General features: G+C 60.8%; 96 protein-coding genes, 2 tRNA genes, 1 other RNA gene, 3 pseudogenes and 1 riboswitch (1 of these 103 running past the window's edge). Of the genes and pseudogenes, 43 read left to right on the top strand and 59 right to left on the bottom strand.

The features are described from left to right. The 6 genes and pseudogenes from MOD31_RS02015 to MOD31_RS22120 form a co-directional block, all read left to right on the top strand. Positions 1 to 894 carry the 3' end of a multifunctional oxoglutarate decarboxylase/oxoglutarate dehydrogenase thiamine pyrophosphate-binding subunit/dihydrolipoyllysine-residue succinyltransferase subunit gene (locus tag MOD31_RS02015; RefSeq protein WP_142938600.1) on the top strand. It extends 2,901 nt beyond the left edge of the window, so 894 of the gene's 3,795 nt are visible here — the last part of the coding sequence; its start codon lies beyond the left edge, outside the window; the stop codon is at positions 892 to 894. A 138-nt stretch (positions 895 to 1,032) separates the two neighbouring features. Further along, on the top strand, positions 1,033 to 1,632 hold the full coding sequence (locus MOD31_RS02010; protein WP_141282482.1) for a GDSL-type esterase/lipase family protein: 600 nt from the start codon (positions 1,033 to 1,035) through the stop codon (positions 1,630 to 1,632). Between the two features lie 210 nt (positions 1,633 to 1,842). Further along, positions 1,843 to 2,381: pseudogene (locus tag MOD31_RS22125) on the top strand (serine hydrolase domain-containing protein). Between the two features lie 102 nt (positions 2,382 to 2,483). Further along, a complete protein-coding gene (locus tag MOD31_RS01995) occupies positions 2,484 to 3,332 on the top strand; it encodes a DUF4097 family beta strand repeat-containing protein (protein WP_250819722.1) in 849 nt (282 codons plus the stop codon). After that, positions 3,332 to 3,946: a PadR family transcriptional regulator gene (locus tag MOD31_RS01990; RefSeq protein WP_250819721.1), complete on the top strand. Its 615-nt coding sequence runs from the start codon at positions 3,332 to 3,334 to the stop codon at positions 3,944 to 3,946. The genes MOD31_RS01995 and MOD31_RS01990 overlap by 1 nt, the downstream gene beginning before the upstream one ends. Before the next feature lie 113 nt (positions 3,947 to 4,059). Then, positions 4,060 to 4,134: a 50S ribosomal protein bL37 gene (locus MOD31_RS22120; RefSeq protein ID WP_369299106.1), complete on the top strand. Its 75-nt coding sequence runs from the start codon at positions 4,060 to 4,062 to the stop codon at positions 4,132 to 4,134. A gap of 119 nt (positions 4,135 to 4,253) precedes the next feature. On the opposite strand, the gene rsrA is transcribed toward MOD31_RS22120, so the two are convergent. Both rsrA and MOD31_RS01980 read right to left on the bottom strand, forming a co-directional pair. Then, a complete protein-coding gene (gene rsrA / locus MOD31_RS01985) occupies positions 4,254 to 4,514 on the bottom strand; it encodes a mycothiol system anti-sigma-R factor (RefSeq protein WP_142938598.1) in 261 nt (86 codons plus the stop codon). Continuing rightward, positions 4,511 to 5,308 (bottom strand): sigma-70 family RNA polymerase sigma factor, encoded by a 798-nt coding sequence (locus MOD31_RS01980; protein ID WP_142938597.1) that lies wholly within the window; start codon positions 5,306 to 5,308, stop codon positions 4,511 to 4,513. The genes rsrA and MOD31_RS01980 overlap by 4 nt, the downstream gene beginning before the upstream one ends. Positions 5,309 to 5,488: 180 nt before the next feature. Here MOD31_RS01980 and MOD31_RS01975 point away from each other — a divergent pair, with 180 nt between their 5' ends. The 7 genes from MOD31_RS01975 to MOD31_RS01945 all read left to right on the top strand — a co-directional run bounded on the left by MOD31_RS01975 (position 5,489) and on the right by MOD31_RS01945 (position 12,774). Then, positions 5,489 to 6,004 carry a DoxX family membrane protein gene (locus MOD31_RS01975; RefSeq protein ID WP_142938596.1) on the top strand — a complete coding sequence of 172 codons (516 nt, stop codon included), beginning with the start codon at positions 5,489 to 5,491 and terminating at the stop codon, positions 6,002 to 6,004. 6 nt (positions 6,005 to 6,010) lie between these two features. Continuing rightward, on the top strand, positions 6,011 to 7,393 hold the full coding sequence (gene aroA, locus MOD31_RS01970) for a 3-phosphoshikimate 1-carboxyvinyltransferase (protein WP_250819720.1): 1,383 nt from the start codon (positions 6,011 to 6,013) through the stop codon (positions 7,391 to 7,393). A gap of 2 nt (positions 7,394 to 7,395) precedes the next feature. Beyond that, complete coding sequence (locus tag MOD31_RS01965; protein WP_142938594.1) at positions 7,396 to 8,511, top strand: ribosome small subunit-dependent GTPase A; 1,116 nt, start codon at positions 7,396 to 7,398, stop codon at positions 8,509 to 8,511. Positions 8,512 to 8,566: 55 nt separating this feature from the next. Beyond that, positions 8,567 to 9,379: a histidinol-phosphatase gene (gene hisN / locus MOD31_RS01960; protein ID WP_142938593.1), complete on the top strand. Its 813-nt coding sequence runs from the start codon at positions 8,567 to 8,569 to the stop codon at positions 9,377 to 9,379. 170 nt (positions 9,380 to 9,549) lie between these two features. Continuing rightward, positions 9,550 to 9,663: riboswitch (SAM riboswitch) on the top strand. 33 nt (positions 9,664 to 9,696) lie between these two features. Then, the gene (locus tag MOD31_RS01955) at positions 9,697 to 11,106 is read left to right on the top strand and encodes an aminotransferase class V-fold PLP-dependent enzyme (protein ID WP_250819719.1); all 1,410 of its coding nucleotides are present in this window, start codon (positions 9,697 to 9,699) and stop codon (positions 11,104 to 11,106) included. 120 nt (positions 11,107 to 11,226) lie between these two features. Then, positions 11,227 to 12,051 (top strand): class I SAM-dependent methyltransferase, encoded by an 825-nt coding sequence (locus MOD31_RS01950; protein ID WP_238703395.1) that lies wholly within the window; start codon positions 11,227 to 11,229, stop codon positions 12,049 to 12,051. A gap of 9 nt (positions 12,052 to 12,060) precedes the next feature. Next, a complete protein-coding gene (locus MOD31_RS01945; RefSeq protein ID WP_142938590.1) occupies positions 12,061 to 12,774 on the top strand; it encodes a metal-dependent transcriptional regulator in 714 nt (237 codons plus the stop codon). 50 nt (positions 12,775 to 12,824) lie between these two features. On the opposite strand, the gene MOD31_RS01940 is transcribed toward MOD31_RS01945, so the two are convergent. Further along, positions 12,825 to 14,279 carry an MFS transporter gene (locus tag MOD31_RS01940; protein ID WP_250819718.1) on the bottom strand — a complete coding sequence of 485 codons (1,455 nt, stop codon included), beginning with the start codon at positions 14,277 to 14,279 and terminating at the stop codon, positions 12,825 to 12,827. Between the two features lie 76 nt (positions 14,280 to 14,355). Here MOD31_RS01940 and MOD31_RS01935 point away from each other — a divergent pair, with 76 nt between their 5' ends. After that, on the top strand, positions 14,356 to 14,685 hold the full coding sequence (locus MOD31_RS01935; protein ID WP_142938663.1) for a hypothetical protein: 330 nt from the start codon (positions 14,356 to 14,358) through the stop codon (positions 14,683 to 14,685). A gap of 23 nt (positions 14,686 to 14,708) precedes the next feature. Here the strand turns inward: MOD31_RS01935 and MOD31_RS01930 are convergent, their stop codons facing one another. The 14 genes from MOD31_RS01930 to MOD31_RS01865 all read right to left on the bottom strand — a co-directional run bounded on the left by MOD31_RS01930 (position 14,709) and on the right by MOD31_RS01865 (position 26,220). Further along, positions 14,709 to 15,695 (bottom strand): S1C family serine protease, encoded by a 987-nt coding sequence (locus MOD31_RS01930; protein ID WP_250819717.1) that lies wholly within the window; start codon positions 15,693 to 15,695, stop codon positions 14,709 to 14,711. 173 nt (positions 15,696 to 15,868) lie between these two features. Beyond that, positions 15,869 to 16,237: a transfer-messenger RNA gene (gene ssrA, locus MOD31_RS01925) on the bottom strand. A 98-nt stretch (positions 16,238 to 16,335) separates the two neighbouring features. Beyond that, positions 16,336 to 16,806, bottom strand: coding sequence for an SsrA-binding protein SmpB (gene smpB / locus MOD31_RS01920; RefSeq protein WP_017198498.1), 471 nt, complete (start codon positions 16,804 to 16,806; stop codon positions 16,336 to 16,338). A 76-nt stretch (positions 16,807 to 16,882) separates the two neighbouring features. Next, positions 16,883 to 18,298, bottom strand: a complete 1,416-nt coding sequence (locus MOD31_RS01915; protein ID WP_166840155.1) for a M23 family metallopeptidase — start codon at positions 18,296 to 18,298, stop codon at positions 16,883 to 16,885. Between the two features lie 55 nt (positions 18,299 to 18,353). Next, entirely contained in the window at positions 18,354 to 19,268 is a 915-nt protein-coding gene (gene ftsX, locus MOD31_RS01910; protein ID WP_250819716.1) for a permease-like cell division protein FtsX, read from the bottom strand. Next, a complete protein-coding gene (gene ftsE, locus MOD31_RS01905; RefSeq protein ID WP_017198501.1) occupies positions 19,265 to 20,029 on the bottom strand; it encodes a cell division ATP-binding protein FtsE in 765 nt (254 codons plus the stop codon). Before ftsE ends, ftsX begins: the two co-directional genes overlap by 4 nt. 197 nt (positions 20,030 to 20,226) lie before the next feature. Beyond that, the gene (gene prfB / locus MOD31_RS01900) at positions 20,227 to 21,345 is read right to left on the bottom strand and encodes a peptide chain release factor 2 (RefSeq protein WP_142938586.1); all 1,119 of its coding nucleotides are present in this window, start codon (positions 21,343 to 21,345) and stop codon (positions 20,227 to 20,229) included. A gap of 92 nt (positions 21,346 to 21,437) precedes the next feature. Continuing rightward, positions 21,438 to 21,893 (bottom strand): pilus assembly protein TadG-related protein, encoded by a 456-nt coding sequence (locus MOD31_RS01895; protein ID WP_142938585.1) that lies wholly within the window; start codon positions 21,891 to 21,893, stop codon positions 21,438 to 21,440. Continuing rightward, the gene (locus MOD31_RS01890; RefSeq protein WP_308196338.1) at positions 21,890 to 22,279 is read right to left on the bottom strand and encodes a hypothetical protein; all 390 of its coding nucleotides are present in this window, start codon (positions 22,277 to 22,279) and stop codon (positions 21,890 to 21,892) included. Before MOD31_RS01890 ends, MOD31_RS01895 begins: the two co-directional genes overlap by 4 nt. 157 nt (positions 22,280 to 22,436) lie before the next feature. Then, positions 22,437 to 22,862, bottom strand: a complete 426-nt coding sequence (locus MOD31_RS01885) for a TadE family protein (protein ID WP_142938583.1) — start codon at positions 22,860 to 22,862, stop codon at positions 22,437 to 22,439. A gap of 8 nt (positions 22,863 to 22,870) precedes the next feature. After that, a complete protein-coding gene (locus MOD31_RS01880; protein WP_166840153.1) occupies positions 22,871 to 23,110 on the bottom strand; it encodes a hypothetical protein in 240 nt (79 codons plus the stop codon). A 94-nt stretch (positions 23,111 to 23,204) separates the two neighbouring features. Beyond that, positions 23,205 to 24,146, bottom strand: coding sequence for a type II secretion system F family protein (locus tag MOD31_RS01875; protein WP_250819715.1), 942 nt, complete (start codon positions 24,144 to 24,146; stop codon positions 23,205 to 23,207). Then, a complete protein-coding gene (locus tag MOD31_RS01870) occupies positions 24,143 to 24,997 on the bottom strand; it encodes a type II secretion system F family protein (protein WP_250819714.1) in 855 nt (284 codons plus the stop codon). The genes MOD31_RS01875 and MOD31_RS01870 overlap by 4 nt, the downstream gene beginning before the upstream one ends. Then, positions 24,997 to 26,220, bottom strand: a complete 1,224-nt coding sequence (locus MOD31_RS01865) for a CpaF family protein (RefSeq protein ID WP_142938579.1) — start codon at positions 26,218 to 26,220, stop codon at positions 24,997 to 24,999. Before MOD31_RS01865 ends, MOD31_RS01870 begins: the two co-directional genes overlap by 1 nt. 282 nt (positions 26,221 to 26,502) lie before the next feature. On the opposite strand from MOD31_RS01865, the gene MOD31_RS01860 reads away from it, so the two are divergent. The 8 genes from MOD31_RS01860 (at position 26,503) to MOD31_RS01825 (ending at position 39,809) form a co-directional block, all read left to right on the top strand. Then, positions 26,503 to 29,244: a GH25 family lysozyme gene (locus MOD31_RS01860; protein WP_250819713.1), complete on the top strand. Its 2,742-nt coding sequence runs from the start codon at positions 26,503 to 26,505 to the stop codon at positions 29,242 to 29,244. A 286-nt stretch (positions 29,245 to 29,530) separates the two neighbouring features. Then, a complete protein-coding gene (locus tag MOD31_RS01855) occupies positions 29,531 to 30,877 on the top strand; it encodes a hypothetical protein (RefSeq protein ID WP_142938577.1) in 1,347 nt (448 codons plus the stop codon). Positions 30,878 to 31,019: 142 nt separating this feature from the next. Then, entirely contained in the window at positions 31,020 to 31,811 is a 792-nt protein-coding gene (locus tag MOD31_RS01850; protein WP_223940533.1) for a hypothetical protein, read from the top strand. Between the two features lie 84 nt (positions 31,812 to 31,895). Beyond that, positions 31,896 to 32,423 carry a hypothetical protein gene (locus MOD31_RS01845; protein ID WP_142938662.1) on the top strand — a complete coding sequence of 176 codons (528 nt, stop codon included), beginning with the start codon at positions 31,896 to 31,898 and terminating at the stop codon, positions 32,421 to 32,423. Beyond that, entirely contained in the window at positions 32,423 to 35,506 is a 3,084-nt protein-coding gene (locus MOD31_RS01840) for a chitobiase/beta-hexosaminidase C-terminal domain-containing protein (protein ID WP_166840147.1), read from the top strand. The genes MOD31_RS01845 and MOD31_RS01840 overlap by 1 nt, the downstream gene beginning before the upstream one ends. 213 nt (positions 35,507 to 35,719) lie before the next feature. Next, on the top strand, positions 35,720 to 36,475 hold the full coding sequence (locus tag MOD31_RS01835) for a glycosyltransferase (RefSeq protein ID WP_223940534.1): 756 nt from the start codon (positions 35,720 to 35,722) through the stop codon (positions 36,473 to 36,475). Beyond that, positions 36,472 to 37,500: a lysylphosphatidylglycerol synthase domain-containing protein gene (locus MOD31_RS01830; protein ID WP_142938574.1), complete on the top strand. Its 1,029-nt coding sequence runs from the start codon at positions 36,472 to 36,474 to the stop codon at positions 37,498 to 37,500. Before MOD31_RS01835 ends, MOD31_RS01830 begins: the two co-directional genes overlap by 4 nt. 35 nt (positions 37,501 to 37,535) lie before the next feature. Further along, positions 37,536 to 39,809: a hypothetical protein gene (locus tag MOD31_RS01825; protein ID WP_250819712.1), complete on the top strand. Its 2,274-nt coding sequence runs from the start codon at positions 37,536 to 37,538 to the stop codon at positions 39,807 to 39,809. Between the two features lie 237 nt (positions 39,810 to 40,046). Here the strand turns inward: MOD31_RS01825 and MOD31_RS01820 are convergent, their stop codons facing one another. The 7 genes from MOD31_RS01820 to MOD31_RS01790 form a co-directional block, all read right to left on the bottom strand. Continuing rightward, positions 40,047 to 40,778 carry an ABC transporter ATP-binding protein gene (locus MOD31_RS01820; RefSeq protein WP_142938572.1) on the bottom strand — a complete coding sequence of 244 codons (732 nt, stop codon included), beginning with the start codon at positions 40,776 to 40,778 and terminating at the stop codon, positions 40,047 to 40,049. After that, the gene (locus MOD31_RS01815) at positions 40,779 to 41,636 is read right to left on the bottom strand and encodes an ABC transporter permease (RefSeq protein ID WP_165450180.1); all 858 of its coding nucleotides are present in this window, start codon (positions 41,634 to 41,636) and stop codon (positions 40,779 to 40,781) included. A 2-nt stretch (positions 41,637 to 41,638) separates the two neighbouring features. Further along, positions 41,639 to 43,645, bottom strand: a complete 2,007-nt coding sequence (locus tag MOD31_RS01810) for a glycosyltransferase (protein ID WP_142938570.1) — start codon at positions 43,643 to 43,645, stop codon at positions 41,639 to 41,641. Further along, positions 43,642 to 44,826: a UDP-galactopyranose mutase gene (gene glf / locus MOD31_RS01805; protein ID WP_142938569.1), complete on the bottom strand. Its 1,185-nt coding sequence runs from the start codon at positions 44,824 to 44,826 to the stop codon at positions 43,642 to 43,644. Before glf ends, MOD31_RS01810 begins: the two co-directional genes overlap by 4 nt. A gap of 185 nt (positions 44,827 to 45,011) precedes the next feature. After that, positions 45,012 to 45,998: a Gfo/Idh/MocA family protein gene (locus MOD31_RS01800; protein WP_142938568.1), complete on the bottom strand. Its 987-nt coding sequence runs from the start codon at positions 45,996 to 45,998 to the stop codon at positions 45,012 to 45,014. Continuing rightward, positions 45,998 to 47,089, bottom strand: coding sequence for a DegT/DnrJ/EryC1/StrS aminotransferase family protein (locus MOD31_RS01795; RefSeq protein ID WP_142938567.1), 1,092 nt, complete (start codon positions 47,087 to 47,089; stop codon positions 45,998 to 46,000). The genes MOD31_RS01800 and MOD31_RS01795 overlap by 1 nt, the downstream gene beginning before the upstream one ends. Next, positions 47,086 to 47,703 (bottom strand): acyltransferase, encoded by a 618-nt coding sequence (locus MOD31_RS01790; RefSeq protein WP_014922230.1) that lies wholly within the window; start codon positions 47,701 to 47,703, stop codon positions 47,086 to 47,088. The genes MOD31_RS01795 and MOD31_RS01790 overlap by 4 nt, the downstream gene beginning before the upstream one ends. A 182-nt stretch (positions 47,704 to 47,885) precedes the next feature. Between MOD31_RS01790 and MOD31_RS22030 the strand changes: the two are divergent. Further along, a pseudogene (locus MOD31_RS22030) lies at positions 47,886 to 48,407 on the top strand (FHA domain-containing protein); the annotation flags it as partial. A 921-nt stretch (positions 48,408 to 49,328) separates the two neighbouring features. Further along, positions 49,329 to 52,022, top strand: coding sequence for an FtsK/SpoIIIE domain-containing protein (locus tag MOD31_RS01780; protein WP_250819793.1), 2,694 nt, complete (start codon positions 49,329 to 49,331; stop codon positions 52,020 to 52,022). 38 nt (positions 52,023 to 52,060) lie between these two features. On the opposite strand, the gene MOD31_RS01775 is transcribed toward MOD31_RS01780, so the two are convergent. After that, positions 52,061 to 52,447 carry a hypothetical protein gene (locus MOD31_RS01775; protein ID WP_208096048.1) on the bottom strand — a complete coding sequence of 129 codons (387 nt, stop codon included), beginning with the start codon at positions 52,445 to 52,447 and terminating at the stop codon, positions 52,061 to 52,063. Between the two features lie 352 nt (positions 52,448 to 52,799). Here MOD31_RS01775 and MOD31_RS01770 point away from each other — a divergent pair, with 352 nt between their 5' ends. Then, entirely contained in the window at positions 52,800 to 53,048 is a 249-nt protein-coding gene (locus MOD31_RS01770) for a WhiB family transcriptional regulator (protein WP_003804966.1), read from the top strand. A 110-nt stretch (positions 53,049 to 53,158) separates the two neighbouring features. Here the strand turns inward: MOD31_RS01770 and MOD31_RS01765 are convergent, their stop codons facing one another. The 4 genes and pseudogenes from MOD31_RS01765 to MOD31_RS01750 all read right to left on the bottom strand — a co-directional run bounded on the left by MOD31_RS01765 (position 53,159) and on the right by MOD31_RS01750 (position 61,524). After that, entirely contained in the window at positions 53,159 to 54,628 is a 1,470-nt protein-coding gene (locus tag MOD31_RS01765; protein ID WP_142938564.1) for a sensor histidine kinase, read from the bottom strand. 31 nt (positions 54,629 to 54,659) lie between these two features. Beyond that, on the bottom strand, positions 54,660 to 59,516 hold the full coding sequence (locus MOD31_RS01760; protein ID WP_142938563.1) for an NAD-glutamate dehydrogenase: 4,857 nt from the start codon (positions 59,514 to 59,516) through the stop codon (positions 54,660 to 54,662). 57 nt (positions 59,517 to 59,573) lie between these two features. Further along, positions 59,574 to 60,887, bottom strand: coding sequence for a chromosome partitioning protein (locus MOD31_RS01755; protein WP_250819711.1), 1,314 nt, complete (start codon positions 60,885 to 60,887; stop codon positions 59,574 to 59,576). Further along, a pseudogene (locus MOD31_RS01750) lies at positions 60,884 to 61,524 on the bottom strand (SAF domain-containing protein). The gene MOD31_RS01755 and the pseudogene MOD31_RS01750 overlap by 4 nt, the downstream one beginning before the upstream one ends. A 155-nt stretch (positions 61,525 to 61,679) precedes the next feature. On the opposite strand from MOD31_RS01750, the gene MOD31_RS01745 reads away from it, so the two are divergent. Then, a complete protein-coding gene (locus MOD31_RS01745; RefSeq protein WP_142938660.1) occupies positions 61,680 to 61,901 on the top strand; it encodes a helix-turn-helix domain-containing protein in 222 nt (73 codons plus the stop codon). Here the strand turns inward: MOD31_RS01745 and MOD31_RS01740 are convergent. Next, the gene (locus tag MOD31_RS01740) at positions 61,898 to 62,485 is read right to left on the bottom strand and encodes a hypothetical protein (protein WP_223940539.1); all 588 of its coding nucleotides are present in this window, start codon (positions 62,483 to 62,485) and stop codon (positions 61,898 to 61,900) included. The genes MOD31_RS01745 and MOD31_RS01740 overlap by 4 nt on opposite strands. Before the next feature lie 149 nt (positions 62,486 to 62,634). On the opposite strand from MOD31_RS01740, the gene MOD31_RS01735 reads away from it, so the two are divergent. After that, positions 62,635 to 63,408 carry a hypothetical protein gene (locus tag MOD31_RS01735; protein ID WP_250819710.1) on the top strand — a complete coding sequence of 258 codons (774 nt, stop codon included), beginning with the start codon at positions 62,635 to 62,637 and terminating at the stop codon, positions 63,406 to 63,408. Between the two features lie 158 nt (positions 63,409 to 63,566). After that, positions 63,567 to 63,989: an Rv3235 family protein gene (locus MOD31_RS01730; protein WP_223940541.1), complete on the top strand. Its 423-nt coding sequence runs from the start codon at positions 63,567 to 63,569 to the stop codon at positions 63,987 to 63,989. Between the two features lie 97 nt (positions 63,990 to 64,086). Here the strand turns inward: MOD31_RS01730 and secA are convergent, their stop codons facing one another. The 4 genes from secA to MOD31_RS01710 all read right to left on the bottom strand — a co-directional run bounded on the left by secA (position 64,087) and on the right by MOD31_RS01710 (position 69,309). Continuing rightward, a complete protein-coding gene (gene secA, locus MOD31_RS01725; protein ID WP_142938557.1) occupies positions 64,087 to 66,828 on the bottom strand; it encodes a preprotein translocase subunit SecA in 2,742 nt (913 codons plus the stop codon). A 42-nt stretch (positions 66,829 to 66,870) separates the two neighbouring features. Beyond that, positions 66,871 to 68,160, bottom strand: coding sequence for a winged helix-turn-helix domain-containing protein (locus tag MOD31_RS01720; RefSeq protein ID WP_166840129.1), 1,290 nt, complete (start codon positions 68,158 to 68,160; stop codon positions 66,871 to 66,873). A gap of 29 nt (positions 68,161 to 68,189) precedes the next feature. After that, on the bottom strand, positions 68,190 to 68,918 hold the full coding sequence (gene hpf / locus MOD31_RS01715) for a ribosome hibernation-promoting factor, HPF/YfiA family (RefSeq protein WP_142938555.1): 729 nt from the start codon (positions 68,916 to 68,918) through the stop codon (positions 68,190 to 68,192). 142 nt (positions 68,919 to 69,060) lie between these two features. After that, positions 69,061 to 69,309, bottom strand: a complete 249-nt coding sequence (locus MOD31_RS01710) for a phosphoribosyltransferase (protein WP_250819792.1) — start codon at positions 69,307 to 69,309, stop codon at positions 69,061 to 69,063. Positions 69,310 to 69,495: 186 nt separating this feature from the next. Here MOD31_RS01710 and MOD31_RS01705 point away from each other — a divergent pair, with 186 nt between their 5' ends. After that, a complete protein-coding gene (locus MOD31_RS01705; protein ID WP_250819800.1) occupies positions 69,496 to 69,699 on the top strand; it encodes a hypothetical protein in 204 nt (67 codons plus the stop codon). Between the two features lie 453 nt (positions 69,700 to 70,152). On the opposite strand, the gene MOD31_RS01700 is transcribed toward MOD31_RS01705, so the two are convergent. From MOD31_RS01700 to mtrA, 3 genes are read right to left on the bottom strand one after another with little or no spacing between them, the layout of a single operon-like run. Continuing rightward, positions 70,153 to 71,871 (bottom strand): LpqB family beta-propeller domain-containing protein, encoded by a 1,719-nt coding sequence (locus MOD31_RS01700; protein WP_166840125.1) that lies wholly within the window; start codon positions 71,869 to 71,871, stop codon positions 70,153 to 70,155. Then, positions 71,868 to 73,856 carry an MtrAB system histidine kinase MtrB gene (gene mtrB, locus MOD31_RS01695; RefSeq protein WP_142938552.1) on the bottom strand — a complete coding sequence of 663 codons (1,989 nt, stop codon included), beginning with the start codon at positions 73,854 to 73,856 and terminating at the stop codon, positions 71,868 to 71,870. The genes MOD31_RS01700 and mtrB overlap by 4 nt, the downstream gene beginning before the upstream one ends. Further along, on the bottom strand, positions 73,828 to 74,502 hold the full coding sequence (gene mtrA / locus MOD31_RS01690) for an MtrAB system response regulator MtrA (RefSeq protein WP_090818324.1): 675 nt from the start codon (positions 74,500 to 74,502) through the stop codon (positions 73,828 to 73,830). Before mtrA ends, mtrB begins: the two co-directional genes overlap by 29 nt. Before the next feature lie 223 nt (positions 74,503 to 74,725). On the opposite strand from mtrA, the gene MOD31_RS01685 reads away from it, so the two are divergent. Genes MOD31_RS01685 through MOD31_RS01660 form a run of 6 tightly spaced genes read left to right on the top strand, consistent with a single transcriptional unit; the run spans position 74,726 to position 81,114 of the window. Beyond that, positions 74,726 to 76,075, top strand: coding sequence for a hypothetical protein (locus tag MOD31_RS01685; protein WP_250819709.1), 1,350 nt, complete (start codon positions 74,726 to 74,728; stop codon positions 76,073 to 76,075). A gap of 38 nt (positions 76,076 to 76,113) precedes the next feature. Next, positions 76,114 to 76,761 (top strand): DUF4129 domain-containing protein, encoded by a 648-nt coding sequence (locus MOD31_RS01680; RefSeq protein WP_250819708.1) that lies wholly within the window; start codon positions 76,114 to 76,116, stop codon positions 76,759 to 76,761. Then, positions 76,758 to 77,951 carry a DUF4350 domain-containing protein gene (locus MOD31_RS01675; RefSeq protein ID WP_250819707.1) on the top strand — a complete coding sequence of 398 codons (1,194 nt, stop codon included), beginning with the start codon at positions 76,758 to 76,760 and terminating at the stop codon, positions 77,949 to 77,951. The genes MOD31_RS01680 and MOD31_RS01675 overlap by 4 nt, the downstream gene beginning before the upstream one ends. Beyond that, entirely contained in the window at positions 77,948 to 79,021 is a 1,074-nt protein-coding gene (locus tag MOD31_RS01670; RefSeq protein WP_223940548.1) for a MoxR family ATPase, read from the top strand. Before MOD31_RS01675 ends, MOD31_RS01670 begins: the two co-directional genes overlap by 4 nt. A gap of 32 nt (positions 79,022 to 79,053) precedes the next feature. Continuing rightward, a complete protein-coding gene (locus tag MOD31_RS01665) occupies positions 79,054 to 80,346 on the top strand; it encodes a DUF58 domain-containing protein (RefSeq protein WP_142938548.1) in 1,293 nt (430 codons plus the stop codon). 54 nt (positions 80,347 to 80,400) lie between these two features. Next, on the top strand, positions 80,401 to 81,114 hold the full coding sequence (locus MOD31_RS01660; RefSeq protein WP_250819706.1) for a DUF4166 domain-containing protein: 714 nt from the start codon (positions 80,401 to 80,403) through the stop codon (positions 81,112 to 81,114). A gap of 11 nt (positions 81,115 to 81,125) precedes the next feature. Here the strand turns inward: MOD31_RS01660 and MOD31_RS01655 are convergent, their stop codons facing one another. The 7 genes from MOD31_RS01655 to mnmA all read right to left on the bottom strand — a co-directional run bounded on the left by MOD31_RS01655 (position 81,126) and on the right by mnmA (position 89,534). After that, positions 81,126 to 82,160, bottom strand: a complete 1,035-nt coding sequence (locus tag MOD31_RS01655; protein WP_250819705.1) for a hypothetical protein — start codon at positions 82,158 to 82,160, stop codon at positions 81,126 to 81,128. A 3-nt stretch (positions 82,161 to 82,163) separates the two neighbouring features. Continuing rightward, entirely contained in the window at positions 82,164 to 82,553 is a 390-nt protein-coding gene (locus MOD31_RS01650; protein WP_142938545.1) for a chorismate mutase, read from the bottom strand. Positions 82,554 to 82,675: 122 nt separating this feature from the next. Beyond that, positions 82,676 to 84,382 (bottom strand): ABC transporter ATP-binding protein, encoded by a 1,707-nt coding sequence (locus MOD31_RS01645; protein WP_250819704.1) that lies wholly within the window; start codon positions 84,380 to 84,382, stop codon positions 82,676 to 82,678. After that, complete coding sequence (locus MOD31_RS01640) at positions 84,379 to 85,392, bottom strand: ABC transporter permease (protein ID WP_142938543.1); 1,014 nt, start codon at positions 85,390 to 85,392, stop codon at positions 84,379 to 84,381. The genes MOD31_RS01645 and MOD31_RS01640 overlap by 4 nt, the downstream gene beginning before the upstream one ends. A gap of 2 nt (positions 85,393 to 85,394) precedes the next feature. Then, a complete protein-coding gene (locus MOD31_RS01635; protein WP_142938542.1) occupies positions 85,395 to 86,486 on the bottom strand; it encodes an ABC transporter permease in 1,092 nt (363 codons plus the stop codon). Between the two features lie 129 nt (positions 86,487 to 86,615). Further along, a complete protein-coding gene (locus tag MOD31_RS01630) occupies positions 86,616 to 88,244 on the bottom strand; it encodes an ABC transporter substrate-binding protein (protein ID WP_166840115.1) in 1,629 nt (542 codons plus the stop codon). Positions 88,245 to 88,412: 168 nt separating this feature from the next. After that, on the bottom strand, positions 88,413 to 89,534 hold the full coding sequence (gene mnmA / locus MOD31_RS01625) for a tRNA 2-thiouridine(34) synthase MnmA (protein WP_243753114.1): 1,122 nt from the start codon (positions 89,532 to 89,534) through the stop codon (positions 88,413 to 88,415). Positions 89,535 to 89,712: 178 nt separating this feature from the next. On the opposite strand from mnmA, the gene MOD31_RS01620 reads away from it, so the two are divergent. Continuing rightward, a complete protein-coding gene (locus tag MOD31_RS01620) occupies positions 89,713 to 90,954 on the top strand; it encodes an NAD(P)/FAD-dependent oxidoreductase (protein ID WP_250819703.1) in 1,242 nt (413 codons plus the stop codon). A gap of 3 nt (positions 90,955 to 90,957) precedes the next feature. Here MOD31_RS01620 and MOD31_RS01615 read toward each other — a convergent pair whose 3' ends face one another. The 4 genes from MOD31_RS01615 to MOD31_RS01600 form a co-directional block, all read right to left on the bottom strand. Further along, the gene (locus tag MOD31_RS01615) at positions 90,958 to 92,190 is read right to left on the bottom strand and encodes a cysteine desulfurase family protein (RefSeq protein ID WP_250819702.1); all 1,233 of its coding nucleotides are present in this window, start codon (positions 92,188 to 92,190) and stop codon (positions 90,958 to 90,960) included. Positions 92,191 to 92,216: 26 nt separating this feature from the next. Continuing rightward, positions 92,217 to 92,900, bottom strand: coding sequence for a metalloregulator ArsR/SmtB family transcription factor (locus MOD31_RS01610; RefSeq protein ID WP_223940550.1), 684 nt, complete (start codon positions 92,898 to 92,900; stop codon positions 92,217 to 92,219). A gap of 63 nt (positions 92,901 to 92,963) precedes the next feature. Beyond that, positions 92,964 to 93,635: a hypothetical protein gene (locus tag MOD31_RS01605; protein WP_250819701.1), complete on the bottom strand. Its 672-nt coding sequence runs from the start codon at positions 93,633 to 93,635 to the stop codon at positions 92,964 to 92,966. Positions 93,636 to 93,782: 147 nt separating this feature from the next. Next, positions 93,783 to 94,709: a YegS/Rv2252/BmrU family lipid kinase gene (locus MOD31_RS01600; protein WP_250819700.1), complete on the bottom strand. Its 927-nt coding sequence runs from the start codon at positions 94,707 to 94,709 to the stop codon at positions 93,783 to 93,785. Positions 94,710 to 94,832: 123 nt separating this feature from the next. Between MOD31_RS01600 and MOD31_RS01595 the strand changes: the two genes are divergently transcribed. The 4 genes from MOD31_RS01595 (at position 94,833) to MOD31_RS01580 (ending at position 97,969) form a co-directional block, all read left to right on the top strand. Further along, positions 94,833 to 95,777, top strand: a complete 945-nt coding sequence (locus MOD31_RS01595) for a J domain-containing protein (RefSeq protein WP_142938536.1) — start codon at positions 94,833 to 94,835, stop codon at positions 95,775 to 95,777. Between the two features lie 59 nt (positions 95,778 to 95,836). Further along, entirely contained in the window at positions 95,837 to 96,304 is a 468-nt protein-coding gene (locus MOD31_RS01590; RefSeq protein ID WP_223940554.1) for a tRNA (cytidine(34)-2'-O)-methyltransferase, read from the top strand. A 188-nt stretch (positions 96,305 to 96,492) separates the two neighbouring features. Then, the gene (gene sigK / locus MOD31_RS01585; protein WP_165450183.1) at positions 96,493 to 97,098 is read left to right on the top strand and encodes an ECF RNA polymerase sigma factor SigK; all 606 of its coding nucleotides are present in this window, start codon (positions 96,493 to 96,495) and stop codon (positions 97,096 to 97,098) included. Between the two features lies 1 nt (position 97,099). Continuing rightward, complete coding sequence (locus MOD31_RS01580) at positions 97,100 to 97,969, top strand: anti-sigma factor domain-containing protein (protein WP_250819698.1); 870 nt, start codon at positions 97,100 to 97,102, stop codon at positions 97,967 to 97,969. Here MOD31_RS01580 and MOD31_RS01575 read toward each other — a convergent pair. From MOD31_RS01575 to MOD31_RS01550, 6 genes are all read right to left on the bottom strand, one after another. Further along, positions 97,944 to 99,347 carry a gluconate:H+ symporter gene (locus tag MOD31_RS01575; RefSeq protein WP_250819697.1) on the bottom strand — a complete coding sequence of 468 codons (1,404 nt, stop codon included), beginning with the start codon at positions 99,345 to 99,347 and terminating at the stop codon, positions 97,944 to 97,946. The two genes, MOD31_RS01580 and MOD31_RS01575, sit on opposite strands and share 26 nt — an antisense overlap. Next, positions 99,344 to 99,889, bottom strand: coding sequence for a gluconokinase (locus MOD31_RS01570; RefSeq protein WP_142938531.1), 546 nt, complete (start codon positions 99,887 to 99,889; stop codon positions 99,344 to 99,346). Before MOD31_RS01570 ends, MOD31_RS01575 begins: the two co-directional genes overlap by 4 nt. A gap of 74 nt (positions 99,890 to 99,963) precedes the next feature. Further along, the gene (locus tag MOD31_RS01565) at positions 99,964 to 100,743 is read right to left on the bottom strand and encodes a PIG-L deacetylase family protein (protein ID WP_223940557.1); all 780 of its coding nucleotides are present in this window, start codon (positions 100,741 to 100,743) and stop codon (positions 99,964 to 99,966) included. A 5-nt stretch (positions 100,744 to 100,748) separates the two neighbouring features. After that, complete coding sequence (locus MOD31_RS01560; RefSeq protein ID WP_142938529.1) at positions 100,749 to 101,702, bottom strand: electron transfer flavoprotein subunit alpha/FixB family protein; 954 nt, start codon at positions 101,700 to 101,702, stop codon at positions 100,749 to 100,751. Between the two features lie 14 nt (positions 101,703 to 101,716). Further along, entirely contained in the window at positions 101,717 to 102,520 is an 804-nt protein-coding gene (locus MOD31_RS01555) for an electron transfer flavoprotein subunit beta/FixA family protein (protein WP_142938528.1), read from the bottom strand. Positions 102,521 to 102,797: 277 nt separating this feature from the next. After that, the gene (locus MOD31_RS01550; RefSeq protein ID WP_250819696.1) at positions 102,798 to 104,420 is read right to left on the bottom strand and encodes a S1C family serine protease; all 1,623 of its coding nucleotides are present in this window, start codon (positions 104,418 to 104,420) and stop codon (positions 102,798 to 102,800) included. A gap of 321 nt (positions 104,421 to 104,741) precedes the next feature. On the opposite strand from MOD31_RS01550, the gene MOD31_RS01545 reads away from it, so the two are divergent. Both MOD31_RS01545 and MOD31_RS01540 read left to right on the top strand, forming a co-directional pair. Then, the gene (locus MOD31_RS01545) at positions 104,742 to 106,793 is read left to right on the top strand and encodes a TPM domain-containing protein (RefSeq protein ID WP_250819695.1); all 2,052 of its coding nucleotides are present in this window, start codon (positions 104,742 to 104,744) and stop codon (positions 106,791 to 106,793) included. A 99-nt stretch (positions 106,794 to 106,892) separates the two neighbouring features. Further along, a complete protein-coding gene (locus MOD31_RS01540) occupies positions 106,893 to 107,681 on the top strand; it encodes a PspA/IM30 family protein (protein ID WP_142938525.1) in 789 nt (262 codons plus the stop codon). A 101-nt stretch (positions 107,682 to 107,782) separates the two neighbouring features. Here MOD31_RS01540 and MOD31_RS01535 read toward each other — a convergent pair whose 3' ends face one another. The 5 genes from MOD31_RS01535 to MOD31_RS01515 form a co-directional block, all read right to left on the bottom strand. Further along, complete coding sequence (locus tag MOD31_RS01535) at positions 107,783 to 108,598, bottom strand: GntR family transcriptional regulator (protein WP_250819694.1); 816 nt, start codon at positions 108,596 to 108,598, stop codon at positions 107,783 to 107,785. A gap of 107 nt (positions 108,599 to 108,705) precedes the next feature. Further along, a tRNA-Met gene (locus tag MOD31_RS01530) sits at positions 108,706 to 108,779 on the bottom strand. Positions 108,780 to 109,132: 353 nt separating this feature from the next. Further along, positions 109,133 to 109,206 (bottom strand) — tRNA-Met (locus MOD31_RS01525). Positions 109,207 to 109,339: 133 nt separating this feature from the next. Next, positions 109,340 to 112,336, bottom strand: a complete 2,997-nt coding sequence (locus tag MOD31_RS01520; RefSeq protein ID WP_142938524.1) for a UPF0182 family protein — start codon at positions 112,334 to 112,336, stop codon at positions 109,340 to 109,342. 125 nt (positions 112,337 to 112,461) lie between these two features. Beyond that, positions 112,462 to 113,598: a PDZ domain-containing protein gene (locus MOD31_RS01515; protein WP_142938523.1), complete on the bottom strand. Its 1,137-nt coding sequence runs from the start codon at positions 113,596 to 113,598 to the stop codon at positions 112,462 to 112,464. A gap of 210 nt (positions 113,599 to 113,808) precedes the next feature. Between MOD31_RS01515 and MOD31_RS01510 the strand changes: the two genes are divergently transcribed. Then, positions 113,809 to 115,266, top strand: a complete 1,458-nt coding sequence (locus MOD31_RS01510) for a zinc-dependent metalloprotease (protein ID WP_142938522.1) — start codon at positions 113,809 to 113,811, stop codon at positions 115,264 to 115,266. Positions 115,267 to 115,343 lie beyond the last annotated feature (77 nt).

The raw sequence follows: 115,343 nt of genomic DNA, 5'->3' as shown, positions 1-115,343 counted from the left end.
CGCGCCAACGGCAACGAGTGGCTGCCTTTGGGCAACCTCTCCGACGACCAGGCCAAGCTGTGGATCTACGACTCCCTGTTGTCCGAATACGCTGCCATGGGCTTCGAATACGGCTACTCTGTGGAGCGTCCGGATGCTCTGGTCCTCTGGGAAGCCCAGTTCGGTGACTTCGTCAATGGCGCCCAGACCATCATTGACGAGTTCATTTCCTCGGCGGAACAGAAGTGGGGCCAGCGCTCCTCGCTGGTGCTCATGCTCCCGCACGGTTACGAAGGCCAGGGACCGGACCACTCGTCGGCACGCATTGAGCGCTTCCTGCAGATGTGCGCCGAGGACAACATGATCGTGGCCAACCCCACCACTGCTGCCTCACACTTCCACCTGTTGCGCCGCCAGGCCTACAGCCGCCCACGGAAGCCGTTGATCATCTTCACCCCCAAGCAGCTGCTTCGCCTCAAGGGCGCGGCTTCGGCTGTTGAGGACTTCACCACCGGAGGCTTCAAGCCGGTTATCGGTGATCCGGACGTGCAGCCGGCCAACGTGGACCGCGTCATTCTGGTCTCCGGGCGTTTGTACTACGACCTCCTGTCCAACCGTCAAAAGTCCGGCGATACCTCGACGGCGATCATCCGCGTGGAGCAGCTATACCCGCTGCCGAAGGCAGAGATTGATGCCGAGCTCGCCAAGTACCCGAACGCTGACATCGTGTGGGCACAAGACGAGCCCGCCAACCAGGGTCCCTGGCCGTTCATGGGCCTTAACCTGGCACCGGAGCTTGACCGCAAGCTCCGCCTCGTGTCGCGTCCGGCTTCGGCATCCACCGCTGCCGGATCCATGAAGCGCCACGCCGCTGAACAGGACACCCTGATTAAGCAGGCGTTCGAACGCAAGTAAGCGAAACTGCCCGGCCTGAGGAGCGATGTGCGCGCCTTAGGCCGGGCAGTTCTGTTTAATGGGACAGGACCCGGTTCCCAAACCGGCCGATGATCGGCCAAACCGTGCAAGGACCGTAACGAGTGTGAAGAGGTAGCCGTGGAAGACAGGAAGCTGCGCATCGCAGCTGTAGGAGATGAACTGCTCGCGGGCCTGGGGGATCCCCGCGCCTTGGGCTGGCTCGGTAGAGTCCTGGCCCGCACACCCCAGGATTCCGTCGTGGTGGAAAGTTTCCCGCTCCCCTGCCCCATGGAAGGCACCGAGGGCCTCGCCGCACGCTGGCAGGATGAAGCCGGAAGGCGCTTCAGTGATCAGCATGAGAATCGACTGGTGATCGGCCTTTCGGGTCGCGACCTTGAGTTTGGACTGTCCACGGCACGCAGCCGGCTGAACCTTGCGAACATCCTTGACGGGGCTTCGCACAGCAGCGTGGAGGTCTTTGTGGTGGGCCCGCCGCCTACCTTGGACCCCGCACGCAACAAACGTCTGGCCGAGCTGAACACGGCGTTTGCCGACGTCACCACCAGGCGGAACCACCATTACGTTGACACGTTCTCTCCCTTGCTCAATCATGAGCAGTGGAGGACGGACCTCGCAGCCAATGGGGGAACACCGGGCCAGGCCGGCTACGGATTGATTGCGTGGCTTGTCCTGCACCGCGGCTGGTTCCAGTGGCTTAATATCGCCCAACCGGAGTAGCCATGACGCGGATCGTGTAGGTTTCTGTCAGAGCACCATTCACCGCGGCCGTTGTTGCCGCAGTGGTCGCTACAGTTTCCTGCAGTTCCGGTCCGCCCTCACGGCTTCGTACGGCACTGGTGTCCGCGACGCCCAGCGCGAAGTATCCATCGGGACCATATCCGGGTGGGCTCCGTCACCAAGACCTGGACCACAACTGCCATTTTGCAGATGGTCCAGGAGGGCAGGCTTTCCTTGGATGATCCGGTGTCCCGGCACCGCCCCGACGTTCCCAACGGCGACAACATCACCATCGACCAACTGCTGACCATGCGGAGCGGGCTGTACAACTACACGGAAACCCTTGACCTCAATTCGGCCATGGACACAGACCCGCAAAGGGCCTGGCAACCGGACGAACTACTTGCCCTGGCGTACAGGCACCCACCGTACTTTGCGCCCGGCCAGGGTTTTCATTACTCCAATACCAGTACGGTCTGCTAGGCCTCATCGCCGAAAAAGTCGACGGGAAACCCTTGGGGCAACTGTTCAGGGACCGCATCTTCGAGCCGCTGGGCATGACAGGAACAGTCTTCCCGGACATTTCGTCCAACAGCATTCCCGCACCCCACCCCCAGGGCTACTTCTTCGGGGACAACGTCCTGACCATGACTAATCCCGCGCTGCCGGAGGCCATGCAGCAGGAAGCCATCGCCGGCACGCTCGCGCCCAACGACGTCACGCTCATCGGAAAGATGTACCGGTCCTAGGCCCACCCTGCCGTTGATTAGCACACGCAGAACCATTGCCTCCACAGCAGATGCGATATATCGTGTTTACATAAACGCGATATATCGCAACGTGGAGGAATGATGTCTGACGAACTATGGACCGTGACGGACCCCCAAACCATTGACGTGGAGAATGTGCGCTCACTCAAACTCGGCATTGTCAAAGGCCGCTTTGACGTCGTGACGCACCAGGAACCTTTTGTCCGCATCGAAGTCAGTGAGATCACGGGCGACCCGCTGACGGTCACTCTTGTTGACGGAAGGTTGGAAGTACGCCATCAACTGCAGGGACCGCAGGGCTGGTTCCGCAACTTAATGAGCACCGTCAATAACACCAGCAGCAACTCGGTGATCGTCGGCATTGCGCTGCCATCCGGCGTCGACGTTGAGGCGGGTACCGTGAGCGGTGACGGAATGGTCTCGGGCATCAGTGGACGCACCCGGCTCAATACGGTGTCCGGTTCTGTCCTGGCGGACGGCACCAGCGGCGAACTGCACGTCAATACAGTCAGTGGCGAGGTCATCGCCAGAAACCACGACGGCGTCCTGACCGCCAAGAGCGTCTCAGGCGAAGTCACCGCTTCGGGCAAGTTCAAGAACGTCCGTGCGAGCACCGTGAGCGGCGACCTCAGCTTTGACCTGCAGGACTACACCAACGACCTCGGGGCCAACTCCGTTTCCGGAGACCTGACCATCCGGCTGCCCCACGACGTCGGCCTGGACATCGTGGCGAAGTCGGCCAGCGGAACCGTGGTGATCGACGACCAAATGTACGCCCAAGCAGGCAGCACTGTTCACACTATTGTCGGTCCCGACGACAGGCTGATGCTGGTGCGGACCAACACCGTTTCCGGCAAGACCTACATCATGCACGGATCGGCTCCCACACCGGAAAGCGGCCACCCCATCCCCGGGGAAGCAGGCCTCTGATGCCTCCGGTTTTCGCTCACGGCGCCCTGCGGCTGTACCTGCTCGCCTTGCTGGAGGCCGGTCCCAAGCACGGCTACGAGCTCATCAAGGCGTTGGGCGAACGGTTTGGGGGCACCTACTCCCCTAGCGCCGGTACTATTTACCCGCGCTTGGGCAAGCTGGAGGAGGAAGGCCTGGTTGCCACGGAGACCGAAGGCCGCCGCACCAAGTACCTCATTACGGACGCCGGCCGCGCTGAGCTCGATACTCGCCGGGATGAGCTGGCCAATGTCGAAGACACCATCTCCGCGTCCGTCAGGCGACTTGCCGACAACCTGCGGGAGGACATCCGCACCAATATGCGCGGCCTGCGGGCAGATCTTGCGGCCACTGCTGAAGCTGCACGAACCAGCGCTTCTTCGGCCCATTTGCGGAGCAGGACGATGGGGCATACTCCCGAAAGTCAACGCATGCTCAAGGAAGCGGAATTATTGGTTCAGTCCTTCAGGGATGACATCCGCGTCGAGTTACGCCAATACGGCGCCTCGCAGTCCCTGACTCCCCTGACGCTCGAAACTGTGCGCACCGTATTGGACCAGGCCCGCATATCGATCAGGAACACGCTGCATCATTGACGACGCCGGCGGCCACCAAGCAGCTCAAAACCTGCCGGTTCGCGGCGCAGCACCCGGATGTGCGAAACTGGAGGGCAGCTTTATTGAGTATCAATCCTTGAAGGAGGCCAGCTATGAGCAAGCGTGCACGTAAGCGTCGTGACCGTAAGCGCGGCGGCGCGAACCACGGCAAGCGTCCCAACACCTAAGCCACCGGCTTAGCGTCACAGGCTTAAAAGCGAAGGCCCCGGAAACCATGCGGTTTCCGGGGCCTTCGACGTTAAGGTCAATCCTGTAAAGAATCAGGCTCTTCAGCATCCGGCCGGGATCAGGCGTCCACTGGCTTGATGGCGTGGATGCGGTCCAGTATGGAGTTTTTCAGGTTCTCCGGGGCGGATTCAGTGCATGACCGCTTAACCATGGTGCGGATGAGGCACTCAAGGTCATACTGCTCGGCGCACTCCTCGCAGGTATCCAAGTGCTGCTTGATCTCAGTGAGATCCTCGCGGGTCAATGCGCCGTCGAGGTACTCGTAGATCCGTTGCATTCGCGTATCGTCGCAATCGCCCAATCCCTGGCAGTCGCTCATTTCTCTTTCTCCTGATTGTTGCTTCCGGCCGCGGCCTGATCTTCGGTTTGGGCCCTGAAGCCCCGTTCGGCGGCATAGTCCGCCAACATATCCCGCAGCATCTTCCTGCCGCGGTGCAACCGTGACATGACCGTGCCGATCGGGGTATTCATAATCTCTGAAATTTGTTTGTATGCGTAGCCCTCAACGTCCGCGAAGTAGACCGCAAGGCGGAATTCCTCAGGAATCGACTGCAAAGCGTTCTTCACGTCGGAGTCAGGGAGGTGATCCAGTGCTTCGGTCTCTGCCGACCGTAAGCCTGCCGAAGTGTGCGACTCCGCCTTGGCCAACTGCCAATCCTCGATCGTGTCCGAGTTGGACTGCAGCGGCTCACGCTGGCGCTTCCGATAAAGGTTGATGTAAGTGTTGGTGAGGATCCGGTACAGCCAGGCTTTGAGATTAGTTCCCGGCTTGTACTGATGGAACGCCGAAAACGCCTTGGTGTAGGCCTCTTGGACCAGATCTTCGGCATCGGAGGGGTTGCGCGCCATACGCATGGCTGCCGAATACAACTGGTCCACGTACTGCATGGCGTCACGCTCAAAGCGTGCCCGCCGCTGTTCCGGGGTTTCCGAAGCAGGATCGACGTCGTTTGCCGCCGTCGCGTCATCATCCGCGCCGGCTGCCTGGTACTTGGCCGCTGCGGCCGGTTCAGTGGTGCTCATCGTTGCCAAGTCTACTGTCAGCTGCCGCGATTCCGGCTGCATTCCATATCCAGGCTCCGGCAGCACCACCCGGTCCTTAACCAAAGTCAAAAAACCCACTCCGTTCAACAGGCGGCACACACCATGCCGCAGTCCGGTCTCCGCCGCACCTGTGGTTCACAACGGTGGCTGCCGGGTAAATATTCCGCAAAAGTGCAAGACTAGATCAGACTGCACCCCTTGAACACAACATTCACCGAACTAATGTGGCAAGCCATCAGGAGGCAAGACATGTCTGTTATCCGTTTTCTCGCACGTCCCATGCTCGCGTCCAGCTTCGTCGTCGCAGGGCTGGACAAGCTCAGGAACGCGGACGACACTGCGAAGCAACTCTCTCCCGTCCTTCGTCGCGCCTCCGAATCGCTGCCCTTCAAAGCTGACGAAAAGACACTCGCGCGCGTCCTCGGCGGTGCACAGTTGGGCGCCGGCGCTTTGCTCGGGCTCGGGAAGCTATCACGCTTTGCCGCCACGGTTCTCGCTATCACTTCGGCGCTGAACTCCTATGTCGAGTGGCGTTCGGCCGACATCAGCACCAAGGAAGGCCGGAGCGCCCGCAAGGCGCAGTTGCTGAAGAACATTTCCCTCACGGGCGGCGTGCTTCTTGCCGCAGTTGATACCGACGGCCGTCCGAGCATTGCCTGGCGGGCAGAACACTTGGCGGCCGATGCCAAAAAAGTGACAGGCAAGCAAATCAAGCGCGCAGACAAAGCAGTTCGCAAGGCCGTAGACAACGCAGTTGGAGCATAAGGAAGCATGACCGGCACCACCTCCGCTAACACCGAATCAGCAAAAGCCCCCACCACGCTGCCCTTGTGGCCGGCGCCTCACGCCAAGGGGCCAGTGGACGCAACGGTGACGGTCCCAGGTTCAAAGTCGCTAACAAATCGGTTCCTGGTGTTGGCGGCTTTGGCGGATGGTCCCTCACGGTTGAGGGCTCCCCTTCACTCGCGCGACTCCGCACTGATGATCCAAGCTCTCCAGCATCTGGGTGCCACCGTCAAGGAGGTACCCGGCGACGGCCACTTCGGTCCGGACCTGGAAATTACTCCGTTGGATCCGGCTGCACCCGGAGCTGAGACGGCAATCGACTGCGGGCTCGCAGGAACCGTTATGCGGTTCGTTCCCCCATTGGCTGCGCTGCGTCACGGCGTCACAGTCTTCGACGGCGACCCCCACGCCCGCAAGCGGCCCATGGGGACCATCATCGAAGCCCTGATCGCCCTCGGAGTCCCGGTGGCAGCAGATGGCGGCAGGACGCCGTCGTCCCTTCCCTTCGCTGTGGACGGTACCGGCGAAGTTCGGGGCGGCCACCTGGTGATTGATGCCAGCGCTTCATCGCAGTTCGTTTCCGCGTTGTTGCTGGTGGGTGCCCGGTTCGTTGAGGGCCTGCATCTGGAACACGTGGGCAAACCCGTTCCCAGCTTGGACCACATCATCATGACGGTGGAGGTCCTCCGCAGCGTGGGTGTCACGGTGGACGATTCCGTACCCAACCACTGGCGTGTCTCGCCCGGCCCCATCCGGGCCTTTGACCAACGGATTGAACAGGACCTCTCCAACGCCGGACCCTTCCTCGCCGCGGCGCTGGCCACACGTGGCACCGTCCGCATTCCCAATTGGCCTGCCGGCACCACGCAGGTAGGCGATCAATGGCGGAGCATCCTGGCTGCCATGGGTGCAGAAGTAACGTTTGACGACGGAACGCTGACAGTGACCGGCGCGGCCGAGATCAAAGGTGCCGACTTCGACGAAACCAGCGAACTGGCGCCGACGGTCGCCGCATTGTGCGCCCTGGCCAACGGGCCCTCACGGTTGACCGGCATCGCCCACCTCCGGGGACACGAAACCGACCGGCTTGCCGCGCTGGTTGCCGAGATCAATGGCCTCGGAGGCGATGCTGAGGAAACCGCCGATGGCTTGGTGATCCGCCCGGCTGCCCTTCATGGAGGCGTCGTCCACAGCTACGCCGACCACCGCATGGCTACTGCCGGCGCGATCCTTGGTCTGGCCGTCGAAGGCGTACAAGTCGAAGACATCGCCACGACGTCAAAAACCATGCCGGAATTCCCACAGATGTGGGCGGCCATGTTGCAGCAAACAGATGACAGCGACGATCTTGATGAGGCCAGTAACTGACCATGGGCCGTGACGCACGTTCCTGGGACGAATCCGACGTCCGGATCCGTCCCAGCAAAAAGGGATCCAGGCCCCGCACCAAGGACCGCCCCAGCCACGATGACGCCGTGATAGGCAGGATCATCACTGTGGACCGCGGGCGCTACCGGGCAATTGTTGGCGAAGATTCCGCCAACGAGCGGATCGTGATTGCAGCCCGCGCCCGTGAGCTGCGGCGAAATCCCGTTGTCCCAGGGGACTTCGTCGCGCTGGTAGGTGACGTCTCCGGGTCCCCCGACACTTTGGCGCGGCTTGTCCGGGTGGAAGAGCGGAAGACGCTTCTTCGCCGCAGCGCTGACGATACCGACCCCATAGAACGGGTAGTTGTAGCCAACGCCGATCAGCTTGTTGTGGTTGTTGCGGCGGCCAACCCGGAACCACGCACCGGGTTTATTGATCGTGCCCTGGTTGCGGCATACGACGCCGGCATCGAGCCGTTGCTGCTGATCACCAAGGCGGACGTCAAGGATCCGGCGGAGCTCCTTGCCAATTACCTGAGCTTGGACTTTCCCGTGATTATCAGCCGTACGGCTGACTCCGAGGCCGGCGGCATTGATGCCCGCTCGGATGATGGACTCTCAGCCCGGCTGGACAAGGACGCCGTATCCCAGCTCCGCTCACATCTAGGTGGCAAAGTCACCGTCATGCTGGGCCACTCGGGTGTCGGCAAATCCACCATGGTTAACGCACTGACGGGGGCGGAGCGCGCCACGGGCGGAGTCAATGCGGTGACGGGCCGTGGCCGGCACACCTCATCCTCGGCCTTGGCGCTGAAGCTGGACGACGCCCCGTCCGGCAGCTGGATTATCGATACGCCCGGCATCCGTTCCTTCGGCCTGGCGCATGTGGACCCGGACCGGATCCTCCATTCGTTCCCGGACCTTGAGCCCGGCACGGAAACCTGCGACCGCGGCTGCAAGCACAGTGCAACCGCCACCAATTGCGGGCTGGATGCATGGGTGAACGATGGCCACGCAGGACCATCAGGAGTAGCACGGTTGGCCTCCCTGCGCCGCCTGTTGGGTGCAGACCCAAGACTCGAGGCGAAAGAGACCAAGGAACTGGGCACCGTCAACTGATCGTTACCGGCTTCACGTCCCCAATGAGGCGAACGATTCAGGATAGTTTGGTGGCATGACCCATCCCGTTTCCACGTACAACGATGACCTGCGCCTGGCCCACGTCCTCGCTGATTCAGTCGATGCCCAGACCATGGATCGCTTCAAGGCACTGGACCTCAAGATCGAAACCAAGCCCGACCTCACGCCGGTCACTGACGCTGACAAGGCCGCTGAGGAAGCTATCCGCGGCCAGCTGTCCCGCTCGCGCCCACGTGATGCGGTCCTGGGCGAGGAGTTCGGCAGCAGCGGCCACGGCTCGCGCCGTTGGATCATCGACCCCATCGACGGAACCAAGAACTTCGTCCGGGGTGTTCCGGTGTGGGCAACGTTGATTGCCCTCGTGGACGACGGCGAACCTGTGGTGGGCGTTGTGAGCGCCCCGGCATTGGGGAAACGCTGGTGGGCCGCCAAGGACATGGGCGCCTACATGGGCCGGTCCCTCGCCTCGGCCACGCGCCTCAAAGTTTCCAACGTCTCCAGTTTGGCGGACGCCTCCATGTCCTACTCCAGCCTCTCGGGCTGGAAGGAACGCGGCAATCTTGACGAATTCCTGGACCTCACCGAAGATGTTTGGCGCACGCGCGCCTATGGTGACTTCTGGTCGTACTGTCTCGTGGCCGAGGGCGCAGTGGACATCGCCTGCGAGCCCGAGCTGAACCTTTATGACATGGCAGCACTCGTGCCCATCGTCACTGAGGCCGGTGGACGTTTCACCTCCCTGGAAGGCGAAGACGGTCCCTTCGGCGGCAATGCACTGGCCACCAACTCGATCCTTCACTCCGAGGTCCTCAAGCGGCTCAACCCCGGCTTGGACGATCTTCTCTAGTCCTCCTGCAAACCAGCAGGAACGGAATATTCGACGGCGGCAGCCCCCTTTTGGGGGTCTCCGCCGTTTTTTATTCGACAAAACGCGCATTATGGCTCCGACGTAACAAAGGGCTTAACAATCGGCAGCGGCTTTGGAAGGGCCCCCGGACGTGCTTTAGCCTTTTTACAGGTCACGAGTGCCAGCGCTAAACCCCGGTTTGCTGGCCGGCAACCCTCCATTCGCGGTGGGGTGCCCCGGGTGACGACCCGGCCGGTCCGGAACGGATGCGGCAAGCGCGGATTCCCTGTGGGGGGGTCCCTCTTGAGTGAGGTCCTATGAGCACTGTCACGTTCGACTCAAACATCATTCCGTCCTTCGCCGCAGAAACCACAGCAGAGACAGCCGCCGCTGCACGGCCGCTGGCAGCTGTTACCGGCGCCGAGTTGCAAGCGCCCCTGATTCAGGGCGGACACGTTCGCTACGCAAACCTCGACTACGGGGCATCGGCTCCGGCGTTGACCATCGTCTCGGCGTACCTCAACGAAGTCCTTCCCTACTATGCGAGTGTCCACCGCGGCGCGGGCTACGCCTCCCAGATCAGCACCTCGGTGTACGAAAATTCACGGAACATCGTCCGCGGATTCGTTGGCGGGCGGGCAGATGATTCTGTCATCTTCACCCGGAACACCACGGACTCCTTGAACCTGCTGGCCGGCTGCCTTCCGCTGATTGACGGCAAGCCCGCAGGTGAGGTCCTCTACCTGGATATCGAACACCACGCCAACCTGCTTCCGTGGCAGGGTGTCCCGCACCGCAGCGTCGTAGCGGCACCAACCTTGGCCGAGACCCTGGACAAACTCCGCGGGGAGCTGGCCCAAGGCGGTGTCAGCCTGCTTGCGGTGACCGGAGCCTCCAACGTCACCGGTGAGATCCTACCCATCGCAGAGCTTGCTTCCCTGGCCCACCAGTACGGTGCACGGATTGTGGTGGATGCCGCCCAACTCGCACCGCACCGTCGGATCAACATCACCGAGGCAGACGTGGACTACGTGGTCTTCTCCGGACACAAGCTCTACGCCCCCTTCGGCGCCGGCGTTGTGGTGGGCCGTCCCGACTGGCTCGACGCCGGCACTCCGCACCTGGCCGGTGGCGGCGCGGTCCGTGAAGCCCGATTGGACTCCGTTAGCTGGGCGGCAGGCCCTGCGCGGCACGAGGGCGGCTCGCCCAATGTTCTGGGTGCCGCAACCCTCGCCCGTGCCACCCAGGTGCTGGCCGGGTTGGACCAGGACGAGTGGCACGCCCATGAAACCGCCATCCGCTCCTACTTGGTGGAAGGCCTGGAAGCCATCGACGGCGTGACCGTGCACAAGATCTTTACAGACTCCTTGGACACCATCGGTGTGGTCAATTTCTCCGTCGAAGGATTCGACGCCGGATTGGTGGCCGCCTACCTGGCAGCAGAGCACGGAGTGGGCCTGCGGGATGGCCGCTTCTGCGCCCACCCGCTCCTCAAGCGCCTGGGGCTCCCCTCAGGCTCTCTGCGTGCCAGCTTCGGCGTCGGCTCCCGGTTGGAGGACGCTTCCAGGCTGCTCGCAGGCATCCAAGGGCTCAAGCGCGACGGATTGGGTTGGGACTACGTGGTGGACGAGGGCCGATGGGTTCCCGCCAATGACCACCGCACCTACCCCGAATGGGCGCCCAACACTCCGGGCACTGCGGGAGCAGCTCCCTGCACAGTCGACTAGAAAACACACAGTCGACTAGAAACACTGTGGACCAGGCACACTGTGGACCAGGCGTAACGGCCGCTGCGGTAAATTCGTAGGGTACCTACTGGCCATCCTGTGAAGGAGTTCTGCGTGTCCCTGCGTTCCCCGGGCGCCGCAAACAGTGCGGCCGGCATTCCCGGACCCGCTGGACCGCGAGGTCCCAAGCTCCACGCTGCCCGTCGGCGCGAACTCGGCCAGAGCTTCCAGGACGGCGGAGAACACTATGACCGTGTGCGTCCTGGCTACCCACGGGACTCCCTGGATTGGCTCGTTCCTCCCGGGGCAAGGTCGGCGGCCGACCTCGGCGCAGGCACAGGAAAATTCACGGCACTCCTTATCCAGCGCGGACTGGCGGTCACCGCCGTCGATCCTTCCACGGACATGCTGGAGCAACTGCGAAAAAGCTACCCCCTCGTCAACGCGCTGGAGGGAACGGCAGAGGCAACTGGACTGACGGACTCAGCATTCGACGTCGTCAGCGTTGCCCAAGCCTGGCACTGGTGTGAGCCCATGGCAGCGAGCACCGAGATCTCCCGGATCCTGCGTCCCCACGGAGTCCTGGGGCTGATCTGGAATCAGTTGGACACGTCCATTCCCTGGGTACACCGCCTTTCCCGCATCATGCATGCAGGCGATGTCCACAAGCCCGGCTTCCGGCCAGTCATTGGCCCGGAGTTTGGCGGTTTGGAAAGCCACCTGACCCAGTGGGAGGATGCCCTGACTCCTGAGGACATCATGGAACTCACCAAATCCCGCAGCTACTATCTCCGAGCCAACGACGCCACCCGGGCTAAGGTCATGCACAACCTGGAGTGGTACCTCCATGACCACCTCGGTCATGCCCCAGGTGAAACCATCGGGTTGCCCTACATGACGCAAACCTGGCGGGCGTTCAAGATTCAGGGTCCGGCGCCACGGTAGGCTTGGGGTGTGAAGACCAGTACGCCCTCCTCCTCGATTGAGGACTACGTCAAGGTCATCTACTCCTACACGGAGTGGCAGGACAAGCCGATTACGTCATCCCAGCTCGCCCTGCGCCTCGGGGTGGCAAATTCCTCAGTGTCGGAGATGGTGCGCAAACTCAAGGACCAGGGTTTGGTTGATCACCAGCCCTATAGCGCCATCAGACTGACCCCTGAAGGCATGCGGCTCGCCCTCTCCATGGTGCGCCGGCACCGGCTCATTGAGACGTACCTTGTTGAGGAACTCGGATACAGCTGGGACGAAGTCCACGACGAAGCCGAGATGTTGGAACATGCGGTGTCCGATACCTTCATCGAACGCATGTCCGCCAAGCTTGGCCATCCTGTCCGGGACCCGCACGGGGACCCGATACCTTCGGCCGATGGATCGGTTGAGCTGCCGCACGCCTACCGAATGATCGAGTTGGATCAGGGCCACTCGGGTCGCATCACACGAATCAGCGACGAAAATCCGGACCTCCTGCGCTACCTTGCCTCGGAGGAGATCTCCCTGGACGCACCGGTGGAAGTGGTGGGGCGTAAACCCTTTGGCGGAGCTTTGGTAGTGCGCATCGGCAGCGGCTCCCGTGGCCGGGAATTCGATCTCGCGGATGAAATCACGTCAGCTCTGTGGGTCCAGAGCTCCGAGACGCACGAAGGCTGCGTTCTTCCCGCCCGCTGAGTCCGTTCGCGCCTGATCCCGTTCGCGTCTGAGCCCGTGCGCGCCCGAGGTCAGTTGACCTGCCCGCCCGGCCCGCCGTCGTCGGACGCTGTACCAGGTTCGCTGACAGCGGCAGTTGCGGCGTCTTGCGCAGGGTTGCGGATTCCGACGGCGGAAACCACCGCCCCGAACAGGAACAGGCCCGCCGTCACCAGCAAAGCGTTATACAGGCCTTCCCGGGTAAAGGCCGGACCCACAATGACCCCGGCGAAAGCGATGGAGATCAGACCCGCAATACGCGCCACGGCGTTGTTCACCGCCGAACCAATCCCAGCCTCCTCAGACGGGACGGCGCCAAGGATTGCAGCCGTCAGCGGCGCCACCAAGGTAGCCAGCCCGAGACCAAAGACCACCTGGCCCGGCAGCACCTGCGTCCAGTAGTTGAGGGGGTCCTGAATAGTCAACGACATCAGGAAACCCCCACCACACAGAATCGGTCCGATCGTCATGAACCATCGTGGGCCGTACTTACCGGCAAGCCCACCAAAGTAGGACGCACCCAGCATCAGGATGACCGTCCCTGGTAGCAGCGCCAAGCCCGCCATAGTGGCTCCCATGCCACCCACCTGCTGCAGGTAAATGCCCAACACAAAGAAACCCAGGGAGATCGCGGCGTAAATGGCCAAGGTAGCGAGGTTACCCCAGGCAAAGTTGCCGATAGTGAAGAGCCTCAGCGGCAACATGGGCTGAGCAGTCCGGGCCTCGTGGAGGAGAAACAGAACCATTGCCGCAATTCCCACCATAAGCGGAATCCACACTTGCGGGCTCCCCCACCCCATCCTCCCCTGTTCGATGAACGCATACACCGGCCCACCCAAGCCGACCATGGCCAGGAATGCTCCCAAGTAGTCGATGCTCTTGCTCTTGTCCCTTGCGGCGTCGGAGGCGCGCAAACCCGCAAGCAAAGGCCAGATGGCAACGGCCGGGATGACATTGATGAAGAAGATGACCCGCCAAGACAAAAGGTCCACGGCCATTCCGCCGATCAGCGGACCCACAATGGCCGCGGCACTGGTCCACCCGGACCACTGCCCAATGGCCTTCGACTGCGCCGGGCCGGAGAACGACGAGATGATCATGGCAAGCGAACTCGGAACCAGGAGCGCGCCGGCGATCCCCTGCAACGCACGGGACACCACCAGCACTTCACCGGTCCATGCCAGACCACACATCACAGAGGTGACCGCGAAACCAGCGAGGCCCCATTCGAGAATCCTTGCCCTGCCGAAATGGTCGGACAGTGAGCCGGCAACCAGGATCAACGCCCCCAGGGTGAGCAGGTAAGCGTCCACCACCCATTGCTGGATGACCAGCCCACCACCCAGTTCACGCCCGATGGCCGGGAGTGCGAGATTCACCACAAATCCATCAAGGATGGCGATGAACGAAGCCACAATTGCCACCACAAGTACGCGCTTTTGGAGCGGAGTTCTCGGCAGGAGGGCCGCTGCGTCAGTCATGTGCACAGCCTACGCCGGGGAAGTCCCGTATCGTTGAATGGTGATTAGCAGACGTGATGCCGCCTTGGCCCTTGATATTTCGATGGAAATGGCCCAACGCCACGGTATTCCGTCCCGCCTCTCGGAGGCCGACCTCAGGGACATGCAGGACAACCCCCCAGCGTGGTTGGTACAGTCCCGAGCCAACCGAACCGGCAAGCGACCCGTGTGGGTCCATCTGACCTGCGCTGTGTGCGGCTACACCGAGGCCGTTCGCCCCAAGAAATGGTGGCCCGATTTCTCCTTCGTCTTCTGTGGCACCCACCGGAACAGCGAACTGCCCGAACTCTTCCTCGGTGACGTACGCAGCGAATATGAAGGCGTCGGAAGCCGATTCGTCGGTGTAGTGGACGTCCGCAAGGACCAAGGCTAAACAGGGAGCCTAGCCGGGAACTCCTAGGCCGGCTGACTCATTTCGGATGGCACGGCAGTGAGCTGGAGGGCCTTGCCATCGCGGAGCACCGTCAACGGGAAAGTTTCGCCGATAGCCTCGGCAAACAGCAATTTCTGCAGGCTTTCAGCGCTGGAAACCGCTCGGTCCTGCGCGCGCAACACCACATCCCCTGCTTGGAGTCCGGACAACTCCGCGGGCGAGCCCGGAATGACCTCCACCACCCGCAGACCCTCCTTCTGGCCGGTCCTAACCACCGCACTCGCATCGAGGGGTATCGGCGTGCTGACCAGGCCCAGGTATGCGCGGCGAACGCGGCCGTCCCTCAGCAGCGACGCGATGATCCGTTGCGTCGTGGTGTTGATTGGTACTGCCAGCCCGAGCCCGAGGCCGGCAACGGCGGTGTTGATGCCCACGATTCGCCCCCTTGTGTCGGCCAGTGCACCTCCGGAGTTTCCCGGATTCAGGGCGGCGCCAGTTTGGATGACATCCTCGATCACACGCCTATGCTCGCCTGCCCTCACGGGAATGGACCGCCCCAAGCCGCTCACTACGCCAGCGGTCACCGAACCGGCCAGGCCCAGCGGATTGCCCACGGCAATCACCAATTGGCCTACCTGCAACGTGTCGGCATTGCCCAGCAATGCCGGCGGCGGGGTGGACTTCAGGCCACGGACCACTGCGAGGTCCGAGAGTGGATCTGCTCCCACAAGCTCCACGTCAGTGTGCTTGCCATCAGCGAACACAGCCCGGCCGGACTGGATGCCCGCCACCACGTGGGCGTTGGTCAGCATGTATCCGTCGGCGGTAAAAACCACAGCTGAACCACTTCCCCCACGGACCCGGCCGCGGCGGTCAGTACTTGTCATCTCGATCGCGGCAACGTGGGGTGTCACAGATTCAGCAACGCTTATGACGATCCGGGAGTACGCGTCCAAGGCTTCATGGTCGTCCGCGGCTTGCTCTTCAAATGCTGCATTTGTGCTCATCATGTGCCTCCTGCCAACGCCCTGCCACGCTTAACCGCGATCCTTCGGCGAAGCGCCCAACCAGTACAACGGCCAAGCAGGTGCCGGTAGTCCTGAACGCGCTACGCCGTAGGTGAACGCACCCTGCAGACGGCAAAAAGAAAGCCCCCGGATCACGAGGATCCGAGGGCTTTCAGGGGTGGAGATGGGGGGAATTGAACCCCCGTCCGATGTCGTTTTGTCAGGGCTTCTCCGGGCGCAGTTCGCGTCGGATTTTCTCGGCCCCAGCCATCCTGCGAACAGGTAGCTGATCCGGGCCCAGTCATCTAAGAGTCCCGTTTACCTCAATGACGAAGGCAAACAGCAGTGGCTATCTAAATGACGCCAGGAACCGGGGCGATAGCAACCCCGGGCTGACGGACTGTCTTACTGCTTAGGCAGCGAGAGCGAAGTCAGTGCGCTTAGATTCGGCACTTATTGGTTTGCAGACAGCGTTTACGAGATAATTCTGCATCCTCGGCCCGCTTCACCTGTCGCGACTAACATCGTCGAAACCGATCATCCCCGTATTTTGTTACCAATCCCGCCAAGAGTCTTTGAACTCTCGTCGGACTACTTATCATAACGCATTCATGCAGTGGATCATTCCCCGGACACATGCCACTTAGCGGCGGTTGCGCTCGCGCAACTCACGCAGTGATTCACGCTTGTCCTGCTGCTCGCGAAGGGTCTGACGCTTGTCATAGTCCTTCTTACCGCGGGCAATCGCGATCTCCACCTTGGCCCGGCCGTCCAGGAAGTAGAGCTGGAGAGGCACAACAGTGAATCCGGACTCACGAATCTTCTGCGAAATCTTGTCCAGTTCATCGCGGTGCAGCAAAAGCTTACGACGCCGGCGGGCGGCATGGTTGGTCCAGCTCCCCTGGTGATACTCCGGGATATGGATACCCTCCATCCACAATTCGTCATTGTAGAAGGTGCAAAAGCCATCAACCATGGAGGCATGGCCCTCACGGAGGGACTTCACCTCTGTTCCCATGAGGGCAATACCTGCCTCATAGGTATCCAGGACATGGTAGTTGTGCCGGGCCTTTCGATTGGTGGCCACTACCTTACGGCCACTTTCCTTGGGCACGGTAGAACTCCTTGTTAGATGCGGATTTCAACTAGTGTACGCCAGCGCTGCGGTGCCACCGCGCGCCAGGCGGACGTTAGAGGAGAGTCATGGGATCCACTGCGGCACCGTTGAGCCAGGTTTCGAAGTGCGCGTGGCAACCCGTCGAGTTACCCGTGCTGCCCGAATAGGCAATGAGTTGCCCCGCCGAAACCTGCTGACCATTCGCCACCACAATGCTGCTGTTGTGGTAGTAGATGGTGGTCAAAGAGTTGCCTTGCACCACACCATGGGAGATCTTCACGCGCCATCCGCCGCCATCGGCAGAGTTCCAACCAGAATTGAAGACCTCGCCCGCAGCGGCTGCGTAGACGGGCGTGCCGCATGCCGCTCCGAAGTCGATCCCTGTGTGCATGTAACCGCCGGTGCCATAGAAATCAATAGTGCCCGGTGGTGTCGCCCGCCAGCCAAATCCGGAGGTGATGGGAACAGCACTGGCGAAGGGGTGACGGAGACCAAACGCCGACGGCGACCCGGCAGGCGGAGGAGAATACGGCGGCTCTGGAGGTGCAGGCCGTCCTTGGGCGGCTGCCGCAGCAGCAGCGGCAGCCGCAGCTGCTTCCGCGATCCGCCGTTGTTCGGCTTCCCATGCTTCCCTCAGCTTCCGGTCGCGCTCCACGATTTCGGCGGCGATCGTATTCTGTTCTGCCTTTACCCGGGCCAGGTTGGCTTCAATGCCGGGTTTCGCGGCTTGAAGTTGCCCATTGAGGCGGGTGGTGTCCTCAATCAGCTTGTCGACTTCAGCTTTTTTGCTCGCAGCTTCATCCCTTGCCGACTTTTCGCGCTCCAGCGCGGCGTCTGCCTTGCTCTTCAGGTCCTGGATTTCTTCCTCAACAGCAACAAGCCTCGCCTGCGAGTTCACATTGGTGGCGTTCTGCTGGGTGAGTTTGGTCATCGCCGCGTTTTGGCTACGCATGGCCTGATCAGCCAAGTCCATGGACTCTGTCAGGCTGCCGGATTCACTGGATCCGAACAGCAGTGCAATATTGGTGGGGACGCCACCGGATTTGTACGCCTGTGAGGCGATCTGACCGATCAGCTTCTTGGTGTCGGTGATTTTCTGCTTGTCACTCTCCAGCTGCTCAGTAATCTTGGCCTTGTTCTGCTGGGCAAGTTCAACCCTGGCGGCAAGAGCTTCGACTTCCTTGACCGCACTGGCCACCCTGCCCTGCGCCTCCAGCAGCGCCTGCTGTGCTCCGGGAAGGCGGCCCTGGTAGATCACCAGATCACCGGCAGCCTTTGCAATGTTCGCATCAACAAACTCCAATGATGCTTGAACCCGCGCAGATTCTGCTTCCAAGGCAGCTTGCTGGTCTTCCAGGCTGTCAGCTGTTGCGGTTGGCGCGCCCGATAGCAGACTGACTGCCAAGCCCACAGCGAGGACGGCCCCCAAAAACCGAGCATGGCCTGACGCAAAGCGCCGGCGCAGGGGGTTCGGGTCCAACGTGGTCATCAGAAGTCCTTTTCGCTTGTCAGCATGGCAGTTATTTCATTCCGGGTATCCACGGTTACACCTTCAGGTAACGCCGAAGGGTCAACAGCGAAGATATACCCGCCAAACCGGCGCCAAGTGCAATCAGGACCGGTGCGATCACCAGGACCTGGGTGGAGGAGATGAACGGAGTATTCAGGAACTGACGCGACAAATCACCATTGAGCCAGAAATGTGCCATCAGCCAGAGAGTGACGGAGGCCAGCAGTGCCCCCACCACGGCCGCTATGACACCCTCAAGGATGAACGGCAATTGGATCACCATCTTTGATGCTCCCACGAGCCGCATGATTCCCGTCTCCCGCCGTCGGCTGAAGGCCGAGAGCCGGATGGTGGTGGTGATCAGCAGGACCGCGCAGAAGATCATCACCGCCGCCACGCCGATGGCTGCAACTGATGCCCCGTTCATCCAGGAAAAGATGCGTTCCAGCACCTGCCGTTGGTCGCTGACCGTCTCAACACCGGGCTGCGAAGAAAACGTCTCGCTGATGATTTGGTACTTTTCAGGTTTCTTCATGTTGATGCGGAAGGAGGCCGGCAACTGGTCTTCAGAGACGGAGTCCACAATGGGCGAATTGGAGAACTGCTCCTTGAAATGCTTGTACGCCTCAGCTTGGGACTCAAACTGGAAATCGTTGATATACGGCTTTATTGCCGGGGATTCTAGCATCGCCTGCAGGTTAGCCTGCTGCTCCTTGGTGGCCGAACCCGAAGCGCAACCGACCGCCGTCGAGCCATCGTTGCAGAGGAACACCGCAACCTGGACTTTGTCGTACCAAAAGCCCTTCATCTGGTTGATCTGCATCTGCAGCATTCCTGCCGCACCGACGAACGTCAGGGACACAAAAGTCACCAGGACCACGGAAATGACCATGGAGAGATTCCGGCGCAGGCCACTGCCGATTTCCCCCAGGATAAACAAAAGCCTCACAGCTGTGCCCCCTGCGCACGGTTAAGTTCCTCGCCGCTGGCATCCCTGAGCCGGCGCGACTCGCCAACCACCGGAATCATCGAGGTGTACAGTGCCTTCGCTTCGTCGCGAATAACCTTGCCGTTCTTAAGTTCCACCACGCGGCGGCGCATTTCATTGACGATGTCGTCGTCGTGGGTTGCCATGACCACAGTGGTCCCGTTCTGGTTGATTTTGTCCAGGACGCCCATGATTCCCATTGAGGTAATGGGGTCGAGGTTTCCGGTCGGTTCGTCGGCCAGCAAAATGCCCGGACGGTTGACGACGGCGCGGGCAATCGCCACGCGCTGCTGCTCGCCACCGGAGAGTTCATGGGGCATACGGCGTTCTTTGCCCTCCAGGCCAACGGTCTTCAAGACCTCCGGCACGGTCTCCCGAATAATGGAGCGACTCTTACCTATCACCTGCATCGCAAAAGCTACATTCGCGAACACATTCTTCTGCGGGAGCAACCTGAAGTCCTGGAAGACAACACCGATTCCGCGCCGAAGCTTTGGAACACGCCAACTCGAAATGTTGGCAACGTTCTGGCCCGCGACATACACCGAGCCGGACGAGGCTTTGTCCTCCTTCAGGATCAGCCGAAGGAAGGTGGACTTGCCAGAGCCTGAAGCGCCCACCAGGAAGGTGAATTCGCCGCGGTTGATCTCAAGGCTCACAGAGTCGAGCGCCGGTCGGGCATTCTGCTCATAGACCTTGGTGACATTCTCAAATCTGATCATGGCCCTTTAGAACCCCGCCGGACATGACGTAGCCGCCCAGTCCAACAGCCGGAGCGCGGGCTTTCGATGGGGGAAGTGAGAGCACCGGCCACTCGACTATACGCACGGGGCAACTGTAATTCCGCAGCTTTCAAAGGCGTGTCGCGGAATCCGAAGACTCATGTGGTTCATGTGGCTCACATGAGGCAGCCCAACTCCTAGTTGGCTGCCGCGTTTCGGTTTCCGGTACGCCAGCGGATGCCGGCGTCGATGAAGTCATCAATGTCGCCGTCAAGTACGGCCGAGGTGTTGCCCACTTCGTGTTCCGTCCGCAGGTCCTTGACCATTTGGTAGGGATTCAGGACGTAGGAGCGCATTTGATCGCCCCAGGACGCCTTGACGTCTCCAGCCAGGGCTTTCTTTTCGGCGTCCTGTTGTTCCTTCTTAACCAGCAGCAATCGCGACTGGAGCACACGCATGGCGGCCGCACGGTTTTGAAGCTGCGATTTCTCATTCTGCATAGAGACCACAATGCCCGTAGGGATGTGTGTCAGCCGCACGGCGGAGTCAGTGGTGTTCACGGACTGCCCACCCGGACCCGACGAGCGGAAGACGTCAACACGGATCTCGTTATCCGGGATCTCGATCGAGTCCGTCTGCTCGATCAAGGGAATGACTTCTACCGCAGCGAAGGATGTCTGACGGCGTCCCTGATTATCAAAGGGACTGATGCGAACCAACCGGTGCGTACCGGCCTCGACGCTCAAGGTGCCGAAGGCGTAGGGGGCCTTCACTTCGAAGGTGGCGGATTTCAAGCCCGCTTCTTCAGCGTAGGACGTATCCATGACGGTGGTCGGATAGCCGTGGCGTTCAGCCCAACGCAGGTACATCCTCATCAACATCTCGGCGAAATCGGCTGCATCAACGCCACCGGCTCCGGCCCTGATGGTGACGACGGCTTCGCGTTCGTCATACTCTCCGGACAGCAGCGTAGTAATTTCAAGCTCAGCCAGCGCTTTGCGGATGGAGGAAAGTTCCTTGGCCGCTTCGGACATGGAGTCCTCGTCGCCCTCGTCCTGGCCGAGTTCCACAAGGACTTCGAGGTCGTCAATACGGGACGCAAGCTTGGACAGGCGCTCAACTTCAGACTGCCTGTGCGACAAACGCGAGGTGATGACCTGGGCGGAAGCAGGATCGTCCCAAAGGTCCGGAGCCCCTGCCTGCTCGCTCAGCTCAGCGATCTCAGCCTTGAGGGCATCGACATCGGTGACGTTTTCAATGGAGCTGTACGTTGCTCGAAGTGCGCGGATTTCCGCGGGAAAATCAATTTCAGCCATGATCATCCCAGCGTACGCTATCCATTGCACTCCCCGATGGCTCCCCTAACCCCGTGCCCGCGGGCACCCATAGCTCCCCGCCCGGCGGATTATTACTGGGTCAGTCGGGATCGGGCCGTCGCTTTCGCCTCGATGAGAATCCCATCCGGTAGAAGAAAACTGACCACGGGAGGGCGCACGACGGCGGTGAGGACCACTACGGCAGTCCCGCCAGGCTCACTTCCGGTACCTTCCGCGACAGCCAGGTTTTCATGCCGGGATCCGGCATTACCAGCTCTCAGGTACGACTCCGTTGCGGCCAGCACTCTCGCTTCGACCAAGGAGGGGGAGGGGAAACTAGCTCCACCGACGTCTCCCGCCACGAAGGAATCCGCTGCCGTGAGCGCGGCACCGTCAGCCAGGGACAGCAGCTTCTTGTGTTCCAAATAGACCGTGGAAGCAGCCATCACCACCGAGGCGAGGAGAAGGGACAAGAGGACGAAGCCAACAATGAGAACCGTTATTTGGCCTTCTTCCGAGGCCCCGCTCCTCGACGAGACCACTCTCACCGGTAACGCCCCACAACCTGCGACGCTGATGCGCTGAGTCGGCTTGCCTTCAACTGCAGCGAGTCCCCGAACGGCATTAGAGGCAGCGAAACGTCCAGGCTTACCGTCACAGTCACCGTTGTACCCGCCGACGAACAAACCGCACGATCACACTCGATCGCCACGCTCGCTAGTTCGGGCGAATAACCGTAGTCCTTGAGGGCAAGGAGCACACTACGCTCCGCCGCAATCCTCGCCATGGCCGGGTCCGATTGAGTCACGAAGACTTTTGCTGCTTGATCCGCAGCACCCACCACCGCAAAGGATCCGCCTTGGACTTGACCTACGGTTACTACGAAATAGACCACAGGAACCATGAGCAACAACGCGAGGAACGTAAATTCCACGACGGCGCTTCCCCGTTGACGTTCAGGATTCTGAAGTCCAGGATTCTGAAGTTCAGGAGTCGCAGAGCCATCAGACGCGCCGCCAGGCGATCTGGCCGGCGAGCACAAGGCCTGGCGCACCCTTTGCCGGCAAGCGGCCAGCACAGCCTTTGGCGCGTCAACCCGGGAGATCCGCATGTCCCTTGACCTCCAACATCCCACCAGGACCGATCAGGCCAACAACAGGCAAGGGTGCCTTCACCGTAACTTCCAAGGTTCGTATCCCATCAATACTGACTTCAGTCGACGTGACGTCACGGGCAAAATCGTGGTTCAAGGCGCCACCGATCAACTCAGCGGTCCTGGCCCGGGCATCCATGAAAGTGCGGTCCGACAACGCCCCGTAACGCGCACCCGACGCCGCTGCATCAATGAGTGTGTTCCGCACATGCAGGACCAGCATGAGTTGAACAATCGACATAAAAAACATAGTCAGCAATGCACCAACCAACACGAAGTCAACCACCGCGGATCCGCGCTCCTTTGCGGCTCCGGCTGGCCCTACGGAAACACGGTCGTGGGTGATCCATGTAGCACGTTCCATCACGCGCGCTACTTGCCTACCTTGCTCATTGCCTGATTGAAGAGGTCGCTCAGCGCCGGCGTGGCGATGGCAAGAAGTCCTGCCACGAGGATCGCGGACATGAGGGTGATCATCACCCAGCCCGGTACGTCACCACGTTGGCGGTCACTCCGCAGCGGCAACGCTCTGCGTGTGATCAGCCCGAACAACCAAGAGGAGCCGAGCAGCAGGAGTGAAAGTACGGACAGTTTGCGTGCACTTTGTTTCATGATTTTCCTTAAGGTTTCGAGAAGTGTTGACGTGTTGTGGCGTCTTAGTGCGTGGCGCGTTAAGCGACTACCTAGGTGGCTTGATGGCTGGACGTCAAAGGCTCATTTCCAATGCAGCGATAGCAGGGAAAGCGGCGAATACTACGCTCAGGGGCAGCACTCCGAAGACGAGCGGCACCATCATGGCAATTTCTTTTCGCCCCGCGGACTCCATGAGTTCCCGCTGTGCGGCATCGCGGACGTCCGCCGCCTGCGCCCGGAGAACGTCTGCCAAGGGCGTCCCGCGTTCCACAGCCACCACCAGTCCGTCGATGAACCTGACCAAAGGTGGCAGTTCCGCCCTTGACGAGAAAGCCTGGAGCGCCTCAGTCAGGGGCTTACCGGATCGTGTATCCGCCAGGATTGTGGCGAACTCCCCGGAGAGCTCACCGTTGGAGCTCCGACTTACCCTGTCCATCGCGCCCATTGCGCTCTCCCCCGCAGCGACGGCGAGCGCCATCAACTCCGCGAGGCTGGGAAACTCAGACAACATCCTTGATTCGCGTCGTTTGATCGTCTGCCCCAACAGATAGTCGCGCAACAGGTAACCGCCCAGTGCGCTTCCGATGACCGAGATGCAGGACACCACCGGGCTGAACCGGCCGGCACTGGCGCCGGCAACAACCACGATGACAGCAAGCACAAAAGCGACTCCGGCCCAAAGAAGCTGCTCGGCCCGGAAGTCCAGCGTTGATTTAGTTGAACCGGCACGGGCAAGGCGCTTTGCAAGGGCGGTGGAGCCTACGTTGAAGCGGGACATGGAGGAGACCGCATCGCGGATGATAGGCCGGAGTATTCGTTCCAGGGGTCCAAACGGCGTGAGATTGTGCGTGGGCCTGCGGAGAAGGCGTGATTCGAGATTCTGCGACTTCAACTGCGGTTCGATGCGCTCGGAGAATCTCGTTCCCCGCATGAACGGGAGCCTCGCCAGGATTAACCAGCATCCGGCACCCAGAAGCAGGCCGCACAGCAAGGCTAAAGCGGTTGACGTGTTCATCCGAAAACCCGCTCGTCCTCTGGCAAGGCGCCGACCCGAAGCATCACGGAGTAGCAGAAAGCAGAGACCACAAGGCCTCCAAGCAACACCATGGCGCCGATGCCGGAGTTGAACGCAAGCATGGCTTCAGGCCTGCTTGTCATGACCACCAAAACTATCCAGGGCGCGGCTACGGCGAGTCTGGCTGCATTGATGGTCCATGATTGACGGGCTTCAAGCTCGCTACGCGTCCGTGCGCTATCACGAAGGAAGCCCGACAAAGTCCCCAACATCCGCCCGAGGTCGGAGCCGCCCACTTCGCGGGTCATTCGCAAGGCCTCGATGATGCGATCGGCCACGGGATCAGCGAGGCGCTCTTTGAGTTTGTTCACCGCAGCCTCAAAATTGCCGGTGGCTCTGTAGTCGGACCCGAAATCCAGGAACAATTCCCGCAGTTCTTCGGGCCCGTTGTGTCCCAGCTGTATCAAAGCCTCCGGTAGTGCGAGACCGGCACGGATCGCTGAGCGCAAGTGGTCCACTACGTCCGGCCATAGCTGCCGCAGCGCGTTCCTGCGCTTCCCCGCCCGCCGACGCACAATGGCAAAAGGAACCCAGGAGCCGAAAATTGCGAAACACAGTGCAATTGGCGGGGATCCTGTCAGCACATAAAACGCAAGCAGTGCAAAGAGGCCAAATCCGGCGCAGGTGAGCAGGAGTCCGCCACCGGAAACTTTCTCGATTCCTGCTGACATCAGGAGGAGGTCCAGGCGTCGGGGTCTGTGTCTTTTAGGTTCAGAGGGTGGCTGGACCCACGTGGACCACCACACGAGAAAGACTCCCAAGCCGGCGATGATCCCCAGGAGAGGCGCCATCAGTTCGACTCCAGCAGGGCAGCCACGTCAAAACCTGCACGCGCAAACTTTTCCGCTGCAGGCATGGAGTTGGCCCGGGGCTGCAGCCGCCCCGCAACCATCCCGAAAACTCCGGAGGACTCGATGATCCCGTTCTCCACCCTCCGTCCCAGGGACAGGATCTCTGTCACCTGCCTGCGCCCGGTTGAATGACGACCGCAGTGCACTACGAGGTCAATGCATGATGCGACAGTCGGCACCACGAAGGCGCTTGAAATATTAGCCCCGGCCAAGAGCGGGAGGGTGCAGATCTTGGTGACAGCGTCATGGGCGGAATTGGCGTGCACAGTACACATCCCGGGTAAGCCTGAGTTCAGTGCAATGAGCATGTCCAGGCTTTCCGCTTCGCGAACCTCTCCTACTATCAAGCGATCAGGACGCATTCGGAGCGCTTCCTTGACAAGCCGCCGCAGAGGAATTTCGCCCTCACCCTCAAGGTTGGGTTGGCGGCATTGCAAACCCACCACGTCGCGCAGAGGCAGCTGTAGCTCAAAGATTTCCTCAACAGTGATGACGCGTTCACGGGAACCGATGCTTGAAGCCAGGCAGTTCAACATGGTGGTCTTCCCCGCTTGGGTTGCCCCCGACACCAGAATGTTCAATCCGCTGGCTACCGACGCTCCCAGGAATCTGGCAGCCTGGGGTGTCAGGCTGCCGAGCTCAACCAGATGTTCGAGCCGGCTTGCCCTTGCGATGAACTTCCTGATGTTAACAGCCCAGTGCTTTCGGGTGATGTCCGGGATCGCTACATGCAATCTGGAACCGTCCGGAAGGGCCGCGTCCACAAAAGGGGACGAAAGATCCACACGGCGCCCGGAACTCTTGAGCATCCTTTCAACAAGATCGTGCACTTGCTGCTCACTAAGACTGATGGCCGTCAGCTCGGACTCCCCATTGCGGGCCACGTAGATTTCGTGCGGCGCGTTGATCCATACCTCTTCAATTCCGGGATCATCCAGAAGTGGCTGCAGGGGGCCAAATCCGGCCACCGCATCAAAGATTTGTTGTCGGGCGGCCTCGAGCTGTCCGAGCGAAGGCAGCGGGCCCAGTAATGCCCGTTCGTCGTAATCGTTGACTGCGGCGTCCACTAGGAGCCGCACGTCCTTGGCTTGTTCCAATGGATCCAAGCCGCGGCGTCGTATGAGCTCCCGGACTTCTCCTTCGACGATTTCTACAGCATCCACATCTTTCCCCGATGATCGCGAGCACGTAAACGAGAGGCGCATCTCGAGTTCTCACGCTAGGCGAGCGGATTCGGGGCCTCAAGTTGCCGTGAAGCGCATGTGGATAACTGTCACCAACTGTCACCTCAGCATCGTCAATCCCACTAGTCACTCCAGTTTCGGAATGTTAGGGTAAGCCCGTTAGGAGCTGGCCTTTGGTCTCATGCGCAAGCGCCCGCCCTGGAGCTTGTCCGCAAGCCACCCCATGCGCCGCTGAGCCGCGGTACAGGGCCGGATGTGAAAATGAACATTAAGTCGATGGACCCGGTCCGCCGCATCCCGCTGGCACGTGCAGCCCTGGCGCTCACTCTCGCCTTGGTGGGGGGAAGTTGCCTTGGGGCGCCTGCAGGGGCCCAGACCCCCGGACCGCAACCGGCTCCGCAGTCGGAAGCCCAGGACACTTCGCCATCGCAGGGTCCCCGCCCGGCCGGAAACGGTTCCGGATCAGCGACCCCCGGCAGCGAGTTGCCGGGTAATACGTTGGTACCCAAGCAGCAAGAGCCGCTGCCCGCCGTCGAACCTTCACCAGCTGTTGCACCGCCGCAAGCCTCGAAGGCCTTGGGTCAGGGTGAAGCCCAACGGCCGACGCCCCAGGCAACGCCTGGCACCGCACCCAATGCCGATGCCATGAAAGCGGCCATGCGGGCAGCAATTCCGGCCGGTGGCGCTGAAATGGGCCAGCGATCGCCAAGGGTGTTGTCGTCAAAGCAACAGAGCGCAAGTGCACCGCCTTCGGGAGCACGTTCAATAGGCGGAGCAGTGAATTCGGTGGTTCCCATGGCGGCCGACCCGGGTCACTGGCGCCCAACCATCGGCATCGCCGGGCAGGATGTCAGCGCCCACCAAGGCAACGTCAACTGGCAAAGCCAATGGAACCAAGGTTCCCGATGGGCCTACGTCAAGGCGTCCGAAGGCAACTACTACCTCAATGAAAACTACACACAGCAGTACAACGGCTCCCGTGACGTAGGCATGGTCAGGGGCGCCTACCACTTCGCTATCCCCAACTGGTCATCGGGCGCGGACCAGGCCAGGTACTTCGTGGCAAACGGTGGCGGTTGGACTGCCGACGGTTACACCCTCCCGCCCGTCCTGGACATCGAATACAACCCCTACGCCGGACGCACCATCAACGGCTTCTACTTCGGCAACACTTGCTACGACATGTCTAAAGCCCAGCTCGGACAATGGGCGGCTGATTTTGGTAACACCGTCAAGGCCCTCACCGGCCGCTTCCCTGTCATCTACAGCACCACCGATTGGTGGAACACCTGCGTGGGGAACCCGACCTTCGGAAACTATCCGCTGTGGCTCGCCTCCTATTGGAACAACCCCACCAACTCGCCCGGGAACATGCCCGTCAGTTGGGACAACTACACCATGTGGCAGTACAGCAGCACCGGTCCCTTCGAAGGTGATTCAAACATCTTCAATGGCACCTATGACCAGCTTCGAACCTTCGCGCGAGGCGCCTCCCGCCCTTCCAGCCCTTCGATCCGATCCGGGGCCGACCTACTCGCCGTCATGCCCTCCGGGCGCCTGGACAATTTCCCGGCGGACGGACAGGGCCGCATCACAGGGCCGGTAGCCATAGGGTCCGGTTGGGGAACCGCGCAATCCGTGCACGTCGTTGACTGGAACCAGGACGGCGTCCAGGACATCCTCGCTCAATGGCCCGATGGCTCGCTCCAAGTCTTCAGAGGAACGTCGGGCGGCGGTTTCCTCACTCCCATACCCGTGGGAACAGGGTGGCAGGAGATGTCGCTGACCGTGGGATGGTGGAACTCCAAGGACGCATATCCCGGTGTTATTGGGCAGGATGGCAAAGGAAACCTCTACCGCTATACGAATGCCGGCGCGGGCGCCCTCAGCGGCGGCGTGCTGATCGGGACCGGATTCGGTGGGCACCAGTTCAACCAATTGGACTTCGACGGTGACGGCAACCAGGACATCGTCTCCCGAACCAACGATGGCACTATGCGCCTCTACCGTTCAAACGGCGTAGGTTCGTTCTTTGCCGAACCGAGCCGGGTGATTGGAAACGGCTGGTCTGCCATGACATCGGTGAGCTCCGCAGCCGGTTTCAACGGCGCCGGTTCGCAGGGACTTCAAGCCCGAACCGCCAACGGCGACCTTTACTACTATCCTGCGGTCTCCGAGTCCTGGGGTAACCGCTTCCTCATCGGCGTGGGCTGGAATGACGCAAACGTCATCAGTGGAGCGCCTGTCAACGTCGAGGCAACTCTGGGAGTCGACACGCAAGACGTCGTCGCTGCCCGCCAGGACGGCAACCTGTACCGATACCCGGGATCAGGTTCCACTTCCTTACTGCCTGCCGAACTTATCGGCGTACAGTGGACCGGCCTAAAGGCAGGTTTCCTGACAGACTGGAACAAAGACGGCGCCTTGGACATCCTTGCGCAATGGAATGACGGGCGGCTCAGCGTCTACCCGGGGTTCAAGGGTCGTGGCTACGGGGCCCCGATCAGCCTCGGCACCGGCTGGAAGGACTGGACCCTCACAGTGGGTTCGTGGAAGAAGTCCGATGCCAGGCCCAGCATCGTAGGATACGACCCCTCAGGTCGTTTATTCCATATCAGCAACCCGTCCGGCACCGGATTGGGAGCGCGCGTGCAGATTGGTACGGGTTGGTCCGGCTTGAGCATCATCCAGATGGACTTCGACAAAGACTCGAATATGGATCTCCTGGCCAAGAATACTGCCGGCGAGTTGGTGCTCTACAGATCAAATGGCAGTGGATCATTCGTGCAGGAACCGGCCAACACCGTGGGGGTTGGCTGGAACGTGATCAACAGCTATGGAGCCATCCGTGGATTCGCCGGAGCCGGGTCCACCGGAATCCTGGCACGGACAACTGGCGGCGATCTGCGTTACTACCCTCTGGGACAGAAGGGAAGCTGGGGCACGCCCACCAGGGTGGGCACCGATTGGGGCGCTCTGAAAATTTTCACCCCCGCCGGTTAGGCCCCCGCCGGTTAAGCCCCCCCGGATCGGCCCAGCTCAGCTGAGGTCCCGGAATTTGAGAAGGACCTGCACGCTCCATAATTGAGCGTGCAGGTCCTTTCGCATTTGGAAAAACTCTCTAAAGGAAACAAATAATGTTTCGGTCGAAGGACGGGGTCTAAATCACGGGGTTGCGTGATCTAATGAAGGTGGTCTCACGTATTGGCTGTTCAGCGCATTCGGGAAACGGGCTTTGTTTGGGGGCAAACGAAGGTCACCAATGCGCACAATCAAGGAGTGATCTTTCATGGCGTTTACCGTTTCAACGGCCAAGGTCAGCATTTCGCCGCCGCTTGACGTCAATCCCTACATGGCGGGGTACGGGACTCTCGACGGCGGCCGGGAGGCCACCAGCAGTGCACCCTACGAATCATTGTGGGTTCGTGCGATCGTACTGTGGGAAAACGGCTCCCCCAACCTGATCATGAGCGTGGACATTCTTGCCCTCCCCAGGTCTATCCACCAACGGGCCCGGCAACGAATCCTGGCGCTGGCGGGCTGGTCCAACGGCGACATCCTGATCCAGTCCACGCACACCCACAACGGACCGGCCGTGGTGGACACCCTGCATCCGTTCATGTGCTATGGGTTGTCGGATCTGTCCATGGTGGAGACGTACAGCCAGCATTTGGAGAACGATCTCGTACAGGCTGCCAGTGAAGCGCTGAACGCAGCCCAGACGCCGGTCACCTTGGACTACAAAGTCACCACTGCCAGCATCGCGTACAACAGGGTGGGATTGCCCTATCTTGAGAACACTGTTCCGGTCATCGTCGCGCGCAAGCCAAACGGCAACGCCGCTGCGGTTATTTTCAACTACGCTTGCCACCCTGTGGCCGCTGGTATGCGCACGCTTTTCGACGGCGATTATCCCGCCGGAGCATGCAACTACATCGAAAACACCAACCCCGAGTGCTTTGCCTTGTTCCTCCAGGGAGCGGCTGGAGACCAGAACCCCATGGGAGTGCCCAGCTGGGAGCTGAGGGATGAGTATGCCACCACCCTCGGCGCTGCTGTTGACCGGGCCATGCAAACACCGGGAAGGTCCATTGGCAGCCCCCTCCAGACCAGCTATCAGGAAGTGCAGATCCCGCTGGACATCACGCCCACGGCCGGGAACATGGCAGCGGTACGCGCCGCTTACGCTTCCCGTCTGCCCAATCTGGACGGAAACCCGGCGTGGTACGGCCGCCATGCCCAAGTCATGATCGGTCGAATCGATAGCGGCAGCTATGAGACGTCGGTTGTCTGCCCGTTCCAAGTGTGGAAGTTCGGGGGCAGCCCTCAGCTGAGGATCGGAATCGTCGGTGGAGAGCTGGTCAGCGGCTATGCCGCATACTTCCGTGGAAGATTCGGAGGCGCCAACGGAGTGATTGTTGGTGGTTACGGAAACGAGTCCTGCTACTACGTCCCCAGTGCGCAGTTCCTGCCACCCTATTCATCCGGGGGCAGCTACGAGGGCGGCTGGGATCCTGACCATCCGGGCATTGCGGGAGGCTCCATGACCGTTTACGGACACATCGGCCACTTCCGGGGTGGAACAACAGGCGTTGAAGCAACGGTCATCAACACCCTGAACTCGATGTTCGCCTGAAAACCATCACTGCGGAAGGCCCTGGTCCAAGGAGCAGGGCCTTCGACGGTTGCACCATTTTGTAGCGGTATCGATACCCGATTCCGGGGCAAATTCATTGACCGGCACTCGCGGTACGACAACCATGGAGGTGGAGGTCATCATGAGAACCTTGTACCCGGCCGCTGCGGCGCTGATACTGCTGATTGCCGGATGCTCCGGGCCAACAGCACCGCCCGCCCCTACCGCCCCTTCCTCCGCGTCGGCACCTCCGAGCTCAACTCCTTCATCGCCAGCGTCGGATCCCGAACCCACCACAGCAGCTAGTGGCAGCGGCCAGGGTGCCGGTGCCCCTGATGATTCGGGCCGGTTTCTCTATACGTGCTCGAACCTCAACGAGGCTGTTCCGGATGTTACGTACTCAAGCCTTGCCGAGGTGTGGGCTTCGACAGAATATGTGCGGCTGTCTTCATGCACCGCGAGCTTTGAAGGCCCCCTTCCCTTCGAACCCACTGAGGATGAAGCAAGGATCATCTCCCTGGCAAAGCCCGGCATTACTCCCTCAGAAGGTCTCGACACCTACCTGACGGCACTGGCACTATGCACGCGGGTCAGCGATGACGCTGCGTCAGAGCTTTTCGGACGAAGCAGCCGGCAGATGCTGCAGGCCGCCAGTGAGCTTTGCCCGAGGGCACCACAAGGAAGAATCATAGGGCTCTGGGCATCAGGCGAACGGGCTGCAGACGGCGAGTATGCAGTAGCCGACGGCGGCCTGGTTCCGGGGAAGTTCCAGCTCCGGAAGACCCCGCCCGAGGCCTGCACCTGGTCGGTCTCGGCCTCTGATGGCAGCAAAAAGGCCTCGGGCGGGGCAGCAGAAGGTCAATCCGGAATAATCCTTGAAGAAAAAGACGTCCTAACTAGTGACAAATGCGGAATTTGGGAGAAGATGGAGTAATGCAGCCGGTAACGGCTGGGGCGAAAATCCAACTGCATGCGGAGCTGGGGAGCATCCGAATGAAGTGGGGATCCCTCGGTGGACATGCCAAGACGCGTTGTCGTCCAGCTTGGCCTAGCCGGTCTCGTTCTTACAGGCTGCTCGGTCAAGGTCGTTGAAAATGTTGAGCCATTCAAACTGGGCGTGACGAATGCCGGCGATGCCGACAAACCACGCGTCGAAAGACCTGAACCAGTAAAGCGCTATCAATTCGAGTGTCGCGGACCCAACGGGAATCCGCTCATCATCTTGTCGAGCCTTCAAGAGGTTTGGGCAAACACCCAATACAAAAAATTCTCCGACGTCGTAGTGACTTATGTGGGCCCTCAGCCCCAAGTATTGGAAGCGGAAGAAAATGCCGCGGTTAATGTCGCTGTAGAAGCCGGAGCCACCGGCGCGCGCACTGACATTTGTCTTGCGATTATCAAAGCCTGCACCAGAAACAATCCGCCAACCATCAGTACCGCACTCTATGGGCTTGGTGGAGTTCCCATTGTTAAGGGAGCGCTCACGCTGGCCCCCATGGCACCTCAGGCCGCAGTCCTGACCAAGTGGCTGAAGGAAGTGGCGTGATGGAACAGCAAAAAAGGAACGACGCCGGTTGGCGGCTTCGGGGACACAAGATCATCACAGCATTGGCTGCGGTTCTTCTGACGGTGGCAGGTATGTCGGCGGTGGTCTCAAGCACCCCAGCCCATGCAGACCAACAGAAACAAATCATTGGGATCGGGCTTACCAAGCCGGCGGGGACGGTGCTGGACCCGATTGGGCGGATGTGGGTTTCAGACAGCGTGGCCGGTTTCTGCCGGATGTCCGAACCAGTGAACGGAAATGCAGGCACCATTGAACAGGACACGTGCCTGGGCGGAACCTCACCCGATGCCGGGCCAGGACCCAAGGTTCCAGGAGTCTCCATCGTCCTTGATCCGACGCCTGGATCCATAGGCAACGGTGATGAGACAGCATTCATCCCCGACTCCGCTGTGGGGAGTTCACATCTTGTCCGGGCAGTGTGGAATCCGCCGCTGGACCTCTTCGAATACAGCAGTACGCTGACGGTCCTCGATGGCGACGTTCGTCCCAATGCAGTTTCCGACGGCCCTGACGGCAACATTTACCTGTCTTTCGCAAATGCCCGCTCCATCATCAAGATCGTTGATCCGACCATCATGCATCCGAGCATCGAATCCATCGCATCGGTCACCACTCGGGCGCTGGGCCTTGTTGCAGCAGGCTGGGACAGCAACGGACACGTCAGTGTCTATGTACTCGAAACCAGTGGCCTCCGGGCATTCTCCGCTCCGGGCAACGGTGAAATGACAGATTACGTACCGTTGACCTCCTACAACGTAGGCGTCGCTTCAGCGATCTTCTACGACTACGACGCCCACGTTATCTACACAGGGACGAGCAGCGGCACCACGGCGGGCGCAGACAAGGTATCGCGGCTAAACCTCAGCACCGGCGCAGTCGACAACCAATGGGCCTTGGGATTCAGCAAAATCAGCGGCCTGGGCATGCGTGGGGGTCAACTTCTGGTCCTGGACGATCCGGGACAACTGGGCTCAACCCCGGGTACCGGCCGGGGCAGTATCAGCATCCTTGGCGGCGCGGTGGCCAAAATTACCTCAGGACCCACGCTGGCCAACGGTGCACTGGCCCCCAACCCCGAATTCACCAATGACACCACACCAACGTTCGTTGTGACAGCTGAACCGGCCGGCAGTGCCTTGGAATGTTCAATGGGCGGCACGTGGGTGAACTGCACAGGCGGAACGTATACGTCAGCTGCACTGCTCAACGGACCCCAGACCTTCTCCGTAAGGCCTGCCCCGGGTGGAGTCCCGGTGTCCAGGAGCTTCACTGTGGACACGGTCGCACCTGCTGCGCCTGTCTTCACCGCTCCAAACAGTGGACAGGTAGTCAACGGTAAACCTGTCCTGGGTGCCACGTTCGAGCCGGGAACAGCGCTCACCTGTTCAGTCGACTCGACGGCCGACGCCGCTTTCCAGGCTTGTGTACCCGGAGACACTTTCACGCTCACCACAGAAGGTGCGCACACTTTGAGGATCCGCAGTACAGACCGGGCCGGCAACGTCAGCCCCGTTGCTGCACAAACAGTGACAGCTGATCTGACCGCCCCCCAGGTGGCCATCACAGCTCCGGCCAGCGGAGCTACCGTAGGTGCTGGCTACCAGTTCCAATTTGGCTCCAGCTCCCCGGACGTGGCGGGATTCCGCTGTCGCTTGGGAACCGATGCCTTTACCGCATGCACCTCGCCGAAGGTCTACGCGGACATCGCGAACGGACCAAAGAGGTTCGAGGTAGAGGCCAGGGACGGGGCAGGCAACACCACTGTTGCGGGCGTCAACTTCACGGTCTTCGTAGCTGACACGACTCCACCGACGGTGACAGCCAGTCCCGTAGGCGGAACATACGGACCTGCAACCAAGGTCACGCTGACCGCGAATGAGCCCGATGCCAAGATCTACTACACGGACAATGGCACCACTCCCACCGCTGCCAGCACGCTCTACACCGGTCCCATCACCATGGGAAACAAGACCATCCAGTACATTGCCGTGGACGCAGCCAACAATGCCTCCGCACCTCAATCCCAGGTGTACGTACTGGACAACGTCGCCCCAACGGTGACTGCAAGCCCCTTGGGCGGAAAGCTCACCCTTGGTCAAAAGGTCACGTTGACTACGGAGTCCGGGGCGAAGATCTACTACACCACGGACAACTCCACTCCAACCGTTTCAAGCCCCTCCGGGACCACGACGGTGACAGTTACTCCGGCGTCCACTACCACGGTGAAGTACTTCGCGGTTGATGCTGCCGGGAACCAATCCGCGGTGGCCTCGCAGACGTACACACTTCCAGCGGCGCCGGCAAACACTTGGAAGGACTACAACTCCGACGCCAAAAATGACGTCCTCGCCAGGGACGCTGCTGGTACGTTGTGGCTCTATCCGGGCAATGGCACCGGCGGTTGGTTGGGCAAGGTCAACACCGGTACATCGTGGAACAACTACAACCTGATCATCCCCACGCGGGACTTCAGCGGCGATGGACGAAGCGATGTGCTGGCGAGGGATGCGTCGGGCCAGATCTGGCTCTTCAGGGGCAACGGCGCAGGTGGGTGGCAACCTGCGGAAGCTGTAGGTGCCGGCTGGAGCGGCTTCACGGCCGTGTTGGCACCGGGCGACTTCAGCGGAGACGGCAAATCCGATGTCCTGGCCAGGGATGCCTCCGGAGTGCTGTGGCTCTACAAGGGTGACGGACTAGGTAAGTTCAGCGCCGGCCGGACCCAGGTCGGAGCAGGGTGGAACGTCATGAATGCCATCTTCAGCACCGGCGACTTCAACGGTGATTCGAAGACCGATGTCATTGCCCGGGATACGGGCGGCGGCTTGTGGCTCTACCCAGGCAACGGCAGCAGCGGCTGGGGAACGCGCACGCAGATCGGCAGCGGATGGAGTGGCATGACGGCGCTGCTCGGACCTGGCGATTTCAACGGCAACGGCAAAGCTGATGTCCTCGCCCGGGATGCCAACGGCAATCTGTGGCTCTATCCCGGCAACGGTTCCGGCGGCTGGCTGGCCTGGGGCCAGGTCGGCAACGGATGGCAAGGATTCACTTCGCTCCCCTGATAGGGGCCGGACGTAGCTTGCTGTTTCGAGGGGTGCATCGGAGAATATCCGGTGCACCCCTTTTGTCTGCCATGGGCGGCGAAGCTGCTGCCCTTCCACAGAAGGCATCCAACAATGAACTAGACTGAGGGTTTGCAAGGAACTCGTGACACCAGCGTTGCGGGCTGCGGCTGGCGTTCAAGAATTCGTCGGCACGAACTACCGAGGAGAGTCTTGACTTTCGACCAGGCAGGCCAACCGGATCTCTCCGTTGTGATCCCGGTCTATAACGGAGAACGGATTTTGGCGGCAACAATGGCCCGTCTTTCCGGCTACTTGACCAGTGGCACCTCCGAGATCATCATCGTGGAGAATGGTTCTTCCGACAAAACACTCGAGGTCGCCCACAAGCACGCGGTGGACACTCCCCACGTGACGTTCCAGGTTCTCCAGAGCCAAAAGGGCATGGGAAATGCCTACCGCAGGGGCATCGAAGCCAGCTCCGGCCGCCGGGTACTCCTTACGGCCGACGATCTCCCCTTCGGCACGGATGATCTGGACGAAGACAAGAAACTAGCCACCAAACCACACGTTGTCATCGGTTCGAAGGCCCACAAGGACTCGGTCACTGAGCGAAGTGCAATCCGTGGAATCACCACCTTCGGCTTTAAGACCCTGCGTCAGGTCATCCTTGGATCCAAGATCGGCGACTCCCAGGGAACCCTGATTGTTGACGGCGAGTGGCTTCGAAGCATGGTTGACCGCTTCGACGATCCCGGGTTCCTCTTCAGCACCCAAGTCGTCTATGCCGCTGAAAAGCAAGGCTTCCAGATCGTCGAAGTGCCCGTCACTCTGGCACCCGACGACGAACCGGGCGAAACAACCATCCGGACTGCCGACGTCGTGAAGATGTTCAAAGGACTGGTGGCCATGCGTCGCCGCCGGCGGGAGTTCGCCGCGGCTCCCAGCGCGGGAACGCACGCCTCATGACGGATTCAATCGCAGAGACTCCGTCAAACGACAACGATCTGAACCAGGAACAGCCGCCTGCAAAGACCACGAAAGCCAAGCTGGTTGACTTCGCACGGCGCGCGCTGGTGGTCATCGTTTTCGCCGCCGCAGTGTACTTCATTGCAGTCCAATGGCCGCAGGTGCAGGCCACAGTTTTCGCCCTGCAGTGGTGGCAGGTCCTGCTGTCCCTCTTGGCACTCATCCCTGGTGTTCTCCTCGGGATGTTTATGTGGCGCGTCGTCATGGCAAGCCTCCTACGGTCAGTAGACATCGAACCCCAGGGCTTGGTGCTCAACCAGATCTACCTCGTCGGCCAAATCGGCAAATACCTGCCCGGTTCCGTGTGGGCGTTCGTGCTGCAGATGGAGCTTGGACGTAAGAACGGCATCGCGCGTGCGCAGGTGTTCGTTGCATCCCTGGTGAGTACGGGGATCACCATCGGAGCGGCATTGGTAGTTGGAGCTTCGGCTCTTCCGATACTGGTCCAGCGTCAGCCAAATCTGCAGTGGCTGTACGTCATACTCCCTGTAGTGATCCTGGCGATGAACCCGAACGTTGTGACGTTCCTGGTCAATATCGTCCTGCGGGTCTTCCGCCGTCCGCCGCTTCCCGAGCGTATTCAGGCCAACACCATGGTGAAGGCCTTCATCCTTGGCGTTCTGATGTACCTGTGCTTTGGCCTGCACTTGTGGATCCTGGTCGGCCACGAGGCCACCCTGGACCTCGCGACGTTCCTGGTCCTGACCGGCGCTTTGGCGCTTGGCATGACCTTGGGTGTACTCGCATTCCTGCTTCCTGCCGGCGTTGGTGCCCGGGAAGCCATCCTCATCCTTGCCCTGGCCGGAATGATGAGCGCCGGCGCTGCAACAGCAATCGCAGCCCTGTCACGAATCATGTTCACCATTGCGGACCTGCTGTGCGTCGGTATCGCTTTTGTTCACTTCCGGTGGCGGCAGCAGTCCGTCTCCAAGACCCCCGCTGACTCCACCGCCGAGGCCAAGTAGCGGGTTCCGGATGCCCCGGGCCAATATTCAGACTTATGCCGCGCGCTAAGGAGCAAGCCAAGACCATGACAGCAGGAACATCCGGGGCTACTGCCCAGCGCCCGCCGGTTGCCCGGCGGCGCTACTTCTTGCAGCACGACTGGCATTGGGGCATAGTCACTGCCGCCATAGCAGCCGTCGCCTCCATCATCCCCCGACTCTTCAACCCCACGTTCTATTACTGGGACGACATGATGCAGTCCTTCCTCCCTCTGTGGCGGCACATGGGCGAGGAAATACGGTCCGGCCGATTCCCGCTCATGGAGCCAGGCGGCTGGGTTGGCGGGAACATTGTGGCCGAGGTGGGCTACGGTATCTTCAACCCGGTCAACATCGTCAACTCTGTCATTGTTTCGAACTTCGAGAACCTGTCTCTGGCGAGCTATTTCATCATCGTCCAGTTCATCGCGTTGCTCGCATTTGGTACGTTCATGCTGGCCCGCGATTACGGTTCCAACCGGCCGCTTGCCTTGGCCGCCGGCGTAGCCATCCCCTTCAGCGGCTTCACGCTCTTCTACGAAGCAGCCCGCTGGCCGGGAGGCCTCATGGCCTTCGCTTGGATTACCGTTTTCTGGTGGTCGGTCCGACGCTACGCACGTCGCAACACCTCCCCGTTCCTGCCGTTCCTGTTGGGCTTCCTTACCATGACGGCCGGGAATCCCTACGGAGCCATTGGCGTCATCCTGGTCCTGGCAGCAGTCGCCGTCGAACTGATGCTGATGAGGCACTGGCGTCGGCTCATTCCAATCGTCATCGTCGGCGCCTTGGTGGGTCTGACCGCTGTCCTGGTCTATTTCCCCCTGCCACTCAGCTCCGCGGTGACCGTTCGCCAGCAGAACGAAATCCTGAATGACCTCTTTCTCGCTCCGGACATGTCATCGCTGCTAACGATGAGTACATCCTCGATGATGCCTCGGATCAACAACTTCTGGGCCCCCATAGACAACGTTCCCTCAAGTTACTTGGCGTGGTTCGTCCTGCCTTTGCTTCCGTGGCTGGATTTCCGCAGCTTCCGTAACCGCTCGCGCCAAATATTCAGCATCTACATCATCACTGGCATTTACTTCCTGCTGACCTTTGCCCCCTCCCAGGTGCTCGTCTTCCGCTGGCCCATCCGACTCATCGAATACGTCTACCTCGGCGTCATCGTCCTCGTCGCGGTGGTGGCCTCAGCCGGTTTGAAGACCTCATCCTGGAAGAAACGGTTGTTCATCACCGTCGCCATCCTCGGCTTTGGGACCTACCGGGCCTGGTCCATGGTGCCCGGCGGCGGCAAATGGCAGATTTTCACACTGTTCGTGACGCTTGTTCTGGTGGCTTTGGCTGTACTTGGATGGAAACGGTTCGGCTACCGGGGGCTGGCGGCAGTGATGGTGGTGGGAACGATCGCGACGCTGGGCATGCAGTCCAGGCAGTTCATCCCTAACAATGCTGTTGCCGGCATCGGCTCCCCCGTGGATGCGGACACGCTCCGTGACGCCACCAGTAGCTACAAAGGCAACACAATCCAGATCTTCAACACTATGAAGATCACTGGCCAGGAATTCACTGAGGGCCGCCTCCTCTACGGCAATCAGATCCTCAATGCAGACGTCAACAACAGCATGGGCCGCTATAGCGGAATCAGCTTCACAACATACGTCAATGCCTTGTGCATGAACTACCGGGGCGAGACCTGCCCTCTGGCCTACACTGAGCTGTTCAAACAGGCCTCCGGGGAAATCGACGTAACGTTGGCTGACGTTCTTCAGGTCGAGACGGTGTCCGTCCAAAAGACGCTGATCGCCCCTGACCAACTCACCGTTGCCCCGGGCTGGTCAATTGTGGCCTCGGATGAGACCAGGACCATCCTTCAGCGGGATAACCCGTTGCCCTATCCAGGCACCGTTTCCTGGGCTTCAGATGGCATCTCCGTCAAGGATTCCGTCAGGAACGGCAATGACGAACACATCACCTTGTCCGGAGACGGCACTGCGGGAAAGCTGACGCTTGCCCGTCTCGCATGGCCCGGCTACACCGTCACGGTTGATGGCGAACCGCAGAAGCTCACGCAGGGTCCGGCAGGAGTAATACTGGTGGATGTCCCGGCCGGCGCCACATCCGTGGACGTAACGTTCACGACGCCGGGCCTCACCATGGGTCTCGCCGCTCAGGGCGCTGCATGGTTCGGCATTCTGTTGTTCACGGTATTCCACTATGTTCGTCGGCATCGCCGCACGCGGTCAGAGGCAGACGTTTTACCGGTTTCAGCTGAGAAGGTCGCTGTCTAAGCGGCTGAAAGGCAGTAGAGCCACCCATAAGTCAGAAGAGCGTCCGCCCCAAAGGGGGCGGACGCTCTTCTTTGTGGACCCCTGGCAGGTGCCTTCAGCAGCCATTAAGTAGTGCGGGCGGGGCCCCGTTCCCGCCTATTGCTACTCACATACGACAAAGGCCACCGCGCATCATACAGAGATGATGTGCGGTGGCCATATTACTGTCCACCGTAGGGTTCAAACAGCCAGTACCTGCTAGTTGCTATCGCGAAGCCATGCCACAGCCTGGTCAGCGGGGCCTTCAAACTGCACCGTGCCGGAGGCAAGCACAACTCCCCTGTCGCAGATGCGCGAGATCATGTCGAGGTCGTGGCTGACCACAACCAGCGTCCGTCCCTCATCCGAAAGCTGCTTGATTTTAGCCAGACACTTCTTCTGGAAGGGTTCGTCGCCCACCGCCAAAATCTCATCCACCAAGAAGATATCGGGCTGAGTGTGGACTGCTACTGCGAAAGCAAGCCTCAGGAACATACCGGAGGAATAGAACTTCACTTCGGTGTCGATGAACTGCTCTATCTCGGAGAACGCAACGATTTCGTCGAACTTCTCGTTGATTTCCTGCTCGGTCATTCCGAGGATAGCGGCATTGAGGAAGACATTCTCGCGACCGGACAAGTCCGGGTGAAAACCTGCGCCAACTTCGATCAACCCGGCAACGCGACCCTTCGTGCGGACTGTGCCTTTGTCCGGCAGGATAACGCCGGAGATGAGTTTCAACAGCGTGGATTTACCCGAGCCGTTGAAACCCAACAAAGCCACGGTCTCCCCTGGCTGAATCTCGAAGCTCACGTCATGGAGTGCATCGAACTTCTTGCTGAGGTCGCTTTTCCGGCCCTTCACCAGCCATACCAGGGTCTCCTTGAGGGAGTGCGAATGGCGGAGATTGAAGGTCTTCTTAAGGCCCTTGACGATTATTGCGGCGCTCATCTAGACCTCCTGCGCAAAGTGGCCCTCAAGTCGTCGGAAGACGAGTTGGCCGATGATAAGGAACAAGGCAGCCATGCCCAAACCAATCAATCCCGTCCACATCAGATGTGGAGGCAGTTCGACTGGACGGTCAACAGTGGGATACCAGAAGGCCCAGTGGAACAACTCGACAGCCACCGTGATCGGGTTGAGCTGGTAGATGAACAACACCCAAGGCGGTGCCAGCCGGCGGATCATGGTCCAGTCATAAAGCACGGGCGATGTCCACGTGACGATCATCATCAACATGTCGACGATGTTCTCAGCATCGCGGAAGAAGACATTGACGGCTCCGGCCAAGAGGCCCAGGCCGGTCGCCGTTACTGCCACAATGACGAAGCCCAGAGCAGCTCCAATGAGCTGCATAATGTCCGGTTTCCACCCGCTGAGCAGCGCAGCTGCCAACAAGACCACCAGTTGGGGAAGGAAATGAACCGCTGCCACCCAGACAGAGGCTACCGGGAACAGCTCCCTTGGCAGATAGATCTTTTTGACCAGCGCGGCATTCGACACGATTGATCTCGTGGCATTCGAGAACGCTTCCGAGAAGAAATTGATGACGATGACGCCGGAGAACATGTACAGCGCGTAATTGGGAATCTGATCCCCTACGCGAAGCACAATCCCCAAAGCGAAGAACAGCACAACGTACTGAACCAGAGGTTTGACGTAGGACCAGGCAAGGCCCAGGACAGAACCCCGGTACCTCACACGGAGTTCCTTACGCACGATCAATTTCAGGAGATAGCGGCGCCGGTAAACATCCAGCAGCCCCGCTCCTACCCCGGGAACAGCATAGGTATCAGTGGAAGTCGTCATCGCTACTTGCTGGGCTCCGAGGCTTCGAAGGTTTTCCGCCACGATTCCATGGAAGTAATCTCAGGAAGCGCCTCCTGGTACTGGGCCCGAAGGGTCTCCCAGTTGGAGAAGAGCTGCGCATGGAGCCTGGCGGATTCGACCAGCAGCTGCCGGGCCATCTTGGGATCCCGCAAATGCCAGGAAGCCCCTGTGCCGTCCGCGTTGGACACAACGGCACTGTCCAAGTGCGCCAAGCTCCACCATTTGCCATCCTGATGAGCTACATGCGCTTCAGGGTTGGCCTTCGCGGTATCACGGACAGGCGCAAGCGTCTGCTTAAGGACAGTCTTCACGGCCCAGGGAAGCAGGCCCAGCGCCCCGGGCTGCTTGTAGGATTGCGGCTTCTTCGGAGGACGCTTGCGGAAAACTTCCGGGAACGCAGCGGGGTCCGTCTTGACCTGGGAGTCCTGGAATTCCTCCCGCATGGCACGGAGCTGAGGCATGGTGGTGGGCAGTTGCTCGTGCAGATTGCCCGGTCCGGCAAGTACATCCCGGAGCGCCATAACGCGGGCCTGCTCGGGGTAATACTGCATTGACACCAGGTGCTTGACATCCGTGTTCAGGCTCTCCCGCAAGATGCGTCCGCCCTTGGGGAACGGCGAATGCAAGAGCGTCGCGATGAGACGATTGCGTTCGTGGTAGTAGGCCTGCCAGTCTACGGAGTCGTCCTTATCGGCCCAAGAGACATGCCAAACTGCAGCCCCGGGAAGGGTGACTGTTGGGAAGCCGGCTGCGCGGCCGCGGAGGGAATACTCCGCGTCGTCCCACTTAATGAACACCGGGAGGGACAGGCCAATGGTCTCCACAACCGTCTTGGGGATAAGGCACATCCACCAGCCGTTGTAGTCTGCATCCCAGCGACGGTGAAGCTGAGGCGTGGAACGCAGACCTGCATTGGAGAAGTCGTGATTACCGAGCCCTTCCACCGGGCCCCAGAGGAACCGGTAGAAGTTGACGACCTCTGAGTAGGCGTGCAGGACCGACTTGTTGTACATGTCGAACATGTGGCCGCCAACAATGGTCGGCTTGCGGCAGAGGTCGGCAAACGCCACCGCACGCATGACTCCCTCTGTTTCCAGCTCGATGTCGTCGTCGAGCAGCATGACGTAGTCGCTCTTGTCAGAAACAACCATTTCGTACATGTTCCGGGCAAAGCCGCCAGAGCCGCCCAGGTTACCCTGGTTGATGATCCGGAGTTGATCACCCATGGACTCTGCAACGGTGTCGAAGCCAGCTTCGTCAGCTACCTTCTTGTTGCCCTGATCCACGATGATGAGCTCGGCAAGGATTTCCCGGAGACCCGCGTCGGCATCGATGGACTTGATGGTCTCGAGGCAGTAATCGGCGCGATTAAACGTTGTGACGCCGAGCGTGACGCGGCCTTGTGCGCGACCCTCATCAGGGACGGCCCAATGAGCACTCTTGAGCGTCATGCCGTCGCCGCCGGCAATGAGATCAAACCAGTACCAGCCGCCGTCGCCGAAGGGAGCCAATGTCAGCTCGAAATCATTAGTGGACGAGCCCTCCACCAAAATCGAATCAACACGCTGGGCCGCACCACGAGCGTTGGAACGGTACACGATGACCGTTCCTTCGCCCTCGGTTTCAATGTGAAGAACGGTCTTGGTAGCAATAGTCCACTTACGCCAGTAGCTGGCAGGGAAAGCGTTGAAGTAGGACCCGAATGAAAGGCGCTCCCCACGGCGGACCTGGACGGAGCCGCGGCCCAGGATGTCTTCGGGGTGGAGCTTCCGTGCCATGCCGATGGCCTGTACATCGGTATTCCCGCCGCTCCTCTGGACCTTGTTGGTGTCAGGATCCACGTACAGCGGCAGAGTGTCGAGGTCACGGTTGGCGGGGAAAATTACGCGCTGGACAATCCGCAGGTTCTCTTCCGTCGGTGCCGGGGTTTCAGCGGCAGTAGTGCCCGTCATGGAGATCTCCTGGCTTTCGTTTGTTGTAGCGGTCATGCGTCCACTCCCCCGCTTTCAAGCTTGGCGCCGCCGGTAAAGTGCGGCTTGATCTTGTTGTCGTACATGGACAAAGCCGAACCGATGGCCATGTGCATGTCGAGGTACTTGTACGTTCCAAGACGGCCACCAAACAGAACCGATTTCTCGCCCTTGGCGAGGTCACGGTACGCCAGGAGCTTCTGACGGTCATCAGAGGTGTTTACGGGGTAGTAAGGCTCGTCGCCCTTCTCAGCAAAGCGCGAGAACTCACGCATGATGACGGTGGCGTCCTTGGTGTAGTCGCGCTCAGGGTGGAAGTGACGGAACTCGTGGATGCGCGTGAACGCGGCGTCAGCGTCCGGGTAGTTCATGACTGAACAGCCTTGGAAGTCCTCGATCGGCAGTACCTCTTCTTCGAGATCGATGGTGCGCCACGAGAGATCACCTTCGGTGTAGTCGAAGTACCTGTCCACCGGACCCGTGTAGATGACCGGCACCTGACCGAGGACAGATGACCGACCGTACTCGCCGTCGTCGAAGAAGTCCGTGTTCAGGACAACCTCGATGTTCGGGTGATCTGCCATGCGCTCAATCCAAGCGGTGTAGCCATCTACCGGGAGACCTTCGTAGGTGTCGTTGAAGTACCGGTTGTCATAGTTGTAACGCACGGGAAGCCGCGAGATGATCTCTGCCGGCAGGTCTTTCGGGTCAGTCTGCCACTGCTTGCCCGTGTAGTGCTTGATGAAAGCCTCGTACAGGGGACGGCCAATGAGTTGGATGCCCTTGTCATTGAGGTTCTGGGGATCGGTGCCCGCCAGTTCGCCAGCCTGCTCGGCGATGAGAGCCTTCGCTTCCGTGGGGCTCATGGCCGAACGGAAGAACTGGTTGATGGTGCCCAGGTTAATGGGCATGGGGTACACCTCGCCCTTGTGGCTGGTGTAAACCTTGTGCTGGTAGCTCGTGAACTTGGTGAACCTGTTCACGTACTCCCATACACGTTCATTCGAGGTGTGGAAGAGGTGTGCACCGTAGCGGTGAACCTCGATTCCGGTCTGCGCCTCATTCTCGCTGTAGGCGTTTCCACCAATATGGTGGCGGCGATCGAGCACCGCAACCTTCAGCCCCAACTCGGTAGCGGCGCGTTCTGCAATGGTCAGGCCAAAGAAACCCGAGCCGACGACGACGAGATCAGCGTTCACAAACTCTCCTGTGTATTGGCGTGCGGGCACAGAAATGCCCACGTCTACTTGTCAAGGCTACCCGACGTTACGATCGTTCCCCGATTCGGCGGTACGTGGCAGCAAGGCAGCAATTGTCCGGAAAAAACGAACGGGAGGCTCGGCCCTCAGGCAGCCTCCCGTTCAATACTGCAAAAAGAACAACGCTAGAGCGAGATCACGGAGCCCGTATTTGCAGACTCCAGTACCGCCTCAGCAACTCGAAGTGTCTCAAGCCCTTCGGCCATTGTGACAATGTTCATGGACTTCCCGAGCACAGCGTCACGGAATGCCTCGTGCTCCATCTTGAGCGGTTCGCGCTTTGCCAGGGCAAAACGCGTTGACGAGCCCTCGGAAACACCACGGAATGCCGCGACGGAGTCCCAATCGGTCTGGAAAGTGCCGTTCTCGATGAAGGTCAGGTCAGCCGAGATGGTATCCGCGATGTAAGCACCCCGCTCACCCAAAACCACAGTTGTGCGCTCCTTCATGGGCGACAACCAGTTGACGATGTGGTTGGTGACTACACCGCTCTTGAGGTGGCCAATAGCGGTGACCATGTCCTCGTGCTCGCGCCCGCTCCTGGACGTAGTGTGTGCCACGACGTTCACGAAATTGCTTTGCGCAAGCCAAGCCGTGAGGTCGATGTCGTGAGTTGCGAGGTCCTTGACCACACCGACATCGGCGATGCGGGACGGGAACGGCCCCTGACGACGGGTCGAAATTTGGTAGACCTCGCCGAGGTCACCGTTGCCGAGCCGTTCGCGGAGGCTTTGCAAAGACGGGTTGAACCGCTCAATGTGACCTACCGCACCGATCAATCCCCGTGAGTCGAAAGCCTCGGCAATTCGTCGGCCTGACTCGGAGTCGTTGGCTATGGGCTTCTCCACCAAGCAGTGCACTCCGGCTTCCGCCAATTGCAGCGCCACTTCTTCGTGCAGCACAGTAGGCACCGCGGCTACAGCCATGTCGATACCCTGCTCGATGAGCTGTTCAACCGAGCTGCAAACCTCAAGCCCACTGGCTACGTTGTGAGGATCACCGAAGGAATCAGCGACGGCGACGAGGTCCACGCCTTCAAGCTCGCGAATAACGCGGGCGTGGTGGCGGCCCATCATCCCCAGCCCGATAAGGCCTGCGCGCAGATTTGCCACTAGCTGCCTGCCTTCGCAATGGCGTTGACCGCGGAAACGATGCGGTCAAGGTCGTCCTGGCTCAACGAAGGATGCACCGGGAGCGACAACACACTGGCCGCGGCTTCCTCAGTGACGGGCAGGTCATCTGAAGTCTGGAAAGGTGCGAGGCGGTGGTTGGGGATGGGGTAGTACACGCCACAGCCAACGTTGTATTCCTCACGCAGTGCCTTCGCGAATCCATCACGGTCCTCGGCAATGCGAATGGTGTACTGGTGGTACACGTGCTCGTAGCCCTCAGACACCTTGGGAGTGACAACACCCTCGATGTTGGCGTCGAAGAAGGCAGCGTTCTCCTGACGGGTCTTGGTCCACGCATTGATTTTGGTCAGCTGCACGCGACCGATTGCAGCGTGAATGTTGGTCATTCGCGCGTTGAAGCCAACAAGCTCATTTTCGTACTGGCGCTCCATGCCCTGGTTGCGAAGCAGCCGGAGTCGACGCTCGACGTCGGGCAGGCCGGTGCTGACCATGCCTCCTTCGCCGGAGGTCATGTTCTTGGTGGGGTACAGGCTGAACATAGCGAAGTCACCGAAGGTACCCACCTTCCGGCCGTTGACTGCCGCCCCGTGTGCCTGGGCTGCGTCTTCGAATACCTTCACGCCGTGCTTGGAAGCGACCGCGCCGATTCCGTCTACGTCAAAGGGGTGGCCGTAGAGGTGAACGGGCATGATGGCAGCCGTGCGGTCCGTGATTTTAGATTCAACGGATGCGGGATCAAGGGTGTAGTGATCCAGGTCCACGTCCGCGAAGACAGGAGTCGCACCGGTCAAAGCCACGGAGTTGGCGGTGGCAGCAAAAGTGAACGATGGAACAATTACTTCGTCGCCGGGGCCGATGCCTGCAGCCAACAGGCCGAGGTGCAGTCCGGAAGTGCCGGAGTTAACCGCCACGGCAGCCCTGCCGTCGAGGAGGACCTGCGAGAACTCCTGCTCAAAGGACGCAACCTCCGTACCCTGTGCGAGTTGGCCGGAGGCCAGGACGGCCTCTACTGCCTTGCGCTCGTCATCACCGATGATGGGCTTAGCGGGGGGAATGAATTCGGGGCTCATGCCTCTACCTCTCGAAGGGTCTCGTTCTGTTCAACATATGTGGCGCCGGTCTCCGGGCATACCCAGTTCTCACCACTGCGCTGCAGCGGGAAACCAGCTTTACCGACCCAACCATGGCGTTTGGCCGGGACTCCGACCATCAGGGCAAAATCAGGGACGTCTTTGGCGACAACAGCACCAGCAGCCACTGTTGCCCATCGACCAATGGTCACGGGTGCGACGCAGACGGCGCGGGCACCGATTGATGCTCCTTCACGAATGGTGACGCCAACGGGCTCCCAGTCGTGAGCGCTCTTCAAGCCGCCATCCGGGCTAACCGCCCGGGGGTAAGTATCGTTTGTGAGTACCACGGCCGGGCCGATAAAGACGCCGGCCTCCAGTACCGCGGGCTCGTAGACAAGTGCATAATTCTGAACTTTGCAGTTGTCCCCCATCTTGACCCCGGTGCCAATATAAGCTCCGCGTCCTACGATGCAATTGACGCCCAATTCGGCCTGCTCGCGGACTTGGGCCAGATGCCAAATCTTTGATCCATCACCAATTACCGCCTTGTCTGAAACATCGGCGCTCTCCGCAACCACTATCACCGGTGAAGGTCCTTCCTCATTGAGCACACGCGACAACGAGATTCATCTTAGCTGAGACACCAAGCCGCGGTGTCAAGGATGCGCGTCGACGGGCTTTGCAAAAGTTGTCCACATAGGCCACAACAGCCCCCGCGCTTGAGTTCGCGGGGCCGTAGCGTGATTCGTATCAACCCCACACTTGATCACCGCCACGACGTAGAGGGAGAGCCATGGCCTTGGAGTGCACCTTGGTACGCGCCCCTGGTGCTGCTGAAACGGCGGAGCCTGAAGAACTAAGCATCGCCGTCCCGGTGGGCGCATCCGGTACGCGGGTGCAGCAACTTCTCACCGACGCGCGTGGGACAGGCGTCCTGTCCGTCGGCGGACGCCTCCTTAGCTCTCTGACGGTGGGACAACCGCCTCTCATCACAGGGGCCGTCCTTGTGGATGATGCTCCGCCTCATCGAGGAGGGAGGATCCTGTTTAGGTCCCTGATGCTGCTTACCCACACAGGCCCCGGAGCGGGTTCCATCTTCCGGATTCACCGTGGCCGATACCGAATCGGAAGGGCGTCGCCGGACATTCCTGTGTCTGATCCCGCGATGTCCAGGGAACACGCCATTTTGGAAGTATCCAGTACAGCTCTCGCGGTGAGGGCGGTAAGCGGTGCGAATCCGGTGTTCGTGGACGATCGGTCCACCAATCGTACTTTGCTCTCTTCCTCATCAACGGTGCGATGTGGCAACTCCACCTTCACAGTCGCCATGGACGGCGGTTCTTACCCACCTATATCCGTCGACGCAGGGCTGTCGATTGAAGAACCGCTGGAAGTACGCCATACCCGCCGCCAAGGAAATCGCCGGGCCATGGCCTTGGCTGCCGGCCTGCCCTTGGTAGCGGGAATCGGCCTCTCCCTGGCTACGGGGATGTGGATGTATTTGGGGTTCACCGCCATTTCAGCAATGAGCATTCTCGTCCCGTTGATCGCAGGGCGGAAAGGGCGGCTGGCCGGCAAACTGGCCATATCGCGCGCCGTCCAGGACGACATAGAACGCCGACACCGATGCTCGCCATCGGCCGCCGAGTTGGTTTTGGCAGTTCATCACCCCTCCCCTGTGGAACAACTGGCAATGGAACCTGCCACAAGAGATCCAGCCGTCACCCGGCCTGCGGCTTCGGCGGCAGAATCCCACGCACATGGGCCAGATGTATGGCTTCGTATCGGAGTCACTCAAACAGTGGCAAACATTCGACTGACTCCTGATGATCCAGACTTTCGGCAGCCCACCATTGGGGCGGCGGCGATAACGTTGGACCCCAGGTATCCCGAAGTGGCGCTGTGCGGACAGCCGGACCATACAGATGGCTTGCTTCGTTTCCTATTGATGCAGCTAGCCAGTTTCCCCGCTGCCGCGGAAACGCCTGTCGTTGTTTTTGGACGAGCGGGAAGGTTGCCACTGAGTGCCCGGTTTCTCCCCCGCGTTACGCTGGCAATCAGCCCGGAAACCGTCCTTGCCGCCCTGCACCGCGGAAGCGGGAAGATGGGCGGCAGGCTCTTCATGGTCGATGATTTCCTACCTGATGACGCGGAATTATGGTCATCCCTCCTGAAAGCCGCACGATCCTCCGGGTGGCAGGTGCTACATTGCTGCGTTTCGTTACAACGTTCGGCGGTGGTGGTTGAAATTTCACCCTCGGGAAGTGCCGGCTATGTGGAGACGGATGGCGAGCGCCGATCGTTTGTACCGGACCTGGTGTCAGCGCAAGTTTTCGACAGGTTCTGCCGTAAGTCCTCCGCCACGTCCCTCGCTGAAGACCCGGGGCAGGGCGCAGTGATTCCGGAGGAGTGTTCATTGGCTGAGTTGCTTCCCCACGGGCAACGCAGGGTACTTCGTAAGTGGACCGAGACGTCCGGGCGAAACGGGCCAATCGCGACGCTGGGTAAAGGTAACAGCGGCCCAGTGACCTTTGACTTCAGGCTCGACGGCCCCCACCTTCTGGTTGCCGGAACCACCGGCGCAGGTAAATCCGAGCTCCTGAGGACGCTGGTGTCTTCCATCGCGTTGAGCCATTCTCCGGATCACACAACTTTCCTGTTCCTGGATTTCAAGGGCGGGTCGGGACTGCAACCACTTGCTCAGCTTCCGCACTGCGTCGGACTCCTGACAGACCTCAGCAGGCACCATGTGGATCGCGCCCTTGTATCACTGCGCGGAGAGATCCGGTACCGCGAGGAGCTGTTCGCTGCGGCCAACGTGTCTGATCTTGCGCAGTATCGGCAAGCGGGCTCCGTCACCGACCCGAATATCCCGTATCTGGTCCTCGTGATTGATGAATTCCGGGTCCTGGTGGACGAGACCCCAAACACACTCCGCGAGCTAATGCGTATCGCGACTATCGGGCGGTCACTGGGCATTCACCTAGTGATGGCTACGCAGAGGCCGCAGGGAGCACTCACCGCAGATATCCGGGCAAATGTGACGTCCAGCATAGCCATGCGAGTGCAAACGGAAGCAGAGTCCATGGACATCATCAATACGAAGGCCGCCGCCTCCATACGGGTAGAGACTCCTGGGCGGGCATACCTTGCCAAAGCGTCGAGTAGCCCCGAAGAATTTCAGACAGCCTCTCTCGCGCTCTCCCCCGACAGTGAAGCATCCGGCGCAGGACCTGATGGTTCGCAGCAGGCCGTGCAATCGGCTTCGCGGGCCTTACAGCATTCCGACGTGCGGTATGCGGCCAATGAGCAAGGCTCTCCCCCGAATACCGGTCCCGAAGGGGTCGTCTCAATAGTTCGCGAGGCTTGGCGGGTACTAGGCGAGCCCTTCCCCCGGCGTCCGATTGCGGCGCCACTGACCACATCAATTCCGTGGCACGAACAGCTTCTTGTTGATGAAGGAGATGGGTCCGATGAGAAGGACCGTTGGACAGTCGGCCCCTTGGCGATGATCGATAGGCCACTGCACCAAGTTGTGGAACCGCTGGTGTGGTCGCCTTCCGAAGACGGACATCTGGCAATGATAGGCAGCGACTCCAGTGGCATGCGGGAGTCTTTCATCGCTGCATCCGCGATGCTTGCTACCCGGAGACCCCAACCCCACGTCTATATCCTGGATGCGACGGGCGCGCTTGGGCACCTCGGTCCTGAGGGCCGGATTGGCGCCGTGGTGGGCCTGCACCAATTGCCCTTGGCCACGCGGGTCTTGAAACGCCTCGCCGAAGAAATGGAACGTCGACGAAGCGCTGGTGTCTTCGAGGCAGGCAATTCACCCTTGGTCTTGATCGTGGCCGGGTGGTGCTCGTGGGCTGCAGCAATCCGGAGCGGGCCCTTCGGATACGCAGAAGGAATCCTGCAGGACATCGTCAGGGACGGTGGTTCCCTTGGCGTCACTGTTCTCATTTCAGGGGAAAGGGAACTTGTCAGCTCGCGCTTTTTTGCTGCAATACAGAACCGCGCGTATTTCCCTTTGGGATCCACCGAAGAGTCGCGGTTCCACTGGCCGCGGCTCCCGGATGTGCAATCACATCCCGGGAGGGCCGTCGTCATGGGAAAGTTTGCCAAAGAAGACGGAACCGTGGCTCAGTTTCGCGGGGCTCCGTCCAACGAGCGCTGGCCGTTCGATGATCTCGAGCCTTCCGAACCGCCTTTTAGGGTGCGACCACTCCCCGACCTTCTTCACGTCAGGGACCTTCAGGCCCTAGTGGCCGCCTTACGCGCACGGGAAGTGCCGGGCGGATTCGGCGTCGCGGCTATAGCCCGCCCGGAGAGCGCACAAGCCGCCTACGGTCATTTGCAGGGCCCGCTATGGATCGGCGTCGGCGGAGATGAAGCCGACCCTGTGTCCATGCCTCTCCGCGAAAATGGGGTCAGCACTATCCTTGGCACGCCACGATCTGGAAAGAGCTCCACCTTGGCGTCACTGCTTGCTCTCAACCCTTCGTTTCCGTGGGTATACCCGCCGGACGCGTCGACGGCTGGGACTTTTTGGCTTTCGGTCGCGCGCAAGGCTGCAGCGGGTAGCTTTTGCGCCAACAGCATTCTGCTGGTGGACGACGCGGAGACACTGGATGCCCAAGGGCGCCAGGCTTTGGCTGGCTTGGTTGGAAAAGTCCGCGGCATCATCATGACAGCGACACCAGGGCCGTCCCTGCTTTTACATCTGCCGTTCGCAAAGGAAGCGCAGGCTTCCAGCATGGGATTGGTGTTGGCGCCCGGGACACCCCACGACGGAGATCTCCTTGGCGTCCGGCTTGAGGCCGATCGCGCCGGGCGTCCAGGGCGCGGGTTTCTGGTCAACGGGCAGCAGATAATCCCCTTTCAGGGCGTCTTCACTTCAGGTTTTCCGCCGTCTGGCAAAATCCATTGAAGCCGTAAGCACGCCGCACCGGAAGGGACCGCCGGTCATCACAGTGCCGCGGACGCTCCCCCGGTCCGTGAGGCATAAGCCACAACATCCTTCTGAAATAGGAAGACGATCGCAGCCAGTGCCGGGAGCAACATTGCCAGTCCCTGCCACACCAGCCCGCCGGTCATGGTGGGAAAGCCGATGGTGAGGACAAACAACTGGGCCACGAGCGCAGCCGCCCGCGTCCACCTATAGCCACGGTAGAGGAAGTGGCCTACGGCGAATAACCAGACGGAGAAGGCCAGCAAAAGCCCTAGAGTGAAAACTGCCCCCCAAAAAGTCAGTACAGGAGCACCACGCAGCAGTTCATATGCGTACCATGCGGCGGCACCGAGGAGAGCTAGTGCTTCGAGCAGTACAACCACTGAAATGATCACAATTCCCAACGGCGGTCGAGCTACGCCAGATGAGCTTGAAGCGTTGTTCCCGGTCGCGCCGGAATCATCGCTACCGTCCGGGCCGGACACGGGCTGGGCTGGGTTTTCGGGAGGTCTTGACACACTGGCACACTACCGGACATAGTCATCTAGCAGTGAGGGCACTGGCGGCTGATGTGATGCATCGCTCACGGATTCCGAGCATTTCGACCACTAACACCCCTTGTTTACAAGGCGTTAACATGAAACGCTTGACTCAGACGACCAAGGGGGCCCATGCGGGCCCCTTTCCTTTGGAGCCTCTCGTGAATGTTTTCACAAAAGGCCCTTCTAGTTCTCACGAATGGAGTGACTGATCAGCATGGATTGGCGTAATCGCGCAGCCTGCCTCGACAAGGACCCGGAGCTCTTCTTCCCAGTCGGCAACACGGGACCAGCACTTCTGCAGATCGAGGAAGCCAAGAGCGTCTGCCGCCGCTGCCCCGTTGTGGACACTTGCCTTCAGTGGGCCTTGGAGTCCGGACAGGACGCCGGTGTTTGGGGCGGCATGAGTGAAGATGAACGACGCGCGCTCAAGCGCCGCGCTGCACGCGCACGTCGCGCTTCCTAACCCACGGACCGAAAAAGGCCGCGGACCGTTTGGTCCGCGGCCTTTTCGTTGGCTTATTCGCGCTTCTCGTTGACTCCCGCCCCCGGGAGTCAGTCTCCTGCCCCCGGGGGCTAAGCCCTGGCAAGGTTGAGGACGATTTCGACGGCGGTTCCGCCCCCTTCGCGCGGGATCCACTGGATGGACCCTCCAAGTTCGCTTGTCACGAGTGTGCGAACAATCTGCAAGCCCAGACCCTCGGTGTATTGGCCGTCAGGCAGTCCAACGCCGTCGTCTGCAATAGTCACAGTCAGGAATTCGTCGTCTCCGTCCCCTTCTGCCCTGTCGGCCAGGAGCCATACGGTTCCTGTCCGCCCCTCGAGTCCGTGCTCAACAGCGTTGGTGACCAGTTCGTTGATGACCAAAGCCAGCGGAGTGGCGAAATCGCTGGGCAATTCGCCGAACATTCCTGAGCGTTCCGTCCGCACCTGTTGGGACGGGGAGGCTACTTCCGCAGAAAGCCGGAACTGGCGCCCGATCAGTTCGTCGAAGTCGACGCTCTGCGTCAGCCCCTGAGAAAGAGTTTCATGAACGAGGGCAATGGTGGCTACGCGCCTCATCGCTTGCTCGAGGCCCTGCTTGGCTTCGTCGCTGACCATTCGCCGTGATTGCATTCGCAGAAGGGCTGCCACCGTCTGAAGATTGTTCTTGACCCTGTGATGGATTTCCCGGATCGTGGCGTCCTTGGTAACAAGTTCCATTTCCCTGCGACGCAATTCAGAGACGTCGCGGCACAGGACAAGGGCTCCGAAGCGGTGCTGCTCATCGCGCAAAGGGATGGCTCGGAGTGAAAGGCTGACACCCCTGGACTCAATTTCGCTGCGCCAAGGCATGCGCCCCGTGACCACCAAGGGCAGCGTTTCATCCACCATGCGCCGGTCCTTCAGAAGGCCGGCCGTCACCTCCGCCAAAGAACGGCCTTCCAAGGACTCAACTTCGCCGAGTCGACGGAAAGCGGAAACGCCATTGGGGCTGGCGTATTGGACGATGCCTTCGGCGTCGAGTCGGATGAGGCCGTCGCCGACTCGAGGTGCTCCGCGACGCGAGCCCGTTGGGGAGGCAAAGTCGGGCCATAGTCCCAACGTACCCATCCGCAGGAGGTCATAGGCGCACTGGCGATAGGTGAGTTCCAGCCTCGATGGCATGCGTGAACTGGACAAGTCCATATGCGATGTCACAACCGCCAGAGTCCGGCCGTTGCGCACCATCGGCACAGCCTCTACCCGGAGTGCCATCTCGCTGCTCCAACTCGTTTCGCTGGAACGTTCAATCGACCGGCTGTTCCACGCCTTATCCACTAGGGGGCGCAGATCCGAGCGTATGCCCTCACCCACGAAGTCCGCGTGGAACACCGTATGCGATGTCGACGGACGGACGTGGGCGAGGGCGATGTAGCCAAATTCCGGGTGCGGAAACCACAAAGCGAGGTCCGCGAAAGCCAAGTCAGCGACCATTTGCCAGTCGCCGACGAGGAGGTGCAGCCATTCGGCATCCCCAGGCCCGAAATCAGCGTGTTCCCTGATGGGGTCTGTAAAGATTGCCACTGCACCTCCATTTGCGACGCCGGGACTGACCCTAGCGTCGAACGATTGACCTCAAGAGCCTTAATGCTACCGACAGTGAGGCCATGTCGTCGGCTTCCAGCGCGTTGACCTCGTCAAACATGGTCTTGGCGCGTGCCAGCTGCTCAGCATTTTGCCCTTCCCAGGCCTTAAGGCGTTCTTCAGCCACGGTGCCGGACTCCGTCGACTCAAGGACCGACGTCGTCATGTCAGCCACTGTGGAGTACAAGTCGTCGCGAAGGGCTGCCCGTGCCAGGGCCTGCCAGCGGTCATCGCGGGGCAGGGAACTGATGCGTTCCAGAAGTGAATCCACGTGGAAGCGGTTGAACACCGTGTAGTAAACGTGCGCTACATCCTCGACGCCTTCGCTTCCGGTCTCGGCGATTCGCGCGATGTCCAAAAGCGCGTAACTTTCAAACAACTCCGCCCACCTTTTCGCGAGGTGGTCCGGAAGTTCCCAGCCACGGGCTTTGTCCAACCAGCCCGAAATGCGGACCTTGTCCTCACCCCGAAGGTAGTCCAGAAGCTTGGCCCTCAGTGGGGCCAACAAGGGCTTGAAGGATTCCACCACGTCCGAAATAGGCTGCGACGCCATCCCTTGCCCCAGCACCCAACGCACTGCCCGGTCCAGCAACCGCCGGATGTCCAAATGGACTTCACTCCAGTGTTCAGTCGGGAATGATGCGGGAAGCGCATTCAGCTCGGCCACCATCGGATCAAGATCGTAGATTTCACGCAGCGCAACGAAGGCTTTGGCAACGGCTACCTCGTTGGCCGAGGTTTCCTCAATGGCCCGGAAAGCGAATGTGATGCCGCCCAGGTTGATGATGTCGTTGGCAACTACTGTGGCGATGATCTCGCGCCGCAGCGGGTGCGTATCCAGCTCAGCGTCGAATTTCTCCCGCAGCTGTTTCGGGAAATAGTCACGAATAGTGTCCGCAAACCACGGATCATCGGCAAGGTTGCTATCCCGCAACGCTGCAGCCAGTTCGATCTTTGCGTATGCGGCCAGGACCGCAAGTTCGGGAGACGTAAGACCCTGCCCCTGTTCCAGCCTGGACCGGAGAGTCTCTGTGGTGGGAAGTGCTTCCAGATCGCGCTTGAGATCGGCGGACTTCTCCAGCCAGTCCATGAGCCGCTCGTAGCTTGGGCTCCAGTCCGCGACCCGTGTGCGGTCGTTCAGAAGCAAAATGTTCTGGTCAATGTTGTCTTGCAGGACAAGCCGTCCCACCTCATCGGTCATATCGGCCAGGAAGCCGGCCCTTTCCGCCGCGTCAAGCTTGCCGGCCGCTACCATCCGGTCAACGAAGATCTTGATATTGACCTCATGGTCGGAGCAGTCCACGCCGGCAGAGTTATCGATTGCGTCAGTATTCAGGATGACGCCTTGCAATGCGGCTTCGATGCGGCCCCTTTGCGTCAGGCCCAGGTTTCCACCTTCGCCAACAACCTTGACCCTCAGATCCCGGCCGTCCACGCGGATAGCGTCATTTGCTTTGTCGCCCACGGCAGCATGCGTTTCAGTGCTGGCCTTGACGTAAGTGCCGATACCACCGTTGTAGAGAAGGTCAGCCGGCGCCAGCAAAATCGCGCGGAGAAGCTCCGGCGGGCTTAGCTGCGTCGTTCCTTCGGGCAGACCCAACGCCTTGCGTACCTGCTCCGAGACCGGGATGGTCTTGGCCTGACGGGGGTAAACGCCGCCGCCTTCGCTGATCAGCGACCGGTCATAGTCGTCCCAGGAAGACCGGGGCAGTTCGAAGAGCCTTTGGCGCTCGTCAAACGATGAGGACGCATCAGGTGCGGGATCAAGGAAAATGTGGCGGTGGTCAAAGGCGGCGAGCAGCCGGATATGGCGGGAAAGCAGCATGCCATTGCCGAAGACGTCACCGGACATGTCGCCGACGCCAACTACTGTGAATTCCTCGGTCTGGGTGTCGAGGTCAAGCTCGCTGAAATGCCTCTTGACTGATTCCCACGCCCCGCGCGCGGTGATGCCCATAGCCTTGTGGTCGTAGCCCACCGACCCGCCCGAGGCAAACGCGTCACCAAGCCAGAATCCGTATTCGGCCGCCAATCCGTTAGCGGTGTCGGAGAACGTTGCCGTGCCCTTGTCTGCTGCCACCACGAGGTAGGAATCGTCGCCGTCGTGCCGGACAACGTCCGACGGCGGCACGAGCCTTTCGCCGTCTGCTGATGTAACGAGGTTGTCCGTAATGTCCAACAGGCCTCGAATGAAAGTCTTGTAGCTCTCGATTCCCTCGGCCATCCAAGCTGCCCTGTCCGCGGCCGGGTTGGGAAGCTTCTTGGCGAAGAAGCCACCCTTGGCACCTGTGGGGACGATGACGGCATTCTTGACGGTCTGAGCCTTGACGAGTCCCAGAATCTCCGTCCGGAAGTCCTCCCGACGGTCGGACCAGCGAAGGCCACCGCGGGCTACCTTTCCAAACCGCAGGTGCACGCCTTCAACTCTCGGTGAGTAGACCCAGATCTCGTACATCGGGCGCGGGAAAGGAAGACCATCGATCGATGTGGGGTCCAGCTTAAAGCTGAGGTATTCCTTGTTCTGGTAGTAATTGGTCCGCAGAGTCGCCTCAATAAGGTTCACGAAAGTTCGCAGGACGCGATCGGCATCCAACGTGGCCACCTGCTCAATCGACTCCGCAAGGGCTGCCCGGGCTGCAGCTTGGCGCTCGGGCCGCTGCTCTTCAGCAACTGTGGGATCGAACCGCGCGGAGAAGAGTTCGTTGAGCCCCCGCGCAACATCAGGATTGCCAAGCAGCGTATCGGCGATGAACCCAAAGGAGTTGGTGTTGCCCATCTGCCGCATGTATTTGGCGTAGGCGCGGAGCACCACCACTTGACGCCAGTGGATTCCTTCGCGGAGTACCAGCCGATCGAAGTTGTCCGACTCGACAGCGCCGGTGATGGCTGCGCCGAAGGAATCGCTCAGGAGATCTCCCGTGGCCAACGGGTCTACACCCACGGGGTACTTGAGTCCGAGATCGTACAGGAAGAAGTCGCGGTGATCCGAGGTCTCAATCTCGAAGGGCCGCTCATCCAGGACCTCAAGGCCGAGATTGTGGAAGTAGGGAAGGATCTGGCTGAGGCTCTTGGGCTCCATCAAGTAGAGCTTGACGCGGGCATCCTCTTCCAAGGCCTCACCGGCGCCCTCAGGGAGATACACATGGACGCCAGGCCTGATCTGCTTGGTTACCCGGCCTGCCCGCTCTGCCTCCGCTCCATATTTCTCGAAGCGCTCAATGTCCTCAAGAGCGTCTTCCACTTCGTAGTCAACACGGTAGCCTGCAGGGAATGCCTCGGCCCAGAGTGCTGACAAAACGTCGGCATCCGCCGAAGACCTGTGCTCGCGGAGAACCTCTGAGATACCTTCACTCCACGATCTGGAGGCGCGCATCAGACGTTGTTCCAACTCTTTTACGTCCACTTCCGCCAGTTCAGCTGTGCGGGGCAACCTGATCCTGAAGAAAACACGGGCCAAGGCAGATTCAGTGATCCGGGCCTCGTAGTCGATGCTCTCGGCATGGAATGTTTCGCGAAGCTCCTGCTCGATTCGGAGACGAACACTGGTGGTGTAACGGTCACGAGGCAGGTAGACCACTGCGGACATGAAGCGGCCGTAAATGTCCGGGCGCAAGAACAGCTTGGTCCGCCGGCGTTCCTGGAGCCGTTGAATTCCGGTGGCCGTGGAGGCAAGGTCCGGAATCTCGATCTGGAAGAGTTCGTCGCGGGGATACGTTTCGAGGATTCCCAGAAGGTCCTTGCCGGAGTGGGAGTCAATGGGGAAGCCGGCGTTACGAAGAACAGCGTCCACCTTGTCCCGAACAATCGGGATGCTGCGCACGGATCCGGTGTATGCACTCGTGGCGAAGAGGCCGATGAAGCGGCGTTCCCCGTTGACGTTGCCCAACGCATCAAAGCTCTTGACGCCGATGTAGTCGAGATAGGCGGGTCGGTGCACAGTGGAGCGCGAATTGGCCTTGGTGATCACCAAAGCACGCTTTTCCCTTGCACGCTTCCGGCCCGCATCCGTGAGGTGCTGGACTTGACGCGTGGTGTCTCCGGCACGCAGGAGGCCCAGGCCGCTGTCTTCCCGGAGCTGAAGAACGTCCTCACCGTTTTCATCCACAAGGTCGTATTCGCGGTAGCCCAGGAACGTGAAGTTTCCGTTGTCCAGCCAACGCAAAAGGTCTTGTGCCTGCCTGAGCTCAGCCACTTGCTCGGGGTGCGTCACGCCACCCAATGCCTCGGCCAGCTCGAGCGCCTTGCTGCGCATCTTGGGCCAGTCCTCCACTGCCGCCCTGACGTCGCCGAGGACACGTTGGAGCCCTGCGATCAATTCTTCCCGCGCGTCGTCACCTATCCGGTCAATTTCAACCGCGATCCATGACTCCATGTGGGAAGCGTTATCGCCATCGCCCAGCAGATGGGCCACGCTGGGGAGTGCTGCGGTGTCGCCACTGGAAATGCCGACATTGGAGGGGACCCTGGAGATACTGGTGAGCTCGCCGGATTTGCGATCACGGGTGACCACGAACAGAGGGTGCATGACCAGCCGGATGGCGCAGTTCTGGCGAACAAGCTCTGCATTGACGGAGTCGACCAGAAACGGCATATCGTCAGTGACGATGTAAACGACACTTCGCTCGGGCTCACCGGCGATTTTGACGACTGCATTCCCAGGTAGACGGGACTGGGCGATGTCCCTGTGCTTTGTAGCCCGCGCAATCAAGAGTTCGGGCGAATACGCACGTGAATCCTCCTCTGCAAGGTGTTCATAGTAGTCACCGAAGAACCCTTCACGGACAACTGCTGCATCGGACCGATCCTCCACGCTGGATCCTGACGACATCGACAAACGCCTCCATCACATGTTGATTGCTGCGACTCTGCAGCCCACATGGCGAGCCTAGCGCTTTGGCAGACGCAAAGCTCTGATAGTTCGGCCAAAGGAATCCTGTTTTTGCTGGACAGGTGCACAGACCAGCCCTACTATGGCCTTTCGCAGGGGCGAGTCGGGGGCTACTTCCAGTAATACTGAACCCGTGAGTAAAGCCGCGTCACATGCCACGGGGTCAGCGGGAAGGTAGGCGTCCACGCCCACTCCGGGGCCGTATCGGTCCCACGCATCGTCCAGTTGTTGCCGGGGCGAATGGCCAACTGCCGAGCGCTTCACCTTGTTCAACACGACCCGGGGAGATACCTCCGGGACCGCAGCCTCAAGCTCCGCCAGTCCCCGTACCAAACGTGGCACTCCAATCGCGTCGGCGGAACCAACGGCAAACACAACATCAGCCATTTCCAAGCTCCGCAGGGTGGCGGCATTCCGACGCGGAGCCATAGTGTCGAAGCTAAGCTCTTCGTCTGATTCAAGGCAGAAACCTGTGTCCACCACAACATGATCCGCTAGTTGCCGCGCCGCATCCAGAACCATCGCGACGGCTCCCGCCCTGAGTTCGGTCCATCGATCCGCTCTGGTTGTACCCGTCAGCACCCTAAAAGTTCCTCCCTTGGTGAAGACAGGAATCGCCACCGCCCTGAGGGCTTGACCATCCAGCAGTCCCTGGTCCGCCAGTCGGCAAGCCTGGGCAAAACCAGCCGACTCCTCCAGAAGGCCGAGCACCGCCGACATGCTTGCGCCGTAGCTGTCCGCATCCACCAGAAGGACTGATTTGCCTTCCGCGGCCAACTCCGCCGCGATGTTGGCAGCAAGGAACGTCCTTCCGGGGGCGCCGATCGGCCCCCACACGGCAATGATCCGGCCGCCTCCCTGCGGAGTCTCTTCATCCCTGCGGTCCGATTCCGGCATCGAGCGCAGCTCTGCCCCAGGATCGGCAAATCCGGTGTCTCGGGCGGAGGCAGGCAGGCTTTGCCGGCTCCCCCTGCCAACGGCCTCAGATATTTTGGCCGCCAAGTCACCGGCTTCGATGCCCGTCATAGCCGGTAAGGCACCTATGGAGTGCAGACGTTTGGCCTCGGCTGGATCGTCCGTCAGGGCGATGATTGAGACACCCACCGCCCCAAGACGATCAACCAGCGTGGTGGTGAGTTCCTCGCAGCCCTCCGCTACGACGGCGGCAACCGCGAGGCCGCTTTGGCAAGCAGCAATAAGCTCAGCAAGCTCCGAACAACGGCGCACAACCGTTACGGGACCGCGGAGGCGCTCCAACCCGCCCACTACAGCTTCCTGAGCGGAGCCGACGGTCACTACAGGAATGCTCATCGAACAACGCCCGTGGGGTTCCACACGACGGAGACCTTGGCCCTGTTCGCCTGGGCGCCCAACAATTTCGGCATTTGTTCATCCGTCACCAGCACCATCACCACAGTTGTTCTGGCCGAGCCCAACGTAGTACTCCCAGGAGTCACCGCGGCAATTTCTGCGCTCGGCAGGAGCATCTCCGGCGCGTCAAAAGCGCTGCTTGCACCCGGCATGGAGACCCACACGTCCACCCTGGCGCCTGGAACGGCCTGCGGGGGGAGTTCTTCCTCCAAGGCAATCGCTACAGGTTTGCGGTCCAACGCATCGGCGACTCCCAGGCTTGCCCGAGGGATCAACTGGTTCTTTGCCATCCGCTGCAGTGCCACGCTGCTCTCCGCAAGCCCTTGTTCCACAGTGATGTAGCCGGCCTCAACGTCATCCAAACGAACTTTGACAATGGAGAGGTCCGCCTCCGTGACCACCTGACCTACCGCGATGTCTTCCCGGGCGGCGAAGACCTGGGTTGTCCTGTCTGCGGTGCCCACCAAGGCAATGACGCCTGCGACGGACCCAGGACCAGCAAAAGACCGATAAGAAGCCGCGGATCTTTCCATGATGGTTTCCTTAGCCTCGCGGCCACGCCGATACTTTCTCCCATTTTCCTGCTTCCCCGCTTTGAGTTACGGCATGGTGGAAGCACCTGCCTCCTCATTCTTACCGGCGCATTTTCGCGGAGCCAAGGCCACCGGCCTCAAATGGGCCGAAACTGTGGATAACTACACCAAACATCAGCAACGGTGGCAAAATGAAGCCATGCCCCGATTCCTGACTCTTGCGGACGTCGCAGAACAACTACAAATCAACTCGCCACAGGCCTACGCGCTGGTTAGGAGTGGCGAGCTGAAGGCCATTCAAGTGGGTGGCCGAGGACAGTGGCGTATCGAAGAGAAGATGTTGGAGCAATATATCGAAGACCGCTATGCAGAAGCTGGCCGCATGATCGAAGAGGCCAAGGCCAAAACCAACCGGTCTTAGTCCCCGCCGCTCCTGAAGTCCTGGTTACCCGCCGAGCAAAGCGCTGCCAACGAACTGAAGGGAATGGTCATTACCGCAGCCACCCTGCCGGGCCGGCGCGATTCACCGTTCTGAACCACCGCAAGGTCAAGGTAGTCCCGGCCGACCCTGTCTATTACTCCTTGCAGCTCATATCCATCACGTGCCGCTACTTTCAGATGAACCACCAGCTCGGCACGATCGCGTGCCAGTGCCCTCAGTGCTGAGGCGATGCCCAGCGACTGCTGTATCCGGGACGCAGGTTTCAGCGCTACCCTGCCGAGTCCTTCGTATGTCACAACGGAGGGATAGGGCAGTAACCACTCCCGCGCTCGCTCCGTCAAGACCAGCCATTCGCCGCCCACGTGGCTCAACCGTCCTCGTAGGACCCTGCCGTCAATCAGAACGACCTTGATGTCCGCTCCGAAGGCCCCACGCAGACGGTCAGCCAATTCGATGCCCGCCAGCTCAACCCTTGCCCGCTCTGTGATCTCGAGTTCGGCTTCCAAGGCGCGCCCCGCCGAGAATTGTGCTTCCAGATCGCTAAAGAGAGAGTCCCATCTCATGTGGTCAGACTAGGCTGCATGAAGGATGTGCGACGAATCGGAGAGGTACATCAGGGTTGCAACTGGACAAGGCACTGCAAACATGTTCAGAATGAGTCAAATAGATCAAACCGCATCAAATTGCATCAAAGGGAGCATGGGGGCTTTTAGTGGCAAAAGTATTGCGTAGTGACTCTGCCCTGGCAGCGTTTGTTCTTGGGCTGGGACTGTCCTTGGTACTTACGGGAAATGTGCTGCTTACGCAGTGGCAGGCAGCGGAGCGGCATGGTCAGACCCTTACCTTCGAACATCTTCTCGGCTTCTCAGCCAACGCAGTGGGACTTTCTGTTGTCATCTGGTGGGCACTGACGTTCTTCATCGCTTTCCTGGCATCGTTGTTGCATCGGGTTGGGCACAAGAAGAGCGCCCACCTCCTTTCACGGTTCAGCCCCGCCTTTATGTTGCGGCTCGCGGTGGCCGTCATGAGCCTGAATCTCATGGGCGCGGGAATAGCCCAAGCAGATGCCGCACCACCGGAACCTGGCTGGCAAAGCGCCTCTCCTCATAGGGCGCCGGGAAAAGCGGCGTGGACTCCGGCTTCCTTGGACCGCGCGAGTTCCATCCCGCGATCTGTAGACGATGCCCATGCTTCAGCATCCCGGCCTCATGACCCGCGCTGGCAACCCCGGCCCCCCGTGGTTGACCCGGGGTTGCTAAGCCGCCAGTCCACACGTTCAACCGCCCCAGCGGGAGAAGCCGCCGTTGTTGTTGAGGATGGCGACTCGCTATGGTCGATTGCGGCCTCCCGGCTCGGACCCTTTGCAACCGACGTGGACGTCGCGTTGACGTGGCCCAAGTGGTATGCCGCCAACAGGGCAGTCATCGGAGGGGACCCCACCGTGCTACTCCCGGGGCAGGTTCTTCAGCCCCCGGCACCAAGCTAGTAAGGCCGGGACTTCAGTGCCCGCTTCCTCCATAAGGACCGTCCGCTCAGGGACAACCTTCACATCTCAAAGCCAATCCGTAGTGTCATCCCAGCAGAAGCCAATGAGTAAAGCGTCCCCACGCTGCAACTCATGTAGTGAATGCCAGAGGTATGACCATGACCCTTGCAACGAAAACCCGGCCAGCAGGCCCTCGGAGCACGCAACATACGGCACCAGCATCCGGCCAAAGCGGCTCGGACATCGACGTCCGGCTTGTTGCCCGAAGCATCGCGCAGGCAACCTTGGAAGTACTGGCGGGAACCCGTCCCGTCCAGCAGCTCTCACGCTCGCTGGACGCCGAGTGTTATCTGTCGCTCCAGCATCGGGCAGCATTGACCCGAAAACACTCAGCCAGGAGCCGAGGTACTGCCCAACCGCACCGTAGTCCCATGGTGCGTTCGGTTCGGGTCTGTTCCATTTCCGAATCAATCTGTGAAGCAAGCATCGTCGTCGCTGAGGAGCAGCGTTGCCGTGCCGTCGCCATGAGGCTGGAGCGGCTGGACGGTGTTTGGCAGGTTACCGCCCTGGAAATAGGGTAGGCCCAACCGATCGTGCTTTGAGAGAAAGCAAAAAAGGTGAAGCCTGGACGTTCCGTCCGGGCTTCACCCTTTGCTGTGACCTCGTTACGGAAACCGCTTAGCGACGCTTCTTCTTTGCCTGTTTCCGCTGATCCTGACTTGCTGCTTTAGCAGGATTTCCGGACCGGCCCGATGCCCTACCCTCAATGCGCGTCTGGGTCGCTCCGTCTTCTCCGGGCGCGGTGTACTGCAGCTGCGCGGGCTTCTCCGGCGCCTGAAGGCCCGCCGCACGGATCTGAGGATCGTGGTGCTCTGTGTGTGCGCCGGAAGCCGAATCGTCTGCCACCACTACGTCTTCGGCTGGTGTTACTTCGACTTCCAGATTGTAGAGGAATCCGATACTTTCCTCACGAATGGCTTCCATCATGCTCTGGAACATGACAAACCCTTCGCGCTGGTATTCCACCAGGGGATCACGCTGGGCCATGGCACGAAGTCCGATTCCCTCTTTGAGGTAATCCATCTCGTAGAGGTGTTCCTGCCATTTACGCCCAAGGACCGAAAGCACAACCCGCCGCTCAAGCTCACGCATGCTCTCGGCGCCGATGGATTCTTCCCGCGCCTGGTAGACAAGCCGGGCGTCAGAGAGGATTTCCTCCCTCAGGAATTCTGCCGTGACCCTGGACTTACCGCCGGCTTCGTCAATGATTTCCTCGGCGGTAACCGTTGCCGGGTACAGGGTCTTCAGGTTTGCCCACAGCTGGTTGTAGTCCCAGTCGTCACCTGACCCCTCGGCCGTAGCGGCATCAATGAGTGAGTTGATGGTGTCTTCCAAGAAGAACTGCACTTTTTCGTGCAGGTCATCGCCTTCGAGGATGCGACGACGGTCGCCGTAGATGGCTTCACGCTGGCGGTTGAGGACGTCATCGTACTTGAGGACGTTCTTGCGCTGCTCGGCGTTGCGACCCTCTACTTGGCCTTGCGCCGACGCGATGGCGCGGGATACGAGCTTCGACTCCAGCGCTACGTCGTCGGGAACGGAGCTGTTCATCAGCCGTTCGGCCGCACCTGAGTTGAACAACCGCATGAGGTCGTCCGTGAGGGAGAGGTAGAAACGGGATTCGCCAGGGTCACCCTGACGTCCGGAACGTCCGCGCAACTGGTTGTCGATCCGGCGGGATTCGTGGCGCTCGGTGCCAAGCACGTACAGTCCGCCGAGGTCCAGAACTTCTTCGTGCTCGTCCTTGACGGCCTGCTTGGCTGCAGCCAGGGCCTCGGGCCATGCGGCCTCGTACTCTTCCGAGTTTTCCTCGGGATCCAACCCACGTTTGGCGAGTTCGGCGATGGCAGTGAACTCGGCGTTGCCGCCGAGCATGATGTCAGTGCCTCGGCCCGCCATGTTGGTTGCTACCGTAACTGCGCCTTTTCGTCCGGCCTGGGCAACGATGGACGCTTCCCTCGCGTGGTTCTTGGCGTTCAACACCTCATGCCGGATGCCTTCTTTGGCCAAGAGCTTCGAGAGGTACTCACTCTTTTCAACGCTGGTGGTACCCACCAGTACAGGCTGGCCGTTTTCATGCCGTTCAGCGATGTCCTGAACGACAGCATCAAACTTAACTACCTCGTTCTTGTAGACGAGGTCCGGTTGGTCGATGCGCTGCATGTCGCGGTTTGTGGGGATGGGAACGACGCCGAGCTTGTAGGTGCTCATGAATTCTGCGGCTTCGGTCTCAGCCGTACCGGTCATGCCAGCGAGCTTGGAGTACATGCGGAAGTAGTTCTGCAGCGTCACCGTAGCGAGCGTCTGGTTCTCTGCCTTGATCTCTACGTTTTCCTTGGCCTCGATGGCCTGATGCATGCCTTCGTTGTAGCGACGACCGGCCAGGATACGGCCGGTATGCTCGTCAACGATCAGCACCTCGCCGTCGAGGATGACGTAGTCCTTGTCCCGCTTGAACAGTTCCTTTGCCTTGATCGCATTGTTGAGGAAGCCGATCAACGGCGTGTTGGCAGATTCGTAGAGGTTCTGGATGCCGAGGTAGTCCTCTACCTTCTCAATCCCGGCTTCCAGCACGCCCACGGTTCGCTTCTTCTCGTCCACCTCGTAGTCGACGTCAGGCTGCAAGCGGAGGACAACTTTGGCAAATTCGCTGTACCACCGATTGGTGTCGCCTTGCGCAGGACCCGAAATGATCAACGGTGTACGTGCTTCGTCAATCAGAATGGAGTCCACCTCGTCCACGATCGCAAAGTTGTGCCCGCGCTGGACCAGTTCGCTGGCATCCCAGGCCATGTTGTCGCGCAGGTAATCGAAGCCGAATTCGTTGTTGGTTCCGTAGGTGATGTCAGCGTTGTACTGCTCGCGGCGTACCGTGGGATCCTGGTTGGACAGGATGCAACCACTGGTAAGGCCAAGGAAACGGTAGACCCTGCCCATGAGTTCGGACTGGTATTCGGCGAGGTAGTCGTTCACCGTGACAACGTGGACACCCTTGCCGGACAGCGCATTGAGGTATGCGGGAGCTGTGGCAACGAGGGTCTTGCCTTCACCCGTTTTCATTTCCGCGATATTGCCCAGGTGGAGGGCTGCGCCACCCATGAGCTGGACATCGAAGTGCCTCATTCCCAGCGTTCTGGAGGAGGCCTCACGGACAGCGGCAAAGGCTTCCGGGAGGAGTGCTTCCAAGGTTTCGCCGTCCTGGTGGCGCGACCTTAGCCGGTCCGTTTCCTCGCGGATTTCAGCGTCCGTGAAGGACTTGAAAGTGTCTTCCAGGGCATTGATGGAATCGGCATAGTTCCGCAGTGTCTTGAGTGTCTTTTTGTCACCCGTGCGGAGAAGTTTTTCGATTAGTGATGCCACGTGAAATTGCTCCCAGTCTCATGCTGCCGAATTCTGGCTGTTTCAGTCTACGGGAGAGACCAGCGCCACGTTGCCGGGTTCACCTCTGAGCGGACTGCCCGGCTGGACGTATTCTCCCGGGGCAGGACCATCGTTCGCCAGGGCTTCGGACAACGCTCCGGCGAGGTCCCCCGCTGGCCAGACGACCACCTCCTGGAGGCCGAGCCACGTTGCCATGAGCCTGAGTTCCGCGGCAAGTTCGACGGCGGTATCCGCTGGCGCGTCCATCTCACCAAAGGCGGAGCGCACCAGAAGCTGACGGGATATCCGATCGGCTTTCAAGTCCACTCTGGCAACGATGGCTTCCCTGAGCAGGAACGGCAAGACGTAATAGCCGAAACGTCTCTTGGCGGCAGGGGTGTAGATCTCAATCCTGTAATGGAATCCGAATAACTCCTCCAGCCTCCGTCTTTCGAAGACCAGGGAATCGAATGGGCTCAGGAGGGCCCTGCCTGCTGCTTTTCGCGGCAAGGTGGCATCGACGTGTTGGAAGGTTTCCCTGTCCCATCCCCGAACACTAACGCGTTCAAGACGGCCCGCGCGGACCAGGCGTTGCACCGAACCCGCGCCCGCCTTCAAGGGCGTCCGAAAGTAGTCGGAGAAGCACCTTACCGTGCCAATTCCGTGGGCTCGCGCGGCTGCATCCATGAGCCGGTCAAGGGACGCTTCAGCATCGCCTTCGGGCGGTTGGGCGTCTGGAACAACCCGGGAAGTGAGGGTGTATTTTCGCTCGAACTGCGCTGTCCTGGAAGCGGCGGAAATCCGGCCTTCCTCGAAGAGGTGCTCCAGCACCCGTTTGACGATATTCCAGTTCCAGCCCCAGTTATCACGGTCCGGGTCCTCGTCGTGACCGAGTTCTGCAGTCAACTCGGATGCAGTCATGGGAGGCCCTGAAGTGAGCGCAATCAGTATGCGGTCTTCCATGTCCTGCCGTACGGCCGGATCAAGACGGTGTGCGCCCACCCACGCCCGCTTTTGCCATACGAGCAGGTCCTGGAAATGCTCCGGCCGGATAAAGCTCGCCTCGTGTGCCCAGTACTCCATCATTTTGCGTGGCTTGCGGCTGGCCATCGATTGGAGGATGAGGGGATCGTAGTTGCCAAGCCGGGAAAAGAATGGAAGGTAGTGGCTTCGCGCCACAACGTTGACTGAATCGATTTGGACAAGCTGGATCCGGGCAAAGGTCCGGCCCACCGCCCGTGAAGTCACGGGGCCGGTGGGCCGGACCTTCGCTAATCCTTGAGCTGCCAATGCGATCCGCCGTGCCTGTGAAAGGCTCAGCGAAACGGTCATTGAAGTCCCTTCGTACCTAAGATGAGGCTTTACTTGGCTGTGGCGGCCTGATCATCGGAGCGGTAGGCGTGGATCTTCTCTTCCACGGCTTCCTCGCCGGGCTCGCAGTTGGAGTCGAGGGTGATCACGCCATAGGTCCAGCCACTGCGCCGATACACAACCGACGGCGCGTTCGTTTCCTTGTCCAGGAACAAGTAGAAGTTGTGTCCAACAAGCTCCATGTTGTCCACAGCATCATCGAGGGTCAGCGATGCTGCGGGAAATACTTTCCGGCGGATCAGGACAGGTGAGTCGCCTGCCGGAATGTCGTTCTCGATGTCGTAAGGAGACCGCTCATCTACCGCCGGTGCGGACTCATGATGATTGCTTGCCTCGACGTAAAGCGGCTCACTCGTACTGGCTGGTTCAAGTGTGGCCGTGGCTTCGCGCACAGCCTTGGGTGTGTGGCGGCCGTGGTGCACCTTCTTACGGTCCTTCGCACGACGAAGCCGCTCAAGCAGCTTGTTGTACGCCAGGTCGAAGGCAGCGAACTTGTCGGCGGCTGTGGCCTCGGCACGGATAACGGGGCCCCGGCCCAGGACGGTGACTTCTACGGTGAGCTCGCCAGGCGTCTGCCTGGGGTTGGTTTCCTTGGAAACCTTTGCGTCAACCCGCTGGACCTTATCCCCCAGCGATTCAATCTTTGAGATTTTTTCGCCGGCATATTCGCGAAAGCGGTCAGAAACTGTCAGATTTCGTCCGCTGATCATGAACTCCATGGTGCCCTCCAATAACTCAGGTGACACGACAACGGCGCTGTTGGGGGCTTGTCTGACGGACAGTCGAGCCCCTTTCCGAGCCGCTATCGACAGGTACATCTTTTCTTGGTACCCACAACCGACGTTAGTTCATCGCCACCGGTTATTCATCCTTTAGCCACTTATTTTTTGATTGAGTCTTAAGGACCGAACCGGGGTGGTCCATGGCCGCTGCGGAAGCGTAGGCTGGTGGCCTCGTGGCTGCGAGTACAACAGCGCCTGATATTAGGCCACCGGCAGCCGTGACCGCCCTTGCCGCCTCAGCGAGTGTGGCACCAGTGGTCAGGACATCGTCAACAAGTATGCATTTGCGGCCTTTGAGCTTGTCCGCTTGTCCCCGCCGTACTCTCATGGATCCTCGGACCCGGCGGGCGCGCTCACCTCTTCCGAGCCCCTTTTGACCTCCGCCTCCATATCCACCGGAAGCACGTCCCAGAACTTCGTCACCAAGGCGGGCCGCTCTCTGCCGGACAGCGTCGGGGCCCGCCACAAATACGCTCCACTCCCCCGACTTCTCCAGCACGTCAAGAATGGGGCAATGGAGCAGCATTCGGCGGATTCGGAGGAAAAAGAGCAGAAGGTGTACCGGGCTGAATCCTCGCCTCCGGAACGCCTTACCACTACTGGGAACGGGCACCAGGCAGTAGCCGGAGCGGCCCCCGATGGCAGCATCCACGGCTTTGGCCAAACAGGGAGCCAGAACAGAGGCAAGGCGCCATTGGCCGTAGCTCTTGAACGATAGGAGGCAACGGGCGAGCTCATCCCGATACGGCCCGGCCGCCACCACCCCGATCTTCGCTGTTCCATTGATGTCAATCAAAGCGGGTGACTCAAGTTCGGCCCGAAATGGCTGCCTGCACAGCTGACGGATTCTTCTTGCGCAACTGCTGCAAAGCACCGCATCTTCCGTCTCACAGCAGACGCAGTCCACAGGGATGAGCACTGCCAGCAGGTCAACCACAGTGCCATGCAGGGCGGCGATGATCCGGCCCGTTCTTCCTCGAAAAGGGCCACGACGCCGCGCCCCGGCAGTTTCAGGAACACCGAGGTCGGGATCGATACGGCGGAGGTACTTGTTACGGAACCATGGACCAAGGGAGGAGAACGTCATTCTGGCAGTTTGCACGTGATGTTCGCCTTGAAGAGGGCACGAGGGGAGCTATGTGGATAAAGGAGGGAAACTGGCACCGGGCGCTCAGCCCGGGAAGGCTGGTTCGGTAGGTCCCTTGAGCTGGAGCTCCCAGCCATTTCCGACGCGTTGGAAGATCCCTGCAGCCGACTGTCCGTAAATTTGCTCGGCGCCGTTTCCGACGCTGAGGCTGGTCAGGCCATCCCAAGGGGCCAACTGCTGCGGTTCACCGGATGCCAGCGACAGGAGTTCCGGAACCACTGTTGAAGTAGCCGAGCCGGACATCACCGCCACCGTGGACCCGTTGACCCAGGCGCCTTGATCGGCAGCACTATTACTGAGCAGTGTGATGGGAAGCGTGAGGTCCTTGGGAACACCGTCCGGGTTGCGGACGATACCCGTGATCTGCACGGCGGATTTACCGTTTGCCTCGGAAATGACCAAGGCCCTGGTTCCCTCGCGGGAAACCCTGAAATCCTTGACTGTTCGTCCCGTGAGCCAGGCCGGCGTCATGGTGACACTGGGAATCGCGGCACCTGGAGCTATCCCTGTGGGTTTGTAAGCCACAACTTCGGCGGCACCGGTTGCACCGGGCCCCGCTGTCCAGACCCAATCGTTCGGACTGAAGGAGGGTCCGGTAAGAGTGCTTCTGGTGGTTAGCTGTCGCGCTGCCTGCCCTGGTTCGATGGAGTAAAGCGTCGTCTTGTCGCCGTTGAGGAAAGCAGCGGTCTGGGAGACCGGCGACTCAGCGGGCGAGTGGGGACCAAGCCCGGCAACCGACTGTATGTCCGGCAGCGGAGTGACCCTGTTGTTCTCGTAGCGCACCAGATCGCCATTGTTCACTGCGATCTGGCGGGCAGGAACACTCTTGTCCAGCACCGGGGGCAGAACTGTCCCGTTGTCTTCAACACGCACCAGGTCCTGGTCGGCACGGAGCTGAACGTTAATGACATCGGGCTGACTACGGAACGTCAGTGCCAACTGATTTTGCATCCTCTGCCGGTCCTCGGCGGAGGCGTCAAAGAGTTCCTTGGCTGAGAGGTCCACCTGAGCTGCGCCGGAAACAACCGGCACAGATTCCCGTGCGAGCTTCATCCCCGATGGGAAGGCGCTGACCACGGCCCCTCGCAGGTAAGGGGCCGGCCCGGCAAGCAACGCGCTGGTCATGGACTTTACGGTGTTCTTCTTGATGAACCATCGATAGTCCGGCACCGCGTAGGTAAACGTCGGGTCATAGAAGTAGATGGGGTTGGCCCCGTAAATCACTTTGAACGTCTCTTCGGGGATGGCGGTGCCATCGGGCACCTTGGAAATACGCCATTCGCCCTCCACCTGCTCGAGCGTCAAGGGGATGGTTTCCTTGGTTCCGGGAGGGAACTGCGTTGCAACGCCGTCAGCATCCACTGAATAGGCAACGTCGAGCTCGTAAAGGTATTCGTTCTCCCCCGCTGCCTTGACTACCCGTTGCTCGCGAAACACCAAGGCGCGTTTGTCCGGTTTCCACGTCACCGACTGCGCCTGCGTCAGGAACTGGCGTGCCACGGGGTAGTCATCCTCATAACCGCTACCTGCCATGTAGAAATCCTCGATCACGGTCTCCGGGCTGGAACCTGCACGCGGAGCGGCAGGGAAAAAGACCGGGGCGTTGGGATTGCCGGCGCCCTCGTCCTTACTCTTGCCAACAGGCCCGGAGCGGGGAATTTGGGCGCAGGAAGCCAGCAGAATCATCAGCACGGCAAACAATGCGACCACTGCCCTGCCGCGTTGTGACCTTCCCGCACTCATGAGATCTCCCCTGTTCTGCCCTCGCCGGGACCGGGATCTCCCCCGGCGGCTTGGGGTTGCGCCGGAGTGTTGCCGGATTCCGGGGCCAGTACAAGCATCTGCCGTTCGCTTGGCGACCCGGGAAATTTAATGTCCGCAGGCTCCAACTGAAGGGGAGACTTCACAATGGTGCCGCCTTGCCGCAACGGAAGTGTCAACCGGAAGTTGGAACCGGCGCCCTTTCGCCCCCATGCCTGGAGCCAGCCGTTATGGAGCTTGGTGTCCTCGGCAGCGATGGAGAGGCCCAGTCCGCTTCCACCGGTGGTCCGGGCCCGTGCAGGATCTGCCCGCCAGAACCGGTCGAAAACCCTGGCAGCCTCAGCCTGGGTCATCCCAATACCGTGGTCCCTTACTGACACCGCTACAGCATCATGGTTGGCCGCAACGGAGATGTGGATTGGCTTTCCCTCGCCGTGTTCCAGGGCGTTGAGCAACAAGTTACGGAGAATCCGGTCGATCCTGCGCGAATCCATCTCCACGATGATGCTCTTCTGGCGGGCGTTCAGTCGCACTTCGGAGCCGTACTCCGCAGCAACCGGTGCCGCACCCTCCATGACGTGCGAGATCACTTGGAAGATGTCCTGCGGTTCTGCATCAAGGACGGCGGCTCCAGCGTCAAACCGCGAAATCTCCAGCAGATCCGACAGCAAGGACTGAAAGCGCTCAACCTGGTGGTAGAGCAACTCTGCCGACCTCTTGTTCATGGGATCAAAATCTTCGCGGGCATCGAACAGAACCTCGGCCGCCATGCGCACGGTGGTCAGTGGGGTACGCAGTTCATGGGATACATCGGACACAAAGCGCTGTTGCATCTGCGACAGGGTGGCCAATTGGGTGATCTGTTCCTGGAGGCTTGCGGCCATGTGATTGAAGGACGCGCCCAATCTCGCGACCTCGTCTTCCCCCTTGACCACCATGCGTTCCTGCAACTGGCCGGCAGCAAGCTTTTCCGACACCACGGCAGCATGGCTTACCGGGCTGACGACGTTACGGGTCACGTACCAGGCGATGGCACCAATCATGAGGACAAGTGCCGCACCACCCGCCCACAGGACGTTCTGGATCTCGTCCAGTGTCTGTTGGGCTGTGTTGAGGTCGTAGATCAGATATAGCTCGTAGGCTGTTCCGTTGAATGTGACAAGGTTCCCCACGGCAATACCGGGTCTGTCCTCGTTTCCCACCGGGAACTGTGTGGAGGCCCAAAATTGCTGCTTGCCACCGCTTTGCACGGCCTTGCGCAGCTCGGGGGGAATGACGCGGACCGTTAGTTGGTCCGAAGCACGTGACTCGACCCACCGGTTACGGGGTTTTGTTTGTTCCGGGGCGGCTTCAAAAACGTATCTACGCTGTATAACCGAGCCGCGGCCTTCCACGGCAGTCAACGTGTCATAGACCAGGGTGATCACGCTTGACTGGTCGGTGACCTGCGCGCCGTCGAACGTGTCCTGTACTTGTTTGACGTTGAACCGTGACTCGGATTCCGCCTGGGCCAGCCGTTCCTGGAACAGGTTGTTGGCGATTTGGTTGGACAGGTATGCGCCCACAATGGCGAATGACGTCACTGCCAGAAGCAATGTGGTGAGGACCGTGCGGAACTCCAAGGACCGGCGCCAACGCCGCAACAGTGAACGCCAGACGAAGCGCAGTCCTGGCCTGATTTGCCTCATGCCAAGAGACACAAGGCGCGTAATCCGAAGGACGAGAATCAGGCCGCGGCGTGTCCAGATCCGTGCCCGGGACAGGAGCCAGGAAAGACTCTTGGTGTTCCTGGCGGGCCGCTCGTGGGTGGCGCCCACTGGCTCAGGGGAAGTTTCCGGGGACTCTGACTGTGCCGGGGTCACATGCTCGACTCCGGCCGCGCCGGGATCCTTGGCCCCCGGGTTCTCGCCCTCCGCGCCGGTCTTTCCGACCGGCGACTCAGGAACCTGCTTTATATCCGACACCACGCACCGTCAAAACGACCTCGGGCGCTTCGGGATCACGTTCAATCTTGGAGCGCAGCCGTTGGACGTGGACATTGACCAGCCGCGTGTCGGCGGCGTGGCGGTATCCCCACACCTGCTCAAGCAGAAGTTCACGTGTAAACACCTGCCACGGCTTGCGGGCCAACGCAACCAGGAGATCAAATTCAAGGGGAGTCAGCGAGATCCGCTCTCCGCCCCGGGTCACCAAGTGACCTGCAACGTCAATAGTGACATCGGCAATGCGCAGGGTTTCGGGGGCCTTCTGGTCCCCGGGCCGCAACCGCGCACGAACCCGCGCTACAAGCTCAGCGGGCTTGAAGGGCTTGGGCACGTAGTCATCGGCGCCGGATTCAAGGCCACGAACCACATCCGAAGTATCAGATTTTGCGGTGAGCATGACGATGGGAACGTCCGACTCGCCGCGGATTTGGCGGCATACCTCGATCCCGTCCGAGCCCGGGAGCATCAGGTCCAGGAGCACCAGGTCCGGCTTCGAGGAGCGGAAGATCTCCAAGGCCTGGCCGCCGTCTGCGCAGAACACCGGCTCGAAGCCATCATTGCGCAGGACGATGCCAATCATCTCTGCGAGTGCTTCGTCGTCGTCAACTACCAGAATGCGTGCCTTCATAGTTATATATTCCCTTATCGCCAAGTCTTTGTCCCGTTGGGCGCAGCGCACGGCATGGCGCCCCCGGGGCACTTCCACCGTACTGCACTGTTATTCACCACGCTCCGTGATGGCCGCGCGGGCGGCAGGCTATGAGGGACGACGGCGGGACTATAGGCTGGGTGCGAAGGTCCGTGTGGGGGACGTCGGGAGTCGGCGGGCCGGATCTTATGGGGAGGAAATCGTGTCACAGCCAGAGCACGGCCAGAATCCACCGCCGGGTGGTCAGCCCGCGTGGGGTAACCAACCACAAGGCGGCAATCAGCCACCGTGGGGCGGCCAACCACAAAACGGCAATCAGCCACCGTGGGGCAGCCAACCACAAGGCGGCAATCAGCCGCAGTGGGGCGGCCAACCACAGTGGGGCGGCCCCCAGGCTTGGGCTGCGCCGCAGGCTGGCGGGCAATATCGTCCAGGTCAACCTCCTGGCGGCTGGCCTCCAGGTCCACCCTACGGGCAACCCTTTTATGTCGCGCCTCCCAAGCCCGGAATCATCCCCCTGCGTCCGCTGCAATTCGGCGAGATCCTTGATGGCTCGTTCCAGACGATCCGCCGCAATGCCGCTTCCATGTTTGGCTCCGCGCTGATCGTGCAAGTCCTCGGGGCAGTCCTGATCGGCATTGTCACGGTGGGCATGGTCCAGTTGTCCACGACCTTTGAATCCGTCAGTTCGGAAGCGGAGTTTGCCGACGCGATGGGTCCGTTCTTCGCGTTCATGGCCGGCACCCTAGGGGTTTCGGTGCTGATTGGGTTCCTGGGATCCGTCCTCCAAGGTGTCCTGGTGGTGCCCGTCTCCCGTTCGGTGCTCAACCGGCGGACAGGATTCAAGCAGATGTGGAAACTGGCGGGCCCCCGGATAATTCCTCTGCTGGGCGTTGCTGCGCTGCTGACGCTGGGCGGCCTTCTCGCCGTTGCCGCGGTGATCGGGATTGCGATCTTGCTGTTCACCGCCATGGGACCTGCCGCGCTGCTGATCGTCCTGCCTCTGGGGCTGGGTGCAGTGGTGGCCTTTGTGTGGATCGGCCTGAAGTTGATGCTGGCCCCTGCAGTGATAGTGGTGGAGCGGACCGGAGTTTACGACGGACTTCTCAGGTCGTGGAAGTTGACCAGGAACAACTGGTGGCGCATTTTCGGCATCACGCTGGTGGTAGCCATCATGGTGGGAATCATCGCCCAAATTGTCCAAATTCCCGTGTCCTTGGTCTCCGCCGCCATCGGTGGAGTAGTGGCCCCCCACCCCGACGCGGAGTCGATGACCTCCACGCTGGTTCTGACGACCGTGATTTCCACGGCGATCGGGGCACTGGTGGGGTCTGTAACGTTCGCCTTTCAAGCGTCCGTTTCCAGCCTGATCTACATGGACCTACGCATGCGGCGGGACGGTCTGGATGTTGAATTGATGCGGCTGATGGAAACGGGTTCCGATCCTGAAGGGATCCCCGGCGGACCATCCAATGCGCCCGCTAACACCGCCTGGCCACCGAGCGAGGGACAGTTTCCGTCCGCTCCCCCAGGGCAGCAACCTCAGGCATGAGGGCAGCCGCGATCGATGTATTTTCGTCATGGGCATTGATGGAACCGCCTGTGATCCCGGACCGGGACGAAGCGCGACGCTGGGCCGTTGAGGAGCTATCTAACCCCCGGTACCCGGACGCGACGCCCGGCTGGCTTGAACAGATGTGGCGGGATTTCATGGATTGGCTTTCATCCTTGGATGGTGGATCCGGTGCCGGGCCCAACATCGCTGTTCCGTTGATGGTGGTTCTGGCTTTGGTGCTCATCATCGCCGCCATCTTCTTCGTGAGGCCGAGGTTGAACGCCCGGAGGGCTAAAGAGGCGGAAGACCTCTATGGAAACGACCGCACAGTCGACGCAGAGGGCTACCGTGCACGGGCGGCGACAGCAGCCGACGGCGGCAACTGGCCGGCCGCCGTCGTCGATCAGTTCCGTGCTCTTGTCCGCTCCGCGGAAGAACGGGACATCATTGATGCTCGAGCCGGCAGGACCGCAGACGAAGCCGCCGCTCAATTGGGCGGGGTTTTTGGTGCGGCACAAGCCAAGCTGATCGCCGTTGCCGGTGTTTTCGATGCCGTGCGGTATGGCGACCACCCGGCAACACGCGCGGACTACGAGTCAGTCCGCCAGCTGGATGCTGAACTTCTTGCGCTGAAGCCTGACTTCGCAGGACAGGCCAACGCTGGATTCGCGGTTCCCCGATGACCACGAACGAACATGTGGGCCAGGAGGAAATCACTACCCCAGGTTTCCCGGCCGGCGGGAGGTTCAAAGCCTGGTTCCAAAAACACCTCGTGTGGATTGCCTTGGGGGCCTTGCTTGCTGGTTTGGTAATTTTCCTGGCTATTGACAGCGTTGCAGGCGCCACCGACTCCCGGCGCTTGTCAACGCGGAACCCGGCACCGGACGGCGGAATGGCGGTAGCCGAGATCCTGGGGCGCCACGGCGTGTCCGTCACTCCGACCGAGACGTTCGAGGACACGTTGGAGGCGCTATCAAACAAAGATGACGCCACGGTATTCCTCTTTGACGCACAGGGCTTCCTTGACCGGTCCCAGCTTGAGGAGATCACAGCCGCAGCAGACCGTGTAGTGGTGGTGACTCCACGACTCAGGACGCTCAATGGCCTGGCTGAAGGTATCCGCCCTGGCGGCGTGGTTCCGGAAGCGATACAGGTCATTGAACCGGGTTGCGAGCAGGACGATGCCTTGGCAGCGGGCCGCGTATCGGCGCAAGGATCCGTCTTTTCAGGACCCGTAGTTTGCTACGCCCCGCGTGGGAGCGGACCCGGGTTGTACGCGGAATCAGCCGATGGCAGGGTCATTGTTTTGGGCAGCAGGGAGCTCTTGGACAATCAACACGTTGCACTGGAGGGAAATGCGGCCCTCGCCCTCCGAACGCTGGGCAACAACGCGAACCTCGTGTGGTACCTCCCCGGGGTCGGAGATATCCCGGCGTCAAATTCAAGCCCCACGCTCAACGAGCTCGCGCCGCGATGGCTTGCCTTCGCGGGCCCCTGGCTGGGCTTCGTAGCCCTGCTGGCCATCGTATGGCGGGGCCGACGCATGGGCCCTTTGGTTTTCGAGCCACTGCCCGTGGTGGTCAAGGCCGCCGAAACAGCAGAAGGGCGTGCTCGCCTGTACCAGGACTCACGCGCCGTGGAGCGGGCCGCCCGGAATTTGAGGGCCGGAACCCTGTCACGGCTGGCCCGGCACTTCAACCTTGGAGCCGACGCCACCACCGAAGCAATTCTGGATACAACAGCCCGCCATGTGAAGCTGCCGGCCACGGAAGTGCGGTCCGTCCTGATCGACTTCATGCCCGAAAGTGAAGGACAGCTGGTGCAGTGGGCACAACAGATTGAACGAATCGAACAGGAAGCGATCGCCAGATGAGCAGCCACACGGACAGCAACAGCCACTACGCGGAGACGACGTCCCAGCAGGAAGCCCTGCAGAACGAGGCGTCGCAGCACGAGGCGCCACCTTCAGAAAACGGGCAGAGGCACCCCCTTGAGGATCCGGCACGGCAGTCGTTGCTCAATGTCAGAGCCGAAGTGGGCAAAGCTGTAGTCGGTCAGGACTCCACGGTTACCGGCATGCTGATCGCCCTGCTATGTGACGGACATGTCCTCCTCGAGGGTGTTCCCGGCGTGGCCAAGACCCTTTTGGTCAGGGCTTTGTCCACCGCTCTGAGCTTGGACACCAAGCGTGTTCAGTTCACTCCGGACCTCATGCCCGGTGACGTCACGGGCTCTTTGGTCTATGACTCCCACACGTCCGAGTTCACTTTCCGTGAAGGCCCGGTGTTCACCAACATCATGCTGGCCGACGAGATCAACCGAACCCCGCCGAAGACCCAGGCTTCACTCCTGGAGGCAATGGAAGAGCGCCAGGTTTCCGTGGACGGCGTATCGCGTCCACTGCCAAGTCCGTTCATTGTTGCGGCCACCCAGAACCCTGTGGAGTACGAGGGAACCTATCCCCTGCCGGAGGCGCAGCTGGACCGTTTCCTCCTCAAGTTGACCATGCCGCTGCCCGGCCGGGCTGAGGAGATTGAAGTCATCCGCCGCCATGCCAGCGGGTTTGATCCCCGCAACCTTTCCGCAGCCGGCGTGCGCCCGGTGGCTGGCGCCGTCGAGCTTTCCAACGCCCAAGCAGCCGTTGCGCACGTGGCTGTGGCTCCGGAGATCCTCGCGTACATCGTTGACGTTGTTCGCGCCACAAGGTCTGCGCCCTCATTCCAACTCGGCGTTTCGCCGCGCGGGGCAACCGCGCTGCTCAAAACCTCAAAAGCGTGGGCGTGGTTGTCCGGCAGGTCCTTCGTCACCCCGGACGACGTCAAAGCGTTGTCCTTGCCGTGCCTGAGGCACAGGGTAGGTCTGCGGCCGGAAGCCCAGATGGACGGCATTGTGGTGGACGATGTCTTGGGCAGTATTCTCGCCTCCGTCCCGGTACCGCGATGATCGCCGGGGCGACGTTGGCCGAGGGGGCTTGAGTGGCCATAACGGGTCGTTTTGTGTTGCTTTCTCTGCTGGGTCTGGTGCCGTTGGTGGCTTTTCCCGCGTGGAGCACTGTCCTGTTGGTTGGCGCGGGGCTGGTTCTTGTGCTGGTGTTGGATCTGGTGCTGGCGGCGTCGCCCGCTCAGCTTGCCCTGGAACGCGTCCTCCCTGGAAACGTGACGCTCGAGGGCAAAGCTGACTCTGTAGTGACCATCACCAACCCCACCCGGCGCACATTGCGGGCGGAAGTCAGAGATACCTGGCAGCCCTCAGCGGGGGCCGTGAACTCTGCGCAATCCCTTGTGGTCCCGGCTGGTGAGCGCCGGCGCATGACAGTGACCTTGGTCCCTCGGCGACGCGGCGACCTTACAAGCCCCCATGTGACCATCCGCTCCATGGGTCCCCTGGGAATGGCGGCGAGGCAGCGCACACGCGTCCTGCCTGGCCAGTTGCGGGTCCTCCCGCCGTTCCACTCGAAACGTCATCTCCCATCCAAACTCCGGAAGCTCCGGGAACTGGACGGCAGGGCCGCCGTGCAGATCCGCGGGGCAGGTACCGAATTCGACTCGTTGCGTGACTACGTCCGCGGTGACGACGTCCGGTCCATCGACTGGCGCGCTACCGCACGCCGCACATCGGTGGTGGTGCGGACGTGGCGCCCCGAGCGCGACAGGCGCGTGGTGATTGTTCTTGATACTTCCCGGACGGCGGCAGCAAGAATCGAAGATGAACCGCGGCTCGATACTGGAATTGAGGCCGCTCTGCTGCTCGCCGTGCTGGCCGAGCGCGGAGGCGACCGTGTGGATTTCCTCGCCTACGACCGGAGGCTCCGCGCACGGGTTGAGTCGGCGTCGAAAGGAAATTTGCTGGGTCAGCTCGTTCAAGCCATGGCTCCCTTGGAGGCTGAACTGATCGAGCTCGATTGGCAGCAGGTTCCTGCTCAAGTGCGTGCCGTCTCGGCGCATCGCTCCATGGTGGTGCTGTTGACGGCGCTTGACGGCGGCGCCCCGGAAGAGGGCCTCCTGCCTACCGTTGCCCAACTGGCACGCCAGCACGTTGTGGTGGTGGCATCCGTCCGGGATCCCTTGCTTTCTGCCATGAAGAAAGAGAGGACTACGGCGAGTCAGGTTTTCCGGGCAGCGGCGGCCGAACGCGCGCTCTTGGAACGCTCAGCGGTGATGGCTCAGCTCCGGCAGCTTGGAGCCGAGGTGGTGGATGCCGAACCCCACGATGTTCCTCCACTGCTCGCTGATACGTATATTCGCCTCAAAGCAGCCGGCCGGCTCTAAAGCAAAGCTCCAGCCTAAGTACGGCTCCGATGTTGTGTTCAAGGAAGGACTGCCATGAATAGCCCCATCTACCAGCTGGCGCTGGGCGAGGATTTCGCCCGGCTCACCCCGGAACTCCAAAAGTATTTCTCGTTGGCGGCCGGATCCGGTTTCTATGGAATTGGCGAAGGGGTCTTTGACGTGGTGGGGTGCCGGCAAAAATGGTTGCGGCCGCTCCTCGCATTGACAGGAGGCGAGGAAGCCTTCTTTCCAGAGTACGGCGAGGAAATTCCGTTCCGGATCGAAAACCACGCCCATGTGGATCCTTTCGGACGCCCGGCCCTAACAGCGCGCCGGGAGATCTACTTCCCTTCCGGAACACGGCTTTTCCACGATACGACCAGCGCCATCCTGCCTGGCCATGGGGATCGAAACGCCCGCTTGGTGGACCATGTAGGCCGTTACCGCCGACTGGTCACGGACCTGGATGTCAGCGTCACCTCCCAAGGCCGCCTCCGTGGTGTGTCCCAGGCGAGCAGGCTCTTCCTGGGCCCCCTGCGCATTCCGCTGCCGGCAGCCCTCGACGCACGAGCGTATGCCGAACAATGGTGGGACAACGACGAGGGCAAGCACCGCATTCAGGTCAAGGTCATCCAGCCACAGATCGGTCTGGTTCTTGTCTATGCAGGACGCTTCGACTACCGCCTGGCACCGTACTTGCCAGGAATGGCCCCCGGTAACTCCCTCCCCCGCTATGCCGAACCAGACCGCTGGGAAAAGAGAATCTGACTTCCCTGAGGTCAGCCCTGAGCCAGCTGGTCAAGTCCGTCAGCCACTTGTGTCAATTTCGTCAGAACGTCTTTGGCCGTTGAAGGAGTGAAGTCTGCCAGTCCAGTGGAGGGTGTGACGCGCAGTCCCGCCAAGCCGGATGCAGGAAGGCCCAGCTGGCGCCACGGTTTCCAGATGCTTTCAACTACCTCGGCCGTACGCGGTAGTTGCGCCCGGAGATCGCTGGTGGAAAGCGCCCCTGCCCACACACGCTTACCGTCCTCCACGGCTGCGGCCAGCTGTTCCCACTGGCGTGACGTCAGGGCCTTCAGGGGAACTGCGACGCCATCAGCACCGGCGGCGAGTACCCTGTCGATGGGCGCTTCAATTTCCGGTATGGAGACCACTGTCTCCATGACGCCAGCAGATTTCAGGGCGTCGATCACCAGCTTCCAGGCACCTGTGACTTCCTCACCGGAGATGGACCTCAACGTGCGGTAGCCACTGGCTGTTGGAATGGTCCCTGCCATGACGGAGGCAATGTCCGGTTCGTCTATCTGGACCACCAACCGGGCGCCCGGGACACCGGCGGCAATGCGGCTGAGGTGCTCTCCCACGCCTGCGGCCAAGGATTCAGCAATGTCCCTCCGAGCGCCGTAGTCCAAGAGTGCCCGTTCGCCACTGTGCAGGTGAAGATTGGCCGCGAGACTCATGGGTCCCAGCACCTGGATCTTGAACTCCGTTGCTGAAACATCCTCGGCGCCGGCGACGTCGGCCAAAATGTTGATGTCGGTCAATAGTGCCGAGCTGGCGCGACGGGCATCTTTACCGGGCCTGTCCACCAAACGCCAGCCGTGGGGTTGGACGTCGAGTGCGAGGTCAATCAGCAGGGAACCTGTCCGCCCAACGGCGTCCGATCCCACCCCTCGCTCCGGCAGTTCGGGCAGGAACGGAAGATGGGGGTCTCCCAACTCGCCCCTGATGATCCGGTTGGCTTCCGCGGGATCGGTGCCGGGCCACGGCCCCAGTGCGGTGGCGCTGGCGCGTACGCTTTCCACTTCTGTCACGGGTTAGGCCTGCTGGCTGGAGATCTGGTGATCCTCGGCGATGGCCTCGTGATGGCGGATCACTTCACTGATGATGAAGTTGAGGAATTTCTCTGCGAAGGCTGGATCGAGGTGCGCATCCTCGGCGAGCCTGCGCAAGCGGGCGATCTGGGCGGATTCGCGGCCCGGATCTCCGGCGGGAAGCTTGTGTGTGGCCTTCAGGATGCCAACTTTTTGGGTGGCCTTGAAGCGTTCAGCGAGCAGGAAAACAAGTGTTGCGTCAATGTTGTCGATGCTGGACCGGATGGACAGCAGCTCATCCATGACGGCACGGTCCACGTGGCCGGCCAAGGAGCTCGCTGCCGGGTTGAAGGAATCGGCGTCATGGGGAAGGGCGTTGTTCTGCTCGGTCATGCACCCCAGTCTATGGTGTGAGGTTGTACCGCCGTGGGTGTTACCTGACGTGATGGCGAAGGCACGCCCTCCGCAGATGAGGGGGCGTGCCTTCGCTTCTTACCAACGTCCTTTCGAACGGTTTAGCCACCCAGCAGCGATCGGTGGGCTTCCCGCCGTCGTGCTTGTTCATCCGGGTCCGGTACCGGCAGGGACGCGATGAGCCGCTTGGTGTAGTCGTGTTGCGGTGAGCCCATCACTTGGTTGCCGATCCCCTGCTCCACCAGCCGGCCCTTATACAACACGCCAACCCAGTGGGACAGCATGTCCACCACTGCGAGGTCGTGGCTGATGAAGAGAGCCGCGAAACCGTACTGCTCTTGGATGTCTTTGAACAGGTCCAGGACTTTGGCCTGCACCGAGACGTCAAGGGCGGATGTGGGTTCGTCGGCGATCAACAGGCGCGGATTAAGCGCCAGGGATCTCGCCAGGGATGCGCGCTGCCGCTGCCCGCCCGAGAGCTCGTGCGGGTAGCGTTCGGCGTACGACGCCGGCAACTGGACTGATTCGAGCAGCTCACCTACCTTTTTCCTCGCCTCAGCGGCGCCCGGCCGGGTGTGGATCAGCAGCGGTTCGGCGACGCATTCGCCAATGGTGAGGTGCGGGTTGAAGGACGCCGCCGGATCCTGGAACACGAAGCCGATTTCCTTGCGGAGAGGTCGGAAGGAACGCTCCTTGAAGTCCAACATCTCGTACCCAAGGACCTTCAGGCTTCCCCCTGTGGTCCGGGTCAGGCCGGCTATCGCTCGTCCAATGGTTGACTTTCCGGAACCGGATTCACCCACCAACCCGAAGACCTCGTTTTCGGACACCGTAAAGCTGACATCGTTCACGGCCTTGAATCCGTGCCTGCCGAAACGGCCGGGGTATTCGATGGTGAGGTTCTTTGCCTCCACCAGGATTTTGCCATCTTGGTGGAGCCGGCCTCGGGCACCCTCGGAGGCGGAGTTCCGTCCGAGGTGCGGCACAGCGGCCAGCAGTTTCCTGGTGTACTCCTGCCGGGGTTCAGCAAACAGGACCTTGGCCGGGGCCTCCTCCACAACGTCGCCCTGGTACATCACCACTACACGGTCGGCCAGATCTGCCACGACGCCCATGTTATGGGTAATGAGCACGATCGAGGTGCCGTAGTTGTCCCTCAAATCGCGCAGGAGCTGGAGGATTTCGGCCTGGACTGTCACATCCAGGGCCGTGGTGGGCTCATCGGCCACGATCAGTCCGGGATTGAGTGCCAACGCCGCGGCTATGACCACGCGTTGTTTCTGTCCGCCGGAGAACTGGTGAGGATAGTAGTTGACCCGCGTTTCGGGGTCCGGGATGCCAACCTTGCGAAGTGCCTCGGTTGCCCGTTCCTTGGCTTCCTTGGCGGAGATGCGCCGTCCGTCAGTGGAATGCGCCCTGATGCCTTCGGCAATCTGCCAGCCCACGGTGAAGACCGGGTTGAGGGCTGTGGAGGGCTCCTGGAACACCATGGCCACATCGCGGCCGCGGATTGTGCGGAGGGTGGATTTGCTGACGCTGATGACGTTGTTGCCGTTGATCACCACGGCGCCTGAGCTGATGGCTGTTTCCGGAAGCAGGCCGAGGATGGTCTTGGCCGTCACGGTTTTACCGGAACCCGATTCGCCCACAATGGCAACTACTTCTCCGGCTCCAACGTTCAGGCTTACGTCTTTGACGGCATGAACGTCGCCGCCGTCAGTGGCGAAGGTGACTTGGAGCCGATCAATGGTAAGTACCGGCTGTTCCGTGCCTGTCCCGTCTGAGAGGTTTCCAAGGTTGGTGGTCATGACTTTCCTGCCTCTGCCGGGTTTACCGACGATTCCGGTCCTGCCGGTGTACCGGGTACTGGTGTTCGACCCGCGCGTTTGCGGCCACGGATCCTGGGGTCGTTGAGGTCGTTGATGCTCTCGCCCACCAGGGTCAGCCCCAGGACGGTGAGGACGATCGCGATGCCGGGGAAGACGCCTGTCCACCAAATACCGGAGGAGGTGTCAGCCAAGGCTTTGTTGAGGTCGAAACCCCATTCGGCCGCGGACGTGGGTTCGATCCCGAAGCCAAGGAATCCCAAACCGGCCAGTGTCAGGATCGCTTCGGAGGCGTTGAGGGTGAACATGAGCGGCAAGGTTCGGGTGGCGTTCTTGAAGATGTGCCGCCCGATGATTCGCACACTGGACGCCCCGAGGACCTTGGCCGACTCCACGAAAGGCTCGGCCTTGAGCCGGATGGTCTCTGCACGGATCACCCGGAAGTACTGCGGCACAAAGACCACAGTGATGGAGAAAGCACAGGAGAAGATGCCGCCCCAGAAGCTGGACTGGCCGCGGCTGATCACAATTGAGATCACAATCGCCAGGAGCAGTGTTGGGAATGCGTAGATGGCGTCCGCAACGACGACCAAAATTCTGTCCAGCCATCCGCCGAAGTATCCGCTGAGAAGCCCCAGCACCACGCCGAGGAACAAGGACATTGCCACGGACACAATGATGACTGTCACTGCCGTTTGGGAACCCCAAATCACTCGAGACAGGACGTCGTAGCCACCAACGGTCGTTCCCAGCAGGTGTTTGCCGCCAGGGGCTTCCTGGGTGGGAAACGAGCCGGAGGCATCGCTGAGTTGGGAGTAGCCATAGGGAGCAAGGAGCGGGGCGAAGATGCTGGTGAGAAGGAATACTCCGCTGAGGACAACACCCACCACCAGCATGCCTCGCTGGAGGCCTACGCTCTTCTTCAGGTGGCTGATCACGGGAAGCCGTGAGAACAAGGGCTGCTTGGCCCGGGTCAATTGAGGGGTGCTCATGGTCAGTACCTCACTCGGGGGTCGATGAGCGCGGCAATGATGTCCACGATGAAGTTGGTGACGGCCACGATGATGGCCAGCAGCACCACGATCCCTTGGACGGCCACGAAGTCGCGGGCATTCAAGTACTGCACCAGCTGGTAGCCAAGGCCTTTCCACTCAAAGGTGGTTTCGGTGAGGATCGCGCCGCCCAGCATCAGGGCAATTTGCAGGCCCATGACGGTAATGATGGGAATCAGCGCGGGTTTGTAGGCGTGCTTGGTCACCAGGCGGAACTCGCTGACGCCTCTGGAGCGCCCTGCCTCAATGTAGTCCTTTCCCAATGTTCCGATGACGTTGGTGCGGACCAGGCGAAGGAACACACCTGCGGTGAGTAGGCCAAGGGCGACTGCCGGAAGAACTGCGTGGGACGCTATGTCACCGAGGGCGGTGAAGTTTCCGCTTCGCAGCGCGTCGAGCCAGTAGATACCGGATGGAGCAGCCAAAGCGCTCATGGTTAGTTCCGTACGAGTGGAAGCGCGGCCTGCTACCGGGAACCATCCGAGCCATACGGAAAACGTCAGCTTGAGGAGCAGCCCTGAGAAGAAGACCGGAGTGGCGTAGCAAAGGATGGCGAAGAACCTCAGCAGGGCATCGGGAGTCTTGTCCCGGTGTTGGGCGGCAATCAGCCCGAAAGGGATACCGACTGCGAGCGCCACGATCAGCGCGTTGATGGAGAGTTCAAGGGTGGCTGCGCCGAAGGTGGTCATCACCTCAACTACAGGACGCCGGTCAGTGATGGTGGTTCCGAAGTTCCCGGTGATCAGCTGGCCAAGGTACTCGAAGTACTGAACCAGGACCGGACGGTCGTACCCGGCATCATGGATGCGTTGGGCCAGGACGTCCGGGGGAAGCCGTCCGCCTTGTGATGCGGTGATGGGATCGCCGATGACCCGCATCAGGAAGAAGACCAGTGTTACCAGGATGAAAACGGTGGGAATGATCAGGAAGAACCTGATCACGATGTATCTGCCCAGCCCTCCCCCGGCTTTGGACTTGCTCTTGGGAGCGACGATGCCGGGTTCAGCCTCGGGAACCTCAATAAGTGTTGTCATGTGCTACCTGCATTTCTTGCCCGTGGATTACGCGGGACTGTCTGATGCGTGCCGGCCACGTTGGTGGTCAGCAAAGGAGGCGGAACACCGGATCAGTGTCCCGCCTCCCTTCTCTTCACAAAGGTGCGGTTACTTGGAAATTACGCCCAGACGGAACTTGAAGGACGGATCCAGGGTCTTGTCGACTCCGTTGACGCCGCTTCCGACGACCGCCACCTGCGCACCCTGAAGCAGGGGCAGTGTGGAGATGTCCTTGGCGAGGGCGTTCTGGACTTCCTTGATGGCTGCCTCACGCTTGGTCTTGTCCGCTTCGGTGAGCTGCTTGCCGATGAGTTCGTTGACCGTGGCGTTGTTGTAGTGGTTCTTCAGGAAGCCGCCCTCGGGGAAGAACGGGGTGAGGTAGTTATCGGCATCGCTGAAGTCCGGGAACCAACCAAACTGGAACAACGGGTATTCGTCAGCACGGCTGGCCTTGCTGTAGGTGACCCATTCGGTGGACTGCAGGTTCACAGTGAAGAGCCCGGACTTTTCCAGCTGCTCCTTGACCATGGCGTATTCGTCTCCGGAGGATCCACCGTAGTGGTCCGGGTTGTACTGCAGGTTCAGGGCAACGGGTTCGTTGATGCCGGCGTCCGTCAGGACTTTCTTGGCCTTATCCAGGCTTGGCTTTCCGTCATCGCCATAGGCGTCCTTGAAGGATTCGTTGGCGCCGAGGAATCCGCTGGGGACGTTGGAGTACAGCGGCAGGTAGGTGCCCTTGTACACCTGGTCTGCAATTGCCTGCCGGTCCACCAGGTTGGCGATCGCCTGGCGTACGGCCAGGGCCTTGGCGGGGTCCGCCCCGGTCGCTTTGGTTCCGTACGGCATAGTGTCGAAGTTGAACGTGATGTAGCGGATTTCGCCGCCCGGGCCAGTGAGGACCTTGACCTTGGAGTCCTTGCGGAGATCGTCGATGTCAGTCGCGCTGAGGCTGCGGAAGGCAACGTCAATGGCGCCCTGTTGGATTTCCAGCTTCAGGTTGGTGGGGCTGGCGTAGTACTTGATGGTGGCAGCGTCGTTGGCCGGCTTGCCAAGAACACCGTTGTAGTCCGCGAACGATTTGAAGCTGACCAATTCGTTTTTCTTGTAGCTGTCAATCGTGTACTGGCCGTAGAACGCGTTCGCCTTGATGATCTCGTCGTCGGAAAGGATCTTGTCGGCCGGGAAGACTTCATCGTCCACGATCGGCGCGGCCGGGCTGCTGAGGATCTGGCTGAATGTCTGGTCGTTGGCGTTCTTCAATTTGAACACCACCGTGGTGGCGTCTGGCGTGCTCACGCTGTCGATGTTGGTCAGGAGCGAGGCTGGTCCGGCGGGGTCATTGATGGCCACCTGCCGATCGAAGGAGTGCTTTACGTCCTTGGAATCCAGAGTGTGCCCGTTGGCCCATTTGAGCCCGGACTTGAGCTTCACGGTGTATTCCGACGGCGCCGTGAAAGACGACGATTCGGCGAGGTCCGGAACGGGTTCCGCGCCGCCGGGCTTGGAATTGAGCAGGAATGAGTAGACCTGGTTCATCACCATAAATGAACCGTTGTCATAGGATCCTGCGGGGTCCAAAGACGTGACTTTGTCAGTGGTGCCGTAGGCGATGGGGCCTGCGGCGGCCGGAGCGGAAGATGAGCCGCCGCCGGAGGGTCCCGTGCATGCCGTCAGGGCGAGCGCGGAGATGCCCGCCAGCGCGATAGCGCCGTGCAGGGCCTTCTTGTTCAGTGCCATCTGGTGAACCTTCTGTTCGATGGATTCGGCGCGCCGCCGTCAGATATTTGTGACGGCGCGCACTCTTGATTCCACGATTCAACCAGACTTCGCAGGCCGCGAACCCCTCATTTTGTGATTTGAGACACAAAATTTACTTTCCAGTAGCTTTTGCTCTGAACGCCCGGACTACAGAACTTCCCGCTGAAGGGAACGGGCGGCATCTATGGTTGCCTGTCCCAGGACACGACTACCCTGATAAAGAACGACGGTCTGCCCCGGGGCAACGCCGCGCAACGGATCCGTCAACGTAACAACCAGCTGGGCGCGCTCAACGCCTGAATCATCAGCGACGGCTTCCACCCGGGCTCTCGCCGGAACGGGATCGCCATGAGCCCTCACTTGGGCATGGCAGTCGAACTCGGCGCCGCTTGCTACCTCGGAAATGGGCAAACCGGCCCACGAAACCTTGATGCCGCGAATCTCGTCGATCGCCAGCAGGGCTTCCGGCCCCACAACCACCTTGTTTTCCTTGGGACGGATCTCCAGGACGAACCGAGGCTTGCCATCTGCCGCGGGCGTACCCAGCTTCAGGCCTCGTCGCTGCCCCACCGTGAAGGCGTTGGCACCTGGATGTTCACCAACCTTGGCACCGGTTTCGTCAACGATGTCCCCGGTGGTCATGTCAATTTTCTCGGCCAGCCAGCCGCGGGTGTCGCCGTCGGAGATAAAGCAGATGTCGTGGCTGTCGGGCTTGTTGGCCACGGACAAGCCCCGGCGTTCTGCCTCGGCACGTACCTCGGCCTTGGAAGGAGTGTCCGCCAGCGGGAACATGGAGTGCTTCAGTTGCTCGTGGGTCAGGACGCCCAGAACATAGCTCTGGTCCTTGGCCCAATCGGCGGCGCGGTGGAGTTCCCGGTTACCGTCAGCGTCTTCGATGACCTTGGCGTAGTGTCCGGTGCACACAGCATCGAAACCAAGGGCGATGGCCTTCTCCAGAAGTGCTGCGAACTTGATCCGCTCGTTGCACCGCATACACGGGTTCGGTGTCCTGCCAGCGGCGTACTCGTCAATGAAGTCCTGGACAACGTCTTCCTTGAAGCGCTCCGAGAAGTCCCACACGTAGTAGGGAATTCCAAGGACATCGCAAGCACGCCAGGCATCGCGGGAATCCTCGATGGTGCAACAACCCCGGCTTCCTGTGCGCAGGGTGCCGGGCATCCGCGACAACGCAAGGTGGACCCCGACGACGTCGTGTCCGGCCTCGACTGCCCGGGCTGCGGCCACAGCGGAGTCAACTCCGCCGCTCATTGCTGCAAGTACTCGCATGCTGGCTTTCTGTCTGTGGGAGTTGGAGCAACTGATCCGGCTGGGAACAGCCGGCGTGCCCATCTATTCTAGCCTGCCGTGCCACGCCTACCCTAAAACCCTTGACTGACCCCACCCGTGCTTCTAAAGTCAAAATAATTGGTTTTAGAATCGAGCTGACATGGCACACGAACACATAGTTATCGTCGGCGGCGGGCTTGCCGGCGCCACCGCAGCCAAAACCCTCCGCGCCGAAGGCTATGAAGGGCCCGTAACCTTGGTGGCCGCAGAGAACCGACCACCTTATATACGCCCTCCCCTTTCCAAGGAATTCCTCCTTGGCAAAGCTGAGGCAGATGCTGCTCTGGTGGTGCCGGATAAATGGTACGGGGAAAACGGCGTCGAGCTTCTTCTCGAAAGCCTCGCCAGCCGGATCGACCCCCGGGGGCACGCTGTGGCACTGGCCGACGGCCGAAGCCTTCACTACTCCAAGCTGCTCCTCGCCACGGGCGCCCGGCCTCGAACCATTCCGCTTCCAGGTGCGGACCTTGACGGGGTCATGACCTTCCGAACCTTCGATGACAGTGTGCAGCTTCAGAACCTCCTTAAGGACGGAGGCAAGAAGGTGGTCATGATCGGCTCCGGGTGGATCGGCATGGAACTGGCGGCAGCAGCCCGCACATATGGCAACGACGTCACACTGCTGGGGCTGGAAGACATACCGCTGAGTGCCGCCATCGGACCTGAACTTGGTGGATTCTTTCATCGGCTCCACGAAGATCAGGGCGTGACGTTCCGCCTTCCGGCAAGCGCTGCCGGAATTGAAGGACAGGACGGCAGGGCGACGGCGGTCCGCACCAATACCGGCGAAACGCTGCCCGCCGATGTGGTGATCGTTGCCGTCGGCGTGGTACCTGACACCGCACTCGGCGAAGCCGCAGGGCTTGCCATCCGCAATGGAATACTGGTGGATACCGGGCTGAGGTCCAGTGCACCGGATGTGCTGGCTGCAGGAGATGTAGCCAACGCACTCCACCCATTTACCGCCGAGCACCATCGCAGCGAACATTGGGCCAACGCGCTCAACGGCGGCAAGGTGGCTGCAAAGTCCATGATGGGCCGGGATGCCCAACTGGACGTGGTGCCGTACTTCTATACGGACCAGTTCACCGTCAGCATGGAGTACTCGGGGTTTCCCTCCTTGACCTCCGGAATCACACCGATGATCCGCGGCTCGCTTGATGACGGCAGCTTCATCGCTTTTTGGTTGAGGGAGGGGGTGGTAGTTGCCGGAATGAGCGTCAACCAGCGCCGGGTTCAGAAGCCCATCAAGGCCTTGATTTCAACCCGCACCCCTGTGAACGTCAACAAACTGACGGATCTCGGGGTGCCACTGGACGAACTGCTGCCCGATGCGCCGTAAGAGCTAGAAAGGTTCCGACGAGGCCTGCCGAGCCACCGTCGCTGCTGTTTGAATGCTGGATTCATGACCGGCCATTCCGGCCTGCCGGGCCCTTAAGCACGCCTCGGGCAGGGCTTTCAAGAGCGCGTCCACATCCGCATCGGTGGAACTGTGCCCCAGCGTAAAGCGCTGGGCGCCGCGTGCAGTATCTTCATCCAGGCCCATTGCCAGGAGGACGTGCGAAGGCCGTGGCACCCCTGCCGTGCACGCCGAACCCGTGGAGGATTCAACGCCTGCCAGGTCCAGGAGAAAGAGCAATGAGTCGCCTTCACAACCAGGGAAGGTGAAGTGGGCGTTCCCCGGCAGCCGCCCGTCCCCGGGAGCACCCCTCAGCACCGCGCCCGGCACGGAATCGTGTACTCCGTTGATAAGGCGGTCGCGCAACAAACTGAGACGTTCTTTTTCAACGGGCAGGTTTGCAGTGACAGCCTCCGCGGCTGCGGCAAAAGCGGCGATTGCGGGAGTGTCCAGTGTTCCCGAGCGCACATCGCGTTCCTGCCCGCCGCCGTGCTGCACCGGCGTCAGCTTCACGGCCCTTCCCAGGAAAAGTGCGCCGACCCCCACCGGACCACCAAGCTTGTGCCCCGAAACGGACATTGCAGAGAGTCCCGAGCCACGAAAGTCCACGGGAATCGATCCGAAAGCCTGGACGGCATCGGAGTGAACCGGGACTCCATGCGGTTTTGCCAGCTCCACAATCTCCGTCACCGGCTGGATGGTACCTACTTCATTGTTGGCCCACATCACTGTGACCAAGGCAATTGATTCGGGATCGCGTTCGATTTCCTGCCGGACGACCTCCAGCCGAATAGCGCCGTCGCTGTCTACCGGAATCCACACAACGTCAGCACCTTCATGCCTTACAAGCCATTCGACGGTATCCATGACCGCATGGTGCTCGACGGCGGAGCAAAGGATGCGTGTACGGCGCGGATTCTCGTCCCGCCTGGCCCAGAACAGACCCTTCACCGCCAGGTTGTCCGCTTCCGTCCCGCCTGAGGTGAAAATAACCTCGGATGGGTGTGCCCCGGCAGCCGCTGCCAGCGCCTCCCTGGCATCCTCCACCGCTCGCCTCGCGCGGCGGCCCGCACCGTGAAGCGACGAAGGATTACCGGTCCGCGCCAGCTCGCGCGTCATCACAGCGAGCGCTTCGGCCGACAGGGGCGTGGTTGCGGCGTGGTCAAGGTATACAGGCACCTTGTTATTCTACCGACGCCTGGCGTTCAGGATTCCTTACCAAGGGCATTGATGCGCGCACAGCAGCGTCCCGGACCATGGTCCGGATCCGGCACGATGATGCCGGCACTGAGTCCGGAGGCCGCAGCAGCACCGCTGAGGAACGCGCCGTTCATTGCGCACACCACTTCCGCGTGGTCCCGCGACAAGCGATGGAACGGACAGTTGAGCAGGCGGTATCCCCCGGCAGCGTCCGGCGAGGGGTCGTATCCGAGTTCCGAGAGTGCACCCAGGAAATGGCCAGGGCGTCCAACCTCGCGCCCTGCAGCTGCAGCGACATCGCGCATCGCTTCCAGCGCCGGCACACCGTCGGCCTGAGAGCGCGTGATCGCCGCGGCCATGAGGTGGCCGGCGAGGTCGTAGTGCCGCTCAGGAACAGAGACGCCCACCTCGTCCATGACGGGCCTGTAGAGCTTTGATGGCCGCCCCGACCCAGGCCCTGTCTTCTCAGGGGATTTCCTGAACTCAACCCGCAAGAGCCCTTCGCGGACCAAACGGTCCAAATGGAAGGAAGCCGAACTGCGGGGCAGCTCGAGTGCCAAGGCCGCCCCATCCCGGCTGACGGCCTCCCCTGCACTCAGAACGTACTCATATAGCCTGCGGCGGTTTTCATCGCCCAAGGCAGCAACAGCAGTGATTTTCCGGATCCACGGGAGTTCGGACGTGCCCATACACCAAAGATATATCTAAAAATAAGAATCGTTGCTTTAGCGGAATAGCCAAGAAAGGCAGGGTCAGGACGGCGGTACCACAACGAGCTGGGCCACAGTTTCCGCACGGGCGGCGCTCAACGTTGCGTCGTCCGGGCACGACAGGGAAACATAGACGGAGGACGCGGGGGCGCTGAACAACCTGGCCAGGACCAAGGCAGGCTTACCGCCGGATGCGGCCGAAGACTCCAGGCTCAGGAACTCCACGCTACGCTGTGGTTTATCGGATCCTTCTCCCCAACGCAGAGTCGCCGGCTTCAGGCCGTCCAGCGAACCGACGTTGAGATAGGTGAACAGTTCCTTGGTTGAGGCGACGTCGTCAGCGGCCACCACCAGCGGGCCCTGATTCACGCTCACGCGGACTGCGAGCGTGCAACCGTCAGCCTTCTTGTATCTGCTTTCGCCCTGCAGGCCGGAGTGCACCACCGACCAACCGGGAACCTCCTCCAACCGTGTGGAAACTGTCACGGGCTCCCCCGCAGCCAACGTGCTCCCTGCCGCAAGCGGCAAGTCCTTCGCAGCCACCGCGGCCGCGTCGTGTCCCGGAGTGATGGTGGGCGTCGCCAGCGTGGAGACCGACGGCGACGGCTTAGGGGCAGTAGGGTCAGGGACGTTGACGCTGCAGCCTGCCAGCAGGACACCGGCGGTTCCGAGGGCAGCCAAGCCGGCCAGTCGTCGTCGAACGTTGCTCGCCACTATGTCTCCTTGCCGTGCGCTCTGGAATATGGTGTGGGGACCGCGCCGATCGACTCGCCTGCCACCGCGATCGAGTCTAGCTGCCCGTCGCAGCGAGGCTGCGTCAGTACGGAGGCGCGCTTGAGGACTCACTCATAGACGGACGCACTAGGCGAGAACCCGCAAACCAGCAGGAACCGCCTCCACCTCCACCGGCAATGGGCCGATTCGTTCCCCGTCCGCATATGCCACCACCCCGTCAGCCTCCAAGCGCACTTTCCGGACGCGCATGATCTCCACGGCAGGATGGTTGGTGTGCTTTCCGGCGAAAACCTTGGGAAACACGCCCAGGAAACGGAGCCTGGACAGGGGCTTGACCACAAACATGTCCAACCACCCGTCATCGGGCACCGCCTCAGGGGTGATCTTCATGCCCCCGCCAATGAACTGTCCGTTGGCCACTGAAATGAGCAGGGCAGGCTGGCTCCACAACACGCCATCGGCAGTCACGGTGTAGGTGATCCGGCGAAAAGAGCCCAGCTCCCGGAGCATAGCAAGGTTGTAGCGGCTCCTGCCGCGTGGCCAGCTCCACGAATTGGCGCGCTCGTTGACGGCTGCATCGAATCCGGCGGACAGGACGCCTGCGAAGTAGGTGGTCTCACCACCAGCGGTGACCCTTCCGGCGTCGATCCTGCGCCCGCCGGCCTCCAACGCAAGCAGCAGCCTACGGCACGCGGCCGCGGTGTCGTTCAACGGTAAAGCCAACAGCCGCGCCACATCATTGCCTGTCCCGGCGGGAACGATGCCGAGAGGGAAGTCCAGCCCCGCGAGCGCGTTGACGCCAAGGTGGACCATGCCATCGCCGCCCACCACTACCAACGCCTCCACCCCGGTTTCCAGCGTCCGGTCCACCGATCTGCGCAAAGCGTCATAGTTCTCCGCTTCAAGTACGACGACGTCCCAACCGGCGGCGCGGATGTACTCTGCGGCTTGGTGCCCGGCACTGCGCCGACGACCAAAAGATGCCTCAGGATTAATGGCAACAGCGATCTTCATCGGCGCGATGGATGGGTTCTTCGCTGCCGGAGGATTCACAGCCTGAATTATGCCAGCGGGAACCACACGCCACGTTACCGACGTTCACAGAGTGGCTGGATAAACTTGCCAGTACCGCACCTCTCCAGAGGCGCGACCACCATCATAGAGAAGGGCCCGTGCTTGGCCGAGGGCAGCAGTTCGCACTATCAGGTTCTCCGCGTTTCCGTCACCGCTACGGACAAGGAGATCAAAGTGGCCTACCGCAAGGCTGCCCGGAAAGCCCACCCCGATCACGGCGGAGAAGCGGAGATGTTCCGGCGGGTGACCCTCGCATACGAAACTCTCATAGATCCCCAACGCAGGGCCGACTACGACCGAAGGTACGGCCGCGGTGCCTCCGATGTGAGCCAGCCTCGGGCGGGCGACTACACAGGCGCTGCGGCACCGGGGCCCTTCGCGACCGCAAACCTCAAACGACCCCAGGCCCAGCGCAACACTGCCGGCGATCCTGCAGTCTATGTTCCCCCCTTTGATGATCCCAACGAGGTTCCGCTCATCCCAGCGGCGGAAGCGGCCCAACAGGTTCACGGCCTCCCCCGCAAACGAGGCATCTTTGGCGCCGAAGCCCGCATCCAACGCGAAATGCGCACGGTCCAGCTCATCAGCCGGCAAGTCCTGCCCGCCATACCCGCAGCCAGGCTCATCAATGGGTTGCGCTCGCCGTCGGACAACAACCACATCGACCACGCCGTCCTGTCCGGCTACAGATTGGCACTGATAGGTTCCATGCTGCTGCCCAAAGGGGCATACGCCTGGGACGGCCATTCGCTGCGCCATGGTGGTCGTTCGGTGGCTCCTCCACAGCTCGGCCATATCGTCCGGCATATGCAGGACCTCTTTCCGGAGCTCAATGTCACCGGATGGGTGGTCCTTCACAGTCCTGACGGAAATCTTCACGAACCTGTCATTGACCAATATGGCAAGGGACAATCGAGCAACACAGCTGTGGAGGTAGTCAACGCGGCGGGGCTGGTAAGGGGGCTGAAGCAGTTCCTCAGCTCCGGGCCGGCGCCGAACACCGTAGTCGTGCCGGTCCTGGCCAGGCTGATTCGCGGAATGCACTAGTCACAGCGGTGCCGTCTCTGGACGCGGCCCTAGCCGCACGGGCTGACTAAGATGGGACGGTGTTCCGCATCCTCTTCCATACTCCAGAAATCCCGGGCAATACGGGCAACGCCATCCGCTTGGCCGCCATTACGGGGGCCGAGCTTCACCTGGTGGAGCCACTCGGCTTTGATTTTTCCGACGCCAAGTTGCGTCGTGCCGGTCTCGATTACCACGATCTGGCCGTAGTTACTGTCCACAAAGACATCGACGCCGCCTGGGCTGCCCTCACCCCGGAACGGGTTTTCGCTTACACCTCCGACGGCGAGACCTCCTATACGGACATCAGCTACCGCGAAGGTGACGTCCTGATGTTCGGGCCCGAATCCGTGGGCTTGCCGGACTGGCTCAAGCAGGATCCACACGTAACCGCTCGTGTCCGCCTTCCCATGAAGCCTTCTCTGCGTTCGCTCAACCTGGCCAACGCTGCTTCAATCGCCGTGTTTGAAGCCTGGCGGCAGAACGGATTTGCCGGCGCCAAGATGTAGCCCATCCAACGGCGCCCCGGCACCGAATACCTTGTGCAGGACAATTCCTGCCTTGGACATTCGTTGAGGGAGCCTACGTGAGCGCGTTGCAGACCAGGGTGATGACGGCAAGTCAGAGCACCGCCGCGCCGCCGACGCGACCCCATGATGCTGACGCTTTCAAACGGGACGACATATGCTGGACCGTGATGGACATCCCCAACAATCCCGGCCCCCCGGTCTTCGAAGCTACAGGCTCTTCGACTGATCTGAATTCGCAGCTTGCCCTCTTGCTCGAACTCGTGGCAGCAGGCGACCAGCAGGCATTCGCCGAGCTCTATCGCCTCACCTCCAGGCGTGTCTTCGGCATGGCCAGGCGCGTCCTGATAGACCCTGATCTCAGCGAGGACGCAACCCAGGAGGTTTATCTCCAGGTCTGGCAGGGAGCTGCAAAATTTGACCGCGCTGCAGGGACACCGCTGGCCTGGCTCATGACTATCGCACATCGGCGCGCCATTGACCGTGTCCGCGCCGTGCAAGCGGCAACTGACCGGGAAGCCAAGTACGGCGCAGCGAGCCAGGACCCGGACCGGGACCTGGTAACCGAGGAAGCCGACACCAACTTGGAAGCTGAAGCTGTCAGCCGATGCCTCGGTACCCTGACGGACACGCAGCGAGAATCCGTCAGGCTCGCGTACTACGGCGGGCTGACGTATCGGGAAGTCGCCGAGCATCTCGGTGCCGCAGTCCCCACCATCAAGTCCCGCATCCGTGATGGACTACTGCGCCTGAAGACGTGCCTGGGGGTGGGTTGAAATGAGTGAAAACACCAGTGGAGGCTTTATCCGCAGAATGTTTGCCAACGACATCGCTACAGACCTCGCCGAGGGCCGTGTCCTCGAACTCGCCGAACTCTACGCCCTGGACGCCGTGAGTGACGACGAACGGGCCATGATTGACCATTACATCAAGGACGCCCCCGAACGTCCTGAATTCCTGGAGCGGGTACGCGAAACCCGCGAGACCCTTGCCGTGAGTTTTGCCCCGGAGGAAGAACCGCCTGCAGGTCTCTTCGACGATATCCTGGAGCGCATCACCAAGGATGCCGCCGCCCAGCCCGTCGCAGAGCCGGTGGCTCCCTCAGTGGAAAGCCCCGCCGTCGATGACCTCGCTGCCGCCAGGATGAGGCGCGAAGAACGCACGCGCGTTGGTGGCGCACGCCGGTGGATCGTGGGCGCCGCCGCCGCAGCGGTCATCGCACTCGGTGGCATCGGGGTGGGCGCCTACGTCTCTGCACAAAATGACCCGGTGAACCAAGTACTCCAGGCCCAGGACGTCCAGAAGAAGTCTGCACCGGTTCCTGGCGGTGGTACCGCCACCATTTCCGCATCGTCGGCCAAGGATTCCTTTGTGGTGCTCATGGATGGCGTTTCGCCCGCACCGGAGGGCAAGGTCTACCAGTTGTGGACCCTCCCCAAGGACGGCTCTGCTCCTGTACCGCAGGGCACCATGGATGCTGAGACACTCTCCAAACCGGCGATAGTGAAGGGCTTGTCCTCAGCGTCGTCCGTGGCCATCACGGTGGAACCCACGGGCGGCTCCAGCGCCCCCACCACGGATCCGGTGCTGGTGGTCGGGCATTTAGCAGTTGCTTCCGCAGCTACAGCACGAGCGATAAAAGCATGACGAAGCCGAAGGCCACCACGGAGATCAGCGTCTCCATGACAGACCATGTCTTGAAGGTCTGCCCCACGGTAAGTCCGAACAACTCCTTGACCAACCAGAATCCAGCGTCGTTGACGTGGGACAGGAACAAGGAACCCGCACCTATGGCAAGTGCCAACAAAGCCGCGTGCGTGGGGCTCAGGCTGCTGGCAAGGGGTGCCACGATGCCGGCGGCCGTTACAGTGGCCACCGTTGCCGAGCCCGTGGCCAGTCGGAGCGCCACAGCCACGATGAAGCCCAGCACCAGAACTGACATGTTGGTGCCCTCGGCCCACTTCTTGACGGAGTCACCTACCCCGGCACCGATCAGGGTCTGCTTGAAACCGCCGCCCGCGCCAACAATGAGGAGGATCCCCGCAATGGGTCCAAGGCTTTCACCCAGCTTGGCTGTGATCTTGCTGCCGGTGAACCCAACAGCGTATCCGAACGTCACCATGGCCAGAAGCACAGCCAACGTCATGGCCACCAAGGGCTGACCCACGAAGTCGAAGAAGGTCCGGAGGGCTGGTGCCGTCTCCGGGTCCGGCCAAATAATTCCACCCACGGCCTTCAACAGCATGAGGACCACAGCGAAAATGATGGTCAGCAAAGTCACCAGGAACGAGGGCTGGCGTTTGACCGCGCTGAGGTCCACTGCATGCTGCGTGTCGATCCCGCCGGCCACGGCGGGCGCGTCGACGGGTACCCAGCGGGCAGCAAGCCTGGAGAACAGCGGGCCGCAGATAATCACCGTGGGAATGGCCACAAGAATGCCAAGTGCCAACGTTGTGCCAAGTTCGGCTTTGACTGCGCTGATCGCAATCAATGGCCCCGGGTGCGGCGGCACCAGCCCGTGAAGCACGGACAGGCCGGCCAGCGCCGGGATCGCGATGCGCATCAGCTTCATCTTGGAGCGCTGCGTTACCAGGACGATCACCGGAAGGAGCAGGACGAGCCCAATTTCGAAGAACATGGGCAGGCCGATGATCACGGCCACCAAGGTCATCATCCAGACGAGCTTGTTCCCGCTGGCCTTGGCCAACAGGGTATCCACCACCCGGTTTGCGCCACCGGAATCGGCCAGCAATTTACCAAGCATTGCCCCGAGCGCAATGAGTAAGCCGACTTCCTTAAGGACACCCCCCACACCGTCCTCGAAGTTGGAGATGACCTTGCCAAGCTCGACGCCGGACGCCAGGCCCACAAAGGCCGAGCCCAGAACCAGCGCCAGGAACGGGTGAAGTTTGAGCTTTGCGATCAGCACCACAATCAGTGCAATGCCCAGTGCAGCCACCACAAGGAGTTGCGTGTCGTGGGCCGTCCATTCCTGTATCTGCGTCGCTGTATCGAGGACTTTCACGAGGCGGTCGCTTCGGTACCGGCACCTACAGGCCGGAGACCGAGCCGTTCAATAACTTCGTCGGCTTCCTCTGCGGGGGACGCGGAAACACACAAGGAAATGTAGTTCTCGTCCCGGGTGGGTTCCTCAAGTGCGTCGAACTGCGATTCCAAGAGCGACGGCGGCATGAAGTGGCCATGCCTGGAGGCCAAGCGGTCGGAGATCTTGTCCTTGCTCCCCTGCAGGAAGACGAAAACAACGTTGTCGCCGCGGAGCACGTCGCGGTACTTCTTTTTGAGTGCCGAGCACGTAATGATTGCCGGTGTTCCGGCATCCGCGCGCTCACGGATCCAGTCCGAGATGATGCTCAGCCAGGGCCACCGGTCCTCATCGCTCAGAGCCAGCCCCGACTGCATCTTGGCCACGTTGGCCTCCGGGTGCAGGTCGTCGCCTTCGGCAAGATCCCATCCAAGCTTCCCGGCGAGAACGCCGGCCACCGTCGACTTGCCGGAACCGGAGACTCCCATAATCACCAGTACGGGTTGTTGCGCAGTCTTCGCCATCAAAGTCTGCCTTCCTCGAATAAATATGATTTAACCGAGATCAAGCATATGACACGGGTTACACCACAGCAACGTCAGAAGCCGGCGATCGTAGTGGAACCGTTGACTGGGACAACGTGGAAATACTCTGCGCTGGCTCCTTCGGGCAGCCCGGCCCGCTCGCCATTGCCGAGCATCATGGACCTCACCACACGCTCCATGCCCTCGATATCGGGGTGCTGGCTCGCATGAATCCTGATGGCGTCAAGCTTGGCGTCGACATGATCCGAAACATCCACAGAGTGGTTCTCCCTGGCCTCCGGGCTGGAGATGAACCACAGCCACGGTAGCTTGTAGGCCTTTAGTCCGGCCGCATCCAGTTCCGGGTAAGCGAACGGATTCTCCACTGCCGGATAGACTGCCCGGGTCACGGCTTCCCCCGCTGCAAGGTGGTCCGGGTGGCTCTTCTGGAGCCGGTCCCAGTTCCTTTCGGGGTGCATGGTCAACACGATGTCCGGCCGGACTTCCCGGATCAGCTTCACCACGCGCTTGATGACGTCATGTGTCGGCTCCAGATACCCGTCCCGTTCGTGAAGATAGTGGATATCCGTAACGCCCACCAGAGCAGCAGCACGCTTCTGCTCCTCAGCCCGCAGTTCGATGATCCGTTCGCGGTCCACGGGATCGAAGCCTCCGGCATCGCCGTCGGTCATGATGCAATAGCTGACCTCGACGCCGGCAGCCGTCCAGGCCGCGATGGTCCCGGCCGCGCCAAAATCGATATCGTCGGGATGGGCAGTAAAACAAAGCACCCGCTCAACGCGCTCCGTGGAGGCATCGAACGGGCTCTTTGCTGACGTGATGTCAGTGGTCAAAGGGATCAGCCTTTCCGCTTCTTGATCTCTGCGGTGGCCTGCGGAAGGACCTTGAAGAGGTCACCGATGATGCCGTAATCGGCAATCTCAAACACCGGCGATTCCGCGTCCTTGTTGATGGCCACAATGACCTTGGAAGTCTGCATTCCAGCTTTCTGCTGGATTGCACCTGAAATACCGGCTGAAATGTACAGCTGCGGAGACACCGTGACACCGGTCTGGCCAACCTGCGCATCATGGCCAATCCATCCCGCATCAGTAGCGGCGCGGGAAGCACCTACAGCAGCGCCAAGGGCGTCGGCAAGCTCTTCGAGCGGGCCGAAGTCACCATCTACGCCACGGCCGCCGGCAACCACGATCCTCGCTTCGCTCAGATCAGGCCGCCCGCTGACGGGCTTCTCGGTGCGGGCTGCGATGCGTGCGGAGTTCGCCAAGCCATGAGCGGGAACCTCAACAGTGGCAGTTGCCGGTGCAGCGGCGGCACCGGCAGGAACAGGTTCCACGTTGTTGGCCTTGACCGAAAGGACGGTCACAGGAGTAGTAGCTTTCGCCGTGGTGTTGTAAGAGCCCGCCAAGACGGACTTGTGCGCAGTGCCGTCAGCGTCAACACCCACGACGTCGGTAATGACGCCGGCACTGAGCTTAATGCCCAGCCTGCCCGCAATCTCCTTGCCCTCAGGCGAGTTGTCCACGAGGACTGCTGTGGCGCCGGATGCTGCTACAGCAGCGGCAAGGTAGGCGGCCTTCGGGCCCACCAAGTAGTTGTCGAGGTCGTCCACCGACGGCTGGTAAACCGTCGTGGCACCGTAGGCACCCAAAGTGGCGGCGACGTCGTCGTTCAACTCCCCGGTGAACGCGACGGCGGTCTCCCCCAGCGAGCGGGCGATGGTCAGGAGCTCCAGGCTGCTCTTCTTGAGAGCTGATCCCGGGTTGTCAATGAAAACAAGTGCATTTGCCATGGTTCGAGTCCCCTTTAGAGCAGCTTCTGTGCGGCTAGGAAGTCCACCAGCTTGATGCCGGCGTCGCCGTCGTCGGTAATGATGGTTCCTGCTGTCCGCGGCGGGCGGGCCTCTGCGGACTCCACCACTGTCCAGGAGCCAGCCGAGCCCACCTGTGAAGCGTCCACGCCAATGTCAGCAAGTGACAGGGAGGCGATCTTCTTCTTCTTGGCCGCCAGGATGCCCTTGAAGTTGGGGTAACGGGGCTCGTTGATCTGGTCCGTGACGGAAACAACGGCCGGGAGCTCCGCCTCAACGGTTTCCGAGAAGGCGCCGGCGTCACGGCGGGCGCTGACCCGGCCACCCGTAACCTCAAGGCTGGAAGCGAACGTGACCTGCGGGAACTGCAAGCGCTCGGCAAGTTGGGCCGGGATGAGCGAAGTCTCGCCATCGGTGGAAGCCATGCCCGTCAGGACCAGGTCCACCGGGCGGCCATCGGCCGAGATGTGGCGAATAGCAGCGGCAAGCGCCAGCGAAGTGGCAGCCGCATCCGAACCAGCCAAAGCGTCGTCGCTGAGGTGCACGCCGGAATACGCGCCAATCTGTAGGGACTTCTTCACAGCATTGACCGCACCGGACGGGCCCATGCTCAAAGCAATGACCTCATTCCCGGCCTTCGGTCCGCCGCGTTCCTCCGCCAATTGGAGCGCTGCCTCGAGGGCGTACTCGTCCAATTCAGACAAGATGCTCTCATCACGGTCGGTCGTGTTGCCAGGTCCGGTGATGTGCCGGTCAAACTGGGCGTCCGGGACGTGCTTGACCAGAACGACAATCTTCAATGTCTCTTCCACTGTCTTCGAAGCAGCCTTCCATGCTTGTGGACGGCCAAACGCAGCAGCGTGGCCGTGAATAACCCAGCGCGTGGGCTCGTCCTAGCTAAGCATATTGCCCGCAGAAAACCACTCCCAGCGTTAAGCCCTGTTTCAGCTACGCGCGATGCTCTTGTGCTGCAGCGTGCGGTGCCGGGACACCCACAAACGGCGGGCGGCACCGCCAAGGTGCCGTCCGCCGTCGTGGGTTGCTCCTGCCTCCCGCTGGGCCGCCTACTGCTGAGCGCTACTGCTGAGCGGCGTCGAGGGTGACCTCAACCTCTTGTGTCTGTCCCCCGCGCTGAATGGTTACCTTGACCTTGGCACCGGCAGGTTGCTCCCGAACCGCCGCAGTCAGCTGGTTGGGATCGCTCACGGCGTAGTCGCCGAACTTGGTCACCACATCGCCAACCTTGAGTCCTGCCTTCGCAGCAGCAGAACCCGAGGTCACCGACGCAACCTCAGCACCCACCGAGAAGCCTGAATCGCTGCCCGAGGACGACTTCGAACGAACTGACACACCGAACTGCCCGTGGCTGGCTTTACCGGTTTCGATGATCTCCTGCGCCACGCGCTTGGCGTGGTTGATGGGAACACTGAAACCGACGCCGATGTTACCGCTGGACGATTCGGACGTTCCACTGCCCGCCGAAGCGATGGCCACGTTGACGCCGATTACTTCACCCTTGCTGTTCACGAGCGCGCCCCCGGAGTTGCCGGGGTTGATGGCAGCATCAGTCTGGATGACGTTGATGGCAATCGAGCCCTCGTTGGCTGTGCTCTGGCTCTGGCCACCATTTGGCGGCGCGAACTGGAAGCCTTCGTCTCCGCCCTGGCTCTCATCCGGCGTGCCTTCCGGCACAGCAGAGGACGCCACGCTGATGGTTCGGTTGAGCGTGGACACGATGCCATCGGTCACCGTGCCGGTAAGACCCAACGGTGAACCGATGGCGACGGCGGTGTCCCCCACATTGATCTTGGAAGAGTCACCAAGCGTTGCCGGGACGAGGCCAGAGGCATCGCTTACCTTGATGACTGCAAGGTCGGACAAAGGGTCAGTGCCAACCACAGTGGCCTTGAGGACCTTGCCATCGCTGGTGCGGACCTCAATTGCGGCGTTTGCGGTGGCGCCATCGAGCGTGACGACGTGGGTGTTGGTGAGGATGTGGCCCTGGTCATCCAAAATGATGCCGGAACCAGTACCGCCCTCATTTCCGCTGGTCGCCTTGATGGTCACCACGCTGGGCGAAGCCTTGGCGGCCGCAGCGGTAATGACGTTGACGTCATCTTTGTTATTCACGATAACGGTGCTGGATTGTCCGCCGGTTGAAGCAGCCGGGGCGGGGTTATCCCACAGAGCGTTACTGCCCGCCACCACGCCGCCACCGATCAGACCCGCTGCCAGCATGCTAGCTACAAGGGTGCCGACGCCGAAAGCCGGCTTGCGCTTGGTGCTGACGGAAGAGTGCCCTGGGGTGTGCTGCATCCCTGGACTGTTGTGCCCCTGCTGTTCCTGGAAACCTTGCTGGTTGTGGAACTGGGAAGCGGCATTGTGTCCCGGATTCGAGCCCCCGTAGAACGGCTGGTGCTGCGGGTAGCTTGGGCGATGAGACGGGTCATGCTGCTGGTAAGACTGATTGTGCGGCTGCGGAGCGCCGTAGTACTGCGGCTGCTGCGGAGCGGCGGAAGGCTGGAAGGCAGGCAGCGGAGTAGTGGGCTGCGCCGGGTTTTCGGTCCCCGCCTCCTGCCGGGAAGTCCACGCGGGCTGCTGCGGAGTGGTGCCGGCATCGCCCTGCTCCCCCGTGCTGTCCCGCGGCTCCGACGGCTCGCGGTTCTCTGGTGCAGTGCCCTGCGCTGGGTTCTCCGTCATGGGTCTTCCTTTCATCCTCGTCTTCAACCACTATGTACCCAATAACTGGAACAAAAGCGGACGTTCGCTGGGAGCTTGCTGAAAGGAAGTCGTCGCTGGTAGCCGTCCCCTCAAGAAGACCCTCAACGGCTCACCAATCCAGCTCTCTCCTATATTTCGCTGGTGGCATATTCAACCCTGTGGACGGGTTCGGGGGTGCACCATAGAATCAAGAGGAATTGCCACAGCGACCTGCGGCTTTACACCATGCGTGGGGGCGCTGAGCATTCTGTGACGATTGGTACGCCTTGTTCCAGTCGCAGACGTGCTGAAGGGTTGCACATGCGGTCAATAGTTAAACGCGTACTCGCCGTAATCGGCCTGGCTGGAATGTTGGCCCTACCGGCCACTTCCGCTTGGGCTGCAGATCCGGTGACCATTCCGTCCGGCCAGAACATTGTGGATGACGCCAATCTTCTGGGTGGCCGTAAGGGCGAAGTTCAGGAAGCGATCCAAAAGACGCTCAAGGACCACAAATACAACTTGTATGTGGTCACTGTGGACTCCTTCACGAATCCCTCCGAACCCCCCGCCTGGGCGGAGGCCGTAGCCAAGAACAAGGGCATGGGTAAGGCAGACGCGATCCTGGCAATTGCCGCTTCCGGCCAGTACACCTTCGTACTGAATTCCGGAAGTTCCATCCGCTCCAAGCAGTCCGCCATTACGCAAAATGCCGTGACAGCCAATCTGGCAGGCGGCAAGAAAGACTTCGCACAGGCGGCCATCGACACAGCGGCTGCCATCGGGGACGCTGCCGGCGGCGGTAGCGGTACCGTTCCGAGCGGAAACGCAGGTGTCGGTGTCCTTGTCGGCGTAGGCGTCGTAGCGGCCGGCGGTGCAGGCACGTATCTGTACCTCCGTAACCGACGCAAGAAGGGCAGCACCAAGGCGGTCAGCGCCAGCTATGGACCACAAGGTGAACAGCTTGACCCCTTGGCGGGCCTGACCATTCCGGAACTGCGCCAGAAGAGCGGCTCACTGTTGATCGAGGCGGACGACGCCATCAAGTCCAGCGAGCAGGAACTGGGCTTCGCCCAGGCTCAGTATGGTGATTCCGCAATTGGTAACTTCACCAAAGCCCTGGAAGAAGCGAAGGGCCACATGACGGAGTCGTTCAAGCTGCAGCAGCAGCTGGATGACCACATTCCTGACACTGAAGAGCAGCAGCGTAGTTGGCTCGGCGAGATCATTCGCCGCTCAGAAGCCGCATTGGCTTCGCTGCGAGATCAGAAGGCTGACTTCGACTCTCTGCGCGAGCTTGAAAAGAACGCTCCTCAAGCCTTGGCAGCGGTAACGGCCGGAGCCAGGGAAGCCGACGCCAAGATCGCCAGCGCGGAACAGTCGCTTGAAGGTTTGCGCGCCAAATATGCCGAATCTGCTTTGACCCAGGTCTCCGACAACATCTTGCAGGCCAAGGAGCGGCTCGCGTTCGTACAGAACGCTGCAACTGCTGCCCAGGAGAAGCTGGCAAGCGGCGAAAACAGCCTCGCTGCTGTTGCGGTACGCGCCGCAGAAGAGAGCCTGCACCAAACCAACGTGTTGATCGATGCCATCTCCAAGACGGCCGGCAGCCTGGATGAGGCCCGGGCTTCCCTGGAAGGCGCTGTGGCAGAAACCAGCCAGGACCTCGCACAGGCGCGGGCAATGATCCAGTCCGGTGCACACCCTGAACTGGCCGGTCCAGTGGCCGGGGTGGAAGCGGCCTTGGCACAGGTAAAAACCGAAATTCAGGGCGGAAAGATCGACCCCATCGCGACGCTTAGCCGTTTGGAGTCTGCTCATCAGGCGCTCGATCAGTCCTTGTCCGGCGTCCGCGATCAGCAGGAGCAAGCCCGCCGGGCCCAGGCCTCGCTTCAGCAAACCATCATGGCGGCGCAGGCACAGATCAGCGCTACGTCCGACTACATCACTGCACGTCGCGGGGGCGTGGGCACAGAGGCCCGGACAAGGTTGGCCGAGGCCCAGCGCAACCTTGACTATGCACTCTCCATCTCACGCAATGATCCAGTCACCGCACTTACCTACGCCCAGCAGGCACACTCGCTCGCGGCGCAGGCTGCACAACTCGCCCAGTCGGACGTCGATCAGTTCGGTTACGCCGATCAGGGCTACGGCCGCGGTGGGATGTTCGGCGGAGGCGGCGGAGGCGGCGGCCTTGGCGGTGCCATCCTTGGCGGTATCCTCATCAACTCCATCCTGAACGGCGGCGGAGGCGGCTGGGGAGGCGGCAACGACGGCGGAGGCGGCGGCGGATTCTTCGGCGGCGACTCCGGCGGCGGAGGCGACTTCGGCGGCGGCGGCGACTTTGGCGGCGGAGACTCCGGCAGCTTCTAGCCAGACAAACTAGGCGGGGTCAACGCCCCGTATAGAAGCGGTACAACAACTGATCACTGATTTCCAGTGGCACCACTGAGCAGGACGAAAGGCAACACCATGGTTAAGCAGTCCATTTTCGGTCGGATCTCACAGCTCGCCAAGGCGAACATCAACGCCTTGCTGGACCAGGCTGAGGACCCGCAGAAGATGCTGGACCAGATGGTCCGCGACTACACGAACAACATTGCCGAGGCCGAATCAGCCGTGGCCCAGACCATCGGCAATCTCCGGATGCTGCAGGCGGACTACAACGAAGACGTCAAGAACGCACAGGACTGGGGCAATAAGGCTCTAGCAGCGTCCCGCAAGGCCGACGAGTACCGTGCCGCCGGTGATCCCGTAGACGCACAGAAGTTTGACAACCTTGCCAAGGTGGCAATCCAGCGCCAGATGACTGCCGAGTCCGAGGCAAAGGCAGCTGAGCCGAGCATCGCCTCCCAGACCGAAGTAGTGGACAAGCTCAAAACCGGGCTTGACCAGATGAAGAACAAGCTGAACCAGCTCACCGCCAAGCGCAACGAACTCGTGGCACGCTCTAAGACCGCCGCCGCACAATCCCAGGTGCACGACGCACTCAAGAGCATCGACATCATGGATCCCACCAGCGAGGTAGGTCGCTTCGAAGAGAAGATCCGTCGCGAAGAGGCCAAGGTCCTGGGCCAGCAGGAACTCGCCAGCTCCAGCCTTGACGCCCAGTTCAACCAGCTCGAAGACCTCGGAGAGCAGACTGAGATCGAAGCCCGCCTTGCGGCCCTGAAATCGGGCGGTGCCAAGCCCGCCATTGGCGCAGGCGCCCCCGCATCAACCGGAGCAACTGTGGACGAAGCCGACTTCGACAAACTCTAAGAAGAAGTTGGGCTCCAGCTACCGATCGGTCAAGCTGCCCAGAGACTGAAACCAGAACCGGGCCGGATCCTGAAGTGGATCCGGCCCGGTTTTTTCATGCACTACATCTGGTCCGTCAAGGGACTTGGCGTGTCTTGGCCGGGGCTGACGTCGGTTGCCACCTCGGCGCGGATTTCGAATCCCTTGGGATGAAAGTAGGTCACCGTACACTCCAGGACCTCCCCATGCGCGCCCAACGTCGTTCGTTCCAAGCGCGGGACCATAGGGAACCCACGGACGTTCAAAGCGTCTGCCAAATGCTCAGGCGGGGCATGCATGGTAACGGTAATTTCAGCCCGGTGGAGGGGCTTCAACGTTCTGTCCTGAATGACCTGATAAATGGAGTTCCGTTCGGCGTCCGCCAAGCTGATATGGCGCCCGATGTGGGAGGGAATGAAAATCTCCGCAATGGCATAAGGCCACCCAGCACTTGAGTAGGAACGCCGGATCACCAAAACCAGATTGTCGTCAGACACCAGTTTGGCTGGCACTGATTGGTCCTTCTCCATCCACTTATACTCGATGAGTCCCTTGACCGTCTTCATGCCGGCCGCCGTGAACGTCTCCATGAACGGCGCCAGGCGGTTCAGCATCTTGACGGGACGCTGGGCCATCACGAACGTTCCCTTGCCCTGCCTTCGAACCAACAAACCCTTCACAACCAGGGTTTCCAGCGCTTTCCGGACCGTGGTCCGGCTAATGCCGTAGGCGTCCATCAGAGTCTCTTCCGTGGGGATCCGTGATCCTGGCTCCAGCCGGCTGACGTGATCCGTCAAAACGTCAGCCACCTGCTGATACACGGCCACCGGGCCATCCCTCTGAAGAACTTCCCGCTGAAGGCCAAATCCATAGTCGTCGTTGACCATTGAGCGTCCCATCTATTTCATACCTCAGCGAATCCGGTTTGATGCTAGCACTCGCATCCCGACGAACAGTTAAACAAAAGATCCGGATCAGTAATAACTGATCCGGATCTTTTCTCCAGTTGCGGGGACAGGATTTGAACCTGTGACCTCTGGGTTATGAGCCCAGCGAGCTACCGAACTGCTCCACCCCGCGTCGCAAGAACAACTCTACCGCACCCCTTAGGGTGCTTCTGACCATATGGCCCCTAAGGTGCCGCAGATCACTCCCCCGCACCCTAAAGCCCCACACAATAGCTGCCGCAGCACCCCGGCCGTCGGGATGTGAGAGGGGATCCAGCCCAACCCGTCGGGATGTGAGAGGGGATCCAGCCCAACCCGTCGGGATGTGAGAGAGGATCCAGCCCAACCCGTCGGGATGTGAGAGAGGATCCAGCCCGACCCCCAGGGATGTGAGAGAGCGATGGGCCTGAGGGGGCGCCCATCGCGGGGGTGAGGGCACAACAAAAGGTCCGGATCAGTAATTACTGATCCGGACCTTTTCTCCAGTTGCGGGGACAGGATTTGAACCTGTGACCTCTGGGTTATGAGCCCAGCGAGCTACCGAACTGCTCCACCCCGCGTCGCAAGAACAACATTACCGGCCGGTGAATGAGAGACCAAATCCTGGCGACGTGATCTGCATCTCCCCCTACGCGAAAGGCCGGCACCCGCCCCCGAAGGGAACAGGCACCGGCCTTTCAGCTGCCTACAGGACTAGCTGCTCGGCGTAGGTGCGGGCGTCGCGCTGGGAGTAGCCCCCGGCGTCGCCGTTGGAGCTGGAGTGGCGTCCAAACGGGCCTGAGCGTCAATCGCCTTCTTTAGCGCGTCAGACAATTTGGTCTGCTGAGCACCGTAGCCGGCGAAGTCTCCCTTAGCCAATGCTGCCTGGCCGTCCTGGATGGCCTTGTTGGCCTCGTCCAGGGCCGCCTTGAGTTCTGCCTTGGCATCGGTGGGACCAGCCGGCGGCGTCGTAGTGCCGGGCGGCGCTGTCGGTGTCTGGCCATTGTTAGCGACATCCCCGGCAGAAGCGCCGGAGTCTCCGCCAAACAACTGGTTCAGTGCTTCGTCAAGGGTGGGCGCGAAGCCGATCTTGTCACCGAAGGCAACCAGCACACGCTGCAATGTGGGGTAGGACGTCTCGCCGGTGGACTTCAGGTAGACGGGTTGTACGTAGAGCAAACCGCCACCCACGGGAAGGGTCAACAGGTTGCCGTTAAGTACATCCGATGCACCCTGCCGCAGGAGGTTCAACGCCTGGGACACCGTGGGATCGGAGTTGAACTTGTTCTGGGCCTGGCCGGGACCGGGCACCTGGGTGTCGGTTGGCAACTCGAGGAGCCTTAGCTTTCCGTAGCTATCGGCTTTGACTCCCTTCTCGTTTCCGGCATCAGAGTCAGCTGCAAGGAATCCATACAAGATGTTCCTCGCACTGCCGTTGACAGTCTGCGGAATGAACGATGACGTCAGCTGGAAGGCCGGCTTCTCCTGGTCAGGCATCTGCAGGGACATGTAGAACGGCGGCTGCTTGACGGCCTCGGAAACGGTGGGATCGTTCGGCACGCTCCAAGCATCGTTGTTCTGATAGAAGCTGTCCGGATCCGTCACGTGGTAGCGGCCCAGAAGTTCACGCTGAACCTTGAAGAGATCTTCGGGGTAGCGAACGTGGCTCATGAGGTCGCCGGACATTTCCGAGTACGGCTTAATGACTGTGGGAAAGACCTTCTGCCAAGCCTTCAGGATGGGGTCCTGATCATCCCACGCATAGAGGTTCACCGAACCGTCGTACGCATCCACGGTGGCCTTGACCGAGTTCCGGATGTAGTTCACCGAGCTGTTCGGCAAGGCTACTGTGCGCCCTGCGCTGGTTTGGGAATCGGCCGTGGCGTTCTGCAATTGTTGGGGCTGTGAGTACGGGAAGTACTGGCTGGTGGTGTAACCATCCACAATCCACTTGACGCGGCCGTCCACCACCGCCGGGTAGGCGTTGCCGTCCACGGTCAGGTACGGGGCGAGCTTCTCAACGCGTTCGCGCGGATTGCGTTCGTAGAGGATCTGGGATTCCGCGTTCACACCGTCCGAGAGCAGGAGGTCGGAAGATTGGAACTTGATGGAGTAGAGAATCCTGTTCAGCCAGTTGCCTACGTTCGGTCCACCGTTACCGCTGAAGGTGTACTGGGTCTCCCCGCCGCCTTCGCGGCCCGCCGGCCGGTCCTGCTCGCGGTTGGGGGCACCATCCGGCGCTCCCACAATGGAGTATTCAGGTGAGTTCTCACCGAAGTAGATGCGGGGCTCGTAAGAAGTATCGTTACCGAGAACGCCAGTGGACGGAATCCCCGACTGCAGGAACTCCGGCTTGCCATCGGCGGTGAACTTGTTGCCCTTGGCTGCCACCACACCGTAGCCGTGGGTGTAGACGATGTGCCTGTTGACCCACGTCTGCTGGTTGGCGCTGAGGCCGTCCGGGTTCAGTTCACGAACCGCAATAACGGTGTCCTGGACCTTACCGTCAACCATGTATCGGTCAACATTCAGGGTCTGCGGGAACTGGTAGTACGGACGATACTGCTCCAGCTGAGCGAATGCGGAGGAAATCAGGTTCGGGTCAAGGAGACGGATGTTGGCAGTGGTTTGGGCATCCGCGGCCAAGGCACCGGTGGTGGCGGTGGTAGTGGCGTTATAGGCGGAGACATCGATCTTGTCCAGACCATAAGCAGCGCGCGTCATCTTGATATTTCGATCAATGAACTCCTTTTCCAAGGTGTTCTCCGACGGACGTACCTGGAACTGCTGGATAACCCACGGGTAAACGCCACCGGCCAGTATGGCCGTGATAACCAACATCGCAGTACCGATGACTGGCAGGCGCCAGCGACCAATGATTGCAGCAATGATAAACAGGATGGCAACGAGGCCCGCGGCCACGGCAAGGATCGCCTTGGTAGGTACAACAGCATTAACATCCGTGTAGAGGGCCCCGGCCCAGCGGCCTGAGTTGCTCTGGACAGTCGTGTACCTGTCAAGCCAGAAGTTGATACCAAGCAGGACAAGGAAGAGAGCGCCCGTGACGGCGATGTGAATCTGCGCTGCACGGCTGGTGAAGATACCGCGTTCCATGAGGCGGATGCTGCCGTAAAGGTAATGGGTCAGGATGCCTGCGATGCCGGCGACAACCGCGATGCTGATCAGGAATCCTGTGACAAAACCGAGGAACGGCAGCGTCATCAGGTAGAAGCTGATGTCCATGTTGAACAACGGGTCGTTCTGACCGAAAGGTTCCTGGTTGAAGAACAACAGGGCCTTCTGCCATTGGCTAGCGGCCGCACTGCCGGCAAAGAGCCCGAACAGGATAGGGAGGCCGATCATGACAACCCGGCGAACAGGCTCGAGCTGCGCCTGGTAGCGGTTGAGGTTGTCCCGGGCCTCAGCATCCGGAGCATAGACGGGCCTGGAACGGTAGGCAATCCTGATGGCAAAGAAAACAGCGGCAAACATCATGGCGAAGCCAATGATGAATGTGATGATCCTGGCGAGGTTTTCGCGGAGATAAACTTCGAAGAAGCCAAGCTGCTGGTACCAGAGGACGTCAGTCCACACATTGGCGAAGAAAATGAACCCGACGACGGCCACGGCCACGACAATGAGCGTCGGCGTCAGGGCACCTCGTCTCAGCGGTGATCTTCCGGGCGGGTTGGAGCTGGCGGGACGGGACAAACTCTGTACCTCATTGGTGTCAGTGAACAGTCGGTGTGCGCGTGCTGACAATCTCTACCGCTGGGAGGTGGCAGAGGCCGTCATCTATGCCACGAGTGGCAGTGGAGCTAAGTTCCACCGTCAGTCTAGTTGTTTGTGCAGGTGGGGAGGCTCCCCGTGTCCTGGCCGGCTCCGAGGCGCTCCACGGCGGAGGTGGCGTCTGCAAGGGTTTCCACTTTTACAACCTGAAGCCCGTCCGGTACGTGGCCAACCACATCGGCGCAATTGGACGCCGGAGCGAGGAACATGGTTGCGCCTTTTTGGCGGGCACCGATCATCTTCTGGGCAATGCCACCGATAGGTCCCACCGCACCATCGGCTGTGATGGTTCCCGTGCCAGCGACGTGTTTGCCGCCCGTGAGATCCCCCGGCGTGAGGTTGTCCACTATTCCCAGAGCAAACATCAAACCTGCGCTGGGTCCGCCGACGTTGTCCAGGGAAATGCTGACATCGAACGGGAAGGTGAAGTCGCTGGCGAGCAGCACACCCAGAACGTAACGGTCAGCCTGGTTCCTGGTAGGAGTTATGGTTTCCGAAACTGCCATACCCTTCCGGTCCAGGCCCACAACGACCGGCGATCCTGCACCTGCGGCCAGTTCTGCTTGGACCACGCTCATGGACGTAATCGCTTTGCCATTGATGGAAACAAGCCGATCCCCTTCCTGGATCTTTCCAGCTGACGGCGAAGGATCAGACAGTCCCGCGACGTTGAGCCGTTGCTCAAACGGGATTTCGAGTTCACGCAATGCTGCGGCCACTGCGTTCTCCTGCGATGTTTCCATCGCAATTTCGCCTTGCTGCACCGTCTGTTCGGCCGTGGTGCCCTTGGGATAGATGAGTTCCTCCGGATATATGGCTTTGGAGGGATCCACCCAGGCCCGGAAGACATCGAAGATGGTTGCCGGGGTTTTCGGACCTCCTGTCATGACAACAGTGGTCAGGTCAAGGTTGCCATTCGCCGGAAAGGACTCGCGACCGGAAATACTGATCACAGGTTTGTCGCCGTCCTTGCCCAGAGTATTGAAAGTGGGACCGGCTGACTCAATGACATACGGGACAGGCAACGCTGCCGCACCGATGCCAAGCCCCAGCGCGACAAGCCCGGAGATCACCATGATCATGTACCGGCCATCCCGGGGAGGCGACGTAGGCACGGAGGTGGAATCGGCGTCGGGCGTCTGACGCGGGTCCAATGAGCCCTCGGGGCTGGGCGAAGTAAGCATTGAGGCCTCTCTATGCCGGCATTGCGTGACCGGATCCATGGTTCCTGCCGCCAAGGGCGGCGGCGGCACATACCAAACATCAACACTACGCGGTCTGACGTTGCAGGGCTGCTTTGCCTACAGCGAACGGGACCTCCTCCGGGCAGACAGCCTTCCGGCCGCGCGGTACGGTGAAAGAGATCACCAGCCAGTTCGACGATCGGCGGCACCATGACTTCCAACCCCAATAATCCGTCCAACGACGACGAAACCCCCAAGGATCCGCTGGCAGAAATGCTCCAGAACCTGATGGGTGGCCAGGGCATGGGCAACATCGATCCCGCTGAGCTGGCTAAGGCCGCTGGCTTGCCCAACGATCCCCACCTCCTACAGCAGATGTTCGCCCAGGTCCAGGCAATGATGAGCTCCACCTCCGATGGCCCCGTGAACTGGCAACTCGCCCACGAAAATGCACGCCGCGTGGCCGCCGCCGGTAGCGATCCCTCGGTCAACTCCCAACAGGCCAGAGAGATTGACGAAGCCCTCAGGCTTGCAGAGCTTTGGCTGGACCCCGTTACTGATCTCTCGGCAACCGGCCTGATCGGGCGGGCCTGGTCAAGGGCCGAATGGGTTGAAGCGACCCTGGGCACATGGAAGCGCCTGACAGAGCCGGTGGCCAACAGCATCGCCAACGCCCTTTCCAGTGCACTCACTCAACAAATGCCCGAAGAGATGAAGTCCATGATGGGCGGTGCCTCATCCATGCTGCAGAACATGGGCGGAGCCATTTTCGGAATGCAACTGGGACAAGCAATCGGCGCACTTTCGGCGGAAGTTGTCAGTTCCACTGACATTGGGGTCCCCTTGGCAGACCTCGAAATGGCCCTGTTGCCTGCCAACGTCGCAAAATTCGGGGAAGGACTGAGCCTTCCGGAGAACGACGTCCGACTTTTCCTTGCCGTACGCGAGGCCGCCCACGCACGCTTGTTCGTCCAGGTTCCTTGGTTGCGAGGTCACTTGCTTGGAGCCATCGAGGCCTACGCCCGCGGTATTCACATAGATATGTCCCGCATCGAAGACCTCGCCCGGGACCTTGACCCGAGCAACCCCGAAGGAATTCAGGAAGCTCTGTCCCAGGGAGTCTTCACACCTGAACGCACGCCGGTCCAAACGGCCGCACTGGAGAAGCTGGAAACAGCGCTTGCCCTGGTGGAAGGCTGGGTGGACGAGCTCACAGCGGAAGCCACTGACAAGGTACTGCCGTCCGCTACTGCACTGCGCGAAACGGTGCGGCGCCGCCGCGCCACCGGCGGACCGGCCGAGCACGCGTTCTCGTCCCTCGTCGGTTTGGAACTTCGGCCCCGCAGGCTCCGTGAAGCGGCAACGCTGTGGGCGACCTTGAAGGAAGAGCGAGGCATCGCCGGCCGTGACGCGATCTGGCACCACCCGGATCTCCTGCCCACCGGCGAGGACCTCGACGACCCGAAGGGGTTCTCCGAACGTAGGCGCCTTGCCGAGGCAAGTGACAGCGAAGTTGATGACGCTCTGCAGAAGCTTTTGAGCGGCGGCTACGAAACCTCCGACGCCGATCAAGCTGAAGCTTCAGACTCAAAGGGCACTGCCACGGAGACCGGGTCCGGCCAAGAGCCGGAATCGGATGACTCCGACCCCGAGGCACCCACCAAGTAGGCTCCACTCTTGGAAACAAAAAGTGCAACGGCCGCCATATCCATGGCGCCCGTTGCTCGGTTAAGGCACCGTCATCG

Source organism: Paenarthrobacter sp. TYUT067, assembly GCF_023656375.1.
Classification (GTDB): domain Bacteria; phylum Actinomycetota; class Actinomycetes; order Actinomycetales; family Micrococcaceae; genus Arthrobacter.
The sequence above is the reverse complement of the archived record's forward strand: the minus strand, read 5'-3'. Positions and strand labels throughout refer to the sequence as shown.

Coding starts and splice junctions, on each gene's coding strand:
- MOD31_RS01995 (WP_250819722.1), top strand. CDS start 2,484: ATGTCTGACGAACTATGGACCGTGACGGACCCCCAAACCATTGACGTG.
- MOD31_RS01990 (WP_250819721.1), top strand. CDS start 3,332: ATGCCTCCGGTTTTCGCTCACGGCGCCCTGCGGCTGTACCTGCTCGCC.
- rsrA (WP_142938598.1), bottom strand. CDS start 4,514: ATGAGCGACTGCCAGGGATTGGGCGATTGCGACGATACGCGAATGCAA.
- MOD31_RS01975 (WP_142938596.1), top strand. CDS start 5,489: ATGTCTGTTATCCGTTTTCTCGCACGTCCCATGCTCGCGTCCAGCTTC.
- aroA (WP_250819720.1), top strand. CDS start 6,011: ATGACCGGCACCACCTCCGCTAACACCGAATCAGCAAAAGCCCCCACC.
- MOD31_RS01965 (WP_142938594.1), top strand. CDS start 7,396: ATGGGCCGTGACGCACGTTCCTGGGACGAATCCGACGTCCGGATCCGT.
- hisN (WP_142938593.1), top strand. CDS start 8,567: ATGACCCATCCCGTTTCCACGTACAACGATGACCTGCGCCTGGCCCAC.
- MOD31_RS01955 (WP_250819719.1), top strand. CDS start 9,697: ATGAGCACTGTCACGTTCGACTCAAACATCATTCCGTCCTTCGCCGCA.
- MOD31_RS01935 (WP_142938663.1), top strand. CDS start 14,356: ATGGAAATGGCCCAACGCCACGGTATTCCGTCCCGCCTCTCGGAGGCC.
- MOD31_RS01930 (WP_250819717.1), bottom strand. CDS start 15,695: ATGATGAGCACAAATGCAGCATTTGAAGAGCAAGCCGCGGACGACCAT.
- MOD31_RS01915 (WP_166840155.1), bottom strand. CDS start 18,298: ATGACCACGTTGGACCCGAACCCCCTGCGCCGGCGCTTTGCGTCAGGC.
- ftsE (WP_017198501.1), bottom strand. CDS start 20,029: ATGATCAGATTTGAGAATGTCACCAAGGTCTATGAGCAGAATGCCCGA.
- prfB (WP_142938586.1), bottom strand. CDS start 21,345: ATGGCTGAAATTGATTTTCCCGCGGAAATCCGCGCACTTCGAGCAACG.
- MOD31_RS01885 (WP_142938583.1), bottom strand. CDS start 22,862: ATGGAACGTGCTACATGGATCACCCACGACCGTGTTTCCGTAGGGCCA.
- MOD31_RS01880 (WP_166840153.1), bottom strand. CDS start 23,110: ATGAAACAAAGTGCACGCAAACTGTCCGTACTTTCACTCCTGCTGCTC.
- MOD31_RS01875 (WP_250819715.1), bottom strand. CDS start 24,146: ATGAACACGTCAACCGCTTTAGCCTTGCTGTGCGGCCTGCTTCTGGGT.
- MOD31_RS01870 (WP_250819714.1), bottom strand. CDS start 24,997: ATGGCGCCTCTCCTGGGGATCATCGCCGGCTTGGGAGTCTTTCTCGTG.
- MOD31_RS01860 (WP_250819713.1), top strand. CDS start 26,503: ATGAACATTAAGTCGATGGACCCGGTCCGCCGCATCCCGCTGGCACGT.
- MOD31_RS01855 (WP_142938577.1), top strand. CDS start 29,531: ATGGCGTTTACCGTTTCAACGGCCAAGGTCAGCATTTCGCCGCCGCTT.
- MOD31_RS01850 (WP_223940533.1), top strand. CDS start 31,020: ATGAGAACCTTGTACCCGGCCGCTGCGGCGCTGATACTGCTGATTGCC.
- MOD31_RS01845 (WP_142938662.1), top strand. CDS start 31,896: ATGCCAAGACGCGTTGTCGTCCAGCTTGGCCTAGCCGGTCTCGTTCTT.
- MOD31_RS01840 (WP_166840147.1), top strand. CDS start 32,423: ATGGAACAGCAAAAAAGGAACGACGCCGGTTGGCGGCTTCGGGGACAC.
- MOD31_RS01830 (WP_142938574.1), top strand. CDS start 36,472: ATGACGGATTCAATCGCAGAGACTCCGTCAAACGACAACGATCTGAAC.
- MOD31_RS01825 (WP_250819712.1), top strand. CDS start 37,536: ATGCCGCGCGCTAAGGAGCAAGCCAAGACCATGACAGCAGGAACATCC.
- MOD31_RS01820 (WP_142938572.1), bottom strand. CDS start 40,778: ATGAGCGCCGCAATAATCGTCAAGGGCCTTAAGAAGACCTTCAATCTC.
- MOD31_RS01815 (WP_165450180.1), bottom strand. CDS start 41,636: ATGACGACTTCCACTGATACCTATGCTGTTCCCGGGGTAGGAGCGGGG.
- MOD31_RS01810 (WP_142938570.1), bottom strand. CDS start 43,645: ATGACCGCTACAACAAACGAAAGCCAGGAGATCTCCATGACGGGCACT.
- MOD31_RS01795 (WP_142938567.1), bottom strand. CDS start 47,089: ATGAGCCCCGAATTCATTCCCCCCGCTAAGCCCATCATCGGTGATGAC.
- MOD31_RS01770 (WP_003804966.1), top strand. CDS start 52,800: ATGGATTGGCGTAATCGCGCAGCCTGCCTCGACAAGGACCCGGAGCTC.
- MOD31_RS01760 (WP_142938563.1), bottom strand. CDS start 59,516: ATGTCGTCAGGATCCAGCGTGGAGGATCGGTCCGATGCAGCAGTTGTC.
- MOD31_RS01755 (WP_250819711.1), bottom strand. CDS start 60,887: ATGAGCATTCCTGTAGTGACCGTCGGCTCCGCTCAGGAAGCTGTAGTG.
- MOD31_RS01745 (WP_142938660.1), top strand. CDS start 61,680: ATGCCCCGATTCCTGACTCTTGCGGACGTCGCAGAACAACTACAAATC.
- MOD31_RS01740 (WP_223940539.1), bottom strand. CDS start 62,485: ATGAGATGGGACTCTCTCTTTAGCGATCTGGAAGCACAATTCTCGGCG.
- MOD31_RS01730 (WP_223940541.1), top strand. CDS start 63,567: ATGACCCTTGCAACGAAAACCCGGCCAGCAGGCCCTCGGAGCACGCAA.
- MOD31_RS01720 (WP_166840129.1), bottom strand. CDS start 68,160: ATGACCGTTTCGCTGAGCCTTTCACAGGCACGGCGGATCGCATTGGCA.
- hpf (WP_142938555.1), bottom strand. CDS start 68,918: ATGGAGTTCATGATCAGCGGACGAAATCTGACAGTTTCTGACCGCTTT.
- MOD31_RS01710 (WP_250819792.1), bottom strand. CDS start 69,309: ATGAGAGTACGGCGGGGACAAGCGGACAAGCTCAAAGGCCGCAAATGC.
- MOD31_RS01705 (WP_250819800.1), top strand. CDS start 69,496: ATGGAGCAGCATTCGGCGGATTCGGAGGAAAAAGAGCAGAAGGTGTAC.
- MOD31_RS01700 (WP_166840125.1), bottom strand. CDS start 71,871: ATGAGTGCGGGAAGGTCACAACGCGGCAGGGCAGTGGTCGCATTGTTT.
- mtrA (WP_090818324.1), bottom strand. CDS start 74,502: ATGAAGGCACGCATTCTGGTAGTTGACGACGACGAAGCACTCGCAGAG.
- MOD31_RS01680 (WP_250819708.1), top strand. CDS start 76,114: ATGGAACCGCCTGTGATCCCGGACCGGGACGAAGCGCGACGCTGGGCC.
- MOD31_RS01675 (WP_250819707.1), top strand. CDS start 76,758: ATGACCACGAACGAACATGTGGGCCAGGAGGAAATCACTACCCCAGGT.
- MOD31_RS01670 (WP_223940548.1), top strand. CDS start 77,948: ATGAGCAGCCACACGGACAGCAACAGCCACTACGCGGAGACGACGTCC.
- MOD31_RS01660 (WP_250819706.1), top strand. CDS start 80,401: ATGAATAGCCCCATCTACCAGCTGGCGCTGGGCGAGGATTTCGCCCGG.
- MOD31_RS01650 (WP_142938545.1), bottom strand. CDS start 82,553: ATGACCGAGCAGAACAACGCCCTTCCCCATGACGCCGATTCCTTCAAC.
- MOD31_RS01645 (WP_250819704.1), bottom strand. CDS start 84,382: ATGACCACCAACCTTGGAAACCTCTCAGACGGGACAGGCACGGAACAG.
- MOD31_RS01640 (WP_142938543.1), bottom strand. CDS start 85,392: ATGAGCACCCCTCAATTGACCCGGGCCAAGCAGCCCTTGTTCTCACGG.
- MOD31_RS01635 (WP_142938542.1), bottom strand. CDS start 86,486: ATGACAACACTTATTGAGGTTCCCGAGGCTGAACCCGGCATCGTCGCT.
- MOD31_RS01630 (WP_166840115.1), bottom strand. CDS start 88,244: ATGGCACTGAACAAGAAGGCCCTGCACGGCGCTATCGCGCTGGCGGGC.
- mnmA (WP_243753114.1), bottom strand. CDS start 89,534: ATGAGCGGCGGAGTTGACTCCGCTGTGGCCGCAGCCCGGGCAGTCGAG.
- MOD31_RS01620 (WP_250819703.1), top strand. CDS start 89,713: ATGGCACACGAACACATAGTTATCGTCGGCGGCGGGCTTGCCGGCGCC.
- MOD31_RS01610 (WP_223940550.1), bottom strand. CDS start 92,900: ATGGGCACGTCCGAACTCCCGTGGATCCGGAAAATCACTGCTGTTGCT.
- sigK (WP_165450183.1), top strand. CDS start 96,493: ATGGACATCCCCAACAATCCCGGCCCCCCGGTCTTCGAAGCTACAGGC.
- MOD31_RS01580 (WP_250819698.1), top strand. CDS start 97,100: ATGAGTGAAAACACCAGTGGAGGCTTTATCCGCAGAATGTTTGCCAAC.
- MOD31_RS01570 (WP_142938531.1), bottom strand. CDS start 99,889: ATGGCGAAGACTGCGCAACAACCCGTACTGGTGATTATGGGAGTCTCC.
- MOD31_RS01560 (WP_142938529.1), bottom strand. CDS start 101,702: ATGGCAAATGCACTTGTTTTCATTGACAACCCGGGATCAGCTCTCAAG.
- MOD31_RS01550 (WP_250819696.1), bottom strand. CDS start 104,420: ATGACGGAGAACCCAGCGCAGGGCACTGCACCAGAGAACCGCGAGCCG.
- MOD31_RS01545 (WP_250819695.1), top strand. CDS start 104,742: ATGCGGTCAATAGTTAAACGCGTACTCGCCGTAATCGGCCTGGCTGGA.
- MOD31_RS01540 (WP_142938525.1), top strand. CDS start 106,893: ATGGTTAAGCAGTCCATTTTCGGTCGGATCTCACAGCTCGCCAAGGCG.
- MOD31_RS01535 (WP_250819694.1), bottom strand. CDS start 108,598: ATGGGACGCTCAATGGTCAACGACGACTATGGATTTGGCCTTCAGCGG.
- MOD31_RS01515 (WP_142938523.1), bottom strand. CDS start 113,598: ATGCTTACTTCGCCCAGCCCCGAGGGCTCATTGGACCCGCGTCAGACG.
- MOD31_RS01510 (WP_142938522.1), top strand. CDS start 113,809: ATGACTTCCAACCCCAATAATCCGTCCAACGACGACGAAACCCCCAAG.